The organism is Gilvibacter sp. CC01, from assembly GCF_055755295.1.
The window spans coordinates 1,211,172-1,326,514 of sequence record NZ_CM146909.1; the positions used below are offsets into that span (position 1 = coordinate 1,211,172).

110 protein-coding genes, 2 tRNA genes and 1 pseudogene (2 of these 113 cut by a window edge) are annotated in these 115,343 nt (G+C 42.3%); 42 read left to right on the forward strand and 71 right to left on the reverse strand.

The features are described from left to right. The 7 genes and pseudogenes from AC0J2F_RS05695 to AC0J2F_RS05725 form a co-directional block, all read left to right on the forward strand. Positions 1-412, forward strand: the 3' portion of a protein-coding gene (locus tag AC0J2F_RS05695) for an efflux RND transporter periplasmic adaptor subunit (protein WP_473009213.1). 1,298 nt of this gene lie to the left of the window's left edge; 412 of the gene's 1,710 nt are visible here — the last part of the coding sequence; its start codon lies off the left edge, out of view; it ends in the stop codon at positions 410-412. 44 nt (positions 413-456) lie between these two features. Continuing rightward, positions 457-765, forward strand: coding sequence for a DUF6660 family protein (locus AC0J2F_RS05700; RefSeq protein ID WP_045802071.1), 309 nt, complete (start codon positions 457-459; stop codon positions 763-765). A gap of 145 nt (positions 766-910) precedes the next feature. Then, the gene (locus AC0J2F_RS05705; protein WP_473009214.1) at positions 911-5,251 is read left to right on the forward strand and encodes a CusA/CzcA family heavy metal efflux RND transporter; all 4,341 of its coding nucleotides are present in this window, start codon (positions 911-913) and stop codon (positions 5,249-5,251) included. A 4-nt stretch (positions 5,252-5,255) separates the two neighbouring features. Then, positions 5,256-6,458 carry an efflux RND transporter periplasmic adaptor subunit gene (locus AC0J2F_RS05710; protein ID WP_149304610.1) on the forward strand — a complete coding sequence of 401 codons (1,203 nt, stop codon included), beginning with the start codon at positions 5,256-5,258 and terminating at the stop codon, positions 6,456-6,458. A 16-nt stretch (positions 6,459-6,474) separates the two neighbouring features. Next, on the forward strand, positions 6,475-6,891 hold the full coding sequence (locus AC0J2F_RS05715; protein ID WP_138257807.1) for a Fur family transcriptional regulator: 417 nt from the start codon (positions 6,475-6,477) through the stop codon (positions 6,889-6,891). Between the two features lie 59 nt (positions 6,892-6,950). Beyond that, positions 6,951-7,325 (forward strand): DUF3703 domain-containing protein, encoded by a 375-nt coding sequence (locus tag AC0J2F_RS05720; protein WP_473009215.1) that lies wholly within the window; start codon positions 6,951-6,953, stop codon positions 7,323-7,325. Beyond that, positions 7,322-7,924: pseudogene (locus tag AC0J2F_RS05725) on the forward strand (P-type ATPase actuator domain-containing protein); the annotation flags it as partial. The gene AC0J2F_RS05720 and the pseudogene AC0J2F_RS05725, both read left to right, overlap by 4 nt. Here the strand turns inward: AC0J2F_RS05725 and AC0J2F_RS05730 are convergent. The 3 genes from AC0J2F_RS05730 to AC0J2F_RS05740 all read right to left on the reverse strand — a co-directional run bounded on the left by AC0J2F_RS05730 (position 7,858) and on the right by AC0J2F_RS05740 (position 9,809). Continuing rightward, entirely contained in the window at positions 7,858-8,691 is an 834-nt protein-coding gene (locus AC0J2F_RS05730) for a ParB/RepB/Spo0J family partition protein (RefSeq protein ID WP_473009216.1), read from the reverse strand. The pseudogene AC0J2F_RS05725 and the gene AC0J2F_RS05730 overlap by 67 nt on opposite strands. A 383-nt stretch (positions 8,692-9,074) precedes the next feature. Beyond that, positions 9,075-9,156: transfer RNA gene (locus AC0J2F_RS05735), tRNA-Leu, on the reverse strand. 152 nt (positions 9,157-9,308) lie between these two features. Continuing rightward, positions 9,309-9,809, reverse strand: coding sequence for a hypothetical protein (locus tag AC0J2F_RS05740; RefSeq protein ID WP_473009217.1), 501 nt, complete (start codon positions 9,807-9,809; stop codon positions 9,309-9,311). 70 nt (positions 9,810-9,879) lie between these two features. On the opposite strand from AC0J2F_RS05740, the gene AC0J2F_RS05745 reads away from it, so the two are divergent. The 6 genes from AC0J2F_RS05745 (at position 9,880) to AC0J2F_RS05770 (ending at position 16,308) form a co-directional block, all read left to right on the forward strand. Continuing rightward, the gene (locus AC0J2F_RS05745) at positions 9,880-11,271 is read left to right on the forward strand and encodes a dipeptidase (RefSeq protein WP_473009218.1); all 1,392 of its coding nucleotides are present in this window, start codon (positions 9,880-9,882) and stop codon (positions 11,269-11,271) included. A 19-nt stretch (positions 11,272-11,290) separates the two neighbouring features. Beyond that, on the forward strand, positions 11,291-11,704 hold the full coding sequence (locus tag AC0J2F_RS05750; protein WP_473009219.1) for a hypothetical protein: 414 nt from the start codon (positions 11,291-11,293) through the stop codon (positions 11,702-11,704). Positions 11,705-11,807: 103 nt separating this feature from the next. After that, a complete protein-coding gene (locus AC0J2F_RS05755) occupies positions 11,808-12,965 on the forward strand; it encodes a DoxX family protein (RefSeq protein ID WP_473009220.1) in 1,158 nt (385 codons plus the stop codon). A 100-nt stretch (positions 12,966-13,065) separates the two neighbouring features. Beyond that, positions 13,066-13,431: a BlaI/MecI/CopY family transcriptional regulator gene (locus AC0J2F_RS05760; protein ID WP_473009221.1), complete on the forward strand. Its 366-nt coding sequence runs from the start codon at positions 13,066-13,068 to the stop codon at positions 13,429-13,431. 2 nt (positions 13,432-13,433) lie between these two features. Next, on the forward strand, positions 13,434-15,068 hold the full coding sequence (locus tag AC0J2F_RS05765) for a M56 family metallopeptidase (RefSeq protein WP_473009222.1): 1,635 nt from the start codon (positions 13,434-13,436) through the stop codon (positions 15,066-15,068). Between the two features lie 139 nt (positions 15,069-15,207). Continuing rightward, positions 15,208-16,308: a DUF4407 domain-containing protein gene (locus AC0J2F_RS05770; RefSeq protein ID WP_473009223.1), complete on the forward strand. Its 1,101-nt coding sequence runs from the start codon at positions 15,208-15,210 to the stop codon at positions 16,306-16,308. On the opposite strand, the gene AC0J2F_RS05775 is transcribed toward AC0J2F_RS05770, so the two are convergent. The 8 genes from AC0J2F_RS05775 to AC0J2F_RS05810 all read right to left on the reverse strand — a co-directional run bounded on the left by AC0J2F_RS05775 (position 16,309) and on the right by AC0J2F_RS05810 (position 23,895). Continuing rightward, a complete protein-coding gene (locus tag AC0J2F_RS05775) occupies positions 16,309-16,470 on the reverse strand; it encodes a hypothetical protein (RefSeq protein ID WP_157663465.1) in 162 nt (53 codons plus the stop codon). A gap of 1,441 nt (positions 16,471-17,911) precedes the next feature. Continuing rightward, the gene (locus tag AC0J2F_RS05780; protein WP_473009224.1) at positions 17,912-18,619 is read right to left on the reverse strand and encodes a LytR/AlgR family response regulator transcription factor; all 708 of its coding nucleotides are present in this window, start codon (positions 18,617-18,619) and stop codon (positions 17,912-17,914) included. 6 nt (positions 18,620-18,625) lie between these two features. Further along, a complete protein-coding gene (locus AC0J2F_RS05785; RefSeq protein WP_087524264.1) occupies positions 18,626-18,943 on the reverse strand; it encodes an Hpt domain-containing protein in 318 nt (105 codons plus the stop codon). 14 nt (positions 18,944-18,957) lie between these two features. Continuing rightward, complete coding sequence (locus tag AC0J2F_RS05790; RefSeq protein ID WP_473009225.1) at positions 18,958-20,010, reverse strand: sensor histidine kinase; 1,053 nt, start codon at positions 20,008-20,010, stop codon at positions 18,958-18,960. 98 nt (positions 20,011-20,108) lie between these two features. Then, positions 20,109-21,209 (reverse strand): FIST signal transduction protein, encoded by a 1,101-nt coding sequence (locus AC0J2F_RS05795; protein WP_087524262.1) that lies wholly within the window; start codon positions 21,207-21,209, stop codon positions 20,109-20,111. Then, the gene (locus AC0J2F_RS05800; RefSeq protein WP_374957786.1) at positions 21,206-22,930 is read right to left on the reverse strand and encodes a GAF domain-containing sensor histidine kinase; all 1,725 of its coding nucleotides are present in this window, start codon (positions 22,928-22,930) and stop codon (positions 21,206-21,208) included. Before AC0J2F_RS05800 ends, AC0J2F_RS05795 begins: the two co-directional genes overlap by 4 nt. Continuing rightward, positions 22,923-23,465, reverse strand: coding sequence for a heme NO-binding domain-containing protein (locus tag AC0J2F_RS05805; RefSeq protein ID WP_374957785.1), 543 nt, complete (start codon positions 23,463-23,465; stop codon positions 22,923-22,925). The genes AC0J2F_RS05800 and AC0J2F_RS05805 overlap by 8 nt, the downstream gene beginning before the upstream one ends. Before the next feature lie 10 nt (positions 23,466-23,475). Next, positions 23,476-23,895, reverse strand: coding sequence for a response regulator (locus AC0J2F_RS05810; protein WP_374957784.1), 420 nt, complete (start codon positions 23,893-23,895; stop codon positions 23,476-23,478). Between the two features lie 172 nt (positions 23,896-24,067). On the opposite strand from AC0J2F_RS05810, the gene AC0J2F_RS05815 reads away from it, so the two are divergent. The 3 genes from AC0J2F_RS05815 to AC0J2F_RS05825 are packed head-to-tail and all read left to right on the forward strand — an operon-like array spanning position 24,068 to position 27,971. Beyond that, positions 24,068-27,082 (forward strand): aminotransferase class III-fold pyridoxal phosphate-dependent enzyme, encoded by a 3,015-nt coding sequence (locus tag AC0J2F_RS05815; RefSeq protein WP_473009226.1) that lies wholly within the window; start codon positions 24,068-24,070, stop codon positions 27,080-27,082. Beyond that, the gene (locus AC0J2F_RS05820) at positions 27,072-27,512 is read left to right on the forward strand and encodes a YybH family protein (protein ID WP_473009227.1); all 441 of its coding nucleotides are present in this window, start codon (positions 27,072-27,074) and stop codon (positions 27,510-27,512) included. Before AC0J2F_RS05815 ends, AC0J2F_RS05820 begins: the two co-directional genes overlap by 11 nt. Next, positions 27,513-27,971: a GNAT family N-acetyltransferase gene (locus AC0J2F_RS05825; protein WP_473009228.1), complete on the forward strand. Its 459-nt coding sequence runs from the start codon at positions 27,513-27,515 to the stop codon at positions 27,969-27,971. It abuts the gene before it with no gap. On the opposite strand, the gene AC0J2F_RS05830 is transcribed toward AC0J2F_RS05825, so the two are convergent. Genes AC0J2F_RS05830 through AC0J2F_RS05855 form a run of 6 tightly spaced genes read right to left on the reverse strand, consistent with a single transcriptional unit; the run spans position 27,968 to position 34,690 of the window. Continuing rightward, positions 27,968-29,215 carry an NAD(P)/FAD-dependent oxidoreductase gene (locus tag AC0J2F_RS05830; protein WP_473009229.1) on the reverse strand — a complete coding sequence of 416 codons (1,248 nt, stop codon included), beginning with the start codon at positions 29,213-29,215 and terminating at the stop codon, positions 27,968-27,970. The two genes, AC0J2F_RS05825 and AC0J2F_RS05830, sit on opposite strands and share 4 nt — an antisense overlap. Further along, a complete protein-coding gene (locus AC0J2F_RS05835) occupies positions 29,212-30,234 on the reverse strand; it encodes a 4-hydroxyproline epimerase (protein WP_473009230.1) in 1,023 nt (340 codons plus the stop codon). The genes AC0J2F_RS05830 and AC0J2F_RS05835 overlap by 4 nt, the downstream gene beginning before the upstream one ends. Continuing rightward, complete coding sequence (locus AC0J2F_RS05840) at positions 30,215-31,948, reverse strand: DUF885 domain-containing protein (protein ID WP_473009231.1); 1,734 nt, start codon at positions 31,946-31,948, stop codon at positions 30,215-30,217. Before AC0J2F_RS05840 ends, AC0J2F_RS05835 begins: the two co-directional genes overlap by 20 nt. Then, on the reverse strand, positions 31,935-33,518 hold the full coding sequence (locus tag AC0J2F_RS05845) for an aldehyde dehydrogenase (NADP(+)) (RefSeq protein WP_473009232.1): 1,584 nt from the start codon (positions 33,516-33,518) through the stop codon (positions 31,935-31,937). The genes AC0J2F_RS05840 and AC0J2F_RS05845 overlap by 14 nt, the downstream gene beginning before the upstream one ends. Beyond that, positions 33,515-33,781, reverse strand: coding sequence for a DUF1272 domain-containing protein (locus tag AC0J2F_RS05850; protein WP_473009233.1), 267 nt, complete (start codon positions 33,779-33,781; stop codon positions 33,515-33,517). Before AC0J2F_RS05850 ends, AC0J2F_RS05845 begins: the two co-directional genes overlap by 4 nt. A gap of 3 nt (positions 33,782-33,784) precedes the next feature. Continuing rightward, on the reverse strand, positions 33,785-34,690 hold the full coding sequence (locus AC0J2F_RS05855; RefSeq protein WP_473009234.1) for a dihydrodipicolinate synthase family protein: 906 nt from the start codon (positions 34,688-34,690) through the stop codon (positions 33,785-33,787). Positions 34,691-34,814: 124 nt separating this feature from the next. On the opposite strand from AC0J2F_RS05855, the gene AC0J2F_RS05860 reads away from it, so the two are divergent. Further along, complete coding sequence (locus AC0J2F_RS05860; RefSeq protein ID WP_473009235.1) at positions 34,815-35,696, forward strand: helix-turn-helix domain-containing protein; 882 nt, start codon at positions 34,815-34,817, stop codon at positions 35,694-35,696. Here AC0J2F_RS05860 and AC0J2F_RS05865 read toward each other — a convergent pair. From AC0J2F_RS05865 to ruvC, 5 genes are read right to left on the reverse strand one after another with little or no spacing between them, the layout of a single operon-like run. Further along, positions 35,659-36,018, reverse strand: coding sequence for an MmcQ/YjbR family DNA-binding protein (locus tag AC0J2F_RS05865; protein WP_374959612.1), 360 nt, complete (start codon positions 36,016-36,018; stop codon positions 35,659-35,661). The genes AC0J2F_RS05860 and AC0J2F_RS05865 overlap by 38 nt on opposite strands. Before the next feature lies 1 nt (position 36,019). Further along, positions 36,020-36,967 carry a transglutaminase domain-containing protein gene (locus AC0J2F_RS05870; RefSeq protein WP_473009236.1) on the reverse strand — a complete coding sequence of 316 codons (948 nt, stop codon included), beginning with the start codon at positions 36,965-36,967 and terminating at the stop codon, positions 36,020-36,022. After that, on the reverse strand, positions 36,964-37,713 hold the full coding sequence (locus AC0J2F_RS05875) for a cyclase family protein (RefSeq protein ID WP_473009237.1): 750 nt from the start codon (positions 37,711-37,713) through the stop codon (positions 36,964-36,966). Before AC0J2F_RS05875 ends, AC0J2F_RS05870 begins: the two co-directional genes overlap by 4 nt. A 24-nt stretch (positions 37,714-37,737) precedes the next feature. After that, complete coding sequence (gene hemW, locus AC0J2F_RS05880; protein ID WP_473009239.1) at positions 37,738-38,862, reverse strand: radical SAM family heme chaperone HemW; 1,125 nt, start codon at positions 38,860-38,862, stop codon at positions 37,738-37,740. Positions 38,863-38,895: 33 nt separating this feature from the next. Further along, positions 38,896-39,450 carry a crossover junction endodeoxyribonuclease RuvC gene (ruvC, locus tag AC0J2F_RS05885; protein WP_473009240.1) on the reverse strand — a complete coding sequence of 185 codons (555 nt, stop codon included), beginning with the start codon at positions 39,448-39,450 and terminating at the stop codon, positions 38,896-38,898. A 58-nt stretch (positions 39,451-39,508) separates the two neighbouring features. Between ruvC and AC0J2F_RS05890 the strand changes: the two genes are divergently transcribed. From AC0J2F_RS05890 to AC0J2F_RS05900, 3 genes are read left to right on the forward strand one after another with little or no spacing between them, the layout of a single operon-like run. Continuing rightward, on the forward strand, positions 39,509-40,456 hold the full coding sequence (locus AC0J2F_RS05890; protein WP_473009241.1) for a hypothetical protein: 948 nt from the start codon (positions 39,509-39,511) through the stop codon (positions 40,454-40,456). Continuing rightward, positions 40,453-41,565: a glycosyltransferase gene (locus AC0J2F_RS05895; RefSeq protein WP_473009242.1), complete on the forward strand. Its 1,113-nt coding sequence runs from the start codon at positions 40,453-40,455 to the stop codon at positions 41,563-41,565. The genes AC0J2F_RS05890 and AC0J2F_RS05895 overlap by 4 nt, the downstream gene beginning before the upstream one ends. A gap of 32 nt (positions 41,566-41,597) precedes the next feature. Next, positions 41,598-42,476 carry a hypothetical protein gene (locus AC0J2F_RS05900; protein WP_374959606.1) on the forward strand — a complete coding sequence of 293 codons (879 nt, stop codon included), beginning with the start codon at positions 41,598-41,600 and terminating at the stop codon, positions 42,474-42,476. Here the strand turns inward: AC0J2F_RS05900 and AC0J2F_RS05905 are convergent. The 5 genes from AC0J2F_RS05905 to AC0J2F_RS05925 are packed head-to-tail and all read right to left on the reverse strand — an operon-like array spanning position 42,466 to position 46,451. Next, the gene (locus AC0J2F_RS05905) at positions 42,466-42,939 is read right to left on the reverse strand and encodes a hypothetical protein (protein WP_374957763.1); all 474 of its coding nucleotides are present in this window, start codon (positions 42,937-42,939) and stop codon (positions 42,466-42,468) included. The two genes, AC0J2F_RS05900 and AC0J2F_RS05905, sit on opposite strands and share 11 nt — an antisense overlap. Positions 42,940-42,941: 2 nt before the next feature. Next, positions 42,942-43,463, reverse strand: a complete 522-nt coding sequence (locus AC0J2F_RS05910) for a thioredoxin family protein (RefSeq protein WP_374957762.1) — start codon at positions 43,461-43,463, stop codon at positions 42,942-42,944. Between the two features lie 37 nt (positions 43,464-43,500). Then, positions 43,501-44,607, reverse strand: a complete 1,107-nt coding sequence (locus AC0J2F_RS05915) for a tetratricopeptide repeat protein (RefSeq protein ID WP_473009243.1) — start codon at positions 44,605-44,607, stop codon at positions 43,501-43,503. 25 nt (positions 44,608-44,632) lie between these two features. Next, the gene (locus AC0J2F_RS05920) at positions 44,633-46,090 is read right to left on the reverse strand and encodes a M56 family metallopeptidase (RefSeq protein ID WP_473009244.1); all 1,458 of its coding nucleotides are present in this window, start codon (positions 46,088-46,090) and stop codon (positions 44,633-44,635) included. Position 46,091: 1 nt separating this feature from the next. Continuing rightward, a complete protein-coding gene (locus AC0J2F_RS05925; protein WP_473009245.1) occupies positions 46,092-46,451 on the reverse strand; it encodes a BlaI/MecI/CopY family transcriptional regulator in 360 nt (119 codons plus the stop codon). A 103-nt stretch (positions 46,452-46,554) separates the two neighbouring features. On the opposite strand from AC0J2F_RS05925, the gene AC0J2F_RS05930 reads away from it, so the two are divergent. Next, the gene (locus AC0J2F_RS05930; RefSeq protein ID WP_473009246.1) at positions 46,555-47,058 is read left to right on the forward strand and encodes a DUF456 domain-containing protein; all 504 of its coding nucleotides are present in this window, start codon (positions 46,555-46,557) and stop codon (positions 47,056-47,058) included. Here the strand turns inward: AC0J2F_RS05930 and AC0J2F_RS05935 are convergent. After that, positions 47,055-47,651 carry a nitroreductase family protein gene (locus tag AC0J2F_RS05935; RefSeq protein WP_473009247.1) on the reverse strand — a complete coding sequence of 199 codons (597 nt, stop codon included), beginning with the start codon at positions 47,649-47,651 and terminating at the stop codon, positions 47,055-47,057. The genes AC0J2F_RS05930 and AC0J2F_RS05935 overlap by 4 nt on opposite strands. Before the next feature lie 87 nt (positions 47,652-47,738). Here AC0J2F_RS05935 and AC0J2F_RS05940 point away from each other — a divergent pair, with 87 nt between their 5' ends. From AC0J2F_RS05940 to AC0J2F_RS05955, 4 genes are read left to right on the forward strand one after another with little or no spacing between them, the layout of a single operon-like run. Next, a complete protein-coding gene (locus AC0J2F_RS05940; protein ID WP_087524225.1) occupies positions 47,739-48,419 on the forward strand; it encodes a TetR/AcrR family transcriptional regulator in 681 nt (226 codons plus the stop codon). Further along, positions 48,416-50,080, forward strand: a complete 1,665-nt coding sequence (locus tag AC0J2F_RS05945; RefSeq protein WP_374957757.1) for a peptidase domain-containing ABC transporter — start codon at positions 48,416-48,418, stop codon at positions 50,078-50,080. The genes AC0J2F_RS05940 and AC0J2F_RS05945 overlap by 4 nt, the downstream gene beginning before the upstream one ends. 3 nt (positions 50,081-50,083) lie before the next feature. Next, complete coding sequence (locus AC0J2F_RS05950) at positions 50,084-51,442, forward strand: HlyD family secretion protein (RefSeq protein WP_473009248.1); 1,359 nt, start codon at positions 50,084-50,086, stop codon at positions 51,440-51,442. A gap of 4 nt (positions 51,443-51,446) precedes the next feature. Continuing rightward, positions 51,447-52,853 (forward strand): TolC family protein, encoded by a 1,407-nt coding sequence (locus tag AC0J2F_RS05955; RefSeq protein WP_473009249.1) that lies wholly within the window; start codon positions 51,447-51,449, stop codon positions 52,851-52,853. Between the two features lie 30 nt (positions 52,854-52,883). On the opposite strand, the gene AC0J2F_RS05960 is transcribed toward AC0J2F_RS05955, so the two are convergent. Next, entirely contained in the window at positions 52,884-53,108 is a 225-nt protein-coding gene (locus tag AC0J2F_RS05960; protein WP_087524221.1) for a hypothetical protein, read from the reverse strand. 240 nt (positions 53,109-53,348) lie between these two features. On the opposite strand from AC0J2F_RS05960, the gene AC0J2F_RS05965 reads away from it, so the two are divergent. The 3 genes from AC0J2F_RS05965 to AC0J2F_RS05975 all read left to right on the forward strand — a co-directional run bounded on the left by AC0J2F_RS05965 (position 53,349) and on the right by AC0J2F_RS05975 (position 55,287). Further along, positions 53,349-53,642, forward strand: coding sequence for a hypothetical protein (locus AC0J2F_RS05965; RefSeq protein ID WP_473009250.1), 294 nt, complete (start codon positions 53,349-53,351; stop codon positions 53,640-53,642). 195 nt (positions 53,643-53,837) lie between these two features. Then, positions 53,838-54,053 carry a hypothetical protein gene (locus AC0J2F_RS05970; protein ID WP_473009251.1) on the forward strand — a complete coding sequence of 72 codons (216 nt, stop codon included), beginning with the start codon at positions 53,838-53,840 and terminating at the stop codon, positions 54,051-54,053. A 10-nt stretch (positions 54,054-54,063) separates the two neighbouring features. After that, entirely contained in the window at positions 54,064-55,287 is a 1,224-nt protein-coding gene (locus tag AC0J2F_RS05975; protein ID WP_473009252.1) for a cupin domain-containing protein, read from the forward strand. A gap of 48 nt (positions 55,288-55,335) precedes the next feature. Here the strand turns inward: AC0J2F_RS05975 and AC0J2F_RS05980 are convergent, their stop codons facing one another. Both AC0J2F_RS05980 and AC0J2F_RS05985 read right to left on the reverse strand, forming a co-directional pair. Beyond that, positions 55,336-55,473 (reverse strand): hypothetical protein, encoded by a 138-nt coding sequence (locus AC0J2F_RS05980; protein ID WP_473009253.1) that lies wholly within the window; start codon positions 55,471-55,473, stop codon positions 55,336-55,338. A gap of 77 nt (positions 55,474-55,550) precedes the next feature. After that, entirely contained in the window at positions 55,551-55,742 is a 192-nt protein-coding gene (locus tag AC0J2F_RS05985; RefSeq protein ID WP_374959599.1) for a hypothetical protein, read from the reverse strand. 108 nt (positions 55,743-55,850) lie between these two features. Here AC0J2F_RS05985 and AC0J2F_RS05990 point away from each other — a divergent pair, with 108 nt between their 5' ends. Next, positions 55,851-58,043 (forward strand): amino acid permease, encoded by a 2,193-nt coding sequence (locus tag AC0J2F_RS05990; RefSeq protein WP_473009254.1) that lies wholly within the window; start codon positions 55,851-55,853, stop codon positions 58,041-58,043. Positions 58,044-58,049: 6 nt separating this feature from the next. Here the strand turns inward: AC0J2F_RS05990 and AC0J2F_RS05995 are convergent, their stop codons facing one another. After that, the gene (locus AC0J2F_RS05995; RefSeq protein WP_374958916.1) at positions 58,050-59,234 is read right to left on the reverse strand and encodes a fibronectin type III domain-containing protein; all 1,185 of its coding nucleotides are present in this window, start codon (positions 59,232-59,234) and stop codon (positions 58,050-58,052) included. Positions 59,235-59,444: 210 nt separating this feature from the next. On the opposite strand from AC0J2F_RS05995, the gene AC0J2F_RS06000 reads away from it, so the two are divergent. Continuing rightward, complete coding sequence (locus AC0J2F_RS06000) at positions 59,445-60,788, forward strand: M24 family metallopeptidase (RefSeq protein ID WP_473009255.1); 1,344 nt, start codon at positions 59,445-59,447, stop codon at positions 60,786-60,788. Positions 60,789-60,874: 86 nt separating this feature from the next. Here the strand turns inward: AC0J2F_RS06000 and AC0J2F_RS06005 are convergent, their stop codons facing one another. From AC0J2F_RS06005 to AC0J2F_RS06115, 23 genes are all read right to left on the reverse strand, one after another. Further along, positions 60,875-61,069: a cold-shock protein gene (locus AC0J2F_RS06005; RefSeq protein WP_374958667.1), complete on the reverse strand. Its 195-nt coding sequence runs from the start codon at positions 61,067-61,069 to the stop codon at positions 60,875-60,877. A 363-nt stretch (positions 61,070-61,432) separates the two neighbouring features. After that, positions 61,433-61,978, reverse strand: coding sequence for a hypothetical protein (locus AC0J2F_RS06010; RefSeq protein WP_473009256.1), 546 nt, complete (start codon positions 61,976-61,978; stop codon positions 61,433-61,435). 105 nt (positions 61,979-62,083) lie between these two features. Continuing rightward, positions 62,084-63,217 (reverse strand): helix-turn-helix domain-containing protein, encoded by a 1,134-nt coding sequence (locus AC0J2F_RS06015; RefSeq protein WP_473009257.1) that lies wholly within the window; start codon positions 63,215-63,217, stop codon positions 62,084-62,086. 320 nt (positions 63,218-63,537) lie between these two features. Beyond that, on the reverse strand, positions 63,538-63,969 hold the full coding sequence (locus AC0J2F_RS06020) for a response regulator (protein ID WP_473009258.1): 432 nt from the start codon (positions 63,967-63,969) through the stop codon (positions 63,538-63,540). Beyond that, positions 63,908-65,053: a PAS domain-containing protein gene (locus AC0J2F_RS06025; protein WP_473009259.1), complete on the reverse strand. Its 1,146-nt coding sequence runs from the start codon at positions 65,051-65,053 to the stop codon at positions 63,908-63,910. Before AC0J2F_RS06025 ends, AC0J2F_RS06020 begins: the two co-directional genes overlap by 62 nt. A gap of 38 nt (positions 65,054-65,091) precedes the next feature. After that, positions 65,092-65,502, reverse strand: coding sequence for a hypothetical protein (locus AC0J2F_RS06030; protein ID WP_473009260.1), 411 nt, complete (start codon positions 65,500-65,502; stop codon positions 65,092-65,094). A 191-nt stretch (positions 65,503-65,693) separates the two neighbouring features. Next, positions 65,694-68,795 carry a sigma 54-interacting transcriptional regulator gene (locus tag AC0J2F_RS06035; protein WP_473009261.1) on the reverse strand — a complete coding sequence of 1,034 codons (3,102 nt, stop codon included), beginning with the start codon at positions 68,793-68,795 and terminating at the stop codon, positions 65,694-65,696. A gap of 541 nt (positions 68,796-69,336) precedes the next feature. Further along, a complete protein-coding gene (locus tag AC0J2F_RS06040; RefSeq protein ID WP_473009262.1) occupies positions 69,337-70,689 on the reverse strand; it encodes a TolC family protein in 1,353 nt (450 codons plus the stop codon). After that, positions 70,686-73,694, reverse strand: coding sequence for an efflux RND transporter permease subunit (locus AC0J2F_RS06045; RefSeq protein WP_473009263.1), 3,009 nt, complete (start codon positions 73,692-73,694; stop codon positions 70,686-70,688). Before AC0J2F_RS06045 ends, AC0J2F_RS06040 begins: the two co-directional genes overlap by 4 nt. 8 nt (positions 73,695-73,702) lie before the next feature. Beyond that, a complete protein-coding gene (locus AC0J2F_RS06050) occupies positions 73,703-74,863 on the reverse strand; it encodes a DUF4221 family protein (RefSeq protein ID WP_473009264.1) in 1,161 nt (386 codons plus the stop codon). Positions 74,864-74,890: 27 nt separating this feature from the next. After that, positions 74,891-76,012: an efflux RND transporter periplasmic adaptor subunit gene (locus tag AC0J2F_RS06055; RefSeq protein WP_473009265.1), complete on the reverse strand. Its 1,122-nt coding sequence runs from the start codon at positions 76,010-76,012 to the stop codon at positions 74,891-74,893. Positions 76,013-76,235: 223 nt separating this feature from the next. Then, complete coding sequence (locus tag AC0J2F_RS06060) at positions 76,236-76,721, reverse strand: hypothetical protein (protein WP_473009266.1); 486 nt, start codon at positions 76,719-76,721, stop codon at positions 76,236-76,238. Continuing rightward, a complete protein-coding gene (locus AC0J2F_RS06065) occupies positions 76,696-77,841 on the reverse strand; it encodes a hypothetical protein (protein WP_473009267.1) in 1,146 nt (381 codons plus the stop codon). Before AC0J2F_RS06065 ends, AC0J2F_RS06060 begins: the two co-directional genes overlap by 26 nt. 60 nt (positions 77,842-77,901) lie before the next feature. Next, positions 77,902-78,096 (reverse strand): hypothetical protein, encoded by a 195-nt coding sequence (locus tag AC0J2F_RS06070; RefSeq protein ID WP_157663456.1) that lies wholly within the window; start codon positions 78,094-78,096, stop codon positions 77,902-77,904. 130 nt (positions 78,097-78,226) lie between these two features. After that, on the reverse strand, positions 78,227-79,225 hold the full coding sequence (gene lepB, locus AC0J2F_RS06075; protein WP_473009371.1) for a signal peptidase I: 999 nt from the start codon (positions 79,223-79,225) through the stop codon (positions 78,227-78,229). Between the two features lie 99 nt (positions 79,226-79,324). After that, entirely contained in the window at positions 79,325-79,732 is a 408-nt protein-coding gene (locus AC0J2F_RS06080) for a DUF1573 domain-containing protein (protein ID WP_473009268.1), read from the reverse strand. A gap of 9 nt (positions 79,733-79,741) precedes the next feature. Continuing rightward, a complete protein-coding gene (locus AC0J2F_RS06085; protein WP_157663454.1) occupies positions 79,742-80,914 on the reverse strand; it encodes a 6-bladed beta-propeller in 1,173 nt (390 codons plus the stop codon). Positions 80,915-81,027: 113 nt separating this feature from the next. Further along, entirely contained in the window at positions 81,028-81,252 is a 225-nt protein-coding gene (locus tag AC0J2F_RS06090; RefSeq protein WP_157663453.1) for a hypothetical protein, read from the reverse strand. A 17-nt stretch (positions 81,253-81,269) separates the two neighbouring features. Then, the gene (locus AC0J2F_RS06095) at positions 81,270-81,491 is read right to left on the reverse strand and encodes a hypothetical protein (protein ID WP_087524189.1); all 222 of its coding nucleotides are present in this window, start codon (positions 81,489-81,491) and stop codon (positions 81,270-81,272) included. Between the two features lie 185 nt (positions 81,492-81,676). Beyond that, a complete protein-coding gene (locus tag AC0J2F_RS06100) occupies positions 81,677-82,345 on the reverse strand; it encodes a response regulator (RefSeq protein ID WP_087524188.1) in 669 nt (222 codons plus the stop codon). 121 nt (positions 82,346-82,466) lie between these two features. Continuing rightward, positions 82,467-85,595: an efflux RND transporter permease subunit gene (locus AC0J2F_RS06105; RefSeq protein ID WP_473009269.1), complete on the reverse strand. Its 3,129-nt coding sequence runs from the start codon at positions 85,593-85,595 to the stop codon at positions 82,467-82,469. Between the two features lie 112 nt (positions 85,596-85,707). Then, positions 85,708-86,172 carry a hypothetical protein gene (locus AC0J2F_RS06110; RefSeq protein WP_473009270.1) on the reverse strand — a complete coding sequence of 155 codons (465 nt, stop codon included), beginning with the start codon at positions 86,170-86,172 and terminating at the stop codon, positions 85,708-85,710. After that, complete coding sequence (locus AC0J2F_RS06115) at positions 86,135-87,301, reverse strand: hypothetical protein (protein WP_087524185.1); 1,167 nt, start codon at positions 87,299-87,301, stop codon at positions 86,135-86,137. Before AC0J2F_RS06115 ends, AC0J2F_RS06110 begins: the two co-directional genes overlap by 38 nt. A 506-nt stretch (positions 87,302-87,807) precedes the next feature. Here AC0J2F_RS06115 and AC0J2F_RS06120 point away from each other — a divergent pair. Continuing rightward, complete coding sequence (locus tag AC0J2F_RS06120; protein WP_473009271.1) at positions 87,808-88,974, forward strand: DUF4221 family protein; 1,167 nt, start codon at positions 87,808-87,810, stop codon at positions 88,972-88,974. Between the two features lie 353 nt (positions 88,975-89,327). Here the strand turns inward: AC0J2F_RS06120 and AC0J2F_RS06125 are convergent. The 5 genes from AC0J2F_RS06125 to AC0J2F_RS06145 form a co-directional block, all read right to left on the reverse strand. Then, a tRNA-Asp gene (locus AC0J2F_RS06125) sits at positions 89,328-89,401 on the reverse strand. Between the two features lie 170 nt (positions 89,402-89,571). After that, entirely contained in the window at positions 89,572-90,501 is a 930-nt protein-coding gene (locus AC0J2F_RS06130; RefSeq protein ID WP_473009272.1) for a DUF58 domain-containing protein, read from the reverse strand. Between the two features lie 63 nt (positions 90,502-90,564). Next, positions 90,565-90,885 carry a thioredoxin gene (trxA, locus tag AC0J2F_RS06135; RefSeq protein WP_272831395.1) on the reverse strand — a complete coding sequence of 107 codons (321 nt, stop codon included), beginning with the start codon at positions 90,883-90,885 and terminating at the stop codon, positions 90,565-90,567. Positions 90,886-91,142: 257 nt separating this feature from the next. Beyond that, positions 91,143-95,489: a DNA polymerase III subunit alpha gene (gene dnaE / locus AC0J2F_RS06140; RefSeq protein WP_473009273.1), complete on the reverse strand. Its 4,347-nt coding sequence runs from the start codon at positions 95,487-95,489 to the stop codon at positions 91,143-91,145. Between the two features lie 144 nt (positions 95,490-95,633). Next, the gene (locus AC0J2F_RS06145; RefSeq protein WP_473009274.1) at positions 95,634-96,437 is read right to left on the reverse strand and encodes a DUF6252 domain-containing protein; all 804 of its coding nucleotides are present in this window, start codon (positions 96,435-96,437) and stop codon (positions 95,634-95,636) included. 128 nt (positions 96,438-96,565) lie between these two features. Here AC0J2F_RS06145 and AC0J2F_RS06150 point away from each other — a divergent pair, with 128 nt between their 5' ends. From AC0J2F_RS06150 to AC0J2F_RS06160, 3 genes are read left to right on the forward strand one after another with little or no spacing between them, the layout of a single operon-like run. After that, the gene (locus AC0J2F_RS06150; RefSeq protein ID WP_473009276.1) at positions 96,566-97,078 is read left to right on the forward strand and encodes a 30S ribosomal protein S16; all 513 of its coding nucleotides are present in this window, start codon (positions 96,566-96,568) and stop codon (positions 97,076-97,078) included. Between the two features lie 19 nt (positions 97,079-97,097). Then, positions 97,098-97,628, forward strand: a complete 531-nt coding sequence (gene rimM / locus AC0J2F_RS06155) for a ribosome maturation factor RimM (RefSeq protein ID WP_473009277.1) — start codon at positions 97,098-97,100, stop codon at positions 97,626-97,628. Further along, the gene (locus tag AC0J2F_RS06160; RefSeq protein ID WP_473009278.1) at positions 97,628-98,338 is read left to right on the forward strand and encodes a tRNA1(Val) (adenine(37)-N6)-methyltransferase; all 711 of its coding nucleotides are present in this window, start codon (positions 97,628-97,630) and stop codon (positions 98,336-98,338) included. The genes rimM and AC0J2F_RS06160 overlap by 1 nt, the downstream gene beginning before the upstream one ends. Positions 98,339-98,341: 3 nt before the next feature. On the opposite strand, the gene AC0J2F_RS06165 is transcribed toward AC0J2F_RS06160, so the two are convergent. Then, positions 98,342-99,652, reverse strand: coding sequence for an amino acid permease (locus AC0J2F_RS06165; RefSeq protein ID WP_473009279.1), 1,311 nt, complete (start codon positions 99,650-99,652; stop codon positions 98,342-98,344). A gap of 73 nt (positions 99,653-99,725) precedes the next feature. On the opposite strand from AC0J2F_RS06165, the gene AC0J2F_RS06170 reads away from it, so the two are divergent. The 3 genes from AC0J2F_RS06170 to AC0J2F_RS06180 all read left to right on the forward strand — a co-directional run bounded on the left by AC0J2F_RS06170 (position 99,726) and on the right by AC0J2F_RS06180 (position 103,066). Further along, the gene (locus tag AC0J2F_RS06170) at positions 99,726-100,817 is read left to right on the forward strand and encodes an aromatic ring-hydroxylating oxygenase subunit alpha (RefSeq protein WP_473009280.1); all 1,092 of its coding nucleotides are present in this window, start codon (positions 99,726-99,728) and stop codon (positions 100,815-100,817) included. An 86-nt stretch (positions 100,818-100,903) separates the two neighbouring features. After that, positions 100,904-102,082 (forward strand): acyl-CoA dehydrogenase family protein, encoded by a 1,179-nt coding sequence (locus tag AC0J2F_RS06175; RefSeq protein ID WP_473009281.1) that lies wholly within the window; start codon positions 100,904-100,906, stop codon positions 102,080-102,082. 87 nt (positions 102,083-102,169) lie between these two features. Continuing rightward, the gene (locus AC0J2F_RS06180) at positions 102,170-103,066 is read left to right on the forward strand and encodes a metallophosphoesterase (protein ID WP_374958475.1); all 897 of its coding nucleotides are present in this window, start codon (positions 102,170-102,172) and stop codon (positions 103,064-103,066) included. Here the strand turns inward: AC0J2F_RS06180 and AC0J2F_RS06185 are convergent. The 7 genes from AC0J2F_RS06185 to trmB all read right to left on the reverse strand — a co-directional run bounded on the left by AC0J2F_RS06185 (position 103,063) and on the right by trmB (position 107,695). Further along, entirely contained in the window at positions 103,063-103,395 is a 333-nt protein-coding gene (locus AC0J2F_RS06185) for a ferredoxin (RefSeq protein ID WP_374958474.1), read from the reverse strand. The genes AC0J2F_RS06180 and AC0J2F_RS06185 overlap by 4 nt on opposite strands. A gap of 5 nt (positions 103,396-103,400) precedes the next feature. Further along, positions 103,401-104,459, reverse strand: coding sequence for an NAD(P)/FAD-dependent oxidoreductase (locus tag AC0J2F_RS06190; protein ID WP_473009282.1), 1,059 nt, complete (start codon positions 104,457-104,459; stop codon positions 103,401-103,403). 69 nt (positions 104,460-104,528) lie between these two features. Continuing rightward, positions 104,529-104,765 (reverse strand): NifU family protein, encoded by a 237-nt coding sequence (locus AC0J2F_RS06195; RefSeq protein ID WP_473009283.1) that lies wholly within the window; start codon positions 104,763-104,765, stop codon positions 104,529-104,531. A gap of 2 nt (positions 104,766-104,767) precedes the next feature. After that, positions 104,768-105,907, reverse strand: coding sequence for an Mrp/NBP35 family ATP-binding protein (locus tag AC0J2F_RS06200; protein ID WP_473009284.1), 1,140 nt, complete (start codon positions 105,905-105,907; stop codon positions 104,768-104,770). 115 nt (positions 105,908-106,022) lie between these two features. Next, a complete protein-coding gene (locus tag AC0J2F_RS06205) occupies positions 106,023-106,358 on the reverse strand; it encodes an MGMT family protein (protein ID WP_087524166.1) in 336 nt (111 codons plus the stop codon). Next, positions 106,355-106,987: a LysE family transporter gene (locus AC0J2F_RS06210; protein WP_473009285.1), complete on the reverse strand. Its 633-nt coding sequence runs from the start codon at positions 106,985-106,987 to the stop codon at positions 106,355-106,357. Before AC0J2F_RS06210 ends, AC0J2F_RS06205 begins: the two co-directional genes overlap by 4 nt. A 30-nt stretch (positions 106,988-107,017) precedes the next feature. Continuing rightward, the gene (gene trmB / locus AC0J2F_RS06215) at positions 107,018-107,695 is read right to left on the reverse strand and encodes a tRNA (guanosine(46)-N7)-methyltransferase TrmB (protein ID WP_374959239.1); all 678 of its coding nucleotides are present in this window, start codon (positions 107,693-107,695) and stop codon (positions 107,018-107,020) included. 76 nt (positions 107,696-107,771) lie between these two features. Here trmB and AC0J2F_RS06220 point away from each other — a divergent pair, with 76 nt between their 5' ends. Next, positions 107,772-108,824, forward strand: coding sequence for a glycosyltransferase (locus AC0J2F_RS06220; RefSeq protein ID WP_473009286.1), 1,053 nt, complete (start codon positions 107,772-107,774; stop codon positions 108,822-108,824). Here the strand turns inward: AC0J2F_RS06220 and AC0J2F_RS06225 are convergent. Together AC0J2F_RS06225 and AC0J2F_RS06230 are read right to left on the reverse strand one after the other, a co-directional pair. After that, on the reverse strand, positions 108,807-109,847 hold the full coding sequence (locus tag AC0J2F_RS06225) for a sensor histidine kinase (RefSeq protein ID WP_473009287.1): 1,041 nt from the start codon (positions 109,845-109,847) through the stop codon (positions 108,807-108,809). The genes AC0J2F_RS06220 and AC0J2F_RS06225 overlap by 18 nt on opposite strands. A 16-nt stretch (positions 109,848-109,863) precedes the next feature. Then, positions 109,864-110,547: a response regulator transcription factor gene (locus tag AC0J2F_RS06230; RefSeq protein ID WP_473009288.1), complete on the reverse strand. Its 684-nt coding sequence runs from the start codon at positions 110,545-110,547 to the stop codon at positions 109,864-109,866. Positions 110,548-110,851: 304 nt separating this feature from the next. Here AC0J2F_RS06230 and AC0J2F_RS06235 point away from each other — a divergent pair, with 304 nt between their 5' ends. From AC0J2F_RS06235 to AC0J2F_RS06250, 4 genes are all read left to right on the forward strand, one after another. Beyond that, complete coding sequence (locus AC0J2F_RS06235) at positions 110,852-111,808, forward strand: T9SS type A sorting domain-containing protein (protein WP_473009289.1); 957 nt, start codon at positions 110,852-110,854, stop codon at positions 111,806-111,808. Between the two features lie 85 nt (positions 111,809-111,893). Further along, complete coding sequence (locus AC0J2F_RS06240; RefSeq protein ID WP_473009290.1) at positions 111,894-112,868, forward strand: LuxE/PaaK family acyltransferase; 975 nt, start codon at positions 111,894-111,896, stop codon at positions 112,866-112,868. Next, the gene (locus AC0J2F_RS06245) at positions 112,869-113,912 is read left to right on the forward strand and encodes a hypothetical protein (RefSeq protein ID WP_473009291.1); all 1,044 of its coding nucleotides are present in this window, start codon (positions 112,869-112,871) and stop codon (positions 113,910-113,912) included. It begins immediately after the preceding gene. Positions 113,913-113,918: 6 nt separating this feature from the next. Then, complete coding sequence (locus AC0J2F_RS06250; protein WP_473009292.1) at positions 113,919-114,431, forward strand: DUF350 domain-containing protein; 513 nt, start codon at positions 113,919-113,921, stop codon at positions 114,429-114,431. Positions 114,432-114,596: 165 nt separating this feature from the next. Here the strand turns inward: AC0J2F_RS06250 and tyrS are convergent, their stop codons facing one another. Continuing rightward, on the reverse strand, positions 114,597-115,343 hold the 3' portion of the coding sequence (tyrS, locus tag AC0J2F_RS06255; RefSeq protein ID WP_473009293.1) for a tyrosine--tRNA ligase. It continues 552 nt past the right edge of the window; only the last 747 of its 1,299 coding nucleotides appear in the window; its start codon lies off the right edge, out of view; the stop codon is at positions 114,597-114,599.

Here is a 115,343-nt window from a genome sequence, read left to right on the forward strand (position 1 = left end):
TGTGAAGGCTTTGCCGTCATACCTTGAACTCAAAGATGCTTTGGTAGCGAGTAATGCAGAAAAAGTTTCCGATTTTGCGAAAGTATCTTCCGAAAAAATGAAGGTGATATCACAAAACGATTTGGACAAAATGCTCAAAACCCATCTATCCAAAAGTATTGAAATGCTGGATGCCATTGCAAGTAATTCTAATTTAGAAAACCAACGTAGTCATTTCGTCATTCTCAATGAAAATTTGGTTGCAATAGCAATGAATCTCGAAAGCATTGACAACCCCCTATACGTTCAAAAATGCCCAATGGCAAACAACAATAAAGGTGCGGTTTGGTTGAGCACCGAAGAAGAAATCCGTAATCCTTATTATGGTGATGCAATGTTAACGTGCGGTAGTGTGATTGATTCGTTGAAATAGGACTTTGCAACCCTGTTGCACCGAAATTCTGTTATCTTTGCATCGTGAAAGTTTTGGCAATCATATTATCGATTTACTTCTTGGCGCTCAATGTGGTGCCTTGTAGCGATGTTGGTGATGTCGCCGACGATTCCCAAACCGTTTCAGTAGTTGATTTTGATGGTGACCACGGTGACGATTGCGAACTTTGCTCACCGTTCTGCCAGTGCCACTGCTGTCACGTTCACACGATACACTTTGGTATTGCTAACTTCGAACCGCTTCAAGCGACCATTCCACAGGATAACTTTGCCCACTTCGACAGTATCGGTAAGGATATTACTTTCTCTCTCTTTCAGCCCCCGCAGGTTTAATTCAGTTTTACAGGATTACTATATCCAGTTTTGAAGTTTTCAGCTTTAGGAAACTTCAAATGGTGTATTTGCCTTGCGCGCCTGTCCAAAGCGCAGTCGAAGGGAAAGCACAATTTCATTTTTAACTGAATTAACACCTAAATCTATGATTAACAGAATCATTGATTTTTCAATCAATAACAAATTTATTATCGGTCTGCTTACACTGGCACTCATCGGTGCCGGTATCTACAGTATGACCCAAGTTCCCATAGATGCTGTGCCGGATATAACCAACAACCAGGTACAGGTCATCACGCAATCGCCCAATCTGGGTACAGAGGATATCGAACAGTTCGTAACCTATCCCGTGGAAGTGGCGATGAGCAACCTTCCCGATGTCAAGGAAATCCGTTCGATTTCCCGATTAGGGCTATCGGTGGTAACGGTAGTTTTTGACGATGATATGGGAACCTTTTTGCCACGCCAGCTCGTTTCCGAAAAACTGACTGAGGTACGCGAGCAAATTCCAGAGGAATTGGGCCAGCCATCGATGGGACCTATTACAACTGGTTTGGGCGAAGTGTACCAATACACCTTAAAGGTCAAGCCTGAGTTTCAGGACGAGTATTCCCTTGCCGACTTGCGCACGATGCAGGATTGGATTGTACAACGACAAATGGCGATGGTGCCTGGCGTCGTTGAAATCAATGCGATAGGTGGAAAGATTAAACAATATGAAGTGGCCGTTGACCCCAACGAATTGAAGGCTATCGGGCTTACCATTACCGATGTATTTAAAGCTTTGGAAGCAAACAATAGGAATACGGGTGGTGCCTACATCGAAAAGAACCACCAGGCCAACTTCATTCGGGGTGAAGGTTTGGTACGCAACCTCAATGACATCAAGAAAATCGTTATTAAAAATGAAAATGGTGTGCCCATCACCGTAAACGATGTGGCCGATGTACGCTTCAGTTCCGCCGTTCGCTATGGGGCATTAACGCAGGATGGCGAAGGCGAGGTCGTCGGTGGACTGGTGATGATGCTCAAAGGCGCAAACTCAAACGAGGTCATTGTCCGCGTTAAGGATAGGATGGCGGAAATCCAGAAATCACTTCCCGAAGGCGTGGTCATCGAACCCTTGTTGGATAGAAGTAAACTCATAAGTGAGACAACGGGCACGGTACGCAACAATCTTCTGGAAGGCGCGCTCATCGTGATTTTTGTACTCGTCTTTCTTTTGGGGAACTGGCGTGGCGGACTGATTGTGGCATCGACCATTCCCCTATCCCTATTGTTTGCCTTTATCCTAATGAATGTTTTTGACGTATGGGCGAACCTGATGAGCTTGGGTGCAATCGACTTTGGTATTATCGTAGATGGGGCGGTCATTATCGTGGAAGCGAGTGTATTTCTTATGGCCAGTTATGTGCTTAAAAAGAAATCTTTGGATAAGAAAGACCGTGACGAAATTGCAGCCGATGCATCCAAAAAAATGATGAACGCAGCCTTCTTCGGACAGCTGATAATCCTTATCGTTTTCCTACCCATCTTGGCATTGGAAGGTGTCGAGGGCAAGATGTTCCAGCCTATGGCACTTACGTTCATCTTTGCGATGATTGGTGCAATGGTTTTATGTCTGACCTATGTGCCGATGATGTCCGCATTATTCCTGAAACCGCCAAAAAAGGAAAAGAAATCGTGGGGCGACCGTTTTGTACATTGGGTACAACGCAAGTATGAGCCCCTATTGTTAAATGCCTTGGAAAAAGGAAAATGGGTCGTTAGTATAGCGGTGGCCATCTTTGCCGTGGCTATCTTCACGTTCACTAAAATGGGCGGTGAGTTCATACCGCAATTGGACGAGGGCGATATTGCTTTCCACGCTATTTTGAAACCCGGAAGCTCATTGAGCGAGACCATCGAGACCACCACAAAAATAGAACGCATCGTAAAGGCCGAATTTCCCGAAGTGGAAAAAATAGTTAGCCGTATCGGTGTTGCGGAAGTGCCTACCGACCCAATGCCTATGGACTTTGCCGATGTATTCGTAATCCTGAAACCGCAGGACGAATGGGTTTCTGCCGAATCCAAGGATGAACTTATTGACAAGATGAAGGATGCGGTGAGCATTATCCCTGGTGTCAATTATGAATTTACGCAACCCATCGAAATGCGGTTCAATGAACTATTGGAAGGCATCCGTGAGGATATTGCCATTAAGATATACGGTGAGGATATCGATGTACTTGCGTCCAAAGCGGACGAGATTACCAAAATCATCGCAGGTACTGAAGGTATAGGCGATATGCGGGCAGAAGCCACATCGGGCTTACCGCAGATGACGATAAAGTACAATCGAAACAAACTGGCCCAATACGGCGTAAGCATCGACCAACTCAATATGATGGTGCAATCCGCTTTTGCAGGTGGGTACGCAGGGGTCATTTTTGAAGGTGAAAAGCGTTTTGATTTGGTGGTAAGGCTCGATGAGCAGAACCGAAGCGATATCAACGATATCCGTAATCTCTATATCAATCTACCGAACGGTTCACAAATTCCACTTCACGAACTGGCGGCCATCGAATACACACCGGGACCGATGCAGATAAGCAGGGACAATACCAATCGCAGAACCTATGTAGGCGTTAATGTACGTGGTCGCGATGTGGAATCGCTGGTCAATGAGATAAGGGACAAGCTGGATGCAAACCTCGATTTACCCCCAGGTTATTTTATCCGCTATGGTGGTGCCTTTGAAAATCTGGAAAGGGCCAGCGACCGATTGCAGACCGTGGTTCCTATTGCGCTATTACTCATATTCATCCTGATATATTTTGCATTAAAATCCTTTCCGCAGACGTTGATGATTTATCTGGCCATACCGATGGCGACTATTGGTGGCGTGTTCGCTCTCTGGCTTAGGGATATGCCCTTTAGTATTTCCGCAGGGGTTGGCTTTATCGTGCTTTTTGGGGTTGCCGTACTGAACGGATTGGTAATGATTAGCGGATTCAACGAACTGAAAGAGGAAGGCGTTATAAACCTAAAAGAGCGAATCGTTGAAGGAACAAAAAGAAGGGTACGCCCCATTATGCTCACGGCCTTTACCGATATCCTTGGGTTTCTGCCAATGGCAATTTCCGCATCGGCAGGGGCAGAAGTTCAGCGACCGCTGGCAACGGTCGTTATCGGTGGATTGATTACATCCACCTTGTTGACTCTATTCATTCTTCCCATTTTCTATCAATGGGTAGAAAGACGTTCGGAACGCAAGATAAAGGTCAATCCGAAAATCGTAACCGCTTCTGCGGTGGTCTGTTTCTTTTTTGCTTTCGCGAAAGCGGAAGCGCAACAAGTTCGGCAGAACGATACATTACCTGTTGTTTCATTGGAACAAGCGGTAGAAATATCCAAAGAAAACTATCCGCTATTGAAAACAAAACAACTGGAAATTCAAAAGCAGAACGCCCTAAAAGGTACGGCCTATGATTTAGGGAATACCCAAGTGTTTACCGGTGGTGAGGAAGTTTCTGATGGTCAGGGCATTTATACCCTTGTTGGCGTGGTTCAACAGAATATCAACCTGTTCGGTATCGGTGCGAAGAAGCGGTTGCAAAAACAGCGTATCGCCTTGGCGGAAACCGCACTTGACTTTACCGCATTGCAAGTGGAACAGGAAGTCAAAAAAGCTTGGTCACAGGCCTATCAGCAACGGCAGAAATTTGAACTGTATCGTGAACTGGATTCCATCTACTCGCAATTTGAAAAGGCGATTGAACTGAATTACGAGGTAGAGGCCATTTCACGTTTGGAATATTCATCGGCAACCAATCAGGCATTACAAATCAACAATAAACTTCAACAGGCCGAAAGTGACTATGCCATTGCCCTACAGAAGCTTAATCTTTGGTTGGTTTCCGACACGTTCTATACTGTTCCCGACACCCTTGATGAAAATGAAATGGCAGTACTGGGAATTCCATCAACCATAGAAACCCATCCAGAACTGGAACTTTCGCGAAAGCGGATTGAGGAAGCCGAATCCAGCTACCAAGCTGAACGTTCCGATTTGTTGCCCAATCTCAACCTTCAGGGCGGATTGCAACGGGTGAATGGCAGTAACGGATTCTACACTTATCAGGCAGGAATATCCCTTCCATTGTTTTCTGGTACAGAACGCAGTCAGGCCAAGGCAGCCAAAATCCAAAGTGAAATTGCAAAAGCCAATGCGGACTTTACCAAACGCCAACTGCAATCGGAATATCGACAAGCTGTACAAGCGTATCAAAAATGGGAAGCATCCTGGCGATTCTATAAGGACAAGGCCTTACCGCTTGCCGAGGAACAGCGACAGGGTGCGTTATTAGCCTATAAGGAAGGTGCCGTGGATTATGCCGCATTCACCCAAATTATTAGGGATGCCATACAGACGGAAATGGATGCGCTGGACGCGCTCGACAATTATCTAAAATCAGTTTTTGCACTACAATATTTCAAATAATAAAATGAAGAATCTATCAAAATACACAGCTATTGGTTTGTTGGCGATGCTTTTGGCGTTGACCGCTTGTGGCGATTCCAACAAAGAAACCGCAGGGAATAAAAATGCCAATCTGGAAATGGAAAAAGAACATTCCGAGGGTGAAGCCGAGGAAGTAATGCTCACAGCTAAACAGTTCGATGCACTACAAATGGAAATCGACACCCTGCAAATGCGGAATATGAGCGGTTATGTGCAAGCCAACGGGCAGTTGGAAGTCCCACCTCAGAACGAGGCCACCATCACAACGGTAGTAGGTGCCAACGTGGTATCCATCGAAGTTATCGAGGGTGATAAGGTTAATAAGGGGCAAACGGTCGCCTATCTGTCCCACCCCAATATCATCGAGAAACAAACGGATTACCTCAATGCTTTCAGTAATAGTCAATTTCTTAAAAAGGAATATGAGCGGCAAAAAACCCTGTACGATGCAGGTGTCGGCAGCGGTGCCAATTTTCAAAAGGCAGAAGCCGAATACCAGGCATCCCGAAGTATGGTAAAAGGTCTTGAGGCGCAACTGCAACAGTTGAGTATCAGCGCACCAGGCGTAAGAAACGGTACAATTTATCAGCGTGTATCTCTTAGAAGCCCCATTGAAGGATTCGTCCAAAAAGTAGAAATTAAGACTGGGCAGTACGTAGAACCACAGACCGACCTTATGGAAATTGTGGACACCCATCACGTACACGCAGATTTGATGGTTTTCGAAAAGGATGTCCATAAGGTGAAAGAAGGGCAAAAAGTGGTTTTCAATGTACAGTCCATTCCCGGAAAGGAACTGACTGCCGAAATCTATTCCGTAGGAAAGACCTTTGAACAAAATCCGAAGGCTATTCACGTACACGCTGAAATCGAGAACAAGGAAGGCAACCTGATTCCCGGGATGTACATTCAGGGGCGCATCCAAACGGAAAATACACAAACTAAGGCGATGCCCGAAGCTGCCATAGCAGCCGATGGCGAGAGATTCTTTGTATTCTCGGCAGAAAAGGAAGGTGACGATTGGTCATTCAAACCCATTGAAATCACCAAAGGCACCCACGATGGCGATTGGATTGCCATTGATTTTTTGAGCGAACAAGAACCGAACACACAATACGCCTATAACAACGCCTACTACCTAATGGCGGAACTAAAAAAGGGCGAAGCGGAAGAACACGGACATTAATACAGACAATTATAAAATGAAAAAAATAGAACAAAGACTCACTGAAAATGGCGTTCGCCCGACGGCGATGCGGTTATTGATTTATAAATATTTGGCAGAAAAGGAAGTAGCCATATCATTGACAGATATTGAAGCCGCTTTCGCGAAAGCAGAGCGTACGACTTTATATAGAACGTTGCGCACCTTTGAAGAAAAGAAAATTGTGCACCAAATAGATGATGGTACAGGCATACAAAAATATGCACTTTGTGAGCCTGGTTGCGATTGTAACCTTGAACAAGATTTGCACCTGCATTTCCATTGTAACAATTGCGATGAGACCGTTTGCCTGACCGAACATAAGATTCCACATATCAATCTGCCAGAAGGCTTTGTGGCAGAGGATGCCAATTTGGTACTGAAGGGTATTTGTGACAAATGCAGCGGACAATAATGCACTTCCGTTGCATAGGTCAGATACATACCTTGCACTTTAAAAATGAATAATAAATAATGAAATTTAATACCACCATACCAATAGGCCTTAGAGCATTTTATTTAGATGAACTGAACCTATATCGTTCTTCATTACATAGTGGAAATTCATCCCAAGCTTGGCATCACCTTGAACGTTCCCATATTCTCGGTCAATCCTACCCGTTGGAACATACCTATACCCATTGGTCAATGTTAAAATTCGGGTTACGCCAGCGAAACACAAAAGAAGTTCTGGGTCAGGTAATTCAGCTCTTGGTTGGTGGTTGGAAATCATTTATCGACCACGTACCCATTGGAAATACCGGTGGAAGCGATGTGCCACCATTGAAAAGAATGGAAATGCCCGAAGACATAGCCAAAATTTTAAATAAATACCGAAAAACGCAATGAAAAAGAAAAAAGTAAACTTACGGGATTTAGACCCGAAAGAACATCAAGGTGAGCACAGTCACGATGACGGACATAACCATAGCAGTGCCGCAGAGGTATCCAATTTTAAGACCTACTTGCCCGCCATTTTCAGCTTTTTAATGCTGATTACGGGCATTGCCATAGATTATTTCGATACGTTCCCATTCTTCAGGGGCTGGGTGCGGATTATTTGGTACACTGTAGCTTACATTCCCGTTGGGTTTCCTGTAATTAAAGAAGGCTGGAACAGTATCAGGAACGGTGATTTCTTTACGGAATTTTTCTTGATGTCCATTGCCACCTTGGGGGCATTTGCCATAGGCGAATATCCCGAGGGTGTGGCCGTAATGCTATTTTATGCCGTGGGCGAACTCTTCCAGAACGCTGCGGTAAATAGGGCGAAGGGAAATATAAAGGCACTTTTGGATGCGCGACCCGATGAAGCATTGGTTTATAGAAATGAGGATTTTGTTTCGGTCAATCCCGAAACGGTCGAGATTGGTGAAAGAATTCAGGTTCGCGTAGGCGAAAAAATTCCTTTGGACGGCATTTTACTTTCAGAAAAAGCATCGCTGAACAGATTGCCTTGATTGGCAGCATTGAATGGACATTCTACACAAGAACCCGCTTTAGCGACTAATTCTTTGTCTTCAACATCAAAGGGTGCTTTTTCCAAATCATAGGTTCGGTTGTTTATCATTCGGTTTATCTGATGTGCGTTGAATTCTTCGCCCATCGTTTCCAGCATCATTTGTTGTACCTCGGGTTCAAAAAGTGCTACACCGACACCTAACGATATGGTCATTTCACCGCTGCGCACGAAATGTTTGAAACCGTCAATCAATCCAGCCAATTTCAAACGTTGTCTTATGAAATTGTCCGTTCTTCCCAAGCGCTTTGCGATTTCAGAGGGCGCATACTTGTCGCTCAGATAGGCTATTGCTTCAGCTTCTTCGGTAGGCTCTACGTCCTTCCGTTGTAGGTTTTCGATAATTTGAACTTCCAGCACTTCATCGTTTTCATAGGTTCTTACGATACTGGGAATAGTTTTCTTGTTCGCTATTTTACTTGCGCGAAATCGTCTTTCACCCATAACGATGATAAAGTCCTTTCCAGATTTGCGAACCGTTATTGGTTGCAACACACCAAATTCCTTGATGCTTTCCGAGAGTTGTTGTAGCTGTTTCTCATCAAAGGTCTTTCTCGGTTGATTAGGGTCTGGCTTGATTTTGCCAATGGGAATGTTCTCGATTTGAAGTACCGGAACTTTCTTTCCGTTCACTTCTTTTTTCGCAATAGTCGTTGTACTTCTACGCTTTCTTGTGGTACTCGCTTTTGTTGTCATAATACTCAAATTTTTGATTAAACAATATTTGAGCAGTGAACCAAACGGAAGATAAAATATTCGCTCAAAAGGAAACGGAATAAATGAGGATGGGCAGAAGCGATGGCTTTATGCCGTAGTCTTTTGATGGAAGTATTTTACGAGTTTAACTTTCGGGAATATTGTATGATAATAAACTCATAATCGAAGAACAAGAGTCGAGAAAACCTAAATTCTATGAATTTATATTGATTGACATAGTAGTTAATATCAAATGGAAGTATATGACACTAAATCAAAGTTTATCTTGAAAATAGGTCAAATGTTGTACCTATGTTGTACCCGAGTCTTTTTTCAGTTTGTTTTTGAAATAAAAAAGCCGAAGATTTCTCTTCGGCTTTAAGTGCGGGTGAAGGGACTCGAACCCCCACACCTTGCGGCATCAGATCCTAAGTCTGACGTGTCTACCAATTCCACCACACCCGCATAAAGTGCAAATTAACACTTTTTATTTGGTTAAATCCTAAGTCTAGCATGTCTACCAGTTCCATCACATCCGCATTACCGTGTGATTTGATCACTTAGGGGTGCAAATATAATTATAATTGCTAAATCCAAAAGCACTTATTTAATTTTTTCTAGGGACGCAACCACTGCTTCATTTTAGGGAATTCAGGGCCTTCTTCTGGGAAGTGCGCCATCCCGAAATAACGCAGTAGTGGCAATCCAAAAAAATCGGCGGCAGCATAACGTTCCAAGATCCAATCTGCCTGACCCTTATAGCCCTGCTCATGGAACACCACCTTTGGTGGGATCGCCAAATGCAAGGCCACCGCATAGCTCCATAACATAGCCGTCATCTCTTCTCCCCCTATTTGGGAATTGTCCTCTAAAACCTCTTGTCCTAAAGTCGCTCTTTTATCGGCCTCAGTGACGGCGTAATGTCCCGCTTCGTGCAAAACATCGCCTACGGCTACAAGCGCACTTTGGTCTATCCATAACTGCCCTTTGTGCAAACCCACTCCGGGTAAAAAAGATGTAAAAGCCAAAGGCTCTAAACGGTACGGAATACCTATCTGCTCAAAAAAAGGCAATACACGTTCAAAGAAATTAGAATCGCTAAGAGAAGAATCGTTCATTGTTAAGGGACTACTTAAACACCCAAATTAAGACAATTTTTGATACCTTAGTGAGCCTTAAAAATTTCAAATGAAAAGTACCAAAGACTATATAGAACAACATAAAGACCGATTCTTATCGGAACTTATAGACCTTTTAAAAATACCTTCGATCAGTGCAGACTCTGCCTTTGAAAAAGATGTGATCGCCACTGCGGAGGTGATCAAACAACGTTTGTTAGAGGCCGGCTGTGATAAGGTAGAGATCTGTGAGACTCCCGGTTACCCTATAGTTTACGGCGAAAAGACAATCGATCCGGCCTTACCCACCGTTTTGGTTTACGGACATTACGATGTACAACCACCGGACCCCCTTGATCTTTGGGACAGCCCACCCTTTGAACCCGTAATTAAAAAGACCGAGCTGCATCCGGAAGGAGCCATCTTTGCGCGCGGGGCTTGTGACGACAAAGGCCAAATGTATATGCATGTCAAGGCCCTGGAATATATGACAAAGACCGATCAGTTGCCCTGCAATGTAAAATTCATGATAGAAGGCGAAGAAGAGGTTGGCAGTGAAAGTTTGGGTTGGTTCGTAACGCGGAATCAAGAGAAATTGGCCAACGACGTTATCTTGATCAGCGATACCGGAATGATCGCTAATGATATTCCTTCAATAACAACAGGGCTCAGAGGCCTAAGCTATGTGGAGGTTGAAGTAACAGGCCCCAACCGCGACCTGCACTCCGGACTTTACGGAGGAGCCGTGGCAAATCCGATCAACATCTTAACCAAAATGATAGCTTCTTTGCACGATGAGAACAATCATATCACCATACCGGGCTTTTACGACAAAGTAGAAGAACTCTCCGCAGCCGAGCGAGCAAAAATGGCCGAAGCGCCCTTTGATTTGCAAGCCTATAAAGATGCGCTAGACATAAACGAAGTTTACGGGGAAGCCGGCTATACCACCAACGAACGCAATTCTATTCGCCCAACTTTAGACGTGAACGGAATTTGGGGAGGTTATACCGGAGAAGGTGCAAAAACCGTTATTGCCAGTAAAGCCTTTGCCAAAATATCTATGCGTTTGGTGCCAAATCAAGATTGGAAAGAGATCACGGAGCTATTCAAAAAGCATTTCGAGGCCATTGCCCCAGCTGGAGTTCGGGTAGAAGTTAAACCGCATCACGGGGGGCAAGGTTATGTCACTCCAATTAATTTTCCTGGCTATAAAGCCGCAGAAAAGGCTTATGAATCCACCTTTGGAAAGACCCCTATTCCACAACGATCCGGAGGAAGTATTCCTATTGTTTCCCTATTTGAACAAGAACTTGGAAGCAAAACTTTGCTAATGGGCTTTGGTCTGGACAGCGACGCCATCCACTCGCCCAACGAACATTTTGGGATATGGAACTATCTGAAAGGCATAGAGACCATCCCTATGTTCTATCATTATTACGCTGAAAACAACAACAATTAAACTTCATAAATCGACAATTATGCAATTCAAGAAATCTCATATAGCTACAATCTTACTTTGTTTTTTTACCGCGCTATCTGCTTCTGCACAAATGGGCAATGCTGACCAGAAGAAAACTTTTAACCTTACTATTTCTCAAGAAGGTAAAGAAATAAAAATGGAATGCCGTGTAGGTTGTGCTTGGGAGAGCCTTAGTTTTGAAAGTCCAAGACGCGGGCTGGCAGTTACTGTAGATCAGTTCGGGATGGTTGGCAAAAGACAAACGGCTAGTAATCCGGATGAATTAGCAGAATTCTCCTTTAGCATTGCCAAAGTTCGCGGTGAGTACAAGCTTACCGGACTAGGTGGTACCGCTTGGGAATCGCTCACCTTTACTTTGCCAGAAGACAAGTCTAAGGCCATTCTCAGCGCCGGAGGAGTAAGGGTTAGATAGGTAATTTGTGATTTTTTCGTACCAAGCCCATGAAAACTGGTCGGGGCTCCAAAAGTGGAGCTTCCGCTTTGTAGCGCTCTACTGTTGGGGCTATATCGTTTTAATGTTTGGCGGTAACCGCTTGCTAGAACCCTTATTGGTTTGGGCCGGTCGCGACATTTTAGGTATGGAAGGACGCTTGGAGTTCTTCTCTACCGGAAGCGGTGATACCTCTATGGCCTTCGCAAGTCTATTTGTACTGCTGTGCCTCTCTTTAATTGGTACTGTCATATGGTCTGTTCTAGATAGGAAACGCCCTTCTTACAATGCCGCCTTTTACTGGTTTACGGTAGTGCTGCGGATCTTCTTGGTGTTCTTTATGTTCACCTACGGCTTTGCCAAGATCTACAAGACTCAATTTGCAGGGCCCTCACTTATAAGGCTTTTACAACCCGTGGGCGATATGTCGCCTATGGGTCTGGCTTGGACCTATATGGCCCAAAGCGAAGGCTTCAACCTCTTTACCGGGCTAATGGAAGTATTGGGCGGGCTGCTACTTATTTCAAAAAGAACGCAAGCCTTGGGTGGTTTGGTTGTCTTTGGAGTGATGTTGCAGGTCTTTATGATGAACATGTTTTACGATATTCCTGTAAAATTGTTTTCGGCCCATTTAATGCTCTTTGGCTTGTTTTTGTTTGCTGCGGATTGGAAACGATTCAGTCACATTTTCATTAAGAACAAACCCACCGAAGCCCTTACTTATTTCAAACCCACAAAAGACCCAACCTATCACACGGTAATGATGTGGTTCAAAGTGGCTGGAATACTTGTCTTGTTTGCCATTATGGGCTACCAGGGTTATTCGTCAGAGCGCAGTTATGGAGACAAACGCCCAAAACCGCAATATTATGGCATTTGGGAAGCCGAAGAGTTCATTAAAAACCAAGACACTATTGCACCTCTTGTAACCCGCTCGGACCGTTGGCGCTATTTAGTGATTGACAGAAAGGGATATGCGCTTGTTAAAAAAATGAACGACAGTTTAGAGCGCTTTAGCTTTGTTTTAGATTCTAGCGGAACAAATTTGAGTTTACGCAGCCGCTTGGACACCTTAAGTGATCCCAATTTCGTGATCAAACAAGTGGATTCTTTACAATTGACCCTGCAAGGTGTGCTAGAGCAAGACAGTTTAATGATCCGTTTTCGCGCCCGCGACCTTTCACAGTTCCGCCTTATTAATCGCGGTTTTCACTGGATAAACGAAACTCCATACAATAGGTAGAGACACTGGGAATAGCTTTTTAAATTGTTAAATTTTTCCTTCTACAGTTGTAGAATTAAATTATTATTCTACATTTGTAGAGAAGAAAGAAGTAAAAAGTATGTCCTTATCAAAATCAGAAGAACAACTCATGCAGATCCTTTGGGAGCAGGAAAAAGCCTATATGAACGATCTTATAGCCGCTTATCCGGACCCAAAACCTGCACAAACCACTATAGCTACCCTTTTAAAACGCATGCGCGATAAGGGCTTTGTAGATTATACTCAAATTGGGCGTGCCCGAGAATATTATCCGCTAGTGGCCAAGGAGTCTTATTTCTCTAAACAGATGCGAGGAATGATCCAGAATTTCTTTGACAATTCTGCTGCGCAATTTGCCTCTTTCTTTGCCAAGGAAACTGACCTCAGCAAAGAAGAATTGGAATCATTAAGAAGTCTTATCGATCGCGAGATCAAAAACAAATGATCATGGAACTCTACGTTTTAAAATCGGCGGCCTGCTGGGCCTTGCTTTACGGCTTCTACAAGCTGCTCTTAGAGCGGGAAAGCATGCACCAGCTTAAGCGTTGGTACCTTCTAGGCGGATTGGTCCTTGGGGCCTTGATTCCCTTAGTAACATTTACAACATATATCACTGCGGATGCCGATGCAGCTACTGTAATTATATCGGCTGCAGAAGGTACTTCCACTGCCACAGGATTTTGGTCTACTTTAGATTATGTCTCCCTTATTTGGACTATCTACTGGCTAGGCTTTGCTGTATTCGCAGTGCGTTTTGTGTGGAATCTCGGCAAATTATTGAGACGTATTTGGGCCCATCCGAAGCAATCACAAAGACCTTTGTTCTATGTATTACTCGCAAGGCCAGTACAACCACACACCTTTTTTAAATACATTTTCGTAAACAGCAAACGCTTCGCACAGCGGGCAATTCCCAAGGAAGTATTGCTACACGAACAAGCCCATGCGCAGCAATTGCACAGCGCCGATGTGTTACTGGCAGAAGCGCTACAAGTGGTCTTTTGGTTCAACCCATTGGTCTACCTTTTAAAACACAGCATTTTACTCAATCACGAATTCTTGGCAGATGAGGCTGTTCTAAATACAGGCGTGCCCAAGAGTCAATATCAAAATACTTTACTGGCCTATTTGAACCCGAGGACCTGTCCGGACTTGGCCAGTGCCATTAATTATTCATCTATCAAAAAACGATTCACACTCATGAAGAATTCATCACCCAAGAGGATCCAATGGGCAAAAAGCCTATTACTGCTGCCCTTACTCGCAATTCTACTCTACAGCTTTAGCACCACTAAAGAAATATTGTTGGAGGAAGAAATCCCAATCACGGAAACATCAGGAACCAGTTTAAATTACAACACAACCGAGGTCTTTGACACCAACGAAGAACTGCGTATCAACATACAAGGCAAAACCGTGTATGTAAACGGAACCAAAACGAGCTTGCGCGACTTTAAAAAAGCAGTAAATGCCGCTACTCGCAATTGGAATGAGAACGATTTTGAGAATTCTAGCTTAGACCTGCGTATCAAAAATGCAGACGAAGGTTTTATGAACAAGCTAAACCAAATTTTTAAAGAAACTGACTTTTACAAGGCCAACCCGGAGCGTTATCAATATGGGATCATTCCTCCACCGCCGCCACCACCACCAGCTCCACCAACTCCGGTTGTGGAAGAAGTAGAAATAGAAGTTCGCGATGCACAAAACCTTAAATACAAATTGGTTGAAATAGAAGAGGTGGAAGAAGTTGAAGAAGAGCTTGAAGAAATCATTGAGGTAGAAAATGTGCAAACCAAGGTAAAGCGCAAAGCCAAACTAAACAGCAGCGATCCGGAAGATGAAGTCATTATCATTGAAGTGGTAGAAACTCCAGATACTTCGCTTCCTCCGCCTCCACCACCACCAAAAAAGCCTATAGAGGCCATCAAGGATCTTATAGCTCAAGGCGCCAGTTTCTATCTGGACGGCAATAAGATATCCGCAGAAAAAGCACTCGCTTTGGTAAAGGCCGATAAGATCAACTATATCGATGTGGAAAAGGTAGATAACAATCCGCCTAAAGTGCTGATGAAACAGTAGACCTAATCCACAAATGAATGAAAGCCTCGATTTATCGAGGCTTTTTTAATGCTTTATTATGTAACAAAAGCATACAAATTGCGTTCTAATATTCTCGGATGCAGTCCACTACTGCGGCGAACACTTTAATTCATCAATCATGTTACAATCATTTTTCATTTTCTGCTCCGGAGCAGATACGGACATCTTAGACCAATGTGCTCCCGGGGAGCGCACCAAATATGCAGGAATAGGTGCCACAGTCTTCTTTACCGCAGTTATGGCTGCCATTGCAGCAACCTATGCGCTTTACACCGTATTTGACAATTATGGCATTGCCGTGGCCTTTGGATTGGTTTGGGGCTTGCTCATCTTTAATCTGGATAGATTCATCGTATCGACCATAAAGAAACGTGGAAATTTCTGGGACGAATTGGTTCAGGCCACGCCCAGACTCATTCTGGCTGTGATCATCGCCGTGGTCATTGCAAAACCCTTAGAGCTCAAGATCTTCGAAAAGGAGATAGATCAGGTCTTATTAGAAGAAAAGAATCAAATGACCTTGGACAATCAAGATCAGATCGCTTTGCAATATCAGCCCAAGATAGCCGAACTCAACGGGCAAATTGAGACCCTGAAGCAAGAAGTTGTCAGTAAGGAAACTAGCGTCAATGCGCTTTATGAAACTTATATAGCAGAAGCAGAAGGGCGTGCCGGTACCGAGCTGGTTGGCAAAGGGCCAGTATACAAGGAAAAGCGTGAAAAACACGATGCAGAATTGGCTGCTTTGACCGAGCTGCGAACTACCAATGCCGCTAAAATTGCCGATCTGGAAACACAGATCACTGCCTTAGAAACTCAATACGACAATAAGGTCACTGAGACCCAACCGGTAATTGAGGGCTTTGACGGCCTTATGGCTCGTGTAAATGCTCTAGAGAAGCTTCCGTGGTTGCCATCATTCTTTATATTCTTACTATTCCTTGCGGTAGAAACTTCACCGATCTTCGCAAAATTGCTTTCTCCCAGAGGGCCCTATGATCATAAACTCGAGGAACAAGAAGGCGCTATTGCCTCCTGGGCAGCGCAGCAAAAAGAACAGCGAAAGATACTATTGAGCACAGACCTGGCGCTTAACAATCGTGTCTATGGAGATATAGCCGAAGAGCAAGAAGCCTACGACTACAAAAGAAAAAAGGCCCGCGAACTTATGCAGTTACAGGCCGATGCATTCTTTGAAAAACAAAAACGTCTGTTGTGATTAGGCAGCGATGCTGATCTCGCCCAATCCAAAGGTATTGATAGATTGATCCCACTGCAGCTGAACAGTATTGGATTCTACCAAAGTAAAGTTGTTGTAGGCTAAGTAAATACTTAGTAGTCGGCCTGGAATCTGAAGGCTAGCCTTTAGATCTAGCTCCAAATTTTAGGAAAAGATATTAACCACAGGATCGCCGCTACGCTTAAGAACGTAGAGGGTTTATTTATTTCTGCTTTATGAATTAGAATGCTCTAGATTCTTTAATAGTTTATATACGATACCCCGAACACCTTTTTTGCGAGAACCGTTAAAATCGTAAATATTGTTTACTCTTACCAATTCTGTACTATTAATTATTTCTTTTTCAAGAAAACCAAAATCCATCAACTCGATGCTAAGCTCTGTCTTCAGCAATCCTATATAATCAAATTCATTGTTTTTAAGGACAAATCTCAATCCCAATTGTAAGGCATGATAGTAGCCCAGGCACTTTTTGGAATATAACACCTTTACTTGTTCCTTGTAATGTCTTTCGATGAAAATTCAAATTACAGTTATTGTAGCATCATCACTGCCGTCGTTGACAAAACAAAAACTGTAATTTGAATTTTCATCTAAAAACCTTCCGAATGGAATTTTATCAATCAAGCCTTCTTGATTTCTGCAATAGATTATAATGGTACTGCGCATGAAATAAAATATGTTTTTATTAAGAATACTCTTTTGGAACTTTTAAATCACACTTAAACTGGTACTACAGCTACGAACCTTAAATAGTTAGAAGCTATAAACTTGACTTTTAAATTTTAGAATATCAAAAAAGTCCAAAAGAAATGACATATTATAATTTAGTAAAAACCTTGGGTTGTTATCTAACGCTATTATTGCCCCGCATAGACCTAGGCACACCTTATAGAATCACTAACGCATCTTAATCCATTAACACGAATCAAACAAAAATAAGATGATACCTTTAACCCAAGGTTTGGTTTACTAAATTATCGATACAATGGCTTTATTCTCCAAGCATTGCTCAAATCGCCGTAATGTGCCATTACAATTAAAAAAATTCTTTTCAACTGTTATATTTAAATTTCCAACTACCTCCTGCTTCTTAGTGATGAACTGAATAATTTCATCTATTTGATTTGAAGGTATACTGCTGCCTTTAAGTAGCACATAATTATCTATGCTTTTTAGAACGATTGGCACGTGCACAGAATTTTTGTTAATTGCTCAAAGATAGATTTCAGCAATAATTCAACTCGCGGTATTTCGATTAATAACCAGTCTGCACAGATGAATGGGCATTAAAAGGCAATTAATTGTTTCGAGCTTTGAAGAGAATACCTCACAGGGATTTGTCCTAACGAACTAAAGAGAATTGTTCGCTAAATGAGATGCTCGAATCAATGATAAGTATGCAAATATGATTCTCTTGTGGTTTATTGCTCAGACAATACCTTCAAAGAGATCGTTAGGGACATTTTCATAAAAACATTACTCTGTTTGCAATTTATCAATGATGAGCAACTCTATTAAATAAGTAAACCACAAATTATTTTAATCAATATACACCCTAGAATAGGACAAATTTATGTGACTATAATAAGTTTAATTTTCTCATTAATTCTGGTCTATTTGACCTAGATATAGGAATAACATCGCACTCAATAAGAACACTGTTATCTTCAATATCAGTAATCTTAGAAATATTTATAACATAACCACGATGAACTCTAACAAATTTATTAGTCGGAAGTTTTTCAAGTAATTTCTTGACTGTAACATGCACAGAATAGTTTTTATTCAAAGTTTTTATTAACACATAATCACCGTTGGCCTCTATAAGATAAATCTCATCTATCACAATCTTGACTAATCTTCGGTCAATGTTTATAAATAAAACATCATTATCCTTTTCAATCGCTTCTGTAGAATTTTCCATACTAATCCTACCTAACTTTCGCGATATTTTATCGATAGTCTTGATGAATCGCTGTGAGTTTATTGGCTTTAAAAGATAATCTTCAACACACGCATAATTATATGATTCAAGCGCAAAATGTGGATTGCTTGTAATTAATACAACCTGTGTATCTGTTTTTAAAGAGTCTAAAAAATCAAAACCGGTAAATGAAGGCATTTGAATGTCTAAAAATATTACATCTACCTTGCTTTTATTGGTATACTTCAGGGCCGCTACCGCATTGTCAAATTGTGCTACTACATCAAGACCACCTATCTGCTGACAAAGTTGTTCAATAACGGCTCTAGCGGTAGCCTCATCATCAATAATAATACACTTCATAAGCAATTATTTGTCTTTTAAAAATACTTCTATCTTGTTCAATACGGCAGCAAAAGCTTCACTGTGCTGATAATCACCTCCTTTTAGGGCATCTTCGTGTGTTACCGCTACAGCTCTTCCTTCCTTCAGGCCTAAAATACTAATTTTATGCTTAAGCTTGTGAACCATTGCAGCCGCGTGCTGCCAATCTTTTTCTTTCATTAACTGCTGATACTGCTCGAATTCTCCGGGGAATTCCTCTTTAATGATCCCAACGAACTGGGCGATCACTTCCGGTTGACCGTCTGAGATCTCTTTAAGGTAATCTAGATTAGGCTGCTCCATAGCAATCAAAGGTACTATTTTGGGTGGGTAAAATAAAACGCGGCCCCTTCACCCTCGCGACTCTCTAACCTGATCTGTCCGCCGTGATCTTCTACGATACGACTTACTATAGCCAGACCTATACCACTTTTAGTAGAGTCGGCATCGAGCTTTTGGAATACTTGAAATACTTTTTCCTGATGTGCCTTAGCGATACCCGGACCGTTGTCTTTGACATAGAACTCATAATGAGATCCTAGATCTTTATATCCGACCTCCAGACAATCTCCAGAGCGTTTTAGCGCCGTCAAAGCGTTATCCATCAAATTCTGAAAGACTTGACTCATGCGTAAGCGATCTGCACGTACTTGGGGCATCTCGTGAATGACAATTTGAACACCCAAAGGTACTAGCAGCATGCTTTTTACCTCATCGATGAGTTTGTTGAGATCTGTTTTCACCAAACTCTCCTGTAATTCTCGCAAATTGGAGTATCGCAAAATACCGGAGATCAAACTGTCCATTTTTTCCAAACTTGAGTAAATGTAAGGCATATGGGTAGCCGCTTTTTTGGGCTCATCGCTGTCTAAGTCTTCTTCTATCCACTGCACTAAGCTGTGAATATTACGCAAGGGTGATTTCAGATCATGAGATACAATATGAGCATAATCATTAAGATCGTTATTATTTCGTTCTAATCTTTTTGTTAAGAGTTTTTGTTCTTCGTAATCGGCAGAAGCTTTTAGGGAAACTCCAAATTTACGGATAATAGGATCCAACTGCCTTAACTCTACTGAACTCCAAGGCTCATTTCTGGGGCTATGAACCGATAAAATACTATCATTTGTAATCGGAAACACAATTATAAAGCCCCCAGAAACAGGAACTGGACATATATCTTTAACTCTTTTATTTACCGAAACGCAGACGGGTTTATTCTCGTTTAATAAACCGTGTATAAAATCCATATCAACTTCTTCCTTGGGTCTATAAGGCCCAGGTATAGCATATCGCAATCTTAATCTGTTATTGTGTAGCTGTACTATCCACCCTGCTTTGAGCATCTTGCGGCTTAAAAACACTTTCATAAAATGGTCGCAATTGTCCCGGTAATTCAAAGATTTCCCAATTGCCATAGACAATTCATAAAGACTAAAAATTGTTTGTAGAGTTCCTCCAGACATCGCTATTCAAATAGTCCCACTACAGTGGTCTTATTAAAAAATTCCAAAAAGCCTTCGCCAAATGAAGAAATTTCTCCTAAACTAAGCGCACCACGAATGGTAGGATCAATTTCTTTATTTCTTAAAGCGATAGAAACTGCTTTTGCTTCGCGCTCAAAGTCATCACCCAAAAAAAGTACTCGCGATATACAATCAATTATAATAGCCGCGGTAGGCTTTCCGGCTTGATCTGCAGCTTCTGCTGCGGCTTGTCCAGCTGCTATGATAAGCGGGTCAATCTTTCCCTTTAAAACATTTAAAAAGGTGTTTTCAGCAACTTCACCTACACAAATCAAATGGCCTTGCTCATTTACCGCGATCGGATCGCGAACAATACATTCAGAGCCTTCACGTACCATCCCAAAAGGGTATCCTTTGGCAATATCAAAAAATGCTTGACTGTCAAAACTCGCTCCAGAATCGGCCTCTACAAGCTCCCTGTAAACCTCAAAGGCAGGTTTCCAATTGATCTCTTCGACTATATTGGCATTGGTCTTGGTAGCAATAAAAGGACCCCCCAGCTTTTCCCAACCGTGCTTCACTCCCAAATGCGTGGTCTGGTTCAGCAAACAATAAACAGCGGCATCTTCTAAGAAACCTTCACGACTAAAGATACAGGGCGCTTGTTGTAAACTCAGACTGCCAGCTCCTCCTCCAAAATAGCGGATTTCACTTCCATAGCTGCGATAAAGCTCAGAAAGGAATCCGGAGATACCAGAAGCCAGACCATCTACCAAGGCAAATACACAATAATCACTACCCAAGACTTCAGGATGCTTTTCAAGGGCATAACTTACGTCCGCCAAACCACGGACCGTGTGAATTTTCTGTAGCCCCTTGAGCTGAGTCACTATAACACCTAGATTTAGTAACTTATCGTCAAAGATTAGTTTTGGAAAGATCCCACCAATATACTGACAGGTTGTTTCGTTAAGCGCAGTCATTAACTGAGCAACATCTAAGGGCGTGTTTTCGGCCACCATGACTACAAACAATGTATCTGGAGCTGCATTTTGTTGCATCGCTTGAGCGATCTCGCGGGGATTTGGATTCTCGAATATCATTTTTTCTTGCTTAGGGTAAAGTAAAAAGTCGTGCCTTCGCCTGGGGTACTTTCTAACCAGACTTCTCCATCGTAAAATTCCACTACCTTTTTAACCAAGGCCAGTCCTAATCCGTTGGATTCACCGTCTGGATTTAGGGATTGAAATATCTTAAATATCTTCTCGTGGTATTCCGGAGGAATTCCCTGTCCATTATCGGTCACACTGAATTGGTAAAAGGTTTCTTTATCTTCGGAGCAGATCCTTACAAAACCTTTCTCCTTATCGTTGTATTTAATTGCATTCACCATCAAGTTTTGAAACAGTTGTTGCAACATTACCCGACTGGCCAAAACCACTGGAAGCCGCTTCGGAATTTGAACTTCTATGCGACTCGGAATATATATTGTTTTGACAATATCACAGACTAGTTCTCCTGTGTCCACAACAGAAAAATCTTCGTCGCTTTGATCTATAGCTGCATATTTAAGAACATTAGAAATTAATTTTTCCATTTTATCTATAGTACTTTCTAAAAGATCAAAATGTTCTTTTGACTTAGTGTTCAAAGTATCGAAGTTGTCTTCTCGTATCCAAGCCGTAAGTGCATTTATACTTCGCAATGGAGACTTCAAGTCATGAGATACTACATGAGCATATTCACTGAGTTCGTTGTTAGACCTTTCAAGTTGTCGCAACAATTTTACATTGCGCATTTCACTTTTTTTGCGTGCTTCAAAATCTAAAGCCGAATTCAATTGCAATGCAACCAAATTAGAAACAGTATTTAATGTTCCCAATTGGAATTCGGTAAAATAATTTTTCGACTGATGTTCAGCATCAATAACTCCAACTAATTCACCATTCAATAGTATAGGAACCGTAATTTCAGATAGCCTAATCGCATCATCAACTATATATCTGTTATCTGCGGTGGTATCAGGTATAATTTCCCCGATGCCCGATTTTGCAACCGTTCCAACAATACCCTTACCAAGAGGAATTTCTATTGGATTTACTATAGTTCCATAGTCATTCAATTTTGCGCCAACAGCTGAAATTTGTTGCAAAGCATTCATCTCCGGACGCTTAATGTACACTATACAATCGTTTGTGCCCAAAAAGTCAGCAACCCTTTTTGCGATTGCTGTACCTATTTCAATGAGATTAACTTTTCCTAATATACATTGAGAAACTTCAGAAATAAAAGACAAAGCATTGGTTTCGTTGAGCTGCTCTGTTATGTCTCTTACAATACCTTGAGCAGCTATGGGTCGCTTTTTATTGTCTAGTACTACCGAGGCATTGATCTGTACCCATCGGACACCTTGATGACGGGTTAACACGCGAGCCTGATAATTGGTAAAATATCCTTTCTCTGTTAGCACTTGAAAGGACTCCATAGCGTAGACAAAATCTTCTGGATAGATCAATGAGGTAACATTGACCTTTTCCTGCTCATAATCAAAGCCGAAGAGTTTGGTCGCTGCCTCGTTCATTCGCAAGATGTTCCCACCTAAGTCCATCACCACGTAGGCATCGACTATATTCTCGAAAATTCCTTGGAGCTGGGAATCTCTTTCGCCCAGAAGCACCTCCAGTTTTTCATTGGCCTCGTGCAATTGCTCCGTGCGCTGATAGAGCTCAGCGGCTTTGTCCTCCAGGATCTTTTCTGCCTGTTTCCTGGCAGCTTTCTCCCGTTCGAGTTTTCTTAGAAGGAGTCTATGCTCGTTGTTATCCATTACTGGAAATTACGAATTTAACCTCAGATCCGTCTTCTTTAAGCATGTCCATGGTTATAGTCGCTTCTTGGTTGAAGTGTTTAAAGGTTTGTTCCATCAATCCCAAACCAAAATTATACATCGATCTAGAAGAGCTGTAAACCATTACAAGGTGGTTCGCACTTTGTTCTTGGATGTCAAAAGTAGGGAGCTGAGCGTCCGGGTAGATCTTTCTCACTTCCACGTGAATGTGATTCTCGATAGAAGCAAGCATTTCGATAGGATCCTTGTACAATTCCAAAAAAGAAGGGTATTCTCTTTTAATGACCTGAAAGAAATGCTCTGCAAAAACGCGCTGCAAGGTGCCGACATCTATTCCTGTCTTTGCACTGAGATGCATTAAAAGCTGTAGCATCTCTCCAAAATCGTAAGTTCCAACAGCGGTGTAAACCCCACCTGAAGGTAAATCTGACTGATCGATGATATAGTCTACGGTCTCTAGGCCAAACTTTTCTTCGACCAATTCTATAAGTTCTGTAAATATAATTCCTTTCATGGATGATGTGTTACGTCAAAACAGGTTTTGTGAGTTCGTTATTTTCCCAATAGGCCAAAACAGCGCCCATTCGGTTTACATAGTCTTGGTATTGCAAGGGCTTTAATATGTATCCGGCAACGCCAATCTCATAGCAGGCAAAAAGGTCTTTTTTGTTACTCGAAGTAGTTAGTACAACTGTCGGTAAGAATTTAAGGCGATCGTCTTTCTTTAGGATCGCCAAAAATTCCAGACCATTCAATCGCGGCATATTGAGGTCTAGAAATACGAGATCTGGTAAACGGCGGGCATCTTTTAAATACTCTAAAGCGTCCTCGCCGTTGTTTACGGGGATCACCTTGTGCTGGGTGCTGAGTTTTTTAAAAGCCCTTTCTAGCTTCATGATCTCTATTTGATCATCTTCTAGTAATAGGATTTCTAATGTTTTCATAGGGGTATCATGGATATGCAAAAGTGTTAAATAATACAAATTTTGCCGTTTAAGTTTCGACGAATACGCCGTTTAGTGCCGACAGGTGGTAATTTGGGTACGATTAGTGGAAAAATCGGCCCGTTGAAAAACTACAGTTTACGTAACTTTATTTCGGCTAAAATAAGAAGCTATGACCCAAACTGCAAATGCAGCTATCCTTAAGGAAATAAAGGCCCATTATGGCCTGGATGGAACCTTAGACTTGCTCTACGGAGAATACACTCAGAATTATCATTTTAAAACCAGTAATGCGCAAGACTTTTTAGTTAAGCTCGGACCCGAAAATGCAGCTCAGGATACAGCCAAATTTGAGCAAGAGCTGCTCTTGTATCTCACCCAAAAGCACAGCGGAATAAAAGTTCCGGTTCCAATAGAAACTAAGACAGGCGAATCTCATTGTACCATCGCCCTTAACAGTGGCCAACACTCCTTACGCATTATTAGCTGGATTCCTGGAAAGTTATGGTCTGCCGTAAATCCGCATACAAAACAACTCAGATACGAACTTGGAAAAGCGAGCGGCGGACTTTTAGAGGCGCTACAAAGTTTTAATGCGGATGCTTGCAGTCTGAATCCGAAGTGGGAACTCAATAAGGCTGACTGGTGCCAAGACGAACTCCACAACTTCAATACTGCCGAAAGGCAATTATTGGCATTTTTCTTAGATCGATATAAAGCCGACAAGGCTGCATATCAAAAACTGAGAAAACAATGGATTCACAACGACTTGAACGACAATAACATTCTGGTCGATATCAAAAAAGAACAGATAAACGGACTAATAGATTTTGGCGATGCGAGCTACGGGCAGACCATTAACGAAATTGCTGTTTGTTGCGCGTATCTCATCAGTGGATTCCCTGACCCTTTAGATTCCCTCACCCCTTTTTTAAAAGGAGTGCATGAGGTATTCCCACTGCAAGAAGATGAATTACAGCACCTCTATACTTTGATCGGTATGCGTTTGGTTTTAAGCGCAGTGCATGGAAAAATCAATGCCTTGGCAGAACCCGACAATCAATACCTGCAAATAAGTCAAAAGGCCGTTTGGGAGAATCTAAAAATATGGAGCACCATCCACCCCAGATTTGCCCACTACAGTTTTAGAAAGGCATGCGGGTATGATGCCCACCCACAGACTCAGGCCTTTGAGACCTGGGCGAATCAGCAGCAAAGAAGCTTTATCGACATATTTCCAACAACAAGATTTAAAACAGCACAACATCTGGACCTCAGTGTCTCTAGTTTGTGGATAGGTACTCAGGAAGAATTCAACGACCTGGAATTGTTCGAGTTTAAGATCGAAAGATTACAGGCCAAAAATCCAGACAAAATCATTGCCGGAGGCTATCAAGAACCTCGACCTCTTTATACCGATCCTGCCTACGATACGGTGGGCAACTACGGCGCACAAAGTAGAACCGTACATCTGGGTGTTGATTTTTGGCTGCCCGCTAAAACCCCTGTACACAGTTTACATGCAGGAGAAGTTGTGATTGCTGTCAACGACCAAGGCAACAAAGAATACGGCGGCTTAGTGGTCCTAAAACACAAGGAAGAAGATCTGGAATTTTACACGCTCTACGGACACTTGATTCCAGAGACTGCCTTAGCACATCAAGTGGGGGACACCATAGCCGCAGGTGGTTTAGTGGGTATGCTTGGAGCCGCTCACGAAAATGGCAATTGGTCGCCTCATTTGCATTATCAATTTATGCTCGACCTCTTAGATTATACCGATGATTTTCCGGGGGTCTGTTATGCACATCAGCGGGAAATATGGCGGGACCTTTGTCCAGATCCGAATCTGTTTTTCAAAGATCCCGAACTCAATGGTGATGAAAACAACCAATCCGACGAACTGCTAAAAAAACGGAAAGAGGTCTTGGGCTATAGCATGAGTTTGTCCTATGACAGCCCCTTGCATATAGTTCGCGGACAGGGCGTTTATTTGGTAGATTCCTGGGGACGCAAATACATAGACACCGTAAACAATGTTGCTCATGTTGGGCACGAACATCCGCAGGTAGTGGAGGCTGCTCAAAAACAAATGGCAGCCTTGAATACCAACACCCGCTATTTGCATAAGAATGTGATCAAGTTTGCAGAAGACCTGTTAAAGACCTTTCCTAAGGAGCTTTGTGTAGTGCATTTTGTGAATTCGGGCAGTGAGGCCAATGAGCTTGCTGCTAGAATGACAGAAGCGGTGACAGGGTCTAGACATATGCTGGTATCAGAAAGCGGATACCACGGCAACACCAGAACCTGTGTGGATCTGAGTCACTATAAATTCGCGCGAAAAGGAGGTTATGAGCCTCCGGCTACTACCCACGTTTTTCCAATTCCTGATGCCTTTAGAGGCAATCACCGCGGAGCCGAAGCAGGCTTAGCCTATGCAGAGGATCTGGGGCGAAAAATTGAGGTCATGGAAAGTCAAGGAATAAGACTAGGCGGGCTGCTCTTGGAATCTGTACTTAGTTGTGGCGGGCAAATACCACTACCTCCTGACTTTTTAAAAGCAGCTTACAAAGAAGTAAGAGCTGCCGGTGGCCTCTGCATAGCAGACGAGGTGCAAGTAGGTATGGGTCGCTTGGGAGACAGCTTCTGGGGGTTTCAGCAATACGATGTGGTTCCAGACATAGTGACCATAGGCAAACCATTAGGCAATGGGCATCCAGTAGCGGCAGTAGTTTGTACTGCGGAGGTAGCCGCAGCCTTTAACAACGGCATGGAATATTTCAACACCTTTGGCGGAAACCCGGTGTCTGCCGCCATTGGATCTGCAGTCTTGGCCGTTATTGAGCAAGAAGATCTCATGCAAAACGCCCAAAGTGTTGGCGGTCAACTCCTCAGCGGACTAAGAGCCTTGCAAAAAGAGTATCCTATCATTGCAGATGTTCGGGGCAAAGGCTTCTTTTTAGGCTTTGAACTGTGCGACTCCAACTTAAAACCCCTTACAGCACAGGCCAAATACCTGGCCAACCGCATGAAGTATTACGGTTTTTTAATGTCTGTAGATGGCCCGGACGACAACGTGATCAAAATAAAACCACCCATGGTATTTAGCCCGCACAATGCAGAGCAACTTTTATCTTATCTTTCTAAAGTATTCAGCGAAAACAAAATGCAAGATTATGAAGCTTAGCTATCTAATATTAGGATTGGGGCTGCTGTTCTTTTCCCAAACCGGATTGAGCCAAACTCAAGAAGAAACTGACAAAGCGGCCATTATACAGGTCATGGACGATCAATCTAAGGCTTGGTCTGCCCACGACCTAGAGGGCTTTATGGCGGGATATTGGAAGAGTGATTCCTTGAAATTCTATGGCAGCGGAGGCTTGGTAAAAGGATGGCAAGCCACTTTAGATCGCTATAAAAAGAGCTATCCAACTGCAGACCATTCAGGGACACTTAAATTTACCATAGACGATGTGAGCCCTGCCGGAACTGACTCTTATACCGTTATGGGCCGTTACCATTTAAACCGCAATGTAGGCGATGCCAATGGGGTGTTTTTGGTAGTATTTAGAAAGATCAACGGGCAATGGAAGATCGTTGCAGATATGTCTTGTTAGATGAAACCGCGCATTCGCAAAGCTACTTATGAGGATATGGAAGTCCTGCAAACCTTTAAAATGGGATTGATCGCTGCGGAGTTGCCCATGGACCCTACCATTCATCCAAGCACTACTAGCTATTACGAGTTCAAACCCTTAATTGATGGACCAAACTCAACCCTTTTAGTCGCAGAATTAGATGGCGATATAGTCGCCTCTGGCTACGCCAAGATCTTAGAAGACCGCAAGTATCTAAAACATACCCATTACGGCTATTTGGGTTTTATGTTCGTGCCAGAAAAGCACCGTGGCAACGGTTATAACGGCATGGTCACAGAGGCTTTAATTGCTTGGTGTAAAGCCCGAGACTTAACAGAAATTCGCCTAGATGTCTATTCGGTGAATGCAGCGGCGATAAGGGCTTATGAAAAAGCTGGGTTCAAGCCACACTTGCTCAATATGCGCTACGATCCTTAAAACTTCCTATCAGGATTAAAGGGCGACAGATCCATTGAGGTCTTCTTGTCAGAGATCAGTTCTGAAACTAGTTTCCCTGTTGCAGGCCCCATACTCCAACCCATCATGGCATGACCAGTAGCCAAGACCAAGTTTGAACATTTACCTGAACGGCCTATATATGCCATTCCATCTGGTGAGACAGGGCGCAATCCGCAGGCAGCCTCAGCTTTCTCAGCCTGTGTTAAAGCAACATCAGGATAGTATTTCGTAGCTGCCTTGGCAATAGCCTCCACCCTTTCTGGACGAATCTTGTGATTGATTCCTGCGATCTCCATGGTCCCTGCAAAACGCGTAAAACCATCCATGGGAGTAACGGCTACCTTTGACTCACAGAGTATAGCAGGCATCTTAATTCCTAGGTCTCTGGTCGAATTTATACGATAGCCTTTCCCTGCCTCCAAGAGCATTTTTATACCTAATTGTTTCGCTAGTTTAGCGCTCCAACTTCCGGAAGCCAGGACAACCTCATCTGTTGCATAGGTGTCTTTATTGGTCACAACTTTGACAATTCGATCGCCTTGGGTTTCTAGGCGTTGCACCTCTTCTTGAGTTTGAATTTCAACGCCTAATTGCGGCAATCGATTCTTTAGCTCTGCCATCAACTGGTTGGGTGTGGTGTGTCCGTCACAACCAAAATGTACCCCACCTATGGTATCAATCTTTACATCAGGCTCCATCGCAATGATCTCTTCTCGCGTTACCGGAGCGACCTCCAGGCCTTCTTTTGCAGCTAAGTTGGCTACTTCCAGTTCGGCATCGAGCATCTTTTGCGTCTGACACAGCATGATGAGCCCCTTGCGCTCCAGTTGGAAATTGAAATCTTCTGCGGATTTCAGCTCGGGAAACAACTCCCGACTGAGCAGGTTTATATCGCGAATAGCGCGGACAGATCGGTCAACATTTGCTTGCGAACAAGAGCGGTTGAAAGCCAAGGTCCATTTTATAAAATCGGCTTCCAATCGGGGCTTTATAAAAAGTGGACTTGACGAATTGAACATCCACTTAAGGCCTTTTTTCATCACCCCGGGAGCAGCCAAAGGAATGATATGACTCGGCGTTAAGTAACCCGCATTGACATAAGAGGCCCCTTGATCCATCTTAGACTTATCGATCACACGAACCTGGTGCCCTTCTTGCTTTAAATAGTAGGCACAACACAGCCCTACAATTCCTCCTCCAATAACTAGAACTTCTTTGCTCATATTACTTGAAATCCATAAGCGTAGGGATCATCAGTAGGATCAATACTGATGGTATTCTGTCCGTAGATCTTGGCCCAGCCACGAATCTGCGGAATTATCGCATCATACTGCCCCACTTTGGTGGTTCCTACAATTTTACAATTAAAGGTAGAGCCAATAAAGCTCTCGTGAATAAACTCTTGGTCTTGGGCTAGTATACCCTTAGCATGTAATTGTGCCAAGCGCGCAGATGAGCCCGTACCACAAGGCGAACGATCTATCGCTTTGTCACCGTAGAACACCGCATTTCTGCCATGAGAACTGCTGTAAATTGTCTTGCCTGTCCATTGCATATGGGAGATCCCGTTTATATTGGCATCTTCCGGATGGACAAACCGATCCGGATACTTTTCATTGAGTCTTTTGCGCACCACTTGAGAAAAAGCGATGATCTGCCCGGCAGTAAAATCTTCCAAGCCGATGTAATTCTCTTGCGGATCTACTATGGCATAAAAATTACCTCCGTAGGCAACATCGACCTTAATTTCGCCCAAGTCCGGACAGTCTATTGATAAGCCACTAGCTGCAAGGAAACTCGGTACATTTTGGATTTGCACCCACTCGACTTTACCATAGTGCTCTTTGTACTTCACCTGTACAAGCCCTGCCGGTGTTTCTAAGCGAAGTTCGCCAGGGGTTCTGGGTTTTATCAGTTCCTTTTCTATGGCTATGGTCACCGTACCAATGGTACCGTGACCGCACATGGGTAAGCAGCCTGAGGTTTCTATAAACAGTACTCCGCAGTCATTCTTTGGGTCTGCCGGAGGATATAAAAAACTCCCGCTCATCATATCGTGGCCTCGGGGTTCGAACATCAGGCCCTTACGGATCCAATCGAACTCTTTTAAAAAGTGCAAGCGCTTTTCTGCCATTGTTGCTCCTTGGAGCTCCGGATGCCCTGTAGTGACCACGCGCACCGGGTTGCCACAGGTGTGCCCGTCTATGCACTCAAAAACGTGATTATTTGCTGTTGCGCTCAATGTAGGCGTTGATTCGTTGTTCTAAAATATCCAAGGTTACTGTTCCCTGTCCAAGTATGACCTCGTGAAATTCGCGAATATCAAAATCCGATCCTAGACTTTCTTCTGCTTTTTGTCGCAGTTCTCGGATCTTGAGTTCTCCGATCTTATAAGACAAGGCCTGGCCCGGCCATGAGATGTAACGATCTGTCTCGGTATTGACCTCGTGAATAGATAAGGCGGTATTACTCGCCATAAAATCCACCACTTCATCACGAGTCCAACCCAAGGCGTGAATTCCAGTATCGACCACCAAACGACAGGCGCGCCACATTTCGTAAGTGAGCTGTCCAAATTCTTCATAAGGGGTAGTGTACATGCCCATCTCTGCAGCTAGATATTCTGAATATAATCCCCATCCTTCGCCATAGGCAGACAGATAGAGGTTCTTTCTAAACTGTGGGATACTGTCTCCCAATTCGTTGTTAAGCGCTCCCTGCAAATGATGCCCCGGCACAGCTTCATGCACCGTTAAGGCAGGTAAAGTATACAAGGTTCTGCTAGGCAGATCATAGGTGTTCACCCAATAATATCCAGGGTTGGTGCTGTTCTTTGAAGTACCTACATAACGCCCCCCAGTATACTTGGGTGCAATAGCATCAGGCACAGGGGCAACTCCATATGGCTTTCTAGGTAAGGTTTTAAAAAATCGAGGCAATTGCTCGTCTGCACGTTTGGCCATATCACGAGCTATCATGAGTAACTCTCGTGGGGTCTTGGCATAGAACTGCGGATCTGTTCTTAAGAACTGTAAGAAATCTGCAAAGGAACCTTCGAACTCTAGATTAGCTATGATCTGCTCCATCCGGGCCTTGATTCGAGCCACTTCCTTAAGCCCAATATCGTGTATATCTTGAGCCGTATACTGCTGCGAAGTAGTGTAGAAATTGATCCGATCTTGATAAAATTCTGCGCCACCAGGCAGACTGGAAATCCCGATATCCTCTCGTGCATTAGGGTAATATTCTTCTTCAAAGAATTTTTTAATTCGGATGAATTGGGGAATTACATTCTGTTCCACAGCTAACTCTGCAGCAGTCAAAACCGAATCCCGCTGGGTATCTGTAAGTCCGGCAGGTAAGTTTTCAAATGGGGAAAAAAAGTAACTGTCCTTGTAATCGAGGACTATGTGATCGTCATAAGTAGACTCATAACCTTTAAAGATCACTGCGGCCTGCACTTGTCCTTCTGCTATTCCTTGTCGCAGGTTCGCAAAATGCTGATCGACATAATCGGGAATGGCATTGAGCACGTTCAAATAATCGATCACTTGCGCATAGTTGTTCAACGGACGCACCCGGTAATTCAGATTTAGATGAAAACCAGAATCAGACAACAGAGGATTCAAATAACGCTTATAGGTGTTGAAAGCTACTTTATCTTTAAGCACAAAGGTGAGCAGCTCTTTGGAGATCTTTTCAGAATCACTTAGACCTACAGTATCCAAGGTTTTTAGTTCCACCAACAGAGAGTCTGCAAAGACAGCGTCTTTGGCGTAACGCTCTGGCGTATACAAGCCGAGTTTGTAAACTTTATGATCGTAACTGTCGTAATTCTCATGGGCCGATATTAAGGCAGCCAAACGGTCAGAATTGTTCTGGGATTCTTCGCAACTACTCGTGAAAAAGAGCAGCGTCAAACTCGCAGCGAGCAGGGTAAATCTAAATTGCTTCATGGGTCCATTTATTATTAACTAAACGACGTAAACCGAGTGGATTCTCATTTTGTAAAGCTAGAGGCAGCTGCTCATTCGGCCAATCTTGGAAGCTAAAAGGTCTTACCCAACGCTTTATGGAATGAATCCCTACAGCAGAAAATCTGGAATCTGTCGATGCTGGATAAGGTCCGCCGTGTAACATCGATGGACAAACCTCAACCCCTGTTGGAACCCCGTTAAAGATCAAGCGACCTACGCGGTTTTGAAGAGCTTCTACCACATCTTGCTCGCCAGATAAATCCGCAGGGCTGGCTAATATTGTTCCTGTTAATTGACCTTCTAAATTCTTAATGATGCTTATTAGTTCCTCTTTAGAGCTGCAGCTTACCAGCAGCGAATAAGGACCAAAGACTTCTCGGTGTAACTGGTCGTTTTCTACGAACTCCCCCCCAGACACCTTCAAAACCATTGGGCTTGCATAATTAGCGGCTACAACTGCTGTCTCGTCCACAACGGTCGCTGTCCCAGCTTGTTCTTTTGCGGTGCTTTTACCTTGGTCAAAGGCTTGTTTGATCTTTGGGTGTAACATGCACTGCGGAGCCAATTCTTCAAAGGCCTGTTGTAGGTGATGCTCAAAACTGCGGAAAGCATCCGAATCCAAGCCTAAGATCAACCCAGGATTCGTACAAAACTGACCCGTACCCAAATTGATGGAACCGGCGTATTTCTGCGCCCAACCGGTAGCATCTTCTTCCATGGCAGAAGGCAAAGCCACCACAGGGTTTATGCTTCCCATTTCTGCAAAGACAGGAATGGGTTCTTCTCTACCGGCAGCAAGATCGAACAAAGCACGTCCGCCCTTAATACTACCTGTAAAACCGACTGCTTTTATCCCCGGATGAGAAACCAATTGCGTCCCTACTTCAATACCGCTAGAGTTCAAATTGGAGAAGATCCCCGGATCGAATCCACTTTGGTTGACTGCAGTACTTATGGCCTGAGCAATTAACTCGCCAGTACCAGCATGCATGGGATGTGATTTTACGATCACAGGGCAGCCTGCAGCCAAAGCGGCAGCCGTATCACCGCCCGCAGTGGAATAAGCCAAAGGGAAATTACTAGCGCCAAAGACGGCCACCGGACCTAGGGGAATGTTCATTTTTCTTAGGTCTGGCTTAGGTGCGGGAGTTCTACTCGGGTCACCAGTATCTATATTGGCCTCCACCCAAGAACCTTCGGCCACCAGATCTGCAAAACTCCGCAGTTGAAAAACCGTACGCCCGCGTTCTCCTTGGGCCCTACCAGCAGGCAAACCAGATTCTGCACAGTAGGTTTCAATAAGTTCGTCCCCCAAGTTCATGATCTGATCTGCAATGGCATTGAGCAGCGCGGCTCTATCTTTTCCGCTACTGGAACGAAAAGACTCGAAAGCGCGGGTTGCCGCTTGAACTGCGTCATCGACTTCGGCTTCTGTGGCCTCGGTAAAAGTCCAAGGGTTGTCCGCATTTTTTTGCGGGTCAAAAGTTCTAAAAGTTTTTGTTCCCTTAGCCGAGGGCTGACTGGCTATGTAACTCTTTCCTGTTATCATGAACTGAAGTGTTTTTTATAATGAGCTTCCAGATCAACTGGTTTAAATACTACTTTATCACTTGGCGGATACTTTGCAAGTGTGTTCTTTGGGCGTATAGGTCTTGGAGTAAATCCGCCGCCACAATTGGGACAAACTTTCCGCAAAGGTCCAGAGACACAAGCTTTACAAAAGGTACACTCAAAAGTGCAGATCATGGCCTCGGTAGAATCAACCGCCAGAGGCTTATTGCAATGCTCGCAAGTGGGTCTAATTTCCAACATGGATCAAAAATTTGGCAACTCTGGTCTGTTTGCAAGACCTGTTGCTATAACCTTTAATACGTGATCACGCTCTGCTCCTGCTAGTGGCAAGCGCGGCGCACGTACATATTCAGAGCCCAAATCGGTAGCGACCTCAGCCAACTTAATGTTTTGAACTAATTTAGGGTTAATATCTAACTCAAGCAATGGTAAAAACCAGCGATATATTTCTAAAGCCTCGGCAATTCGACCTTGTTTTTGCAATTCAAAAATAGCTACGGTCTCTCTGGGAAATGCACAGACCAGACCTGCTATCCATCCGTCGGCACCCATAAGCAAACTTTCTAAGGCTAAAGTGTCCACCCCAGTCATGATCTTAAGACGATCGCCAAAGGCATTCTTAATTCTAGTTACGTTAGAAATATCCCGTGTGGACTCTTTAACGGCCTGTATGTTATCGCACTCCAATAAAGATTCAAACATAGGCAAGGTAACTTCTATGGCATAATCCACCGGGTTGTTGTAAACCATAATCGGTAAGTCTGTACTTGTGGCTACCGCTTTAAAGTACTCAACTGTTTCTTTCGGACCGGCTTTATAACGCATAGGTGGTAACATCATTAGGGCGTTAGCACCATCTTCTTGGGCCTGCTGCGCGGCCAGAACAGCTCCTTTAGTGGTTTGCTCGGCAATATTGATAAGCACAGGAACTTTTCCTTTTACCAGCTCAGCAGTATGCCTGGTTAATGTTCTTTTCTCCTCGACAGAGAGTGTACTAGCCTCCCCTAAGGTACCTCCCAGAACTATTCCATGGACACCTGCATCTACTTGAGCCTGAATGTTCTTTGCAAATAACGGCAAATCCAACTCGTCTTGTTGTGTAAACTTTGTGGTCACTGCTGGCATTACGCCTTGCCATGCTACTTTCATATTGAAATGGTTTTTATAGTGTCAAAAATACGACCTAAAGCCTGCATAGCTTTTGAATAAATTTTCCATTATTAATACTATTTTGTCTAGTTTTGATTAACTATGTTAAAAATATAGACAATAAATGATCGGTTCTAAAGTCTTACCTTTTACGATTCCAAAATCTGAAACGGCTTCCATTACGGTACAGCACGATCGTGAATTGCAGTTTTATAAGCATTTACATCAACATCCAGAAACACAATTAAGTCTTATAATTAATGGTAGCGGAACACTTTTCTGTGGAAACACATTAATACCTTTTGCACCCTATAGTCTGATTTGTGTACGCGGAAGACAGCCGCATCTGTTTAGATGCGAACCTATTAAAGGGCAAGTTTTTGAACGCATATCTGTATTCTTTCTGGAAGAATGGCTGGCAAGTATCTGTGAAGTCACTCCAGAGATAAGTAGTTTACAAAATAGCTTTAAGTCTGAAAGTAGTGGTTGGTATTTGAGCGATATTGATCTGGGTATTTTCAACCAATTTGAAGCGCTGTCACAGGCAAAGTCCGCAGCACGCTTTCAGCAATTCATTGCCCTACTTGCTGCTCTTTCCAACCAAAAAATACAAACTATAAGCGAGCTAGGGCAGCCTAAGAATTACCGCGGAGAAGACTCTGACCGGATGAGTAAGATTATTGAGTACACCATGAATCATTATAGAGAACCCGTTTATATTGAGCAGGTAGCAGATAAGATCGCCTTAACCCCATCCTCTTTTTGCAAGTATTTTAAAAAACGAACGGGGAAATCTTATGTGCAGTTCTTAAATGAGATCCGTTGTGAAGCTGCTAGTAACCTCTTGATCCAAGATCTAGAAATGGAAATGCCGGCCATTGCAGAGCGCTGTGGATACAACTCTATAGCCAACTTTAACCGTCAGTTTAAAAAATATCAAGGCAGCTCGCCTAGCACTTACCGAAAACTCAAAGCGATTCCCACGCTAAACGGAGTTTCCTACTAAACTTGGCCACCACTAGGTCATAAGAATGATCTATCAGCTCCGTGATTAAATTGGGAGGCAAACCGGAATCTATTAGTACCGTATTCCAATGCAACTTGCTCATGTGATACCCAGCAAGTATGAGGCCATCATATTGTGAACGGAGCTCCACACTTCTGTCTGGGTCACACTTAAGATTGGCCTGAGCTGGTAAGCGTTCTAATCCAGATAAGGCAAACATCTTACCCATTACTTTAAAGACCAAGGTATGCTCATCAAACGGAAACGATTCGGTCACTCCTTTTTTAGCTAAGCAGTAATTTCTAAAATCTTCTATGTGCATGCTAATCGATCAAATAAACAACACCCGGGCGCTCGTCCAAATGCACAATTAAAAATTTTGCCCCCAACGGAATCTCCATTTCGAAATCTTGGGTAGCAGTTTCTTTGTTCCAAGTGGTCTTTACAGGTTTAGTTCCGCCGCCATCCACACTCAAACTCACAGTGAGACCTTTCGGGACCGGGAGGCTAAAGAACCATCTCCCAGAACTATTGGTGCTTTGTAGTACGGCTTCTTTGGGCGACAGCAAGGCAAAATCTCTAATGGCTTCGTCTACTATGATCGGCATACGCTCAAAAACAGCTCGGTCTAAAGGAAATTCAAGCAATTGATCTTCTTGCAACTGCGGAAAATGGGAATAACTAAAATGCTGCGGATCTGCCCTAAAGAAACGATAGGTAGGATCTTTAATGAACCGGTCCGTATACCGTCCTGCTCCCCAAGTGGGATCAAAAAGATTGGCCTGTCCCGAAATATAAGCTACGTTCCACATATGATTTACATCGAAGGAGCGCGCTATATCATCTAAGGAAGCTTTGGAATCACCACGCACCAAATACGACTGCACTCCGGTCAATTCACACAGCCGTTCGAAGAGGTACGAATACCCTTCGCAGACCGCGACTCGTTTCTCCAAAACGCGAGTTATGAGCTGCTCTCTGAACTTCTCTTGTTTCTTGTTTCGCTCGGCTACGGTGGTGAAGCTGTAATCTAGGGCCTTATACTCTGCTGGGTCGTAGGCAATATTGTTGATGATCCAGCCGTAAATGGCACGGAGTTTATCGGCCTCTGAGGTGAAGTCTCTATTGATGAAAGCTGCGAGTTGTTCTGCGGATTGGGCTTGGGCAGGGTATAACTGAATTACTGCATCAACCCGGGCAAAGTCTTCTTGTGCCTTAAGAGCGGCGTTATGACCAAAAAAAATAAGGCAAAAGAGAATCGCTCGAATCATTCCACACTTATTATCCGGTACAAGACAGGTCTGCTCGGTACGGCATCGCTCACTATATTGGGCAATTGCAACTCCAGCACGTACTGGCCGTCTTGGATCTGATCTTCCACAAAAATAAATTCGGTAATGGTCGCATGTTCTCTAGGCATGCCATCCATATCCCAAAAAGCGCGATGCGCTGCCAACTTACCTTCGTCCTCCTCACGATCTACAGAAGGGGTGTCAATAAGTAAATGCTGTACTCCTTTACGACAGAGCATGGCTGCAGCCTCTCTAGTCAAATAAGGCCAATTGGAGTGCGAATATTGTTTGCTGAGTTTATCCTTATCGTTAGGCAGCGTTCTTATCACTACGGCTTCTACCTCCTTTAAATGATCTTGCAGCTGATGACTACCGATCAAAGCATCACCATTTTTAGATTCGGGATTTACACTAATCACCTGAGCCAAGTAAAAGTAGCGGTGAAAACTCTGGTTCACCGAATGTTGCTCTGCCGTGATATGCCCTAGCGATTCTGTATGAGTTCCGTGGGCATGAGGAATAATATGCATGCTGGTAAAATTTACCGCTGCCCCAGCTCGTACAGCTCCTTCCCAATCGTCCAGCTTTACTGGTTTGAACTCCGGATGGCCTACATACCAAGCATTCGGATTATCGGCTCCGGAGCGCATCGGAATAGAAATATCCAAAGGCTTATCCAGATCAATGGCGAGCTCGCGCTCCCCTATTTGAAGTCTTGCGATCATGATGTCAAGTTAAGCAATCTTAGCTTAAAGGAGTTTAAAAAGTTCCGCAGCAATACCATCAGACAGGAATTTGGCATCCTTGGGCACATGTAAGGTATCGCCATCTAAAAAGATCCATTGCTTGGCTTGTAATTCTGGCAATAAAGATTCCGCATACTCGCGATAGACCGAGCCAAAATCCGCAGCGATCTTGGGTAGAGATACGCCCTTGGCTGTACGTAAACCAGTCATGATATATTCGTTATAACGATCGTTCACACTTAGAGTTTCTGACTGATGCGGCCGCTTGCTATCTTGAAGCGCTTTGATGTAAAGCACATTATTTGAGACATTCCAACTGCGTGTATGAGCTACCAAAGAGTGAGCCCCAGGACCTATCCCCAAATAAGGGACTCCTTCCCAATAAGCCGTGTTGTTCTTAGAGTGAAAACCCGGTTTGCCAAAGTTGCTAAACTCGTAATTCTCATAACCCGCTTGTTGGGTCATACTTAAGAGTAGATCGTAATGCGCCTTGGCCAAAGCCTCGTCTACCGGAGCGACAACTCCTTTTTGAATAAAGCGATCTAGGGCTGTATCTGGCTCTACGGTCAAGGCATAACAAGACAAATGCGGAACCCCGGCTTCAAAGGCCGTCTCAAGGTTTTGCTGCCAACTTTCTAAAGACATTTCGGGCACGCCGTAAATAAGGTCGATGGAATAATTATCGAACTGCTCACTTATCAAATTCAGAGCTTGCCTGGCCTGTTGCTCATTGTGGGCCCGATTCATAAAACGCAGGTCCTTTTCTTTAAAAGATTGGATTCCCAAACTCAAACGGTTCACTCCAATGGCCTTATAAGCTGTAAGAAGGCTTTCTGAAATATCGTCCGGATTAGCCTCTAAGGTAAACTCAAGGTCATTTGTAAGCTTGTATTGTTGGTTTACCGTGTTGAAGATCTGCTGCAATTGTTGCGCACTGAGTAAACTGGGCGTACCTCCTCCGAAGTAGAGCGTAGTGATCTTATCAGCAAGTTCGGCTTTTCGTAAAACGAGTTCTTGGCAAATGGCATCCACCATAGCCTGTTGATGCTTTAAGCTGGTGGAAAAGTGAAAGTCACAGTAATGGCAGGCCTGTTTGCAAAAGGGTATGTGGATATAAATTCCGGCCACGAAAATTACTTTGTTATATTGGTCTGTATGAATTTAGCCTATTCTATCCTGATTGTCTTTAATAAAAGCGCCCCAACCAGAGTAAGATTTACCCGTTGCTATCTTTCCGTCATTATAGAAATGGCAAACGGCAGCAGCCAAGCCATCTGTACTGTCTAAGTTCTTTGGCAGTTCTTTAATGCTTAAGATGCTTTGCAGCATTTTAGCCACTTGTTCTTTACTGGCATTTCCGTTACCGGTTATGGCCATTTTGATCTTTTTAGGCGAGTACTCCGTAATAGGCACTTGTCTGGAAAGTCCTGCCGCCATGGCAACTCCCTGGGCTCTGCCCAACTTAAGCATAGATTGCACATTCTTTCCAAAGAATGGTGCCTCAATTGCGATCTCGTCTGGGTGATAGGTTTCTATGAGCTGTACAGTTCGCTCAAAAATATGCTTGAGCTTTACATAGTGATCCGCATATTTGTGCAGTTGTAGTTCATGCAATTGCATGAATTCCATCTTCTTACCAACTACGCGAATGAGCCCAAATCCCATAATGGCGGTTCCGGGGTCTATCCCTAATATGATGCGTTCTGTTTTACTCATCGCTTATTTTGACACGAATGCTAACCTACTGCCTGCGGATTGTTTAAATTAGCAAGCCATGGTCTTCTCAGACAAAGCTAATCAATATCTATTAGTCGCCCTAAAATTGATCATTTTGGTGGCGATGGCCTTTTTTCTTTACAACAAACTCTTTGTAGACCACCAAGGGCAATTGCGCGCCTTGTGGAAGCAGATCACCGAGAACATGGCAGTTTGGACTTTGATTTGTTGGATAGCATTGAGTTTTCTCAATTGGGCCTTAGAAGCTAGAAAATGGCAACTACTCACCGCAACTACGCAGCCCTTAAGCTATACTCTCGCTTGGAAACAGACCTATGCTTCCTTGGCAGCTTCTCTGCTTACCCCGCAGCGAGTAGGTGAATACGGAGCCAAGGCCTTGTTCTTTGAATCGGCAAAGCGCAAGCGTATCCTTTGGCTCAACTTTTTGGGCAATATGCAACAAATGACATTCACTTTGATTTTGGGAACTCCCGCCCTTATTTGGGTGAGCACCAAATTCGACCTCCCGATCTCCAGACTCAACTTCCTCTTATTAGGATTTGTTTTTGTGTTGCTGCTGTTCTTTGGCTGGCTGATCCGCAAAAGACAGTTATTGTTCCAAGGCTTGTCCTTAGAAGCCCTTTGGAACAAGACCAGAGCCTTACCCAATAGCATTTTAATTTGGACTACCGTGCACAGCCTGCTCCGCTATGCGGTATTTTGCAGTTTATTACTTTGGATGCTGTTTGGTTTTGGAGCTCCTTTTGACTATTGGACCTTATTACCATTTGCTCTTGCCTATTATCTTCTGAGCAGTATTACGCCCATGCTTTTTATTTTGGATGTGGTAGTTAAAAGTGGGATAGCCGTTATGATATTTGGCCTGATTGGCGTGGATCAAGTTCCCGTGGTTTTTGCTGTATTGCTAGGCTGGATATTGAACTTCGGTCTGCCTGCCGTAATAGGTAGCTGGATCATTACAACTTATAAAAAGGCTGCAAAATGATAACGCTTACGAGCATAGTACTTCTACTTTATGCGGAGCTGATCATTTGGGCCTACCGAGGGATAAGCAGATTGAAGTCTTTGGATTTTGCTTCGGATGCGAACCAGCTTAATGCCACTATTATCATTCCTTTTAGAAATGAGGCCCAGCGCATAGGTTCACTTCTAGAAAGCATTAAAAAGCTTCCCGCAACAGGAACTATCGAACTACTTTTTATGGACGACAGTAGCGAAGACGAGTCCGTTGATTTGATACATGCTGCTTTAAATGGTTCAAAGGCGGACTACCGTGTTTTAAAGGTGATCCAAAAATCTGTTGCTACTAAGAAAGATGCCATCACCCAAGGGGTTAATACTGCCAAACATCCTTGGATAATAACACTGGATGCAGACGTTTCAGTTCCAGATTTCTGGTGGAATTTGATGCAAGCAGGACTTGCACAAAATCCTGACTTAATGCTAGGCCCAATTGCTTTGGCTTCAGAAAACAACCTACTTAATTGGCTACAGCAAATAGAAACTTCAGGGATCACGCAGCTCGGACGCGGCGCGGCAGGTTTTGATAGACCTATGGTAGCAAATGGCGCACATTTGGCCTATAACAAAGCTTGGTTCACTGCTGTGGGTGGCTTTAATGGAAACCTAGATATTGCAAGTGGCGACGACATGTTCTTGCTTAAAAAAGCCGTCAATAGCAAAGCTAAGATCCTTTATCTGAACAGTAAAGAAGCGACCTTAACAGTAGCCGGAGCTAGCTCTTGGTCCGAGTATTTTTGGCAGCGCATTCGCTGGATAAAAAAATCCCAAGCCGTAGGCTTGCAAAACTCAAACAGCATGGGGTTGGTAGTTACTTTGGGTAACCTATGGATAATTGTTTTGTTGGCAAGCACTTTCTATGACTCAAAATTTTGGTGGATCTTAGGTGGTTATTTTGGGATAAAAGTATGCTGCGATATATGGCTACTGGCTTATCAAAAATTAGATAGCACCCAAAACTTACTGCTCAAGACAATCGTCGCGAATTTAATATACCCCTGGACTTTGATTATCATTTTACTTAGAGCCAGCAGCGGTTCCTACCGCTGGAAAGGTCGGGAGTATAAAAAATAATATGTACTTTTAGTTCACCTAAATCGCTGAGCATGCAACGTTTAAAATCCCTTATCTTTCTTGTAGCCTTTAGTATTTCTACATACTCATTTGCCCAACAGAGCTACACCATCAACGGAGAATCTTTAGCTCTAAAAACAGAAGTGAGCGGCACTATTGATCTGCTCTGGAACACCTTTGACAAACAATACAGATACTTTGTTAAGAAAGACGGACAGTATTACGAATTGGTCAATACGCGGGTAGACGGCAAATATCAAGAGGAGTATAAAAGTACCTTGAACGAGCTCACAACAGGGAGCGGACTGTCTACAGACCGTCTGCGAATGACCTTAGCCGGCTTGCGCAGCTTTATCAATGATTACAACGCAAGTGTGGACCCGAATTACACTTCCAATTCAGAGACAGTTGCCTTAGAGACCCGTTTGGGCATATTTGGTGGAGTGACCAATAACCGATACACTTCCAACCCTCAAAACGCTATAGCACCTTTGGTTGGTGTAGAATTCGAAATTCTAGACAGCAAACTGCTTGCGCGACACGCCATAGTTTTTCAGTTCCGACAAACCTTTGCCGTTGAGGATTTTGACTACACGGCTTCTCAACTGTCTTTGAATTATCGCTTCAAATTTGTAAAATCTGCTACAGTTGATGTATTTGCCAATGCACGTCTGGCTACCTATACCTATTCCAAAACAGTGATCACCTCAACTGATCCGGCAGAGAATTCTGTAGACATGGAAGTTTCAGGAGGCAATTTGCAAGCTCCTATACTTCTGGGCTTAGGTGCCGATATTAAGCTTGGGAACGGATACTTGACTTTGGCCTATAACGACTTAGTTGGGCTAACTATAGACGATAATGGTGAATTTCCGGTAGACTTCAGTTTGGGATATAAATTCAATTTGTAGCCAGCACCAGCGGAAGGGTATACTCCGTGGCAACCGGCACCCCTTTTTTTGTGGCTGGTGAGACAGGCTGCATATTGACCAGGGCCGATTTGAGCCAAGATTCCAAACGGGGCAGTTGTACCCGAATAATGGAATCCATTTTTACATTTTTGATACTAAATACACCGCTGGTATCAATACGCATGTCCATCCAAACGGTATCACGCAATGACTGGACCATTCCTGGAACACTATCAAGTAAAACCTGACTTATGGAGCCGCTCAGCTCCCGATGGAAACAACGCAGTTGTGTGGCCTTATCTTGAGTCTCATCGCAATTGGGGAATAAGGGATATTGGTCCACTTCATCCCAATTGATGGTCGCCATTTCTTGCTTGAACAAGGTATCGGCATCTACTTTCTCTGTTTCAAAATACTGGCAAGAAACCATCAGCAGCAATAAAAAGTAGCAAGCTTTTTTCATAATTATTGATCTTTTGCTTGCCATTTAGCCATAAAGTCTTCCCATTTAGTGTTCTTGTACAGACCTTCTCCCAAAAAGGTGACTATGGGTAAAAATTCCTCCGCAGTCCTATACCCCTTAAAAGCCTGCAAAGGAGTAAGTATGTCATTGAGAATTATATAGGTAGGATAGCTTAGCTTACGTTGCATAAAAGCAGCCGGGAGCTCGTGATAACCGCGTCTGCCCCGCGCAACATATTTAAAGGTGTATCCGCGATAGGTAATAGAATCGCGTTCTTCTCCGTTGAGCTTTACTGCGTAGTAGTTCTCGTTGATGTATTTTACAAAAGCAGGATCTTGAAACGTGCTTTTATCCATGCGTTTGCACCAGCCACACCAATTGGTGTAAATGTCGATAAAGACGGGTTTAGGTGTTTTGGTAACCGCGGCCTCTGCCTCAGTGATGCTGATCCAATTGATCGAATCTTGAGCCTGCAAAGACACGCTCAAAAACAATAATAAAACACTGAGAAATAACCCTTTCATCGGGCTAAAAATAGCAAAACGGCTCCGAATAAAAAACTCAATCCTTATCCATAAATAACTGCTCTTTTATATCTGAGATCCGATAAAGTACCGTATCGATAAAGCGGCCTTTGGGAAATTGTTTCGAATAAGCCTCATAATAAGGTAAAACCAGTGCCTTATCGGCATAGCGGTTGTCTGCTGCAACGGCCAATTGATACTTGGCCAGTTGATTCTGCGGATTCTCTGCTAGCGCCTCTTGCAAGGCCTTCATAACTTCGGGGTAATTCCCTTCGCGGTTATAGGTAATGGCTAAGGCCAGAAAATGACTGTCTAAGGGAACGTCTAAAAGTCCAATGGCAATGTTTATATGCCTGCGTGCTTTCTCTGGCTCGTTGAGACCGAGATAGGCTGTGCTTAAAGAGAAATGCCAATTGGCGTTGCGATCGTCGTACTGATTAATAAGTACTTTATACTGCTCTAAGGCCTGCTCGTATTGGTAGGTTTGGGCATAGGATTTCGCCAAATGCTCTCTAATGGATTCGTTGTCCTTTCCCAACTCCAAAAGCTGCTCAAAGCGCTTGATGGCATCGTGATATGACTTATTGACAAAATAACTCAAGCCATCTAAAAGTAAGAATCTTGTACTGTTAGGATTTGCCTTTAAACCGAGGTCTATATATTCCTTGGCACTGACAAATGATCTTTTCTCTAGTAAGAGTTTGGCAATGCGATACAAGGCATTTTGTTGGTTGTTGTCTGCACGGTAAGCTTTGAGATAATCTATAATCGCCGTACTGTCCTTGAGTTGTTCACGGGCGTAGCCTCGTTGATATAAAACAGAGGCGTTGGTAGGCTGTTTTAAATGTAGGCCGCTGAACAAACTGTCTGCTTTTTTGTAATAGTTGCTCTTAGATAAGAGGATTCCGTAGCGGTATCCAAGCCGAAAATCATGGGCATTCAACTCCAAAGCAGAACGGTACGCAGCTAAGGCTTCGGCATTTCGGCCCAAGGCCTCGTTGGCAGTAGCGATCCGCTCATAAACCTGAGGCGATACTGGGAGTTGGTTGTACACCTCAATGGCTGCGGAGTAGGCCCCGGTCTGGACCAAACTGTCTCCAACGGCCAAAGCCGAAGTCTGAGCTCCGGCTTTAACGCAAATCACTAAAACTATTATGTAAGGAAGATATTTATTCACTCACCTCAAAAATAATGGGCACCGAGTAAAGCACAGCAACTGGGGTGCCATCATTTTCTCCCGGACTCATCTGTGGAACCAGTTCTATCACGCGTTTTGCCTCCAACTCCAACTCCGGATGCGGCGCTCTGGCTCTTACGTCTACTACGTTTCCATCGGTGTCTATCTTAAACATTACTGCAATACGCAATTTTCCCGACAACCCTAAACTGCTTGCCTTTTTTGTATCAAAAGCGTCAACGATGAATTGGGTCAATTTTTGGCTCATACACTTTTTGAGTTCTTCATTGTTTCCACTGCACCCTGGGTAAATTGGCACTCTATCTACAGCGGCAAAGGGTACAGGCATATCCTCTAAATTCTGATATTGAACCACCCTTTCGCCATTGACAATTACTCCATCGGTATCTCTGAGATAGTCTTCTACAGACTCGTAGATCTTATCGCCTTCTTTGGCAGGTGTGGCTAGGAACTCCAGCGCACGACGCTCGTCTTCGGTCAGGTTTCCTTTAGCCATGATAGCCTCTGAAAGCTCCTCTATTTTGGTCATCACATCGCTGTTCTGGCCAGACTTTGCCGGCAGATCTGTAGAGGCGGTCTCCTCTGAGCAAGAAGTGTAAACAACCATTGCCATAAGCAAAGGTAACACCAGAGCAAACTTGAGCAATTTTGCACTGCTCGATCTTGATTTTTGTAACATACTGATTCGTTTTTTGATTAATGAATGATTAAAAAAGGTATTGATGAATGAAACATGTTCTGTTTCGAATACTTGCGATAATAGCTCTTGATAGTAAGCGCTTTTGCCTTTACTGGCGGCAACCTCAGCATCTGCAATATATTCTTGCAATGAGGTCATGCGAAGCTGATACAGATACACCAGTGGATTGAACCAGAATACTATCCGCAGCAACTCAAAAAAGAGCTGATCGAAAGTATGACACTGCTTTACGTGCACTTGTTCGTGCTGCAAAATGATCTCTCTTTGCTTAGGTGCCAGATCCGCACCTAAAAAAACGGTTCGCCAAAAAGTGAAGGCCGTTTTGGTGTTAGGTAAGATTACCAATATAAAATCTTGGAGTCTTGTGCGCTGCCCGCTGCGACTGAGGCGGAAGATCTTAAAGAGTTTGCTGGCAAACCAAAGTCCAGCCAAAACTACTCCTATTTGCCAAAGTACCATCCACGGAAAAACAAACTCTTCTGGGTTGGGAACAGTAGGTACAAATCCCTCGCCTCCAATAAACACAGTTGGCAATTGTACCCGCAGCTCCGGACTTATCTGTCTGCCTATGGCTGAGATCTGTATAAAAGGCAATACAAGACTTAGTGCTGCAGTACCTAAAAGATACCAGCGGTTCCAAGTAAAAAAGGTCTCCTTTTTTAGGAATAGATCGTAGACTCCCAAAAAGAGTAGCTGAAATACCAAGGTTTGGATTAAGTAATGTGCCATTTTATTGCTCTTTTTGAATTTCATTCATCACAGACTCGAGTTCGTCCAAGGTCATGTCATTGTTCTTCATAAAGAAAGAAACCATACTTTTAAAAGAACCTTGGAAATAGCCATCGCGCAACTTCTTAAGACTGTGTTTACTGTAAGCCTCTTTGCTCACCTTTGGAAAATAAACGTGGCCACGTCCTTCTTTTCTATAGTCCACAAAACCTTTGTTCTCCAAGATTCGAACTATGGTAGAAACTGTATTATAGGCCGGTTTAGGTTCTGGAAGTTCTTCTAAAAGCGAAGCCACATTGGCTTCTTTTAGCTCCCAGAGGAGTTGCATGATATCTTCTTCTGCTTTGGTGAGTTGTTTCATCAGTTGTCTTTTCTGAAATCAAATATAACTAAATATTTAGTTTAAACTAATTTTTTAGTTAAAAAAGATTGTAACAAGTCAGACCGACCAACGTCCAATGGGTATGCTAGATATCTTTTTATTGATCCTTGGGCTGCTTTTATGCTTCGGAGGAATTATAGGTAGTGTACTTCCGGTTTTGCCAGGACCTCCTATATCTTGGTTGGGACTTTTAGTGTTGTTCTTAAGTTCGGCAGTACCGGTTAACTACTGGTTTTTAGGCATAACTTTATTTATAGCCATAGTAATTGTTATACTGGATTATGTGATTCCAGCTGTGGGAACCAAACGCTTCGGAGGTAGTCACGCCGGTGCCATAGGCACGACCATTGGTCTAATAGTTGGATTGATCGCACCAATTCCATTTGGTGTCTTGATAGGGCCTTTTGTAGGCGCGCTTATTGGCGAGATAGCCTTTAATCAGACCGAGTCTAACCAGGCCTTCAAGGCGGCATTCGGGTCCTTTTTAGGTTTTTTAGCCTCTACTTTTATGAAATTGGTAGTTTGTTTTATCTACCTCGGTTTTTACATTTATTACGCAGCCAAGTATTTCGACGGCTTCTTTTAAAACCAGCTCACGTGAGCTGTCAAGGGCTTTCTTTGCCAAGGATCGGGCAGCTGGTCTTTTAAATGCCCGAGGTAGAAGAATCCTATGCAGCGTTCTCCGTTTTCCATGGAGACGAATTCTTCCAGGTATTGCATAAGTGCCGGAGATGACCAATAACATCCTAGACTTAGCTCAGTACATAGCAACCACATATTCTGTACAGCCATGGCGGTAGCCGCCAATTCTTCCCAATAAGGCACCCGCTTTTCTGGATCTTCTTGCACGCAGATGGCGATCACACAAGCCGCTTGCGTAGGTTTGTTTCTGATTTTAGCCTCCTTGAATTCCGAGTAATTCCCTATGGTGTCTCTGTACTTCTTCCCCAAAAAATCACCGAGGGCTGCTCGTTGCTGCTCTGAATGAAAAACCTTGAATCGCCAAGGTTGGGTTTTGCGGTGTGTAGGGGCCTGATGTGCCGCCAATAGCAATTCCTCTATAGTTTCTTTAGCAATTGGCGCATCGCTGTACATAGCGGGATACACGGATCTTCTCTTATGGATTATGTCTTTGATCATCACTTTGATTTGTGCTTCAAAACTAAAGAATTCTGCCATTCTTAATAGTTTCTATTTCTTAATTAAAAGTTAAACTATTGATTAATGATAGTATTACTATTATTTTTGCGACGAATTATTGCAGATATGGAGAGACTATTTTCAAACCTGACCATTACCGTGCATCCTAAGATCTATCTGAAAGACCCAGAGTCATCAGATTTAGGCCTTAGGATCATTGAGCACAGTATCCTTCTCATTGACGAGATCGGATTTGAAGCCCTGACCTTTAAAAAGCTAGGGCAACGCATCGGATCAAATGAAAGTTCCATTTACCGCTACTTTGAGAACAAGCACAAACTCCTGCTCTATCTGACCAATTGGTATTGGGGATGGCTGGAGTACAAATTGGTTATGGAAACTTACAGCATGACCGATCCGCAAGAAAAACTGAAACAAGCCCTAGAGGTTATTACTCGCCCTGTTCAGATCGATGCAAGCTTTTCCCATATCGACGAGGTTAAACTCGGACAGATCGTGGTCAATGAGTTCAGTAAAAGTTATCTCACCAAAGAAGTGGACGACGAGAACAAAGAAGGCTACTTCGCCATATACAAGCGCCTGATCCATCGGGTTCGAGATATGATACTCGAGGCTTGCCCGGAGTACCAGCACCCGGCCAGTTTGGCCAGTACGGTAGTTGATGGAGCCTTGCATCAGCATTTTTTAATGGATCACTTCACCTCCATTACCGATTGTAAAAAAAGCAGCCCGCCCTCGGTCTTCTTTAAACAATTGGTCTTATCAACCTTAAAAATAGACGCATGAGTCAGAAAATAATATACACCCCCTGGAAAAGGCTAACCGAAATGCTAGAGCTGGATCGCAAGGACGTGATCCAGGTATTTTACTATGCGATCTTTGCGGGAGCCGTTAGTTTGTCATTACCTCTGGGAATTCAGGCGATCATTAACCTCATCCAAGGAGCACAGATCAGTTCTTCCTGGATCGTTTTGGTGATCTTGGTAACCCTAGGAACCGCTTTTGTTGGAGCTTTACAGCTGATGCAGTTCCGCATCATTGAGAACATTCAGCAGAAGATATTTACTCGAGCTTCTTTTGAGTTCGCCTATCGATTTCCTAAGATCCAACTCAGTGAACTCCGCAATTACTATCCGCCAGAGTTGGCCAACCGCTTCTTTGATACGCTCACAGTACAAAAAGGCTTATCTAAGATCTTGGTAGATTTCCCGGCAGCCTTACTGCAGATCATTTTTGGTCTGTTGCTGCTATCGCTTTACCACCCTTTCTTTATCGCCTACGGCATACTCTTGCTACTATTCTTGTACTTATTGTTCAGTTTTACCGCTAAGCGCGGGATGAGCAGCAGTCTGGAAGAGTCTAAGAACAAGTATAAGGTGGCCCACTGGATACAAGAGGTGGCGCGTACAGTTGTGAGCTTTAAACTCTCTGGAAAGACCAGTTTGGCACTGAGAAAGAACGACAACTTAGTGGTCGGATATTTAGGAGCAAGAGAGAAACACTTTAAAGTATTGGTGATCCAATTCATACAGCTCATTGGATTTAAAGTCTTGGTAACGGCAGGACTACTGCTTATCGGAGGAATCTTGGTACTGAATCAGGAAATGAACATTGGGCAGTTTGTCGCTGCGGAGATCATCATCATTATCGTGATCAATTCCGTAGAAAAACTCATTACGGGACTAGAAACCATCTACGATGTGCTAACCTCTTTGGAAAAGATAGGTCAGGTAGTAGATAAAGAGCTGGAGCCACAAGAAGGAGACACCTCTTTCTTAAACTCAGACACTTTAGCTATTGAACTCAAAGAGATCGGTCTTGAGGTACCTGGTAAAAAGCTTCCGATTCTAAAGGATATCAACCTTGATCTAAAACCGGGATCCCGCATTTGGATCACCGGCGAGAACGGTAGTGGAAAGACTACCCTTCTCCGCGTCATATCAGGGATCGTGCCTCCAACAAGCGGACAAATGTTTGTCAACTCTGTAGCCCGCTCTGCCATTCATTTGAGCAAATTCAGAGCCTTGGTGGGCCAAACACTATCAGAAGAATCTCCTTTCGAGGGAACCTTGCTAGAGAACATCACCTTTGGCGATCCGGACATAACTCGAGAGCGCGTGAACTGGGCCATAGAAAATGCAGGACTTATGGAATTTGTAAAGTCTTTGGACGACGGCATAGATACCGTACTCTATCCTGAAGGCCGCCAGATTCCCTTTACCATAGGAAAAAAGATCTTACTGGCCAGAGCCATAGTACACGCACCAAAGCTGTTGTTGCTCAAGGACCCATTAGATCATTTCAAAGCGGAAGAGGCTCGCAGATTGCGTGCATTCTTAACTGACAAATCCCATCCGTGGACCTTGGTGGTAGTAAGCCAAGACGAGGAATGGGGAGAATTTTGTGACACAACACTCACCATGGAAAAAGGTGCATTTAAAAAGTAAATTATGTTAAACATCTCTCAAGAAAAACTCAACCAGAAAGTTTCTCTGGAAAAGTACAAGGCAGCAGGGCTGGTTTTTCATAAACGGCACTTTAAATATTTCAATCGATTCTTAAAGATCTTTGCAGTCATCTTTTTGGTGGTCATGTTTTTGCCCTGGACCCAAAATGTATCGGGTAATGGCTATTTGACCACATTGGCTCCAGATGTTCGTCCGCAGACCATACAATCACCTATCCCCGGAACGGTGGCCAAATGGTATGTGCAAGAAGGTGACTTTGTAAAAAAGGGTGATACAATTTTGCATATCACTGAGATCAAAGACGAGTACTTTGACCCGGAGTACTTAGCGCGTACTGGGCGTCAGATAGACGCTAAAGCCCTTTCTTCTGAAAGTTATGAAGGCAAGGTCAAAGCGCTGGAGAATCAGATCTCGGCACTCAATCAAGAATTGAGATTAAAAACAGAACAAGCCAAGATCAAGATCAAGCAATCTCAGTTCAAGGTAACCAGTGATAGCGTGGACCTTATCGCTGCCCGTATCAACGACAGCATTGCGGTAGCCCAATTCAAGCGTACGGAAAGCCTGCTCAATGACGGTTTAAAGTCTCGTACCGAATTAGAAGATAAACGGCTAAAAGCTCAAGAGACGGCGGCCAAATTAGTTGCCCAACAAAATAAACTCTTGGCTTCGCGTAACGAACTTATCAACGCTCGTATAGAGCTCAACCGAGTTCAAGCCGAGTATGCCGACAAACTCTCTAAGGCAGAGAGCGAGAAGTTCACGGCAGCCTCCAGCAAATTCAGCACCGATGCAGAAGTAGCTAAACTGCAAAGTCAATATGCGAGTTTTGAGGTGCGCTCCGGACTATATTATATCAAAGCTCCTCAGGACGGCTATATCAACCGCGCTATAGTGGGCGGTGTAGGCGAGACCATCAAAGAAGGCGATCCTATCATTCGGATCATGCCCTCAGGCTTTAGTATGGCGGTGGAGACTTATGTGAGTCCTATCGATATTCCACTGATCCACGTTGGAGAGCAAGTGCGTGTTCAATTCGACGGATGGCCAGCCATAGTATTTAGCGGATGGCCTAATGTATCCTACGGAACTTACGGCGGAGTTGTAGTTGCCATAGACACCTACATCAGTGAAAATGGAAAATACCGGGTGCTGATAGCACAAGATCCGAACGACCACGAATGGCCCAAGGAGCTAAGGGTAGGATCTGGAGCCTTTACCCTGGCCTTACTGAACGATGTGCCGATTTGGTTCGAACTCTGGCGACAGCTCAACGGGTTCCCACCAGATTACTATCAGCCGCAGGCAGAAGACAAAACCAAAGCGACCAAAAAGAAATAATACGATGAAGTACAAACTGCATCTGTTTTACATACTGCTTTTTTGCTCAGTGGGTTTATTTGCCCAATCGGACACGCTTTTGCTCAGCTACAGAGAATATCTGGGCTATGTCAAGGAGTACCATCCGGTGGCCAAACAAGCTGAACTTGTTTTGAGCAATGCCGAGGCAGAGCTGCTCAAAGCTCGTGGGGGCTTTGACCCGAAGATCGAAGTTGATTACGATCAGAAGCAATTCAAAGGCAGCGAGTATTACGATCTGCTCAATGCTACCTTTAAGATCCCGACCTGGTACGGAATTGAACTTAAAGCAGGTTTTGAAGAGAACGAAGGCGTTTTTCTGAATCCAGAGCGAACTGTACCCGAGAATGGACTCTACAACGCCGGACTGTCGGTTTCTGTAGCTCAGGGCCTTCTTATCGATGAGCGTCGTGCCATGCTGCGACAGGCCAAGTTCTTTGTAGAACAGTCTAAGCAAGAGCAGACCCTTTTGGTGAACGAACTCTTGTACAAGGCAAGTGAAGCCTATTTCGATTGGTTACAAGCCTACAAGAAGCTGCTACTGCAAAGGGAATTCTTGGGCAATGCCGAGCAACGCTTTCGAGGGGTAAGAGCGAGCGCGTTGTTGGGTGATAAGGCGATTATTGACACTGTGGAGGCCAATATTCCCGTTCAGAACCGTTCCTTGTTGTTAGAACAGGCGCGAATTGAGCTGAACAACAAACGCTTGACACTGTCGAATTATTTGTGGATAGCCAATAACGTGCCTATGGAGATTCGCCCGGATGTGATCCCGGAGATAGATCTGGAAATGACCTTGGCGCAGACCTTGGGAGTTTCTCCTATGAATGTGGAAGCCTTTGACCTGAGTAATCATCCGAAGCTATTATCATTACAATACAAAGGCGAGGCTTTAGAGGTAGATCGACAATTCAAGGCCAACAATTTGTTGCCCCGAATAGATCTGGAATTCAACGCCCTTAGCACCACTCCAGACAGAACAGAGACCTTTAACAGCAACGATTACAAATTTGGGGTCAATGCAAGTTTTCCTCTTTTTCTGCGTAAAGAGCGCGGTGCACTGCGGATGGCTAAATTCAAAATCCAAGACAACGCCTTTGAGCAAGAATTAGCCCAAGTGAGTATTGCCAACAAGGTCAATGCCTTACAGCAAGAGCTGTCCTCACTGCGTACACAGATCAACATAAACGACAATATGGTTGATTCCTACACCCAAATGCTCGCTGCAGAGATCCGTAAGTTCGAGCTGGGCGAAAGTTCGGTCTTCTTGGTAAACAGCCGTGAACAAAAATTGGTGGAAGCGCGTGTTAAGCAAATCAAACTTGAACAGAAATACTACAGCGGGTTCGCTAAGTTATTCCAAGCTTTGGGAATCACAGAAATTGATCTATAAAAAAATCCGCTCGTTAAAGCGGATTTTTTGTTAGGCTACTAGAGGTTTCCCTTTTAACCTTTTCTCTATTTTCTGTTTGATCACGGTGAGCCTTTTCATGAGTTCCATGAGCTTGGCATCGCGATTTTGTTTATAGACTTCATTCACTCCCAAGATCAGCTCCTTAACTTCTCGTGCAGCGAGAATACGGTCCGATGTAGTCTTAAAAGAGTGCTTTCTTTGCTCGAATTCGAGCGCTTTCTCAACTATATCCATTCGCAAAAATTGTGTGCTTTTTAGACAGTTTAAATATGGGACAAAATACTTAAACAAAGCCTATTGAAACACAATTACTTATTAACATAATTTATGGTACAATCGCCTTGGACAATCACAAATTGAACAATTGTATCTGCTTTCATAAGTCTAATAAATACTGCTGAGCTTACACTATTACCGGGGTTTTAACAAAGCTTAACATCTGATTTTTTGACTTTTGTCTAATATTTTAGTAATATGTTTAAACAAAACAGTCCAAGTTTTTCTTATGCCGATGGATGGCAGATCGGATTCTTGAGCGGTTCTGTAGCTACTCTCATTTTTACCGCCTTTATGGGCTTTTATATGTTAGAGATCAATACCGATTTTGCCAATGCGGTCTTATCCAACTGGGGACTTACTTACACTAACGGTGTTGTCGTTATACTCCTGTCCACCGTACTTATGGGAATGTCTACCGCAGTTGTGCTCTCCCTTACATTTATGCAACTCCTAAAAAACACTTTGAACCCAAAAAGATTAAACGCATAATTTAGGAATTAGGAATTAGTTTAGTCTATCGCCCCTGCCCGGCAGGGGTTTTTTTATGCCGCATCTGAGTAATCATACACCAAAGTCAGCTCATAAAAAGGCTTGAAAAGGTCCAAATTTCCAATATCCCCATTACCGGGTATGTTTTGCCGCAGGCCATCAGAATAGATTTGAGAAATCTTTAAAATGAATGATATGGAAAACAAACTGACATTTTCAACAGATCAGGCCGCGGTTAAAAGAGGGCTTCCTAAGTCCTTGAAGTACGCGCTGGTCAGTGCAATTGCAATTAGCTCTTTGACAGTTAGTTGTCGAGAGTCCGACGATTGCACCACGACCACTACGGACACCGGTAGTGTAGCCGATTTGGGCGCACAGCAAGATCCGAACACATTCTGTGATATTGATTAATGATTGTTCTATGAAGAATTCATTAGATTTTCTAATCTCTCCCTACACCAGGGAGAGGTTTTTTCAAGACTATTTTGAGCAAAGGCACTTACACATTAAGGCCGACGACCCAGAGCGATTCAATCACATTCTAAGTGCGGCAACCTTGGAGCATATAGTGTCGAGCCAAAAACTCACCCTGCCCAATACGCGAATGGCCCACAAAGATTCTGATCTGGACGCCAACCAATTAACCCTAGAAGGGACAAATATTATTGACCTTAATCGGGTAATTGAGAAATACTCAGAAGGCGCAACCTTGATCCTCTCCCAATTACAGGATCGCGTGGAGACCTTAAAATCCTTGTGTAATACCCTTACTGCGGATTTTGGCCAGCGCTTTCAGACCAATATTTATTGCACCCCAGGAAATTCCAGTCAGGGGTTTACCATTCATCACGACACTTATGATGTATTCATTTTACAGATAGAAGGTTCTAAAGATTGGAAGATCTACGAATCCCCTATTGAATTAGCCATCAAGGACCAAGGATTCAAACAGGAATTGCACCAACCCGGAGCCGTTATTGACGAGTTTACCATGAACCCAGGTGACCTGCTCTATATCCCGAGAGGCTTGATGCATGCGGCTAAGACGTCCAACAAACGGTCTATCCATATCACCACAGGGTTTATGGGCTTCACTTGGCAAGATTTCATGATCGATAAGATCAATAAGCTCAGCCAAGAACACCTGGACCTACGCCGCGGATTCCAACCCGACTTTTGGAACAATCCGCAGCAATATGAAGCCGTTTACAAGCGGATATTGGGTATACTTGGGCAACCTCAGGAACTACAATCAGGACTGAACCATTTATATCAGCATTCGCTGAATAGGTTCCGAGTGAGCACACTGAACCCTATAGCGCAAGCAGAAGCCATTCATCATTTGAACTTGGATACACAATTGGTGGTAGAGGAGAACAGCATGTCTTTTGTAGAACAGATAAGTGATACAGAACTGTCCATAACGCTCTACAATAAAGAAGTAACGCTTCCTGCGGCGCTGATGCCTGTAATAGAATTCATTACCGAGACCAAGAGTTTTCAACTTAAAGATCTACCGCTTTTAGACGACGCGGGTAAGATCAATTTAGCGCAGACCTTGCTCAAAGCAGGAATGCTCAGGTCTAAAACCTTAGGGCAAGAGCGAGCTACCGAAGTCTTAAACGGATTTGCCACCAGTCTTTAGTCCTTAACCTTTTTGCAATTAGCTAAGTCCGGCCATAGGTCGGGCTTTCTATTTGGTTTTCTGTGACTTGGCTTTTAGCTTACTTTGGACGTGCTTAGCTGCGCGCTTTTTTAGCTGTTCGTTAAAGCGAACTCCATCGCCGTGCATATCGGCTAGGGGTCTATCTATTATATAAGGTTTTTTCATGGCTATTGTTTTTACCTTAAGATAATGATAGCTAGCAAATTAAGAGGTTAAGCTTGCGTTAAAATCCGCAGTAATCACTAGGCACTAAGCACACAGTCTGCGCATGCTTTGACCTCACCGTAATAAGTCTCACGGTATTTGTAAAGGGTTTTGATAGGCACTCCTAAAACACACTTCTTAATATAGATCACTCGGGTTCGGAGCCTTCCCATATTGGGGTGGAATCTGTTTTCGTATTTACTGTTTCGCTGTACACTTATCATTTTCATTAATCGTAAATTTTACCTTAACCTAAAAGAATAGCAGCCAATCGCAAGTTTGAGTTGTTAGAATTTTGTTAAGTCTCGTTTGACTAATTCTGCTATCTTGTGTTGTCTATGCAAGAAGCCAACAACGCACATAAAAAATTTGGCACCTTTGGAGGTGTATTTACCCCTACGCTCTTGACCATTTTAGGGGTTATTATGTATCTGCGGATGGGTTGGGTCGTTGGAAACGCTGGGCTTCTAGGAGCTTGGTTGGTCATTATTATTTCTTTTCTGATCACTCTCTGCACAGCCCTTTCTATGTCTGCCATTACAACCAATATTAGGATAGGCGCCGGCGGGGCTTACGCAATAATCTCACAGTCTTTGGGCCTCGAAGTTGGCGGCAGTTTAGGTATACCGCGCTATATCTCACAGGGCTTGGCAGTTACTATGTATATCTTCGGATTTAGGGAGGGTTGGCTTGGTATATTCCCGGAGCATAATGCCTTTCTGGTGGATGTCTGCGTCTTTGCAGGCCTAATAACCATTGCCTATATAAGTGCCAATCTGGCCATTAAGATCCAGTACATCATTATGGTGATCATTATTGCTTCTTTAGTATCGGTAGTATTGGCTGCTTATGACGGTTCTATGCAGATCCCCACAAGTGAAGCTTTGAGCTGGGGAAGCTTTAAAGGATCGCCCGAAAACGGATTCAAGGGCAGTAATTTCTGGTTGGTCTTTGCGGTTTTCTTCCCTGCAGCAACAGGCATAATGGCTGGCGCAAATATGTCAGGAGAACTAAAAGATCCGCGCTCAAGCATACCAAAAGGAACCCTTTGGGCTATAGCGGTGAGTTTTGTGATCTATATGTTATTGGCTTTTTGGTTGGCGAGATCCGCATCAGAAACAGAACTCATTAGCAACTACAACATCATTATTGAAAAGGCATATGTTGGCCCCTTGATCATAGCCGGAATATTAGGCGCAACCTTCTCTTCGGCCTTGGCCTCTTTGGTTGGCTCCTCTAGAATACTATTCGCTATGGGAGAGCATCAAGTACTACCCAAATCAAAGTTCTTAGCAGGAACAAGCGCTAATGGGCAACCCAGAAATGCAATGATAGTAACCGGCATCTTGATCTTTGCAACTATGCTGCTGCGCAATCTAAATGCGGTGGCTCCCTTGGTTACTCTTTTCTTTTTAGTGACCTATGCCATGATTAATATAGTGGTGATCATTGAGCAAAATTTAGGCCTTATCAGTTACAGACCCTTATTCAAAGTACGGCGATGGATCCCTTGGCTGGGGCTAATCTCCTCGGTATTGGCCATGTTTATCATCAACCCAACGATAAGCTTAGTGACCATAGGGATCGTTTTGGCGGTCTATTGGTATTTGTCGCGTCAGAATTTAGAAACACCTTTTGAAGATGTGCGCTCCGGCCTCTTTGTATCTTTTGCGGAATGGGCAGCAAAGCACACTTGGGGCATGAAAAAAATGCAGCAACGCGCTTGGAAACCCAATCTTATGGTTCCCGTACGCGACTTGACTGGAGCACGAGGTAATTTTGACTTTCTGCGCAACATCGCTCATCCTAAAGGCTCTATAAAACTCTTAGGAATAGAACCTAGCTCCGAAGGCAGCACTATGGGGGAACAACTCGAAAGTCTGGCTCAATCCTTTAGAGACAAAGACGTATTCTCTAGTTGGACTATCATTAACACTACAGAATTTGCCAAAGGGGTCAATTACGGCAACCAAGCCTTGTTGGGAGCTTTCTTTAGGCCTAACATAGTGTTCTTAAACCTTCAAGCGCATGACGATTATGAGACAGAGCTCCGGCCTGTGATAAAAGAGTGCATTCGCTTGGAGATAGGATGTGTGGTGTATCAGCAGCATCCAACGGCTCTCTTAGGGCAGCGAGACACTATAAATGTTTGGCTCAGCAGCAGAAAAGACAACTGGAATCTGGGATGGGATATTGGGAACTTAGACCTTTCCACTTTGATTGCCTACAAACTGATGAAGAACTGGCAAGCCAAGATCAGATTAGTAATGGTAATAGCCGATGAATCCGAGCGCGAGAATGCCGAAAATTTCATGCAACAACTCATAAGCCTGGCCCGTTTACCCGAGACTTTGACCGAGATCTTTGTGGGTAATTTCAGAGCTATCTTGCCCGATGCCCCAAGAGCAGATCTGAATATCTTTGGCATGGATGCCGATCTGCGTTTTGAATTTGTAGAAGAAATGACACAAGCCACTAACTCTTCCTGTCTGTTTGTAAAAGACAGTGGTCATGAGAGTATTTTGGCTTAGGGCCTATTAGTCTAAATTGACGTATTCAATGCGGTGTTCGCGCTTGGTGCTGTTATTTGTTTGCGGTAGAATTTTCGATGGAAATCCAAGTTCATCGTACTCGTAAGCAATTTCATTGACCACCACACCTCCTACTGTTTTGGCAATTAAATTATTTTGATTGTTAAAAAACATTAACTGCGGAATATATATCAATTGATTGCTTAAAAATGCAGATAGATCATAAGTATCCAAACGAAATTGACTCGGGAAACCGGGAAAGTCTTTAAAGTAATTTGGGTTTGAATCGTATTTAAAAATCAAGGCTTCGCTTTCATTTCCGTTTATGACCATTTTGGATAGGTTATCACCTTCGTATTCAAATTCAACGACTGTTGATGGAGTACCATCGCTTGGCGTAAATTTATAGTAAACAACCCGATCATCACTATCAAGGCTAAGGTTTATTGAATGTGTAACCTCTGAAAGCACTTCTTCTGTCTCCCAATCCAATTCTCTGACTGTGGCAGTATAACTTTCAGGATCAACTATGTCTACAAAAGTTGTTTTAATCGTAAATAAGAAATCATCTGTTTCTCGTAAGAGCACTGAACGCAGTGAATCTCCTTCATACATCATACTTATAGATTGACCGGTAAAGTCTAACCCAAAATTAACATCGGTCAATTTTGCGGCGCTATCATAATTAAAAGAATAAACCCCTCCCGTTGAACTGTTCACAGAATTAATCAAACTGTAATCGTCATTATAATTAAAGTTTCTAACATCGAATTGTGTTCCAAAATCAAAGGACCTTATCTTACTTGTTTTGGCTGGAAAATCTGCCAAATCCAGGGTAAAAAAGGCAATAGAAGCAGTGCTTTCTCCAAAAGTGTTTCTGGCGATCACATCTACACTGTATGACGTATTCATCTGCAGACCATCTATAAAATAACTTTCGTCAGCAGGAGAAATTCCAGAAACAAGTATTTCACCATTGAAACGTAAGTCGTAAGTAAGATCTGGCGTTACTTGAGAACTTGGAAGATCCCACGTTATGGTGGCATTATAAAAAGAAGCTTTTACACTTACCGCTAAATCGATTGTAGCAGTAACGGTATCATCTGTGGCAATTATTTCATTGTCGTTCGAATTGCAGCTGGCCAAAATAAATATTAGCGCCACTAGCAGAATAGATATTTGCTTAAGCATAACACTTTAAAAATGAAAAAGTAACTATTAAACAGCACAAATCCAAGTACCGCATTTCAGTGTGGAATCATATAATTTAATATCTAGGTCTATGCATTAATCCGCTAGAGCAAAATATTCTAATTCTGATTACACACAGAATCCAGATTTGCATTAGGTCTTTGCTGTTTTCTGTAGTATTTTTAGGCTTCTTAGAAAAACCGATCGGCCATGCGAAACAAATTAGCACTTACCATCCTTTCTATTTTCTTGCTTTTGAGTTGCAAAGAACAAGTTCAACCAGAAGCCACAGCTACTGCATTTGATCCTGTAGTCTATTGGGGAGAGAATCCCTGGCCAGAAATTCGCAAGGAGCGTATCAATACACTATTACCTCAGGCCATGCAGGCCGCTGGAGTGGACTGTTGGATAGTAGTCTGTAGAGAAAATAACAACGACCCTATAGCCGATCATATTGGTGGTGAGAATGCTGGTGGAACAGCTGCTTTCTTGTTCTATTTGGATGCAGATGGTTTCCATTCTAAAGTCTATTCACCTTCTGGCGAATCGACCGCTTTGGCAGATCTAAAGATCCACAAAGAAGTTGTACCGGTGGCCAGGGGAAACTCCGCCTTAAAGGAGGCTGCGGAGTTTATAAAAGGCAAAAACTTTAAGACCATAGCGGTAAACTCCTCAGCAACCAATTCTACTGCGGATGGCTTGTCTTACACCCAACGCATGGAACTGGAAGAACTCCTAGGACAAACGAGCGACAAGCTCGTTTCTTCCACGGAACTCGTATACCAATGGCTCAGTATTAAATTACCAGAAGAAGTAGCCATAATGCGCAAGGCGGCTCAGCTTACTGCCGATTGGCAAATCGAGGCTTACAAACAAGTAGTGCCGGGCGTTTCTACAGATGCGGACATTGCTGCCTTTTTAAAATCGAAAATGGCCGAGTACGGAGTAAAAGACGGTTGGGCGCCCGACCAAAACCCAAATGTGAATTCGGGACCAGACCGCGGACATTCACATGCCACGGACAAAGTGATCATGCCAGGTGATGTAATACAGATCGATTTTGGCATCAAAGTATACGACCGTTGGGTAAGCGATATTCAACGCTTTGCTTATGTGCTGAAACCAGGGGAGACAGAACTGCCAGAGCGGATAAAACACTATTGGGAAAGTGCCAAGGCGGGGAATAGAGCAGCCTTGAGCGCTATGGCTCCTGGCGTAAAAGGCATTGAGGTAGACCGTGCTCAACGCGTTCTAATGGAAAAGGCTGGTTCCGAGTATGTGATGTGGAGCACAGGCCATCCGGTAGGATATGTGGCGCATGATGTTGGTCCGAATCTAGGAGGCTCTCAGGCCCCTTCGGTTAGACCGGCAGCTCAAAAAGAACTCCAAGCAGGAATGACATTTGCATTTGACGGATTTCACGCCTGGAAATTGGACGAAGAAAACATTAAGACCATCTCTGTAGAAGAGATGGCCATAGTTACGGAAGAGGGAGCAGAATACCTCATCGCTCCGCAGGAAGAGATGATTTTGATACCTTCTGGTAAAAATTAGGTGTACTGATCGGCAATAAAAAAAGCTCACCTTTTTAGGGTGAGCTTCATATCGTTTTATGGGATTTTTTAAGACCCTAAAAGAACTTAGTCTACCAATTCTACATTGATAGCATTCATGCCTTGGCGGCCTTGAGCCACCTCAAATTGAACTTTATCATTTTCTCTGATATTGTCAATAAGTCCGCTCATGTGAACAAATAGATCTTCGTTGTTGTCTTCTGGTGAGATAAATCCGAATCCTTTAGTTTCATTAAAAAACTTTACAGTTCCTTTTTTCATTGTGTTTGATGTTGTGGTAAAAAATACCTGTTTAATAAATTGAATCAATTTCATACTGATTGCGTTTAATTGATTATCGGCAACGTCTAAATCCGAAGGAATTAGAAAGTAAACCATACGAGTAGTGATAAATGATAAAGGAAGAAAGAAAGGATACTAAATACTAGTGGAAGAAAACTTGCTGCTAGAAGAAATACTGCTTGTCAAAAAATCCTTGGGAACATTAAATACTTGTCCTCAATACGTTGCGATGCATAACTGCACATCGCCAATAATGGGCGCAAGGTACGCTTAATAAAATTATAAACAACGATTATTAAGCACTTATTTGAAAATAAATAATTCCAATAGCGAAAGAGCCCTCTAATTTTTATCAAGCATATTGTCGCCCGTCTGATCGTGAAAGAGGTCGTATTGTTGTAACTCCGGGTAATACTTTCGAAATTCGTCTATAAATCCATAGATATGAAAATGCTTCCTGTTGGTTCCAATAATTGCCCCGATTACGGTTCCACATAACCCAAAGAAGGTGCCTAAAACTACTGCCTTTTCTTCTTTGGTGAAACTAATAAACCCACTGTTATCATCGCCATCTATGTATCCTGCAATTGCACCCAAAGCTCCTCCGGCGGCAAGCCCTCTTAGGGCTCCACGGGTAACAGCCCCTTTTCTACTGAGCTTTATCTTGGCTATATCCGCAGCTGCAATAACAACCAAGCCGTCTTCTTCAAAACGTTTACTTACGTCTACCGTAACTCCATCATCGTCTACCTTTACAAGATAACCACGAACTCGAGTTCCGTCCATTTTTTTGATCATCACTTTATAGGTCTTTAACTTATTTTGTTCTTGTCCGTACGTAAAGCTTATGCTGAACATTAAGATCAGCAGTAAAAAAAACTTTTTCATTACACCTTGTTTTTGTTAGTGGATCTAAAGTAAGACCCCCTATAGAGATCGAATTCTCAAAAAATGGCTACAAGATAAAATAGGACGTCCAGCGATAATTTCGGACTAGCTTGCACACACCTTTTTCAGGTATTCTGTAGGGGTAGTCGCTGTAAATTTCTTGAATGCGGCATAAAAGGTTGAGCGGGAATTAAAACCGCACTCCAGGCCAATGGCTACCATGGTATAGTTGTTAAAATTTTGATCTGCAAGGAGCTTTTTAGCCTGTTCTACGCGTAGGGAATTGATATAGTCTGAAAAGCTAAAGCCGCTGTGATTATTTACCAGTTTAGAAAGATGGCTTGCGCTTATAGAAAGCGTTTCTGCCAATGAACTCATACTGAGTTCCGGCTCCAAATACTTTTTTTCTGACACCACGAAGTCGTGGACTTTTTTAAATTCCTCCCGATGCTTATCATCTACATTGGAGGTGGCTATAGCTCCTATACCAATAAACTTATTACTGGTGGCAATGCGTTTGCGAAGCTGAATTCTGTCTTGTACAATATTGTAACGATACAGGCCTTGATAACCAATCCAATAGAGTAATACGGAGGTCCCTAAGCGCAATACACTATACCCCCATTTGATGCCGAACATAAAATCTGCCATCTTGGCGAAAACCCAAAAGACCATCACCAATCCTCCCACCTTAAAGAAGAGTTTTAACCACTTGAGGTCGTCATAACTCAGCATGGACTGATAGACATTCTCCCGTTTGAAAACCAACTCAATGGCCTTGTAAAAAATAGCGATACTCAAGGCCAGATTAAAAATATCCTCTATCATCGTGTATTGGCTAATCAGAGCAATGTCTTGACCAGGCACATTGTAATACACGTGATAGATCACCGCCGACCTGAGCAAGATCTCCGCAACAAACACCACTATGGCAAACTTCACAAAACCGATAATGGTCTTATCTACTTCTAAGAAGTGAATAATAAAGGCATAAAACATGGGCAGGATAAAGAAATACCATGGTACAAGCATATTCTTGATATAGAAGAGGTCCGAAGAATATCCAACCTCAATAAGCCACGCCTGTAGGTTATTCAATGAAATAAAGAGCACCACAAGATTGAGGTATAAAACCACAATGCTAAAGCGCTTTCTAAACAACAAGGTCACCAGGTTGAAGATAAAACCCTGTATCACTCCTGCTATCAGCAAAAAATTGACAATGGCATTAATGTCCATTTGTAGTTAGTTGGTGATAAACTAAAAGTAGTAAAATTATACGGCAAGATAATTTGGCATTAGTGCAATGACCCTATAAAAGTTGTCCTATATAATCGTTGGACAGCTGATAATGCAATGATTACTTCGTCTGAATGCCTTATGCTCAAACAAATAAGCCCATCCTTTGCGATGGGCTTGTTTCAGCGTATTGGTCTTCTTTGTTCACTAATCTTAAAAACGTTTCCAAAAACGACCTGCTGGGCTGCGGGAATATGTGTATGAGGTTTAGTGAATTCAACTTTGCAAAACCCCACTTTAGCAAGTACAATAAAGTCTGTTTAACCAGCTATAAAACCATTACGTAATATGGTTATGGCGTTGGAGAGTTTTTCTAATGTCAAGGGTTTAACTATATAACCTTTACAAAACGGATTCACATCACTACGCTTAATATCTTCGTCATAATCTGAATTGGACAGAATGATCACATCAATGCTTTGCATATGAAACAAGCGCAGGCGCTCAAATTCTTCCAACACTTCCCAACCATTCATATCTGGCATACTCAAATCTAGGATGACCAAATTTGGAATGGAGCGAAATTGGGGATTACTGTATTCGCTTAAACTGTTAAAGTAAGCTAAAGCACTACCACCATTAGAGAAACAAGTGGTTTTTATATTCGGATCAAAACACTTGATCAGATGCTCACTTATATAATGAGTTGTTCTGTTGTCGTCTATCAATACGATATGTTCTATGCTCTTCATAAGGTTTGTCTGGTTTTGGATTAGGGATACTAATTTGAATTTCAGAGCAATTAGTTTCTGTTGCTGTTATAGTTATTGAACCGTTAAAAAGCTCAAGAATTGAATTCATCAAATAATAACTCATATTGACCTGAGAGACATCTTCGCCTTGGTTCGGCCTAAAGACCTCTCCGTGTTCTTTCAATGCCAGGTCATGAATTAGATGATTAAAGGTCATGGCGATAATTGCGCCTTGTGGAGTTGTTTGAACTCCTATTTTCAGGTGTCGCTTATCGCGGATATCTTCTCCATAGGTATATCGATTAACAAAGCGCACGGCAGCATTCAAAAGGCGTTCGATTAAGATCTTATTGGATCTAAATGGATACTCGGTATCGTAATCGAATTCCAACTTTAAATCTTTGAAAACGGGACAAGCCCCACAACCAATAGATAACTCCTCAAACATTTGGTCAAAATCTACGGTTTCGTCCAACTGATAGGTCTCCGTTAATATGGAGATCGTGGTTAGGTCTTCTAACAATTGTTTTCCGCCATTTAGGCTAGATTCCAACATGCCGATCAACTTGGAGGCTTCATGTCCTAAGGGTTCTTTTTTAATGAGCTTGATTAGTCCTTGCGCGAAAAAATAAGGCGCTTTTAAATTGTATTTGCACTGGTATAAGAGCAGGTCCAGGGAAGTGGATTTTTTATGTAAATCAACTTCCAAGGCCCGTCTACGTGAAATATCTACCATCACAACGGTGTAAACGGGCCCGGAGATAGTATGCTGCGCGCGAAGTTCGAGTTCTAATGGGAACCGCGACCCATTTTTTTTCAATCCTGTGAACTCTTTAATCTCGCTATGGTCTACCCCCATAGACATTTGCAGCATTTGCACTAACTCCTTCTCAGAAGTTGAATTCTTTTTCGTTTCTAAAAAATTGGCAAGTGGCTTTCCTATCGCTTCGGACCTAGTGTGTCCAAATTTGCGCGTTGCGCAGTCGTTCCATCTTGTAATCCTTCCATGTTCGTCCAAAGACACCAGAACTACCACATTGCCAACTTCTAACAGACTTCTGTCACTGTAATCTTCTTGTCTCATAATCCATACCTCTTAAACATCGCAACAAAAAGTCTTGTTTAATAATTCGCCACATACTGATCGCAGAACTTTCTCGCTTCGAAGTACGAACTACATATCTTATATGGTATGAGTGGATCGTAAATGCGCTTAAATGAACGCAAGGTTAATATTGATCCTAACTCTTTAGCAACAAATACGTCTACCAAGCGCAATTTATTCAGTCTAGAACACCTTGAAAAATACTTGGCAATAGCTATTGGAGCATTTCCTTTGGCGCGGGTCATATCAATCAAAAACGGGGTGTATTTATTATCGCACAAAAACTCAATAGCTCTAACATATTGTTCTAGTTCATCGGGCGCAACATGATCAGAAATTTGACGCTCGGTAAAGGTGATCATCATGATTCCCTGTTCATGATTGAACTCGACTTGTTCGAAACTTATATGTTGTTTTAACGCACTCATATTGCTGTTACTCCTTATGCCATAGCTGTGCCAAACTGTATCAGCAAAGAAGCAAAAAAATTATATATTACTGATTTTCAAGTTTTTAAAAAATGAAAAAGAGGAAAACTCTGTGTCTTTAATAATTGACAAGTGACGGTATTCCGTCAGGAAAAATGTACAAGAAAGGTAAATAACGGTATTCCGTTACTTTATGCCGGGCGTTGTATATCGAGTTTTTTCATGCGATCCCGTAGGGTACTCGGTTTTAATTGGAGTAATTTGGCGGCGCCTTGCTCCCCGTTGATCTTCCATTGGCACTTTTCTAGCGCTTTAAGAATATGCGCCCGCTGCGCCTCATCTAGGGAAATACCTCCATTGAATTGTGTAAGACTACGCGTTTTGTCCAAATTTTCCTCAGGAGTCTCAAATTCTGGTATTCTTAGGGTCTCTGAATTTGATAAGATCACAGCCCGTTCCATAAGATTCTCTAACTCTCTAACATTACCTGGCCAAGCGTAAGCCATGAGTTTACGCATAACTGTATCTGAAATGAATTGAATCTGTTTGTGGTATTTGACACTAAACCTATCTACAAAGTGCTGTATAAGCACGGGAATATCATCGACGCGTTCTCTTAAGGGTGGCACTTGTATTGGGAATACATTAAGCCTAAAGAACAGATCTTCCCTAAAGCGTTTCTTTTCTACTTCTTCCTTGAGATCTCTGTTGGTGGCGGCTATGACTCGAACATCTACCTTTTTGGTCTTAGGGTCTCCTATCATTTCGAGTTCTCCTTCTTGCAGGAATCGCAAGAGCTTGGGTTGCATGTCGAGTGGCAGCTCTCCTATCTCGTCTAAGAATAACGTTCCGCTGTCTGCAAGTTGAACCTTACCAAGTTTATCGGCTATTGCGCCAGTAAATGACCCTTTCTTGTGTCCGAATAGCTCACTTTCAATAAGCTCTCTCGGAATAGCTCCGCAGTTTACCTTTATAAAAGGTTGCTCTCGCCTATTACTCAAATTGTGCACCGCGCGGGCCAATAATTCTTTCCCTGTACCACTCTCACCCAATAAAAGCACTGAGGCGGTTGTAGGCGCCACCTGCTCCAAGTTGGTAAGCACATCGCTAAAACTGGCACTGGCATAGACCATTTCTTCGAAATTAAAGGTCATGTCTAACTCCTTACGTAAATAGACGTTTTGATCTTCAAGTTGCGTTTTGAGGGTATTGAGTTCATCAACTGTTTGAGATAACTTATTGTTGAGCTCTATAAGTTTCTTTTCGGCTTTCATACGTTGTTCACTCTGAATGATCAAAGAGACCAAACTGGCTACCGAAGTCGCAAAGTGCTCTTCTTCACTACCCCAAATGCGCATGGGCCCAACGTGTTCAAAAACTATGATGCCATTATCTTCGTCATGGCCTTGAATAAACACATCCATCCAAGAAGTAATCCCATTAGGCTCGAGATACACCTTATTGAAACTCTTGGTAAACTTATGCACTCTGGCGTTAGTTACCGCTATGGTCTTATGGTGATTTAAAGACTCAAAATATTCCGGATGATCCTTTGCAAGGAATACCGTTGCGTTTGTGTGTTTTCCGGTTCGCTTATCGTAAAGGTCTTTGCATTTCATGCTAGACCAATCTTTATTGAGCACCCAATAACTTACCCGTTCTACTCCAAGTACTTCTGCAGTCAGAGAAGTAATGCGTTTTAAAGCATTCTCGTAGTTGCTACCAACAAGTCCAGCTAATTCCAAAATTGCCTCTTTTTTTCTGATGGAATTCTCTGTGAGTTTGCGTTGACTCTCAATAAGCCTCACCTGATCTGAAATATCTTGAATAGTACAGAAATGAGCAATTACCAATCCTTCTTTATCGCGAATGATCTGATTGTGAACAGAGACAGGGAATGTACTGCCATCCTTTCTTTTAAACTCAGACTCAAAACCAGAAAACCCCCTACCTTGTAAAACATTTGCTGCACAAGATTTGAATTCCTTAGCCGCTTGCGGCGTTAAAAACCCAAAAGGCAGCACAGCTCCTGCCAACTCATCGGCATCATAGCCAACCATTCTGCAGAAGGCTGGATTCACATCGATAATAACTGACTCCATGTCCATGACCAATAGTCCTTCGTGCAGCGAGTTGATCAATGATTCCGAAAATTCATTGGCCAATTTGAGCTTGTTCTCGAACTCAAAACTATCTGTGATATCAGAAATGGATCCCACATGAGCAGTAATTTCACCGCTCTCGTTTCGCAAATGAGTAACAGACACCAAGGCTGGGAAACGTTCCCCGTTCTTACGCATAAAGGTAAAACGCGCAGCCTTGTTGGATTTGTCCATGATATTAGTAAAGGAAGTGATGATCTCGTCCATATGCTCAGGTGGCCAATAGGGATATGGTGGGCTGATCCCTATTATTTCTTCTCTCTCAAAGCCGATTATTTTTAAAAATGCCGGGTTAGCATCTAAAAACTTACCGAGCGGGTCAATAACAATAAGTCCTTCTTGAAGACCATTGATAACCCGAGCACTGAATTCTCTTTCGCTTTCGAGTTGTTTCTGAGATTTAGAAAGAGCATATCTGTCACGCACTACAGTAACCACAGAAGTTACCTCGCCTTCATCATCCTTTATTGTGGAGATAGATATAGACACAGGAAATGGCGTTCCATTCTTGTGAAAAAAGGTAGCTTCAAAAGAAGGTCTATCTACTTGATAATTAGTAGTTCTGACGTCAACCAATTCTTCAAAGAACTCTGGTGACCAGTGGTAGGGTGGGATGGTTCCTAGTATTTCATCGCGTTCTATCCCTGTCATTTTGAGATAAGCGTCATTAACGTCCACTACCTTGGTCTCTTTATCGGTAATCACTACACCATCTTTTAGGCCGTGAATGAATTGCTGATAAAAGCGATGCTCTTTTCCAAATAAGTCAATGATATCTTGACGTGATAGATCACGACCCACTTTAACAAGTACATATTCAGGATTCTTAACTGGAAGAATCTCCAATCGCACAAACTCTTGCGATCCATTCTTATAAGTGAGCGATAAGAGCTTATTTAAATAACTGGCTATATTGGAAATAGCATTAGAAAATTGCACCTGCTGACACTCGTTGAGTGCTTCCAATAAGGACCATTGCCCCTTTAGAAGTTCCTCTTCCGAATAGCCGGTTAAATTTTCAAAACATGAATTTACGGCCAGAATCTCTGCCGAATTTTTAGAGAGGACCAACTTTGGGCCTTCTTTGCTATAGAATTGATCTCTTTGAGCCTTATTTATAAAATAGGGCATAGTGCTTATTGTTTGGTTATTCTGACCGAAGTCAATTCATCTCCCTTCAAAGGGGGTAACCATAGTGTTATTCTGCCGAAACCGTAGCCTCAAAAGTAGAATAACATTTAATCAAGCAAAGATCAAATGGCTTGTAGGGGATGAATATGTATTTTAAAATTAAGGTTTTCTTAGTAAATGAAAGGTGCAAACCGATAGACACTCACTATCAGATAGATAACTTTAACATTTTCATAACAGTTTGAAGAGTCTTCTGTTTTAGCGATTGACCCAAATCAGAACATATTAGAAAAACGAGATTACAAAGGGCTAATACCAAGCAAAGAATGGAGCGCCCGACTATTGACAATCCACTTCAAACAAAAAAAGCCCATCCAAAAGGATAAGCTCTTCATCGGTCTAATTTGACCACTTCGACCGTTTTACCGGTCTTACACAACGCGGCAAATATACGGACCTTGAAGGGATCTAGCAAACTAATATTTCGTTTTGTTTTTAACCGATTTGATAGGCAAACTCGAAATCACCTTATTCGGACGTATTAATCGAAAGCTAATGGAAGACCTATTAAAAACTCCAAATACTTCTTCTTTATGACCAGTTCGTACTTTGCTCGTATTTCCTCGCTCTGAGCGCGGGCCAATTTGGATTTACTTTCTAAAAAGTCATGACTGGTAAAATTACCCCTTTCATAATTGCGAGTAATTATACGAAAGGCCTCCAACTGTGCCTCAAGACCTCTGGCAGTAGCTTCTTTCCCCGCAATTGCCGCCTCAATATCATTTAATGCAATAGAGATCCGGTTCTTTAGCTCCTTCTTTTGGTTCTCATAAACTTTCTGATTGATGTCAAAATCGATCATTGCCTTTTTTACGGCCGACCTGCCTCTTAAGCGATCGAAAATTGGAACCGAAGCCGTAAATCCTATAAAATTGATCTTGTTATTGTCGAGTTGTGTCCAAAAATCGTTGTTGATAAAGGTTCCCGTATCTGGATTAAAGATAACATCGTCTTGCCCTAAAATCCCAAAGTAAAAAGTACTAAAGTTATAGTTAAAGCTGAGCTGAGGGTAAAAAGAAGAACGCTCTATACGCACCTGTTTCTCGCTTATTTGAGTTTGCAGCTCTGACGATCGCAAAATTGGATTGTTCCGCACTGCCTGGTCAAAGAGTTGATCAGGAGTATCAGACAATAACGTACCATCCTCAACCTGATCAAGCGGTGAGATGTCAAAATCTACTATATCCTCAATATCGAGAAGCTCTTTTAGACGTATTAAACTATTGTCTACATTGGTCTGCGCAAGAATAGCTTCCTTGTAGTCTAACGAATTTGTCGATTGAAACTCCAATAGTTCACTTTTTGAGACCAAACCCTTATCAAACAGTGCTTGTAATCTAATTATTTGCTTATCGCTAATTTCTTGCTGTTCTTTGGCTACTTCTAATATTTCCTTATTCAACAATACCTCCAAATAAAGATCTGTTATTTGCAAAACCGTCTCATAGATTATTCTTTCCGACTCCGCAAGGCCCTTTTGTTGAATTAGCTCGGCCTGCTGAATACTGACATTTTTTCTAAAGCCGTTAAATAAGACCAATGTAGAGTTAAGGCTAAAGTTAGAGGAGCGACTTTCTTGTTGCCCGATTCCTGTTGAAACATCGAAAGAACTGCCCAATCTATAGCTTTGAGAAGCATTAAAGTTCAAATCTGGAAAACGATCGAGCTTTGCTGCAGTAAGGTCTTGTTCATTCTTTAGATTCTCCAACTTTTGGGCAACTACATCAATATTGTTCTCCCGGGCATGCGCAATACAGCGTTCCAGAGACCATAATTGCTGGCCATAGCTTAATCCAAAAGCCATACAAGACACGATAAGTACCAGGTTTTTCATCTCTTAAGTTTTGCAAACTGCATATATAGCAGTGGTATTAAGTACAAGCTAATGAAGGTTCCGATTAACATTCCTCCTATCACTGTCAAAGCAAGAGGACGCTGTAAAAGACTTCCCAATCCATCGATAAACAGAAATGGTACTAAAGCCAAAATTGTGGTAAGTGAAGTCATGACTATGGGTTTCAAACGTAGCTTACTACCTTCTTTCACTGCCTCCTCTAGTGGTTTACCTTCTTTTCGCAAAAGGTTAATGGTGTGGATTTTTAATATACTATCGTTAATAATTATGCCGCTCATAACCACAATCCCTATCATGGACATTAAATTTATAGTTCCCCCAAAAAGCCATAATAATAATAGGGCTCCACCAATATCGATTGGAACCTCTAGGATAATGATCAGGGGTTGCCAAAAGGATTCGAACTGAGCAGCCATTATCAAGTATAAAAGCAGCAATGAGACCGTTATAACAACGGCCAATTCCCCGGCTAATTCTTGTTTATAGAACCAATTACCATCAAACTTTATATCATAGGGACTAGGCTTAAACCGCTCACGAATTAAATCCATCTGCCTCTCGACATCATTAGGTGAGTTCATCTCAAACTCTAAATATTCTCCAATTCTAGAACCGATTATAGACCTGTATTGATTGTCGTTTCTAACCTCGATAAGGTTGCTTACCGCAATCTGTTTCCCTTCTTCATTCATAACAAAAAGATCGCTAAAAATGGATTCAAAATTGTCAGCTTGGTATACTAGATTGATAGGAATGAAGGACTCAGCCGTCTTGAGATCGTCTATAAAGTTCTCTCCCAAGGTGGTTTTTAGCTCGGAAAGCAGATCGGCATAATCAACCTTATATAAGAGCAGATTTTCGTGCAGTATTTCTATAGCCACAGTTACTTTAGTAGGTATTTCAGAGCTAGTAGTATTACCGAAGAGAACAGCAATATCAGGCAACTCCTTTACTTGAGGCACTTCTAGGGATGATTTAGGGTACACCTTGGCTATTAGCTCTCTATTATCAGAACCAAAAATATACTCAAATGCTGTCTTTGGTTTACTAAAGCCAAAATTAGCCTTGGGATATTGTTGACTCAGTTTCTCTGCAAGTTGTCGTTGACTCCGTTTTATATTTGCATTGGTACCTGCATTTAAATAAATCCTGGCCTCTGATGGACTTTTAACCAGCTCTGACTGCAACAAATATTGGGTTTCGCCGATTTCCGCAAATTGGGTCTGAATATCATCAACTCCGGAGATCAGGCTTGCAATACGAACCTGACTCTCCTGTAAATTTACGGGCTCATTCCAGTCAATAGTCAATTGAGCTTCACCTTGTTCCAAATCTGGCAGCTGCTCGTAACTAATAAGTTGAAAGAACAGCAGTGCGCACACGATACCCACCAAAGAAACCAAGTATACAACCCAAGGTGATTTTGAGAAGTACGCATATCCCTTTACATACATATTCTCCAATCCATTATTCTGCAAGCGACCCTTTAACCAACGATCGAATCCAAACTCCCTATGGTAAAGTTGCTTGCACAAAACTGGTATAATAAGAATTGAAACCACAAGGGAACTCCCTAGACCGAGTGAAACAGCAATAGCCTGATCATAGAACAAAGCTCCGGTTATCCCGCTTAAAAAGATAAGAGGCAAAAACACGGAACAAGTTGTAAGAACAGAGCTTATTAAAGGAGAAATGATCTCATTGGTACCTTTAACACACGCCTCTGATATCGAGTGATCATTTTCTAGTTTTTGAGCGATATTATCTGCAACAATAATGGCATTATCTATCATCATTCCAATGCCGAGAATTAGACCCGACAACGATATAATGTTTACCGAAAGCCCCAAAACATACATTAACAATAAGCTCAAAACTAGGGACAAGGGTATTGCAATGGCAATGATTAATGGAGATTTTAAGTCCTTTAAAAAGAAGAACAGGATCAAAATTGCGAATAAACCTCCCAGTAGCAGACTGGATTTTAGGTTATCGATTGAAAGTTTTAACAATCTGGATTGATCTTGATTAGTTTTAAACTGCAACTCAGGATAATCTGCTCTTAACGTCTGCAAAAGCAAATCCAGCTCTTCTTGCACCTTGTAAACCTGGGTTTCGGCTTGTTTGATGATCGCGAAATTTATACTACGCTGCCCGTCTACGAATACATTGCCCTTCTCGCGCTGAATCCCCATCTCTATGTCCGCCAATTCCTGCATCTGAAACAATTTGCCCTCTAAATTCAAGTAGAGTGATCTTATATCATCAACATCTCGAAGTGGATTGGTAAAGCTAAAATTGTATTGATAAATTCCATTCTGGATCACCAAATTCCCCTGGTCAAAATTGTTCTGCTTTATCGCCTCTATTAAAGTATTATTGGTAATACCCAGAGACCTAAGTTTGTCAAGCTTCGGACGTATACGCACCTCATTCTTTACTTGACCATTAATATCTGCAAAAGCAATATCCGGAAGTTGTTCCAAGCGCTTCTTAAGTACCGTTTCTGCAAACAAACTCAGTTCTAAAAAGTCTAGTTTCGTAAAACCATCTTTCAAACTCACTGATAGATTTACAATAGGAACATCTGTCAGTGAAGCTTTGACAACCCTGGGACGGTCAAGGTCCCGAGGTAAGACATTAAGTGAAGCATCTACTTTTTCATTAGCCTCAACAAAGGCATAATCGGTATTCGTGCCATAGTCGAACTGTAATTTTAAAGTCGCAAATCCATCCCTGGTCTCACTTCGGATATCCTTTAAATTGCTCAGCTGCAATAAGCTGTTACGCAAAGGCCTGACTACGTTGGTCTCTAATTCTCTGGCGGTACTGTTAGGATATGCAAGTTGAACGCTAATCTCTGGTACTGCGATATCTGGCATTAATGATGTAGGTATCTGAATGGCCGAAACGACTCCTAAGACAATAAATGCCATAGAAATCATCAGCACTGCAACCGGTCGATCTATTAGGAACTTGACCATAGCAAATATTATAGGAGTTTAAATACCATATATCGTTTTTCATCTTCCTCTTCTTGTTCCAGTACGGGAAAATGCAGGCCTTCCTCTGTGACAAAAAAATTGTCCCAGATCTGTATTTGTTCATGAGGGAGTTTATAAGAGAATACGGCTTCTGTTTCCAAATCTAGAACAACTAAAGACAAGCCTATCAGCTCAGCAGTTTCTTTCTCTGTTTCTGCATCAATTATCCTTCGAGATCCATGTTTAAAAAGCCGATAAATGTATCTTCCATTTGGATCTATGGCCATTGTCAAATAGGTAGGTGATTGATCTGGATTAGGCCCAATACTTATCCCCCCTTCAAAAGTTTTAACAAGAGTATTGTCAAAATACTGCTGGATAGTGGATACTTCTAGATCAGAATAGCCCGCATAATAGCTGGCAATCTTCTCATCTTTTCTAAAATGATAAATGCTGTCTCCTATCTCATAGCTGGTGTATAAGAGGTCACCATCTCTAACAATATAAAAACCCATGTTTCTAATTCCACCGTTTTCGGCAGTAACCGTATTGCGAGCTAATATCTCGTCATAACCAGATACTAACTCGCGTTCATCCATATACACCTTTACCACCTCTTTAGATTTTATATCGTATACAACTCGCTTGAAATTGGGCTTTTGTTGATCTGGCAATACTTGACTGAATCCACAATCCAATTGATCACCCCTTAGTTGAGTAGCTTGGTCAAGATGAAAGGTTTTTCTTTTAAAGAACCCAGATTGTGATGTTAATTCTGTTTTGTCTTTAACCACCCCAAACTTGTCAATTATAAAGTAGGCATCCAGATTCGTGGCAAAAATGCTGTCCCAATTTTGCACAAAATAACTCAGGTGACCATACCTTAGTGGCAATTGATTAGGACCCTCTTGGTCAAGTACTATCTTATGCACTAGCACTCCTGAATCATAATGATAGGCATAGATGCTGTGATTTTTGCGGTTGAAGAAAGTAAAATAAAGACTGTCATTCAGCTCAGTCAGGTTTGGCTGTAAGTACTCGAACGAGGTTTCATTGTCAAGCGCAAATATCTTATCTGTTTGCCGAGTTAATTGTGGCTTTATTGGCACTTCTCTCTGGAAATTATCCGGACCACAAGCTAAGTATAGCAAGAAACAGCTAATGCCCATAAATTTTAATTTGAAGCTCAAAGTCAATTAGTTTGAATTAAATACACCCTCGACTCTAGCATCATGGGCCAAATTTAAATTGCCAGATACAATTATAGAATCCCCTACTTTTAAACTCCCTGGTTTAAGCGCATAGTGAGAATTATTCTCAGCTATCACATCTACATAATTCCATTTTGCCGATCCGTTCTCATAGACAAACACCACCTCACGGTTAGAACGCAGCACCAAAGCTTCTTTAGGAACCACAAAAACATTATCTAGAGGTTGGTTTATAAACACTTTGGCATTCATCCCGTCGTAAAGCCTGTTTCCAGCGTCTTCTATAGCTGCGCGGATAGTGATAAGACCGTTCCCGTCTACTAAGGGGTTGACAGAAGTGATTAAACCAGTGTATGTAGCTTGGTCATCAGAAAACGGAACAACATTTATCGTCTGCCCGATCGAAACAAAGTTAAATTCAGCTTCAAGCACAGCGAAAACAACATCCAGATTTTGCGGTTCGACCAAGGTACAAAACGCATCTGCTGAGGTTATATAATCACCTGCTCGGGTTTCAAGGTTGGCCACAAGGCCTGAAAAAGGAGCGCGGACATAGGTCTGTCCTAATTGTAATTTTGCCTCGTTTAAAGCATTGGCGGCCTCTTGCATTCCAGATCTTAGTTTTAAATTCTTTAAAACCTCATCAGGAATATTGTCTAGTCCGTTCATAGAAGCCCCGTAATTGATCTTATCTTCTTCAAATTGGGCTTTGGCCTTATCGAGCTGAATTTGAGCCTTATCTACTGCATTGATCTGTATGGCATTGTCTAATTGGGCCAATAGCTGGCCCTTGATCACTCTTTGGCCGTTACGCACATTGATTGTAGCGATCTGCCCATTGATCTCGAACCTAAGCTCACTTTTCTGTCTTGATTCAATTTTACCATTCGATATCAACTGTTTATCAAAAACTTGCTGTTCTAACGCTACAATTTGTACTTGCGGAGCACTTTTGTCGAAGTTAGAAAGCTGTTCTTCCTGGATTCCAGCATTGGGGTCATTCTTACAACTACTGACCAAAAGTAAACCTGCAATATAGCATGTACTTATTGTGATACGATATGGAATCAAAGATCCATAAAAATTGAACATGGGGCTGATCTTCATTTTAGGCAACTTAAGAAGAGTAATAATTACACTTGGTAATTCGCCCATTAACAACTTGACAGGGGAGGAGAATAAAGGTTAACAGACAAAGTACCAAGATAAGAAGTTTCATGTTATCACTCAAAAGTTAATTGATTTCCTCTCAGCTTAAAGCTAATAACAAAACGTCCGTTCGGATATTAGAAAGTATAAATTTAAAACTAGACCTTATTCCGGGCTCAGCTTATCTACCTCCTAGTTGTTGAGCAAATCTATCAAAGTTCTCCGCTAGGTTAAAGTAAAAAAACTGACTCAACCTGCCCTCTTCATACTTAAAGAAATAAACCATGGAATTTTTGTAAAAACTAGTATTCACCACTTCAAATCTCTTGTCATAGATGATATTATATTTGCCCCTTAAAGCATCGTTTAAGAAGAAATTAGCTTCTTTTTTGGTTTTGGAACTCATTACCAAATAGACAGAAGGATCCCCTCTAAAAGTCTGTGCTTCCAGTAATCCTTTTATTTTCTCTAGACAGCTTGGACAAATATCCATTGGCAATACCAAATAAATTTCGTTTTGACCACTAATTTCCTGCCCCGATATATGGTTCAAATAACTCTCGAAATCGGCAGCTATATCGGAATATGCACCAGTCTGCTTACAGGCTAAAAAGAACAGAAGAACAAGACCCCAAAAAGCCTTAGTCAGATATTTTCGCGTATTCATAGACCTCGTATTGGAAGGCGTCCTCATCAAAATTATCATTGTTGGGATTGTTTAATGATAGATAAAGAGCATCGTTGCTAATAAATGAACAACCCAAATTGTATGTGCTGGCCTCGAAACGGTGCTCAGAAATTTTGTCAAGACTCTCATCAAGGACTAATATCACGAAAGGCTTGGAATGCATATCGTTCAGGTTACCAGAATCTGGATCAACCAAAGGAACTCCTAATGAAATAAACATGAAATAACGCTTCTGCTTTGGGTTGTATAGCAATTTCTTATTCTGAAAAGCCTCTATATGAAAATTCATAATTCTTTCATAGTCGTTCATATGTATATACTTTTCAAAATAATCGCTCTTAAACTCTTTCGATTCCAATTTCCCATTCTTATACCAGTAAACTTTGTCACTAGTCGGAAAAGTAAACACAATACCTTTTTCTGCAGATGAAGTAACAATAGGAGTTAAATGTCCAGGATAACGAACAGGTTGCACATAATCCAGTTCATATTTCAGCGGAAGTGCTGACAACTTGCGGGAAGCGATATTAATCCGACCAAAAAGGGGGTCATTTACTGCCATTTTCATATTCCTAGAATTCAAATTTCTCGGAAACACCACGAAGGTTAATTCCTTGTTATCGAATATTCCTGAATTAGTACCCATTAATAAATGGACTTGGCCCAGCTCGAGATCCGGATTGGCATCTCGAAATTTGATTTGATCGTAGATTTCTCCGCTTTCTGTGGTAAAATATAGTGTTTGATTGTAAGGCCCCAGAAAGAAGATTGTGTCCTTGTTATGATAATAGAAATGTCCATTACCCAAAGTATTATCTCCTCCTTCGACCTTAGTGTTAGCAAGGCGTCTTAATTTCTGACTAACCAGATCTAATTCTATTAATGACTTGTCGTTCTTGTTCGTATTTGAAATAATTAATTTTTCTTCTTCCGGCAGGTATTGATGCCTGAGATAATAGGGAGAAGTCTGCGAATCGATACTATAACGAACCGTCGTTTTTAAATTTAAAGTGTAATTGCCCTTTGATGATTGCTCAATACTCTCTGATTTACAACCGCACAAAAAGACAAGAACAAAAAGTAATAGTTGAAATTTCATAGCAAAAAAAAACGCATATGTAATACTATGCGCTTATTTTCTTAATTTAATAAGGCCTTATCAATTCGTTTCGATAATAACTGGGTCTAAGCCAATGCAATTTACCCAAAAGTCGATGCAAAAATCATGTCCAGCCATTAGAAACATGTCAAAAACAGGTTCATCTTGGGCAATGGCTTTCTCAGGGCTAGTAAAAATGGCTACACTTGCAAGTAATCCCATTCCAACAGCTAAGTTTCTCATTTTTCTTTTCATAAGTTTGTATTTAAACCCTACCTACTCTCTTTTGGCTTTTCGGTATCCGCCTATAATATCATAAGATAGATGGAAGTTAAGAATAAGTACCTTATAAAAGTTGCGCTAAAAGTGCAATTGACAATTCATATCAGCGGATAATTTTAACTACTTTTCCTTGAAGAAAATTAAACGGTACTACTCCAAAATTACGAGAATCAATTGAGCCATCTCGGTTGTCGCCTAAGACGAAAACATAGTCCTGCTTAAATGTATGCAAATTAGTTTCATTGCCAGAAGGAACAGGAGTTTGCCAATCCTCAAAATTCTCTAGGATATACTTGTAGAGTGGATAATTCTCCTTATTGATTAGCACAGTCAGACCTTCCCCAGGAACTATAAGAGGTCCATAATTATTCGCATCCCAATTTGGGTGTTGACTCCCTCCCAGCAGGCGGGAACCTTTTGTAATTGTGTCCGGACCAATGCTTAGGTTCTTATTTGCCTCCTCGTTCACAAATACCCGATATTCTGAATTTGATAAATTTCTTATTGACCTCTTTCCCAGAGTGTTGGTGACAAGATAGTTTTTGCAGTATTGCTCTTTATCGGGAAGTAGGCTGCCATTTATTGAAACTTGCCCATTTGCTATTAGAAGGGTGTCTGTGGGTAAACCAACGATTCTTTTTACATAATACTTATCGATTTGGTCAATAGCCTTAAAAACGACAATATCCTCTCTTTGATAATCTTTAAAGGGATTCAATGAAGTAAAGGGTTGGAAGTTTATCGTGTCTACATGAGATTTAAATAAATTACCAAAAACAGGGATCTCTTTCCAACTTCTGGGTATACGAGAACCGTAGGCTACCTTGTTGGTAAGAACATATTCTCCTTTAGAAATAGTTCTTTCCATGGAGGCTGTCGGCACGTAGTAGTAGTCAAAAAATAAAGTACGTATTAACACAGCAAATAGTACGGGTGTCGCAATGTAAAACAGAAGCGATATTAATTTTAAAACAATGGATGGAAGCCGAGGTCTTAGAATAGAATACAGATAGCCCGTAGTAACAAAATCGAATACAATCAACAAAAAGATAAACACCAATACGAGCCGCGACCAGACTAAAAATACAAGGCTAACTACCACGAGCAAAACGAAAATGATCTTTCTGCCTGGGTTTATATTTGATGCTTCTGGCAAGCTGAAAAATATTATTTATTAAATGAACTTATACCTTTTTTTGGCTCAACAGATCGTACCTCTCATAATTAACAAAAGGACCACCTTTGACTTTTCAAAATAGACATTGGCTTTTTGCTCAAAAAAGCCAGTGATTTCATTATTGTACTGTAAGGTAATGAAAGTTCTCTGCCCCGGTTTGATCGGGCTAGAATCCCAGTCGATAACTGTACAATCACAGTCAGCATCAATAGATTCTATTCGAATTGGATTAGTTCCATCGTTTGTGATCTCGAAGGTAGCTTTAGATTCACCGCTCTGAGCAACTCTACCAATATCAATTATATTTTCCTTCAAGGTTGCCTTTACTTCAACAGGTGCATCTTCCTTTTTTAACCATATATTATATGCCTTAATACCCGAAAGGGACAAAAGAATTACAAGCGCTACCGTCCATATAATCTTTTCTTTCATTGGGTTGGATCAATTGAAGTTATAAAAAAACAGTAGGTCGCTGTTCTCGTAATTCAAAGAGTCTAAGGCTGGTAACAAGTCGGGGTTTATATTCTGCAATACACCAGTAAATTCATCACTGAGTTCTTTGTAGATTTCAAAGCGCTCAAATTGTAAACCGCTGATGTATTCGCTGGTACTACTTTTACCCACAGGTATTTCCAAAAATCGCAGTGTGAGGTCGTCGGCCTTATTTTGAGGAATATAGGTTTTATCGGCATCCTTGAAATAATAAGCCAGATTATACATACTCTCGTTTATAAAAGAGAATGCTATCATATTCGAATCCACATAGTACTTATTGGTTAAATATGCCACATCTCTGGCATTGGTTTTTGCGTCAAAACCAGGAAGATCGAACTTTTGTTCTTCTGGCCATGTTTTTGGACCAAAATTAAAGCGGTATACGGGTGTGAAATTGAGTTCATTATCCAGAGAAAGAATAACTGAAGAAGACTTGTAAGTGAAATACACCTTATCTGCCGATTTATTCATGCCTCCAGACAATCCAAAACTTTTGTAATCATCATAGTCATCAGGATATTTCCCGAAATAGCCAGTAGGAGTTCCAGTTTTTGTGTCTACTATTTTTATAGCGTATTGACCAGGTTCTATATAGCCGATGGAACAGGCCAGTACGTTGGGCGCTAAAACCGAGAGTGATTCTGGGTAGAATCCTTTAAAATCAACCTTTCGCACAAAATCGTTTTTTGAATTGTAAATCGTCAAACGAATTTGTGCATCTAGAATGATGATCTCATCATTCTTCTTATCAATATCGAAATCAAAGATAGATTCATATTCCTTTGGGCCACCACCTCGGATGCCTACTTTATTTAGAAACTTACCACTCTGGTCAAATACGAGGATATTCGATTTTTTCTTATCAAGAACAAAAAATTTATTCTTGTGTTCAATTACTTTGTCTATGCTCGCCAAGGCATCTATTTCCGCTATTTCCATTAATGGAATGAATCTACTCTCACCAAATAGCGAAGCTAGGCGTACTTCTAAGTTCTTTTCGGCCTGGGTAATGTCAATTAATGAGGCTTGTTGATAATCTATGTGATCCTCTTTTTCAACACAACTTACCGAGAACAATAGCATAAAACAAATAAGAATTTGAGGCAGCATTCTTTTCATAACCATTTACGAATTCCGTGAAACATTAAATGTAATGAGATTAAATACAATAAATAAAGTAGCGCAGTCCATAAAGGGCCGACACTACTTAGCTATTCAGGTTTTAGTTTTTACTACTGATTCGTTCCATCAGGGCAAGGGTTTGGAGCACAATTACCTCCGCCTTGTACACATAGAGTTCCGATAGATGCATAGAAACCTTCGTTATTGAAACAAGGAATTTCCATAATCTTCTTCACAGGTCCTATTACACTAGCATCCGATTGAAAATAGCCGTAAAAACTCAACGAAAATGCCGACACCGCTGCTACGACAGTTAATAATTTTAGTTTTTTCATGAATATTAGTTTTAGGATTAATTATTGTTTTCGTCGCCGCATGGATTTGGAACACAATAACCTTCGCCTTGGATACATTCGGCTCCTGATCCAGTTAATCTTCCAGCTGCATCTCTGCAGTCAATTTGATTAATTTTTTTTGCCTCTGTAAACGATGCTTCTGCCGAGGTGGTATTAACCAGACTCAAACATGTAAAGGCCACTCCTGCAGCTAGGGTGAATAATTTTAGTTTTCTCATGATCTCGTGATTACGGAATTAATCTTTTTGTTTTTCAAGAATATTGAAAGAAACGCGATAAATTTTGCGCATATAGTGCAAATATGTTTTTTGGAACGAAATTTCTCGGCTGATATCTTTTGATCGGAATTTTAAAAAGAACAACTGTTCTGTGTGAGAATACCTCAACGGAAATTTTAGAGCAACTAAATAATACCCATAGATTTAGCCTTTAAGATAAGGGCTCGGTTGCTTTGATCTAAAACCCCAAGCTTTTCTTTAAGCCGCTTTTTACGATACTCTATAGCTCGTTTAGATAGCAGCAAAGACGCTCTCATTTCTTTATTCGTTGAGCCTTGGTTTAACTCGTTGAGCATTTTTAGGTCGGTTTTATCCATACCTAGTTCCTTTAAGGGATTTTTATTGAGATAGGCTGTTGTACTTTGGCAATAATAATTGCCGCCAGTAACCACGGCCGCTATAGCACGATCTATCTCCCATGCTTTGATACTGCTCTTTACTAAGCAACCCTTGGGATTGAGCTCTGCAAAAATACGGTGCAGGTGCCACCAGGAATAATTTGCTGTAGCCACAATAAGCGGCGTTTCACTGTATTGCTTAAGTAGCAGGTTTCCCACATCGATACCGTTGAATAAATTGTATTGTGAACTGGCGGGAATTCGAAGATCCAAAATTACCAGATCAAATGGGGTTACGCTTTTGGATATATAGAAATAAGCTTTCTCACAATTATTGGCTTCATAAACACTAAGAACCTTTTGAGCTTGCTGGACGTAACTCTCTAGTTTAGATACGTAAACATTACGCACAAGAGGTTCGTCCTCTACCAATAGTACTCTGAAAGGCTTGTACATAGACAATTTGCATTTAGAACAATGCTGTTCCTAAACAACTAGTTGTGCAATCAGTTATTTACAACTGACCTCAATTATATAAATCGGGGAGAATCACGAAGTTATCAGAATTTCTGCAAACTCAAAATGCATCATCAAATTTTCTAGCTCTTCTTAAGCTAAATAGGGGCAGATAAATTAGTATTCCTACAAAAGAAAAAAGCAGACCGCCTATAGTCCCCGCTCCTAGGGCAAACCAAAAAACTTCATTCTGCCCGTCAGCCACAAAGGGTATAAAACCGAGAATGGTAGAGATAATGGTAAGTGAAATTGGGAATATCTTCTGCCTGAAGGCTTTTATATAAGCTGAGAGTCCATCCATACCGGTCTTTCGCAAAAAGTTGAAATCATTTATAATAAATATAGATGCATTGACAGTGAGTCCACTAAGCAAAACAAAACTGGCCAAACCGCCTTGATCAAAATTATAATCAAACCAGTAAAAGGTCAAAAACACCCCAATAAAAGAAATGGGAATCACGCTTAAAATTATAAATGGCTGCGTAAAGCTTTCGAAAAGTGTTGAGCAAAGCAGATATATTATGGCAATAACCAAAAGAAGTAGCCAAGTATATTGCGAGGTTTCCTCTGTTTTGAAAAAACTTAGACTCCTCTGGCTACGCTCAAAGGTAAAACCAATGGGTAATGTAGGATTAATACTGTCTAGGGTCTTGCTCAAAAATCGGCTTCCGAATTTTGCAGCACCAGTATATTGAAATTTTATTTTTCTCAGATATTCCTGATTCTCTTTATCGATATTCTCTTGCTCTTTTACCTTTACCACCGTTCCTACATTGGCGAAGCGTTTTGGGAAATCAAGACTGTCCATTGGGTTGTTCTTAATATTCCAAAGGTCAAAGTCATAAGCCCTTGTAGATTCAAAACGCAAGGGATAGTTTTGCCCTGCCAATGTTAAATTAAGATCTGTGTTCTTTTGCAAGCTAACATCTTGTAGTTGCCGCATAAAACGCTGTGGCGAACTGCCTTGCAATGCCAGGGCCTGTTTGTCTAAGCTAAACTGATATTCATAACCGGACTTTCTTGAAAAGTCACTATTGTCAGTGATTTGGGCTTCCTGTATACGGGGATGTGCCTCTAGTGCTTCCTTTAATTGCAGAGCTAATTCACTTAATTTTTCATAATTGTAGCCTCTAGCCTGTACCGAATAATTATTGATAGCCCCAACAGCATTACCGTTGTTAAAGCCTTGTCCAACACCGTAAATACTCCATTCTAGGCCGCCAAAATCTAAGGCTTTTCTAATTAATCTGGCCTTTAGTTGATTAGGAAATGCTGTGTTTACAAAATCCTCTTGAAAGGTTATTTCCATACGGGCGTAATCTCCACTATATACATTGGTCACATACCTATCCACTTCGACCATTGGACTCAAATAATTCTCCAAACCTAGAAAAACCTCATTCATTTGATGCACTGTGGCTCCTTTCTCCATGCTGCCTATTACATAAAGTTTTGTCTCTTCGTTACGGCCGTAAAAGGCATTCTCATAAACGAAGTACGAAAAGAGTCTGAAACTACCCCCTAGATATTTGTCAACAGATGGCCGTATATGCTCTAAATACCACTCATTACCCAGTGTATTGTTATACGCTTTTTGGTACCAGGTTTGATTGCTCTCTAATTGTTTTGGAAGCATAAAGAAAGGCACACCAAAGATCAGGATGAGCAAGATGATAGCCCCTTTCTTATACCCGAGTAAGAACCGTAGTAACTTTGCATATTTTGGATAGAACCAGATCGAGAATCTCTCAATCGCTACATTTTTTTGCTTTGTCTTGTATGCGATCCGCTTTAGAATCGCGGGCACCATATAAAATGCAATTACCAAGGAGACGCCAAGGTTTATACTTATAACTTTAGCAAAGTCTATCAAATTTAGTTTGTACTCATCATCCAGAAAGTTGATTACGCTCAAAGCACCCATTGTAGTTAAGGTTGAGGCCAATATGGGAATAATGATTTTTTTGTTTCCCTGCATTCTGAGGTGATCTGTCATTACGATAATATTGTCAATGATAATGCCTAAAGAAATTGTTATTCCCGCCAGAGAATACAACTGAATCTCCACCCTGAATAAATAATAGAAGACAAAAGCAATACAAATATTTGCGACCAGGCAGATAACCACCGTAAAGAGATATCGCAAAGACAAGCTCACCAAACCTATGAACAATAGTAGGATTATGAGGGTGTAAATACTGCGCTTATAGATCTTACTTAGTTCTTCCTGTAGGTATGTGGTACTGTCGTAATCTTTTACGATTGTATAGTCTGATGGCAGTGTTTTCTGAATCTCATCCAACAGTAGGACAACCTCTTTTGCAAGGGCGATAGTGTTTGCGTCTTTGGTCGCGTTCAAACCAATAGTGATGGCATTTTTACCATTGACACGGTAATAGCTTCTGGCTTCTTGTTCCTGCTTGCGTATCTGAGATATCTCATCGAGGTAAACTATCTTTCCTCCAACCTCAGTTAAGGGAATATGCCATTGTAATTGCTGCGGCCCAGGTTTAACCACCACGTTGAATTCCAGCATGCTTTGATGCACCTTTCCTATCGAAACTCGTTCGAACAGGCGGTCTACTGCAAAGACAAGCTGCTGCTTCCCTATATTTAAGGCCCTTAATTTATCATTGTCAAAACTAATAAGGAACTCTAAAGGATTGGCACCATTAACGTTCACTTGATCAATGCCACTCAAAGAACCGATCTGGGGAACAATACGCGCACTTACTGTCTCTTGTATCTCCAAACGAGAACGCGGGGCATTAACACTATAAGATAAAAAAACACCTTGTTGATCATCATCCGGGCGGTTAACACTGATCACAGGATAACTACAATTAACCGGAAAGCTTTTATACAATTGCCGTATCACAGTGGCTACTTCGAAACGAGCTATGTCTATATCGGCATATTTATCAAAACTGATCTGTACATATCCTATAGATTTCGAAGACCTTGAACTTATCTTTTCTATATTCCGAAGGGTACTAAAACCACCTTCCAAGGTAGCTGTGATCTGCTGTTCGACAGATTTAGAAGATGCCCCCGGCCAACTGTAATCAACACGTATAGAAGGAGGTGTTTTACTTGGGTTTAAGCGCAATGACAAACGCGAAGCCAAACCGAGACCTATTATGGTCAAGACCATAATAACAACTAATATTTTAAAGGAAGAAAACTTCAAGTTGGTTAAGAATTACCATTGTAGGGAGAGGCTTAAATTAAACAAAATGGTGGTTATTTGCCTTAACAACTACGAAATATAAAGAATATCAATTAAGCAGGATGTTCTAAAATTATAGTGCTCGTTTGTCTAAATACATTTTTGCTTCTTCAATTTTAAAGTCGCTTATGTTCAGATGATAAATACATTTACCATCTTTCATATCAACAATCATTGGTTTGGAAAAACCTGTTTCATATTGTGATATCACAAACTTATCATCAACTAAAATGTTATCATACAAATCATACAAATTTTGAATTTGTAATACCCTTTCCGTATCAAAAGTTTCACCAACTAAGATCAGCTGTACATTGTATTTTGTACTACTTAACAAACCTATATTTAACTTTATGCAGTTATCACAGCCGTTGATTGGAAGCAAAAAATAAATATTCTCTCCCTCTAAATTGTCAACTTGAAGTTCTTGTGTTAAGTAAGCAGTAAAATCTTCACAGTAAGCATAAGCACTTTCATTTTTACAAGAAACCAATATCTGGTTAAAAATTAATATGAGTAAAAATGTTCTCGCTCTCATCTTCGATATTTTTAGAGTTTATCAATATACCAGAAGGCGTTGGTGTTACGGCAAAAAAGGTAAATGCTGATCCATCGAAAGCCATTTCGCCAATTTTAATCATGTTCTCATCAAAAGCGATAATTGAGAAACTCCTGTTAAAAGTTGGGTTATTTAATCTATTGGTTAACGGATTCTTTAAGGGTTGTTCATGTACAACCACTCTGTAAAATCTATTCGATTCCTCCTCGTACATAAGCCGATTATACGACCCATTGGTTGTTATAAAGCTGATATACTTTTGGGCATCTCGCTTTCTTGGTAATTTTTCAAAAGTGTTTAAAAAATTACTCTTGCCGTCAAAAACCCCTACTAAACTGTCATTATTTGCCTGATACTTATAAATGTTGTGATCGTATTTCATAGACAAAAAATAGATCCCTTTATCAAAAAAGGGAATGTAGCTTAAATTGTAATTATTGGGTCTTAAAAAATCTTGATTCGCGTATTGGTCTGGCCATTCCCCGAATGATTCTAAAAAATTCTCGCTCTCCAGATTAAATTTTCTTGCAAAAGCCTTTTTGTAAAATTCCTTATCAGAATCAAAATTGTAAGGTGGAAATGTTCTAAAATGAATATTCTTGTTTGTAAGATCGAAATGAAATGAATATGAATCAACAGTTGTAATTTCGAAAAAGTCATCAGTTTGTCCACTTTCATATACATCATTGATATTCCATATCTTCTTAATAACTCCCTTGCTATTTATTAAGCAGAGTTTGGCATTTTTATTCGAGAAAAGGAAAATAGAATCCAGATTCACAGCTAAAAAATCACCAAATTCCAATTTGCGCTTTAGGAATTGGTCCGTATTGTAAAAATCTAGAATGGTGTCAATTTTCTTTGCTGTGAGATTGACAAGTTCCAACTTCTGTTGCGAGGTATTAAGCGTAATAAAATACAGGGAGTCCTTTTGACGCAGCACCTTCTTAGATTTCCCCGTGCCTAAATAATTCCAATCTTTTATTGAAAAGGTATCTGTACTTAATTTTTCAAGCTTTTGATTCTCCTTATAATCTATTCCAACTTCTTTAGAGTTTCGGGAACAAGAAAAAAGGATAATTACCAGTGAAATAAACCAAATCTTCATATAGTAAATTAAAAAAGGAAGAATACTCTTCCTTTTACTTGTAATTAAATTCTTTTAGTCAATGCATTAAAGAATGTTATTGGTTTGTACGAAACTGATAACATATCCAAGTAGTGATATCACAAAGATCACCCACACCTCCACACATATATCTATACCCCGAAAAGCACTCTTCAGTTTCTTGAATAACTTCAGTATTACCTCTCAAACTACGCGAAGAAGTATCTTTTGCGTTGATACTATCCAGATTTAGTATTGACGGTGCAAACAAAAAGGCGAATACGATTGCGAATAATACATTTTTTTTCATAATTATGATTTAAGCACCTACTCTATCCAAGGCTTTTCGGTTTACGCCTACAATTAAACCTTGAATGTAAGTATGGTTGAATAATTAATATTGCACTTTTAGTGCAATTTTAATATGCAAGTGAGTTGTACCTTTAACATATAAAATTGGTTACTGAGATGTTCAACCCACTTTTCGTTTTTTTTATCTACTTCATATGCAAACGAAAATTCTAATTATTCTGGGGGTATTTCTCATTGCCTTATTCGGTTGTAATAGTAAATCTGAGTCTACTAAAAAACCCATTGATGGGGAGCCAATAGCCAACATTTCATCTGTAGTTCGGGATACCTTAAGCATAAAACTAAAGCCTGAACTCAGTCAATATTATAACACCACGGCATTTGACAGTAAATCAAGTTTGTATTACGGCTATAACGAGGTCAAACACGCTATAGATATCTTCAATTTCGAGAGTGAAGCCTATGTAAGAAGCATACAATTAGAAATAGAAGGGCCAAATTCAGTGCAACCCTTTAACGAAATCACAGTCGTAAATGACACTATTTTTCTAATTGGATATTTTTACTTTACCGTAATGGATACTGATGGCAATATAAAGAGGAAAATTCCAATAAACAGTAATTCAGATAAACCTTATTATTTGAACCATTTCCTATATCCTGATAAAGATAATGGATTGATCTACCAAAGGGAAACGGGTAAATTTTTCATCAAAAATGCCAATATGCAGGTATCCAAACAAAAGGACGTTAAAGGTTTTTTTAGATCCTTCAAAGTTTTAGGGGAATACGACCTAAAAAACGATGAGGCAAAAATTTTGGATATTGGTTTTCCTGAGGCATACTTAGAAAAGGATTTTGGTTTTAATGAGATCGTCTTTGCAGATAGCGATAACAAGAATATTTATCTAGTCTATTCTGGACTACCAGAGCTACAGGTTTACAACATAGCCTCTGGTGAAACGACAAACTATGAACTATCTACAGAAGGATTGGAAGATGTCAATATGAACTACAAAAAAATCAGTGATGCAGGGGCAGATATGACCGATATTAGCAATCTACTCAACGCATACATATTTAACTCTAATTACGGGCCTATCTTTGTTAACAACACAATAATTGCACGTGTATATCAAGGAGCAGTGCCAGAAAGTGTTCCGGTTTACGAAGCAAATAAGCATCCCAAAAAATCTGCAGTTCAGTTATTTGATAAAGGGAGCTTGCAGCTATTAAAAAACATTGATCTAGGATTTACAATCACGTTTTCGGGCATTTATTTGCAGGGTAACACCATGTATTTTCAAACACTATCAGAAAACGAAGACGAGCTTCAATTTATTCGTCTGACCTGGGACTAAACAAATCTCTAAAAACTCCACAATTCAATTAGGATGGGATTCTTATAACGAATTAATTTTATGGCCTTCGGCCAATTGCGTTTTTTTGTTTTTCCACCTTAAAAGCAAGCTTTTTCGTTCAAAACAAAAAAAGCATTTCACTTTCGCGAAAAAATTGACTCGATACGACAAGGACGGGATTCATTTTTGCTTCGCAAAAATGGTCCGCAGGGGTGGTCCAGCAATAAAGTGAACCCTTACCTCCTGCTTGCAGCAGGAGAAGTCTTTTTTTGTTTCCTACGCCTCAAAAGCAAGCTTTTGGGCTTGGAAACAAAAAAACCCTTCACTTAATCGTGAAGGGTTCTACTTTGTTGCGGTCTGGACGGGACTCGAACCCGCGACCCCCTGCGTGACAGGCAGGTATTCTAACCAACTGAACTACCAGACCAATTTTTATCATCCTCCGAAGCTTCGGCGAAGGAGGACATCAACAACAGTTGATTTTAGATAAAATTGTTACCATACTTTTTGGAGGTTTAACGCCCCAGGCTGTAATAGCGACTGCAAATATACAGTTCAATTTGAATGTGGCAAATATAAATTTAAGAAATTTTAACCCTAGGCGAACTTTTGTCGCTCCACCAAATAAGTGGTCAAAATAGTATCAAATGCCTTGCGAACATCGGCTTCAACATATTTGATTCTATACTGGCCGCATTGCAATCGGATCTCCTCAAAATAATTGGAGATTGCCGTCTGATAATCATCGCGTACCGAATCTGCATAAAGATTTATATGTTCACCTGTCTCCACATCTACAAAGCGCTTAGGACGGTTATTGAAATCGAAATTCCACTCCAACTCCTTATCAAAAACGTGAAAGAGCACCACCTCGTGCTTGTTATACTTTAAATGTTGTAATGCTTCGAACAGAGCCTCTCGAGATGCTTCGGTCTGAAACATATCGGTAAAGAGAAACACCAAGGAACGGCGCTTCATTTTTTCTGCTATCTGATGTAAAAAGGTATAGGTCTGGGTCTGCTTGGATCGGCCGGGTTTAATTATTGCCGCATTGAGTTGATGCAACAACTGCTGATGGTGCCTTTCGCTCCCCTTTTCGTTAGCGTAATACTCATAAGTATCGGAATAGATACTCATCCCAACGGCATCGCGCTGACGTTTGAGCAAGTTCATTATTGCCGCCGCAGCCAAAGCAGAGAACGAGATCTTGTTGAGCGAGTCTATCGAATATTCTTTAAGCTCCGGATAATGCATGGAGCTCGAATTATCGATGATCAAATGGCATCGCAAGTTCGTTTCCTCCTCATAGCGCTTGGTGTAGAGCTTATCGGTTTTTGCGTAGAGCTTCCAATCGATGTGTTTTGTGGACTCTCCAGGGTTGTAGATCTTGTGCTCGGCAAACTCCGCAGAGAAACCGTGAAATGGACTTTTATGCAATCCGGAGATAAAGCCCTCTACCACCTGAGCAGCCAAAAGCTCTAAATTCTTAAAGCCCGATATCTCGTTGATCTCCTTTTGAATGTCCATGTATGGCTAAACTAAAAAAGGTTGACCATAAGGCCAACCTTTTCAAGTTAATAGTTCTATAAATTAGTTTAACAAAGACTCGATTGCCTCAGCATAAACATTCTTAGGAGCTACACCAACTTGGCGTCCTACTACTTCTCCGTTTTGGAAAACCAAAACAGTTGGAATATTACGCACTCCGTACTTTGCAGCAAACTCTTGGTGAGCATCTACGTCTACTTTTCCAACTACGGCCTTTCCTTCGAATTCCGTACTCAGTTCATCAATGATAGGACCTACCATACGACAAGGTCCGCACCAAGCAGCCCAAAAGTCAACCATTACTGGTTTGTCACTCTTAAGAACGGTTTCTTCAAAAGTTGCATCTGTTATTTCTAAAGCCATGGTATTTTAAATTTTATGTTACACAAAAGTAGTCTTTTTTTATCCCGAACCTTACAGAGCATATATTAGAAAACCCTATTCGCGTATTGAGTTAACTTATAAATACTTAAGGCACTAAGGATCTAGGTCTTGCACAAAGAAGATCGCGTTGTTATTTAGATCATAAAAGACAAATTCATTTGTGCCCCACGTGGTATTGAGACGCAGCGCAGATTGCTTTACAGTTACGGTATATTTGTGTGGGATTCTTTCGGGCATCAGTTGAGCTTGTAATAGACTGAAGCCTCATCTAAAGCTTCTAAAAGTTCGTTGGAGATCTTTACCTTTTGCTTGCGCGAAGGCATTTGTAGCTTGAGTTTCTCTTCCATCTCATAAACTATAAAATGTAATTGCTGATCCCCTTTGTGAGAGGTCATCAGCTCCTTCAAAACTCGGATCCGCTCTTCTTGTAACTCGTCTATCTTGAGCTGAATGGTCAACTTTTTGGCGTACTGATCCATGACATCATGCAGCATTTGGATCTGATTGAATTGCATTCGCGGATCGCCTTTTTTACCTGTATCCCTATTCACCCAACCTTCTTTGACAAAGATCCGAGCATAGATGAAACTATTGGGGACCAAAAAATGGCGGTACTTCAGATACTCTTCTCCAAAGATTCTAAACTCAAAGGCATCGTCATAATCTTCCACCGTAAACAAGGCCCAGCCTTTTCCGTTCTTTGAGACTCGGTGCTGAACATCACTCACCACACCACCAAAGGTCAATTCTTTATTGACATAACTTTCCAGGTCACTGAAATTTCTTGTAGTGCTATTGCAAAAGGTTTTGAGCTCAGTTTTAAAATCGTCTAAAGGATGCCCAGAAATGTAAATTCCAACCACCTCTTTTTCTTGCTTGAGTTTTTTCATGGTTCCCCATTCCTCACAAGGAGGTACGGTAGGTTCAGGAATTTGAACCTCCGAAGAATCTCCAAAAAGACTCACTTGTGCAGAATTTTCGTTCTCTTGAAACTTCTGGGCGTATTTGATCACCTTTTCTAAAAAGGTCACCCCATCGCCTTCGTCGTGGAAATATTGTGCTCTGTGGGTGTCAAATCCATCGAAACCTCCAGCTAAAGCTAGGTTCTCAAAGGCCTTTTTATTGGCAGCTCTAAGGTCGATCCGCTTGGCCAGATCGAACACAGATTTGTACTTGCCATCTTTTCTGTGCTCCACTATGGTCTTTACCGCATTTCCGCCAACACCTTTAATGGCTCCCATTCCAAATCGTATGGCTCCTTCGTCATTAACCGTGAATTTATAGAAGGATTCATTCACATCAGGACCCAAAACAGGCAAGCCCATACGACGACACTCTTCCATAAAGAAAGTCACCTGCTTGATGTCGTTCATGTTGTTAGAAAGCACTGCAGCCATATATTCTGCCGGATAATGTGCTTTTAAGTATGCTGTCTGATAGGCAATCCAAGCATAGCAAGTAGAATGCGACTTGTTAAAGGCATAACTCGCAAAGGCTTCCCAATCTTTCCAAACCTTCTCCAACATTTCCTTGTCATGACCGTTGGATGCTGCTTGCTCCAAAAACTTGGGCTTCATCTTATCCAGTACGGCCTTTTGCTTTTTCCCCATCGCCTTACGGAGTACGTCGGCCTCACCTTTGGTAAAGTTGGCCAACTTTTGAGACAGTAGCATCACCTGCTCTTGGTAAACCGTGATTCCGTAAGTTTCCTTAAGATACTCTTCCATATCAGGAAGATCATAAGTGATCTCCTCTTGCCCGTGTTTTCTGCGGATGAAACTCGGGATGTATTCCATAGGCCCAGGTCTGTACAGAGCGTTCATGGCAATCAAATCATCAAAGACCGTGGGTTTGAGGTCTTTCATGTGTTTTTGCATCCCTACGGATTCGTACTGGAAGATCCCTACCGTTTCTCCACGTTGGAAAAGTTCATAGGTCTTCTCATCATCTAGCGGGAAGCTATCCGGATCAAGATCTACATTGTGTTTTATCTTAACCAGCTTTACGGTGTCTTTAATAAGAGTAAGCGTCTTTAAGCCCAAGAAATCCATCTTGAGCAGACCGGCACTTTCTACAACCGCGTTGTCGAACTGGGTTACATAGAGTTCTGAATCCTTGGCAGTCGCTACAGGCACAAAATTGGTAATGTCATCTGGAGTAATGATCACCCCACAGGCGTGAATTCCCGTATTTCTTAGCGATCCTTCTAACATACGTGCCTGATTGATCGTTTGAGCTTCCAGATCTTCACCTTCCGAGAGGTTTAAAAGCTCATTGACCTTTTGTAGTTCGTCTGCCCTAAAACTCTGTTTGAGTTTGGAGGCCTCCATATTGAATATCTTGCCCAGTTTCCCCATAGTAGGGATCAGCTTGGCAATTCTATCGGCATCGCCCAGAGGTAAGTCCAAAACACGTGCAGTATCTCGAATAGAAGATTTCGCAGCCATGGTTCCGTAGGTAATGATCTGCGCCACCTGATTGGCCCCGTATTTCTGGATCACATAATCCATTACGCGCCCGCGGCCTTCATCGTCAAAGTCGATATCGATATCGGGCATGCTCACACGATCCGGATTCAAGAAGCGCTCAAAAAGCAGGTCGTACTTAATAGGGTCTATATTGGTTATCCCTAAACAGTAAGCCACCGCAGAACCTGCCGCAGAACCACGACCCGGCCCAACGGAAACATTCATGTTCCGAGCCTCGGCAATAAAATCTTGAACGATCAAAAAGTAACCCGGATATCCTGTATTGGCAATAACGTCCAGTTCAAAATCCAAACGCTCTTCGATCTCTGGGGTGATCTCTTGATATCGTTTCTTTGCACCTTCGTAGGTAAGATGTCTTAGGTATTTATTTTCTCCGCGTTTACCGCCATCTGTCTCGTCTTCTGCAACTTGAAATTGTTCCGGAATATCGAACTTCGGAAGCAGTACCTCACGAGCAAGCGTATAAGGTTCTATTTGATCTACTATTCTGGCTACATTCTCAATGGCCTCAGGCAAATCCGCGAAGAGCTTCTTCATAGCATCAGCCCCTTTGAAATAGTATTCTTGATTCGGCAATCCGTAGCGATAACCCCTACCGCGACCAATAGGTGTAGCCTGCTTTTCTCCGTCTTTTACACAAAGAAGAATGTCGTGAGCGTTGGCGTCTTCTTTATCGATATAGTAGGTGTCATTACAAGCAACCAAAGGTAAATCGTGTTTGCGAGCCAATGCAATAAGCGATGGATTCACCCGATCCTCGTCTTCTTGTCCGTGGCGGACAATCTCCACGTATAAATCATTAGGGAACTCTTGTTTCCACCAGAGCAAGGCCTCTTCCGCTTGGTTCTCTCCAACATTTAAGAGTTTGTTTGGTACTTCTCCGTAGAGATTACCCGTTAGAACTATCAGATCATCCTTATACCTGGAGACCACCTCTTTATCTATTCGAGGCACATAGTAGAATCCTTCCGTATAAGCAATACTGGCCATTTTAGCCAAATTGTGATAACCAGCCTTATTCTTAGCCAGAAACACGACCTGGTAGCCGTTGTCTTTTTGCGATTTGTTCAAACGGTCTTCACATACAAAGAACTCACAGCCAATAATGGGTTTGATCTTTTTATGCTGCTGATCGTCCTCTAAACCATTATTGAATTTTTCTACCGCACTCACAAAATGAAAGGCTCCCATCATGTTCCCGCGGTCTGTCAGGGCAACAGCATTCATCTCGTGCTTGGCCGCTGCATTGACCAAATCTTCAATAGAGGCTGTAGCTTGTAGTACAGAAAACTGACTGTGGTTGTGTAAATGCGCAAAGGGCACTTCAGCCAAAGCCGAGATATTCTCACTTTGCTCTGCCGTACTTATCGTTTCCGCTTGCTTTTGTTGCTTAGCTCTTAGTTTTGCAGATGCTTCTTTAAGATTGATGTGTTGCAGCCCAATCACATCTACAGGGCGTGGGTTGGCTTTTTGGAAAGCTTCCAGATAATCTGGTTGTGCTTTGAGTTCGGCAGTAGTGTAAACACCTTTTCTTATGAGCTCCAAGAAACAGCGTGTTGTTGCCTCAACATCGGCCGTAGCATTGTGAGCCTCGGCAAAACCATCTCCAAAAAGATGCTCGTGTAATTCTGTCAACGTAGGCAATTTGAATTTGCCGCCTCGACCTCCAGGAATCTGACACAATTCCGCAGTTGTCTCTGTACAAGTATCCAATACCGGCAAAGAGAGCAAGGAAGTATCTACTGCTTCACGGTAGAACTCTGCTCCCATTATGTTAAGGTCAAAACCTACATTCTGCCCAACAACAAATTGAGATCGTGTCAAAACGTCATTGAACTCTTCTAGCACTTGCTCTAAGGACACACCATCTGCAGCTGCCAATTCCGTGGAGATTCCGTGTATGGATTCTGCTTCGAAAGGAATATTAAAGCCATCTGGTTTTATCAAATAGTCTTTCTGTTCCAGAAGATTCCCCATGCTGTCGTGCAACTGCCAAGCGATCTGAATGGCCCTTGGCCAGTTGTCAGTATCACTAACAGGCGCATCCCAACGCTTGGGAAGCCCCGTGGTTTCCGTGTCAAATATTAAATACATAAGTTGCTTGAGCGCTCCAAAAAGTGAACTTTAAAAGTAAGTAAAATCAACCTAAAATTGCGCTGAACTTATCAACATGAATCGCAAAATTGTGCATAAAAAAAGACCCGCAAAAAGCGGGTCTTGAATATCTTGTTCGCTGTTTTAGTAGATCACTGCAAAGGCGCCGTCTGTGATCTCAAAACCGTCTCCGGCAATAGAGAAAGTTCCTTGAATTTCTCCTGTTCCAACATTGTTAGAAATAATGGTCAAAGTTCCAGAAGTCGCCGAACTAGCAACCCCGTCCAAACCATAGGTCGCTTCGAACTCTCCTAACGCGAGATCGTAATCTCCCGGAGCTATAGTGTTATTAAATCTCAGATTGATGGATTGTGTTCCTTCTATACCGTTAATAACTATGAATCCTGTGATATTTTGTCCATCTAAAGTCACCGCCTCAAAAGCCGCACCGTTTATGGTAGCCGAAATTCCTTGAGAAAAACCAGGATCGTCGGCCAATCCGGTTCCACCGATAACAGGTACCTTAAAGAATACCCCTCGAGAGAAATTTAGTGTGTCTTGCAAGGCGAAAGTGTGCGCATTGAATGTAAATGTTCCCGAAATTGTATTGTCTGTAGAATTGCTTTCGGAGATTATAGCCTCTCCGTTTCCTAAGGCAGTTGCCGTAGAAAACGATTCTCCACTAGCATCTGTGAAAACTGCACCATTTGGGCTACCTAGTCCAAAAGTATATGATCCAATGGCTGCAGAGGTAAGTGTAATATTAAGCTCTTCACTATCTGTAGATCCAGCAATAACAACGGTTCCGTCGTCAAAACGAGTCGCAACCGCACCTCCTTTTAAGAAGACATCGTCTGCATTTCCTTGAATGATAGCATTGTTGTCCTGAATATCCTCACACGAAAAAAGTGTAAAAACAACAAGGGCGAATAGGGCAATCCTTTGCATAGTAGGCGTTTTTAGCATTTGCACAAATGTAAAAGAAAAAATATAATCTCTTGAGTTTCAACTAAAATTTATCCTATCTTTGCGCCCTTAATTATAACCGAGGTCGTGCACCTCAAAAATTAATTTTTATGCCTGTTAAAATCAGATTACAGAGACACGGTAAGAAAGGAAAGCCTTTTTACTGGATCGTAGCCGCGGATTCTCGCGCAAAAAGAGACGGACGTTTTTTGGAGAAGTTGGGAACTTACAACCCTAATGTAAACCCTGCAGAGATCAACCTTAATGTTGATGGTGCTGTACAGTGGTTGCAGAATGGTGCTCAACCAACCGACACGGCTCGTGCTATTCTTTCTTACAAAGGCGCCTTGCTAAAGAATCACCTAATGGGTGGTGTAGCTAAAGGAGCTTTGACTGAGGAGCAAGCAGAAGCTAAATTCAACGCTTGGGTGGAAGAAAAGGCCAAAGCGGTAAGCCAAAAAGAAGCAAGTATTGCAGATGCTAAGGCCAAGGCCAAAGCAGAAGCTCTTGCTGCTGAAAAGGCTGTGAACGAAGCTCGTATTGCTGCATCTACAGAAGCAGAAGGTGAAGAAGTTGCCGAAGAGGCTGCTGCAGAAGCCGACGCTGCTAAAGAAGAAGAATAAACCTTCTTAAGTTTACGAGATGCGCAAGGAAGACTGTTTCTTTCTCGGTAAAATCGTAAAAAAATACAGTTTTAAGGGCGAGCTCTTAGTCATTTTAGACACAGACGAACCCGAAATGTATACAGAAATGGAATCAGTATTTGTGGAATTGCACCACAATCTGGTTCCATTTTTTATTGAGTCTATCAGTTTGCATAAATCGCGCATGCTGCGTATTCAATTTGAGGATGTCTATAGCGAAGATGACGCCGATGCCCTACTGGGCAGTGATCTTTATTTACCTTTAGACCTATTGCCTCCATTAGAAGGCAACAAATTCTACTTTCACGAGATCATTGGATTTACAATAAGAGATCTCAAGCATGGAGATGTCGGTACGCTTACTGCGGTCAATGACCAAACTGCGCAAGACTTGTTTATCATCGACGCCAACGGAACCGAAGTATTAATCCCCATTAACGATGCCTTTATAAAGGAAGTGAATAGAGCTCAGAAATTTATTTTGCTCGACACTCCAGAAGGCCTTATTGACCTTTATTTAGAAGGCTGATGCAACCCTTCAAATTCAAACAATTTACTGTTGCCCAAGACCGTGCCGCCATGAAAATCGGTACCGATGGTGTACTGCTGGGAGCTTGGACACAGATTGATCCAGAAGCAGATTCTATACTGGACATTGGAGCCGGCACTGGAATCATTGCCTTACAAATGGCCCAGCGAAGTGCTGCGATGACTATAGATGCTATAGAGATCGATGACGCCGCTTATGAACAATGTACCGAAAACTTTGAAGCTGCCCCTTGGGCAGATCGCTTGTTCTGTTACCATGCCGGCCTTTTGGAATTTGCCCAAGAGATAGATGATCAATACGACCTATTAGTGAGTAACCCGCCATTTTTTACGGCCGACTATAAATCTGGCAACGAGCAACGCGACCAAGCGCGCTTTGCAGATGCTCTACCTTTTGATCATTTGGTGGTTTGTGCCGCTAAACTTTTGGCAGATCAGGGCAGTCTTGCGGTTGTGATACCTTTTGATGCTGCGGATGAATTTATCGCTCTTGCTGCACAGGTCGGATTGAACCTCTACCGTCGCTGCGACGTGAAAGGACGGCCTGAAGCTTCAGCAAAACGAAGTTTGTTGCAATTCACTAAGCTGCAAAAGAATCTTGAACATACAACAATGATCATAGAGACTGAGCGTCACCAGTACACGGAGCAGTATATCGATCTGGTAAAGGACTTTTACCTAAAAATGTAGGCCTTATGCGCTTTTGCCTTGTTTGTACTTCATCCAACCGAAAACAGGTAAACCCGCAATAAGTAAAAAGGTCCCGTAGAAGACTGTTTGTACTCCGGAGCCATAAATAGCCCAGATAGAATAGATCACACCAATTGTAGCGAGTGTTCCTATTTGGATTTTCCTTTCGGCAAATAAACCCTTTCTTATAGTAATAAGTACATAGGCCGCTGCCACAAAGAGATATGGTACCAGACAACACAGGGTGGTTAACAGGGCAATGAACTCAAATTGATCTACCAAGGACTCACTGAAATTCATAAGCATAATTGCAGAGCTAAGCACTCCTCCTAAGATCAAGCCAAGATAGGGAGCATCTTTGCTGTTCTTCTTTACAAAGGCCTTGGGAAACATATTGTCCCGGGCCATGGCCATAGGTAATTGACCTACTACTAAGGTCCAACCGTTCAAAGCTCCAATAGCAGCTATCGCTGCTCCGCCGGCAATAAAATAAGCTCCAACCTCACCAGCTATTACCGCTCCAGCCTCCGCAAAGGGAGCAGGTGAATCTGCCAGTTGACCGGCAGGTAATAATCCGAAGAGAACCACAGTGCCCAAAACATAAACTAAGGCAGCTATGACTGTACCCAAGAGCGTGGCTTTAGCAATGGTCTTCTCTGGATCTTTAATGTTCTCCGCGGGAATAGTTGCAGTTTCTATACCCAAAAACGCAAACAAGGTCAAGGTGGAAACTGCCGAGAAGGCGTCAAAATCTGTAGCTTCAGAATTGTTGAAAGCAGGAAAGTTGTCAAGATCAAAATAGAAGGCTCCCACCACAATGATCAAGACTAAGGGCAATAATTTAAAAGCAGTAGTGACCACGGCAAACTTACCGGAGAGTTTTACGCCTCGAATGTTGATCCAAGTGAAGAACCAGATAAAGGCAAGGCCTATTAAGACCGACAGCAGGGCGTTCTCTTCTAAATTCGGAAAGAAGACCGAAAGTGCGCCAATAATTGCAACGGCTATCCCAGCATTGACTACCCAAACAGAGATCCAATAACCCCAGGCCACCAAAAAGCCAATAAAGTCCCCAAAGCCTGCTCGAGCGAAAACATAAGGCCCACCGCTTTGATTACTTACAAGCTTACTCAGATTGGCAAAAATTTTGGCCAATACTATGGCTCCTGCTGCTGTAAAGACCCAACCTAAGAGGCTTATACTACCGTATTTTGCCAAGGTGGCCGGCAGCACGAATATGCCAGAACCGATCATGTTTCCGACCACAAAAGCAGTAGTTGTGAGAAGGCCTATTTTCTGAGTAGCTGTTGCCATGAAAGCTCCGCGAACTGCGGAATTGTATTTTAAATCATTACATTAGGGCGTACAATGGTCAAGATACGTAATTGTGGCATTTAATTTTCACATCGATCCAGATATCCGTAAAGCAGAAACTCTGCCCGCATCCTTTTACAAGGACCCTGCGGTTTTTGAAGCTTTAAAAGAGCAAGTCTTTTACAAAGGTTGGCAGTGGTTAGGTGATACCTCACTGGTTGCTTTGCCACAGTCGGTTTATCCCTTTGTTTTGCTCGATGGCTTTTTGACCGAGCCCATGGTACTCACCAAAGACAGCCAAGAAGATCTTCATCTGTTGAGCAATGTGTGTACACATCGTGGGAATTTGGTAGCCTTACACCCCGGGAAAGCTAAGAAACTGAGCTGTTTTTACCACGGACGTAGGTTTGACCTTGCTGGTACTTTTGAGCATATGCCGGAATTCGATCAGACCGAAGATTTTCCAAGACCTTGCGATAATCTGCATCGGTTTCCACTAAAACAGTATGGACCTTTCCTTTTCGGCGGATTAGAACCGAGCTTTGACCTGCAAGAGGTGTTCGACCGTATGAACGAGCGAATTGGCTTCTTACCCCTGAATGATTTTAAATTTGACCCAACCCTTAGCAAAGACTTTTTAGTACACGCTCACTGGGCCTTATACTGTGATAATTATTTAGAAGGTTTTCACATTCCCTTTGTTCACCAACGATTGAACGAGGTTCTAGACTACGGCAGTTACGAAACCATCTGTTACGAGCACTGTAATTTACAGATAGGATACACGGATGAGGCTACCGAAGTATTTGAGCTACCAGAAGGACACATCGACTACGGCAAAAAAGTGGCCGCCTATTACTATTGGGTATTCCCCAACATCATGCTGAATTTCTACCCTTGGGGCTGTTCTGTTAATGTGGTCAAACCCATAAGTGCGGAGCGCACCAAAGTCTCTTTTCTAAGCTATGTCTGGGATCCATCAAAACTGAATAAAGGGGCAGGAGCCCAATTGGAAAAGGTGGAACGAGAAGACGAATTCGTGGTAGAGAATGTGCACAACGGCCTTAGGTCTAAATTCTACAAAGCCGGAAGATTCTCGCCAACACGAGAACTAGGCGTGCATCATTTTCACCGTTTGTTGGCCGATTTTCTAAGTCGCGGCTAAGTTTGGCCTATTGCTTTAATTTTTAACGAAATCCTTTTCGCTTCTGCGGGGCAATATTTACCTTTGGCACAACCAAATACAAAGCAATGAAGCCCGATCTTTTTGAAGCTCCGGATTATTACCAAGTAGACGATTTATTAACCGAAGAACACAAGCTTGTGCGTGATGCTGCCCGCGAATGGGTAAAGCGAGATGTTTCTCCAATTATTGAGGATTACGCACAACGCGCCGAATTCCCAAACCAGATCATTGGTGGTTTGGCCGAGATTGGTGCCTTTGGGCCTTATATCCCTGAAGAGTACGGCGGAGCCGGACTGGATCAGATCTCTTACGGACTGATCATGCAAGAGATAGAGCGAGGAGACAGTGGTGTACGTTCTACTGCTTCTGTACAATCTTCTTTGGTGATGTATCCGATCTATAAATACGGAACCGAAGAACAACGTAAAAAATACTTGCCAAAACTGGCCTCTGGAGAATTTATGGGTTGTTTTGGACTTACCGAGCCAGATCACGGTTCAAACCCAGGTGGTATGACCACCAATTTCAAGGATATGGGAGACCACTACCTGCTCAACGGAGCCAAGATGTGGATCTCTAACGCACCTTTTGCAGATGTTGCTGTAGTTTGGGCTAAGAACGAAGAAGGCCGAATTCACGGACTTATCGTGGAGCGAGGCATGGAAGGTTTCAGCACCCCGGAAACCCACAACAAATGGTCGCTAAGAGCCAGTGCAACTGGAGAATTGATCTTTGACAATGTAAAGGTTCCTAAAGAGAACTTGCTACCTAATAAATCAGGGCTTGGAGCTCCGCTTGGATGTTTGGACTCTGCCCGTTACGGAATCGCCTGGGGTGCCATCGGTGCCGCTATGGATTGTTACGATACTGCGCTTAGATATTCTAAAGAACGCATTCAATTTGGCAAGCCAATTGCGGCCTTCCAATTGCAACAAAAGAAATTAGCCGAGATGATCACCGAGATCACCAAAGCTCAGCTCTTAACGTGGCGTTTGGGTGTTTTGAGAAATGAAGGTAGAGCAAGCTCTGCTCAGATCTCTATGGCCAAAAGAAACAATGTGGATATGGCTATAAACATAGCTCGCGAAGCACGACAAATGTTAGGCGGAATGGGTATTACTGGAGAGTACAGCATTATGCGTCACTCGATGAACCTTGAAAGTGTGATCACTTATGAAGGAACCCACGATATTCACCTGCTGATTACGGGATTGGACATTACCGGAGAGAACGCTTTCAAATAAAAAACAAGCACGATTTAAATATCAGGACCGAGGAGTTTTTAATTCCTCGGTTTTTTTGTGGATATTTATTCGAGAGAAAGCACATCTATGTCTACCAAAACCCGTTTTGACCGCGCCTACAAGAATGCCTTAGTGCTTCCGTTCAACGACAGTTCTAAATTTATCCTCTTTAGTGATTGCCACAGAGGCGACAACAGTTTTGCAGACGACTTTGCCCGCAACAGGCATATGTACTTTCACGCCATGAAACACTATTATAAGAGTGGATTCTCCTACATTGAACTAGGAGATGGTGATGAACTTTGGGAAAACCGTCAGTTCGAAGATATCTATCCGGCACATACCAATGTCTATAAGTTGCTCAAAGAAATGCACAAGGAATGCAGGTTCCATCCTATTTACGGGAACCACGACATGGTATACAAGAACAAGAGCTATGTAGAAAAGCATTTGTCACATTATTTCGATCCGAAGACCGGAGAAGAGGTGCCTTTGTTTCCAGGGATCACCTATAACGAAGCCATTATTTTAAAACACGAGACTAGCGGGCAAGAGATCTTTATGGCGCATGGGCACCAAGCAGATTGGTGGAACTATTTGTTTTGGAAATGGGGTCGCTTTTTGGTTCGGGTACTTTGGAAGCCATTGCAAGTGGTGGGTATTTACGACCCAACTAGTCCTGCAAAGAATTATAAGGAACTCATTAAAGTGGAGAAGCGCACCAAGAAATGGATCCGCGATCGTGACCACTTAATGACCATCTGCGGACATACCCACAGACCCAGATTTCCAGAACCTGGAGAAACGCCATATTTTAATGATGGCAGTTGCGTACATCCAAGAAGTATAACCGGCATCGAGATAGAAAATGGTAGCATCTCACTGATCAAATGGCAATTGGCCACCGATGAAACTGGCGTCTTAAAAATTGAAAGGGTACTGTTAGAAGGGCCGCAGCTCTTGTCTGACTATATGAAGGCCTAAGGTTCTTCTGGAGCCAGGGTAACCACCAAGCCATCCATATCTGGCGTGATGTGCAGCTGACATCCTAATCGGCTGTTGTCTTGAACAAAGTAAGCTTGCCCAAGCATGGCGTCCTCGTCATCTCCCATTTCTGGCAAGTCATGATCGCTCTCCACATAACACTGACAGGAGGCGCACATGGCCATTCCTCCGCAAATACCTATAGTCCCTTCTGGAGCGAGCTCATAGGAGCGCACTACTTCCATCAGGTTCATATTCATGTCTGTAGGTGCCTGAACTTTGTGAGCAGTTCCCTCGCGATCTGTAATGTGGATGGTGATATCGCTCATTAGACTTACTCTATCGCTTTTACAACCGCTTTGGGCGCTTCTTTCTTACTACCGTCAAAACCTTCTACGCCACCAACGGTGGTGTATTTCATCACATAACGTTTGTCTGGAAAGATTCGTTTATAAGCACTTTGACACATCAAAGTAGCCTCGTGAAATCCGCAGAGAATAAGCTTCAATTTGCCCGGATAGGTATTTACATCGCCTATAGCATAGACTCCAGGAATGTTGGTCTGATAGTCTAAAGTATTGTCTACCTTAATGGCGTTCTTTTCTATTTCGAGCCCCCAATCGGCAATCGGGCCTAATTTTGGAGAAAGCCCAAACAAGGGGATGAAATTGTCTATCTCTATTTTGGATTCTTCTTTGGTATTGGAATTAGTTACCGTTACTGCAGTTAATTGGTTTTCACCATGAAGAGCAGTTACCTCTGCCGGAGTTATTAGTTTTATGCGACCTTGATTCTTGAGCTCTTGTACTTTTTCTACGGAGTCCAACGCACCGCGGAACTCATTGCGTCGGTGCACCAAGGTAACCTCCGCAGCAACATCCGCTAAGAAAATACTCCAATCTAAGGCCGAATCGCCTCCTCCAGCAATCAGGACTTTCTTATCGCGATAAACTTCCGGATCGCGTATGATATAGGCAATACCATTGTCTTCGAACTTTTCAAGCCCGTCTAAGAGTGGCTTACGAGGTTCAAAACTTCCCAAGCCACCTGCAATGGCAACAACAGGAGCTTGATGTTTCGTGCCCTTATTAGTAGTTACGATAAAGGTACCATCCTCTTGTTTTTCTATGGTATCTGCACGTTCACCCAAGGTAAAGCCTGGCTGAAACGGGGCTATCTGTTTCATTAGATTGTCTACCAGATCTCCGGCCAAGATCTCTGGAAAGGCCGGAATGTCGTAGATCGGTTTTTTAGGGTAGATCTCTGCACACTGTCCGCCAGGTTGCGGCAGGGCGTCTATCAAGTGACACTTTAACTTGAGCAAGCCAGCCTCAAAAACTGCGAACAATCCGGTTGGTCCGGCTCCTATGATGAGTATATCGGTTTTGATCATAAAGTGTATGCGGTACTATTTCTGGCAAATATATTTTGGGCCTCTTGACACAGCAATGACCCTTATCATTTAATCGACATTAACCACTTTCTGAATTTGCGGCACGTATTTCTTAATGGTCATTTCCACGCCGCTCTTCAAGGTCATTTGGTTAACGCTACAGGCAACACAATTGCCGTGTAGTTTTACGGTGACGATATCGTTTGCGATCTCGATCAGAGAGATATCTCCTCCATCGCTAACTAAAAAAGGACGGATCTCATCCAAGGCCTTTTCTACATTCTGTTTTACCTCTGCTTGTGTCATCTTTACTTTTTTACAGCCGAACAACCAGCCATAGTCGTGATCTTTATTGCCTCTGTAGGCGGTAAATTTTCGTTTCGTTTTACAGTCTGCTCTACCACATTTCTGGTAAGCGACTCAAAGGCCTCTTCTGTGGCTGTTTCGGTTTGCAAAGCCGCTGGTCGCCCAACGTCTCCTGCTTCTCGAATGCCTTGCACCAATGGGATCTCTCCCAATAGCGGAACCTGAAGGTCTTCTGCCAAATGTTTGGCTCCGGAGTCTCCAAAGATATAGTACTTATTCTGAGGCAATTCCGCAGGAGTAAAGTACGCCATATTCTCTACGATACCTAAAACAGGAACATCTATGTTCTCTTGCTGGAACATGGCCACTCCTTTACGGGCATCTGCTAATGCTACATTCTGCGGAGTGCTCACTACCACAGCTCCGGTAATAGGTAGACTTTGCATTATGCTTAAGTGAATGTCTCCCGTTCCTGGAGGAAGGTCGATCAGCATAAAGTCCAATTCACCCCAAGCGGCATCAAATATCAGCTGATTCAAGGCCTTGGCTGCCATTGGCCCACGCCAAATAACGGCTTGATTCGGCTGGGTAAAGAAACCTATGGAGAGGATCTTCACACCATAGCTCTCTACCGGACGCATTTTGCTCTTTCCATCTACATTGACAGAAAGCGGGCGCTCGTCGGCTACGTCGAACATGATCGGAATAGATGGTCCGTAGATATCTGCATCTAAAACCCCGACCTTAAAGCCCATTTTCTGTAGACTCACGGCAATATTCGCGGTAACTGTAGATTTCCCTACTCCACCCTTACCAGAAGCTACGGCTATGATATTTTGAATACCTGGAATTGGCTTTCCTTTGATCATATTGGGCTTCTGTGGTTGAGCTGGGGCCTCCACCTTTATGTTTACTTGCACCTTAGCCTCCGGACTGATCTTTTCTTGTATGGTCTTGATCACATCGGCTTCTGCGCGCTTCTTTATATGCATGGCAGGAGTGGTCAGTAGCAGATCTACTACAACCTCATCGGCAAATACGATCACATTCTTGACCGCGCCGCTCTCTACCATATTTTGTCCGGCTCCCGCAACAGAAATTGTCGCTAAGGCATCCAGTACTTCTTGTTTCTTTATCTTCATGAAAAACTTTCGTATTTAGAAAGATTCTAAAGTACAAAGATACCACTTAAGCCCCACAAAATAAAAGCCGAGCATCAAAATGATTGATGCCAAAATCAGGGTTGAATATAGTGATTTAAAAGGGTGGAGGTAGTTCCTGCTGCGGATCCCAAAAGTGCTTGTCTAATTCTTGGATCTGGTTGTCAATAATAACGACTCCTTCGTTTTCTAAGAGTTGCTGCATTAGGTTGGTGCCTTGAAAATGATGTTTGCCTGTGAGGAGTCCCTTGCGATTCACCACCCGATGGGCTGGAACATCTTTCCCGTGAGAGGCATTCATAGCCCAGCCGACCATCCGCGCGCTTTTAGGAGCAGCCAAATATTTGGCAATGGCGCCGTAGCTGGTTACTCGACCTTCTGGAATCTGCCTTACTACCTCGTAAACTCGGTCAAAAAAAGATACTTCTGTCATTCCAGATTGCTAATTATCTTAATGAGTGTGAGTATGGAAACAATTCCTGTGATGGCCCCTATGACATAATTCATATTGACCTTGGCGGTATGTTGTTTTTTCTTGAGGTGTTTAAAGAACTGTATATAGATCCCCAACATGGCCAAGGTGCCTAGAACAGATCCGAGTACGCACAGTAAAATCGCATTTGGCGTGAATTCAAACCATCCGAAGGCATTGAAAGTAATACTGATATACACCCAATACGGCAGCGGCAGCAGGTTTAATGCAGCCAACAGCATCCCTAGAAAGAAACGGTTTTTACCGGTTTTAGTTACCTCGTCGGCAGGTTTGCGTCTGGAGTCCTTAGCGATGAAAAAGAAATATACCGTAAGGCAAAGAAAGATCCCCAAACCTATCTGGCGCAAGAGCTGAATGATCTCTGGATGCATTTCCAAATAGCGCGCAAACAAGAGTGCGATATAGGTCTGAACCAGAACAGTAACCCCCACACCCACAGCAAAGGTTGCGGCGCTTTTACGCCCTTCGTGCATGCTGATCTTAGCAGCAGAAATGTTTAATAAACCAGGTGGAATCACCCCAATAAAGGCTGCGACAAAACCGAAGATCAAATGTGGAAATAGCCCCATAGAGGTACTTTACAAGGGTAAGATAAAAAATTATTTCCCCAAATGGCATTTGAGGTAAGTTATCTTTTTGCCTTGCTCCAAATACTGCTTTTCGTAGTAGGTTTGGATACTGGTCACTTCTTTTGGAGAATAGTCATTGCCATAAACATCGTGGTGTGCATAGAGGATCTCGGCCCCAATTCCTTGTAGCAATCCTAAAGTGTAGCCGTGCATGAACTCGCTGTCGGTCTTTAGGTGTAGCAAACCCGGATCACCCAAAATTTTTCGGTATTTGGCTAAGAAAACGGGATTGGTCATGCGGTGCTTGGTACGTTTGTATTTGATCTGCGGATCTGGGAAAGTGATCCAGATCTCCGAAACCTCATCAGTGTCAAAAAGAAAGTCGACCAGTTCGATCTGGGTGCGCAGAAATCGTACATTGGGAAGTTGTTCTTCTAGAGCTGTTTTAGCACCACGCCAAAATCGAGCTCCTTTGATATCAATCCCAATAAAATTCTTATCTGGATTCGCCTGTGCAAGACCAACGCTGTATTCTCCCTTTCCACAACCGAGTTCTAAAACTAAGGGATTGTCATTTTTAAAGACCTCACGATTCCAATTGCCTTTTAGCTTTAAAGCATTGGTAACAACCTCTTCTCTGGTTGGTTGGATGACATTGTCGAAGGTCTCGTTCTCCCGGAATCTTTTCAGTTTGTTCTTGCTGCCCACCGAATTTTAAATTTTGGTAAAATTAAGGAAATAAAATCCCCCACCATATTGCTATTTTTGCAATTGAACACCCCAAATGAAACCGAACAAAACAATATTAGTTGCTCCCTTGAACTGGGGACTTGGACACGCCACCCGCTGTATCCCAATAATCCGTGCCTTATTGGCGCAGCATTTCAAGGTGCTCCTTGCCAGTGACGGTGTTGCCCTGGCCTTACTGCGTGAAGAGTTTCCGCAGTTGCCCTATAAAGAACTTCCGGGTTATAACATCAGTTACTCCAAGAAAAAACACTTGTTTAAAGCCCAAATGCTGTTGCAGAGCCCAAGAATGCTCAAAGCTGCAAAAGAAGAGCGCAAATTGGTAAAACAATGGGTAGCAGATGGTCTTGTGGATGGTATAATCTCTGACAATCGTTTAGGGGTAAGAAGCAGCGAGGTTTACTCAGTTTTTATTACGCATCAGTTAGAGGTGCTCAGTGGATCTACAACGGGCATTAGTTCTAAACTACACAAGCAGATCATCAAGAAATTTGACGCTTGTTGGGTGCCCGATCACAAGGCAAAACCAAACTTGTCCGGGCGTTTGGGACATCCGGCGAAGCCTCCTAAGAACACCAATTATATAGGTGCACTGAGTCGGTTTACAAAAAGAGACCTCCCTATAAAAAACGATTATTTGTTACTGCTCTCCGGCCCAGAGCCACAGCGCAGCCTCTTAGAAGATATCCTTCTTGAAGCTTTTAAAGACACTGACAAGCGTGTACTTTGTGTTTCAGGCAAGCCAGATGGTTCGCAAGAGCGATATGCTCACGGGGCAGTAAAAGTAGTTTCTTATATGACTTCTGAGGAACTCGAAACTGCCATTAACGCGAGTGAAGTGATCATTTCCAGATCAGGCTACACCACTATTATGGACCTGGCCGCATTAGAAAAGAAAGCTTTGTTTATTCCCACACCTGGGCAATACGAGCAAGAATATTTGGCAAAAAAGTTATCGGCCCAAGGCCTTGTTCCCTATGTTACTCAAGATCGATTTACTTTGGATGCCCTTGGCAAAGTACCATTATACTCTGGCTTGCGTATGGGTCATGATCAAATTAAGCTCTCGGACCTATTTGCTCATTTCTAGGGTAAAAGAGAATTCAGAACCCACACCGAGTTCACTCTCTACATAGATCTTCTCGCCATGTGCCTCTAGAATATGCTTTACGATAGCAAGGCCTAATCCGGAGCCACCTTCTTTGCGGGAACCACTTTTATCTACCCTAAAGAAACGTTCGAACAATCGCGTGAGATTCTCCTTTTCAATACCTTCTCCATTGTCGGTAACTCGAATGATCACCTTATTTTGGATCAGATCTTCTACGCTTACCTCTGTGGTTCCGTCCTGTTTTCCGTATTTGATCGAGTTTACGATAAGATTGGTTATTACCTGTTGGATACGCTCTCGATCTGCATAAACCATGATCGGTTTTGCGTATTGGGTATCAAAAGTCAAGGTGATTCCTTTCTTCTGAGCTCGCATTTCGAATAGGTCGAAGACGTTTTGCAAAAGTTCTATGATGTCAAAGCGTTCTTTGTTCAAGTTCAGATCTCCCACCTCTAATTTAGAGATCATGTCCAGGTCTTGAACAATTACGATAAGTCGCTCTACTCCTTTACTAGCTCGTTCTAGATATTTACGACGAACTGCCTTGTCTTTCAAGGCCCCATCTAATAAAGTGAGTATATAGCTCTGCACGGTAAACAATGGTGTTTTGAGTTCGTGGGAGACATTACCCATAAACTCTTTCCGATAGTTCTCACGGATCTGCATAGCCTCGATCTCCATGCGTTTCTCTCTGGTGAATCGCTCTACAGATTTAGAAAAAGACGCCAGATCGGTGGTGACACTATCGTTCTCCAAAGTGGTTTCTTCTAAGGAACTAACCTCGTCGTAAATACTCTTGATCTGCCTCAGAATAAATCTGCGCGTGCGTAATTCTACAACGAGTATTCCCAGTATCCAAATGGAAAGAAAGGCACCGACCACATACCAAAGGTTTAATTGATCGGTAAATCTTAAAAATAAGAAGAACACGAAGCTTATTACAATCGCAAGATAAAGCGATGTCACCACCGCAAAAGAATATTTTGAATCAGATTTAGACACTAATTAGCTAAAGGAATTAGACAATAAATTTATAGCCTACACCCTTAACCGTTTTAAAACTTTTATCTCCGATCTTTTCGCGCAGTTTTCTGATGTGAACATCGATAGTTCTACCTCCAACGATAACCTCGTTACCCCAAACTTTTTCTAAGATCTCTTCTCGTTTAAAGACCTTCCCGGGTTTAGAAGCCAATAAAGCGAGTAGTTCGAACTCCTTACGAGGCAAGAACAACTCCTTCCCTTTTTTGATGATCTTATACTCTTCTCTGTTGATCACCAGATCTCCCAAACTTACTGCACTACTTGATTCCTCAGCATCTTTGAAGCGTCTTAAGAGCGCTTTTACCTTACTGACCAAAACTTTAGGTTTGATGGGTTTGGTGATGTAATCATCAGCTCCAGCTTCGAAACCAGCGACCTGAGAGTAATCTTCTCCTCTGGCTGTTAAAAAGGCAATGATGGTCTCTGAGAGCGCTGGGATAGCACGCAATTTTTCGCAGGCTTCCATGCCGTCCATCTCTGGCATCATCACGTCGAGAATAATGAGATGTGGGTTGATCTTTTTAGCGACTTCGATAGCTTCCAATCCGTTTTCTGCTGTCGCGATCTGATAACCCTCGTTAGAGAGGTTGTACCCAACGATTTCTAAGATATCTGGCTCGTCGTCAACCAGGAGAATCTTCATATCCTTTTTCTTCATCGATTTCAATTTTGACAGGCGGCAAACTCAATTTCACCAGCGGTTTACATCATATCCAAGCGGATTTGAATGACTCAAAGATAATGTTATTTGAAGGCGGGTGCCTATTACCTCTACAAGATATAAACTTTATGTAAAGCAATCAAAACATTCGGTTAACATAGTCTGCTGCAGCTAAAGGACGCTACAATAAGTGGTAAGACCCGTGTTATTATAAAGTTAAGAGGCTTTTTTTAGAAATAATTTAAGAGGCTGCTAGAGGTATTATTGTATCTTTGTATCATCAATTTTAACTAAAGTAATAATGAAGAAAATTACACTCATTGCAACCCTTATGCTAGCAGGACTCGTGCAGGCGCAGACGGTAGTAATTTCAAGTACAAGTTTTGAAGAGGAAGTTATTGAAGCCGGAGTAAACGACGGACAATACACAGACACAGGTGATGCAGCTGTTGCGCATGATCTTATCAACAACGCGGGTGAAACTCCTGTGGATCAGTTTGGAGGAACAGAAATGGAAGTGAACGCGCGTTATACGCCTTATGACGAGCCAGGTACTGGTCTAACTGACGGAGATTTCGTAGGGGTTACTAACTTTACTGGAACAGTTGGTGCCTTCACTGACGGGGTTCAGGGTTACCAATTTCAGGATTCTGACGGTAATATGATCGTTGAATTCGAAGAATTGGATCTTACAGGATTTCAAAACGTAAGCGTTAGTATAGACTACTTTATCCAGGCAACTGGCTACGAATACGCAGACGGAGCTAACAGCAGTGCGAACGATGTGATCCGCATTTTTGTGAGAGACATTACTGGATCTACAGAGATCGACATCTTGAACACTTTTGGTTCTGACATCAACGATCTTGGTATCGAAGGAGCTTGGTTGAACGGATCTGTAAATGTTCCAGACGAGGCTACTATCCAATTGGTTATCGAATTCCGTTCTAACTCTGGATCTGAAGCTATGTTCATTGACAACATAGTAGTACAAGGAGAAGAGGTTCTAGGTGTAGACACTCAGAACAACAACGGATTCACCATGTATCCTAACCCAGCAACTAGTGACGTGCTTAACATCGTATCTGCTACAAACCAAACAAAAAACGTAGTGGTCTATGACGTTCTAGGGCAAAAAGTTTTACAATCTCAGGTGACTAATTCTCGCTTGAACATTGGAGCTTTGTCTTCTGGAATCTACTTGGTTCAGGTTACTGAGAACGGTGCTACTTCTACAAAGAAATTAGTGGTTCGTTAATTCGAACGTTAGATTATACTTAAGGCGCTTCCTGGATTGGGAAGCGCTTTTTTTTTAATTATTTTTAGTCCGCAATTCAGCGCGAATGGATCCCAAACAACTGCTAAGAGATACTACGGCCGAAAACTTTTTAGAGTCGGCCCTAAAAGTCTTTGAGTATCAGTACGCACATTGCAGTCCTTACAGACAATTTTGCGACTATTTGGGGCGCGATCCTGAACGGGTGACACAACTAGAGGACCTTCCATTTATGCCTGTGGAACTATTTAAGGAGCATCGTCTTATTTCCGATCAAAAATCCGAAGCAATAACTTTTAGAAGTAGTGGGACAACTGGCAGTGTTCCCAGTGAACATTTTGTAGCAGACCCTTCCCTTTATGAGCTGAGTTTCACCCTCGGATTTGAAAAGTACTACGGTTCATTAAATGACTATGTGATCTTAGGATTACTCCCGAGTTATCTTGAGCGCAACGACGCCTCTTTGGTCTATATGGTAGATCAGTGGATCAAAACGAGCGGAGATACAAGAAGTGGCTTTTATTTGGATGACTTGGCCGGCTTACGCCAAATGGTGATTCAATTAGAAGAAGAGAACCAGCCATATTTGCTGATCGGAGTATCTTTTGCACTTCTGGACTTGGCCGAATTAGGTCCCCTACCTGTAAAAAAGGGTATAATTATGGAAACCGGAGGTATGAAAGGCCGTCGGAAAGAAATGATAAGAACGGAGCTTCACGCCGAGCTTCAAAAAGCCTTTGGGCCAATAGCGATACATTCTGAATACGGCATGACAGAGCTCTTGTCTCAAGCTTACTCCAAAGGAGCTGGCATTTTCACAGGCCCTCCGTGGATGAAAATTCTAACCCGCCAACCCAACGACCCCTTGCACTACCTCTCTGGTGGTACGGGCGGCGTCTCTGTGATAGACCTAGCCAACTACTATTCCTGCAGTTTTATCGCTACCCAAGACCTGGGTAGGGTTTATCCTGATGGCAGTTTCGAAATTTTAGGTAGATTTGATCAAAGCGATCTACGCGGATGCAATCTTATGGTTCTTTAAATGAGTAAATCGGCTAGCAATCTGGCAAGAGGCTGTTTGTGGCTGGTTTTATTATTGCTGATCACCCTTGCGGTCTTTGGGGCACTCTATGCCTTTGGCATAAAATCCGGGCTGATCTATTTTATAGCGGTGGTGGCAGCCAGCTGGTTGGTAAAACAAATTTTAAGACCCAAAGCAGAGACCGATGTCATTTCTAGAATGCGTTTCCGCATCATTTTTATATTGGTGCTGATGATCTGTTTCGCAGTTTTCTTGCATAAAGTGGGAGAACACACCGCGACCTATAGCTACGACTATTCCGAAGAAAACACCGTGAGGGCAGACACCCTTCTTGTGAATGAGCAAGCCATTCCTATCTGGAGTTCATATCGCAATTGGAAAGACAATAACGGCAAATCCTACCAAGGACCACTTAGAGTAACTCAAGAAGACTATCTAGCGCTTCAAGACATAGCTGCGACTTACCAACCTGCAGGGAATCCGAGGTATTTCTGGGGAGATCTATACGCCTTTTTAGATAATAGAAGCCAAGAGAGTCTGGCCTTGCTCTACGAAACTTTCGCCCTAATAGGAGAACAACAGCAGCTTAATCAAATGGAGTTTGCCCAAATGGTGACCAGTTGCATCCAAGACATACCCTATGCCTTGGTGTTTCAGGGAGTTTGCCAAAACGCAGATCAGTACGAAGACGATAATATTAGAACCATATTGCAAAATTGCCCAGACTGCTGTATAGGCAACAAGGTATTTGGCATACAAGCGCCTGCGGAATTCATCGCCACACTAAAAGGAGACTGTGATACACGTACTGTGTTGCTGTACAGTGTGCTCAAGCACTTTGATTATGATGTAGCTATCCTGAACAGCAGTTACTACAGGCATTCTATTTTAGGCTTGAATATTCCCGCCAGTGGCCTTTACAAGGTGTGGCGCGGTAAACGCTATTATGTGTGGGAGACCACCTCAAAATATTTCAGAATCGGTCAACTCAGCGCCAATATGGACGACCTGACGCATTGGGAGATCGTTTTAAACAGTAAATAATTGGTTATGGACAATTTGTTTTATTTATCGCTACTGGAGTTAGTCATTGGATTGATCCTCTCCGTTGGTATTTTCTTTATGAGTTTTAAACTCCTTAGATACTTTTTCTTTAGGCAAGAACGCCTTGAGGCTTCTAATCAGGCTTTTGCCATTTTCTGCGGAGGGATATTTATCTCGATCGGCTTGATTCTAAGCGAGCTTGTTCCCTCGATAACCAATGTGGTCCGAGCTGCCGTTGTTCAAGATCCAGGCTTAAGTACAGGGCAGGTTCTGACTTATGCTGGCCTAAGTTTAACTGTAGGCTTCATTGTAGCTGTGCTTATAAACGCAGCAGTATTCCTCTTGTTCTCGGCCTTGACCAAACGCATCAATGAGTTCGAAGCCATTAAGGATAACAATGCAGCCGTAGCGACCATGGTCTCCAGTTTGCTAATTGCCATTACCTTGATTGTCAAAGACTCCATAGCTGTTTTGATTAGCACGATGGTTCCCTTTCCAGAGGTTTCAAACTTTTTGTAAGCTTTAGAAAATATTACGACTGATTACCCAAGAATGAGAAAGTAACTTTTTAAACGCGATGCTAAGACGCGTTTTCTATGAAAGAGAAAAAAGTTAATCTTCATAATTTGGTTAGTTAATTAGTTGGTTAGAAAAAAACCCGCTTCCAAGGAAGCGGGTTTTTACTTAGTCTACAATCTGATAGACCAGATAATTCTTCTTTCCACGTTGCAGTAGGATAAACTTATCGTTAATAAGGTCTGATGCGTCTAAGGTCTTGTCTTCAGATACCTTCTCCTTATTTACCGAGATAGAATTCTCTTTAAGCGCACGGCGCGCTTCTCCATTTGACTTTAAAAAGCCCGAATGTTCTACAAGAGCGGCAATCATATCTATTCCTTGATCCAAGGTTGCTCTAGCTAGTTCCGCCTGAGGCACTCCGGAGAAAACATCTAAAAAAGTCTGTTCGTCTAATGCGCGTAAACCATCCGCAGTGGCTTTACCAAATAAAATATTAGACGCAGCTACGGCTTGCTCCAAGGCCTCTTGTCCATGAACCGTTGTGGTCACTTCCTCTGCCAAACGCTTTTGTAATAAACGCATATGTGGTTGCTCTTTGTGCTCGGCAATAAGCTGCTCAATGGTATTTTGATCTAAGAAAGTAAAGATCTTTATGTAATTCTCTGCGTCTTCATCGGCAGCGTTAATCCAGTACTGGTAAAATTTGTAAGGAGAAGTGCGTTTTGGATCCAACCATACATTGCCTCCTTCGCTTTTCCCAAATTTACTGCCATCGCTCTTGGTGATCAGGGGGCAAGTCAATGCGTAGCCTTTTCCTCCGCCAATACGACGAATAAGCTCGGTACCTGTTGTAATATTACCCCATTGATCGCTTCCTCCCATCTGTAGGGTACAGTTTTCATGCTGATACAA

Excerpts from the sequence above, each read along its gene's own strand:
- AC0J2F_RS05705 (WP_473009214.1), top strand. The coding sequence starts at position 911 with ATGATTAACAGAATCATTGATTTTTCAATCAATAACAAATTTATTATC.
- AC0J2F_RS05710 (WP_149304610.1), top strand. The coding sequence starts at position 5,256 with ATGAAGAATCTATCAAAATACACAGCTATTGGTTTGTTGGCGATGCTT.
- AC0J2F_RS05715 (WP_138257807.1), top strand. The coding sequence starts at position 6,475 with ATGAAAAAAATAGAACAAAGACTCACTGAAAATGGCGTTCGCCCGACG.
- AC0J2F_RS05720 (WP_473009215.1), top strand. The coding sequence starts at position 6,951 with ATGAAATTTAATACCACCATACCAATAGGCCTTAGAGCATTTTATTTA.
- AC0J2F_RS05730 (WP_473009216.1), bottom strand. The coding sequence starts at position 8,691 with ATGACAACAAAAGCGAGTACCACAAGAAAGCGTAGAAGTACAACGACT.
- AC0J2F_RS05740 (WP_473009217.1), bottom strand. The coding sequence starts at position 9,809 with ATGAACGATTCTTCTCTTAGCGATTCTAATTTCTTTGAACGTGTATTG.
- AC0J2F_RS05745 (WP_473009218.1), top strand. The coding sequence starts at position 9,880 with ATGAAAAGTACCAAAGACTATATAGAACAACATAAAGACCGATTCTTA.
- AC0J2F_RS05750 (WP_473009219.1), top strand. The coding sequence starts at position 11,291 with ATGCAATTCAAGAAATCTCATATAGCTACAATCTTACTTTGTTTTTTT.
- AC0J2F_RS05755 (WP_473009220.1), top strand. The coding sequence starts at position 11,808 with ATGTTTGGCGGTAACCGCTTGCTAGAACCCTTATTGGTTTGGGCCGGT.
- AC0J2F_RS05760 (WP_473009221.1), top strand. The coding sequence starts at position 13,066 with ATGTCCTTATCAAAATCAGAAGAACAACTCATGCAGATCCTTTGGGAG.
- AC0J2F_RS05765 (WP_473009222.1), top strand. The coding sequence starts at position 13,434 with ATGGAACTCTACGTTTTAAAATCGGCGGCCTGCTGGGCCTTGCTTTAC.
- AC0J2F_RS05770 (WP_473009223.1), top strand. The coding sequence starts at position 15,208 with ATGTTACAATCATTTTTCATTTTCTGCTCCGGAGCAGATACGGACATC.
- AC0J2F_RS05780 (WP_473009224.1), bottom strand. The coding sequence starts at position 18,619 with ATGAAGTGTATTATTATTGATGATGAGGCTACCGCTAGAGCCGTTATT.
- AC0J2F_RS05785 (WP_087524264.1), bottom strand. The coding sequence starts at position 18,943 with ATGGAGCAGCCTAATCTAGATTACCTTAAAGAGATCTCAGACGGTCAA.
- AC0J2F_RS05790 (WP_473009225.1), bottom strand. The coding sequence starts at position 20,010 with ATGAAAGTGTTTTTAAGCCGCAAGATGCTCAAAGCAGGGTGGATAGTA.
- AC0J2F_RS05795 (WP_087524262.1), bottom strand. The coding sequence starts at position 21,209 with ATGATATTCGAGAATCCAAATCCCCGCGAGATCGCTCAAGCGATGCAA.
- AC0J2F_RS05800 (WP_374957786.1), bottom strand. The coding sequence starts at position 22,930 with ATGGATAACAACGAGCATAGACTCCTTCTAAGAAAACTCGAACGGGAG.
- AC0J2F_RS05805 (WP_374957785.1), bottom strand. The coding sequence starts at position 23,465 with ATGAAAGGAATTATATTTACAGAACTTATAGAATTGGTCGAAGAAAAG.
- AC0J2F_RS05810 (WP_374957784.1), bottom strand. The coding sequence starts at position 23,895 with ATGAAAACATTAGAAATCCTATTACTAGAAGATGATCAAATAGAGATC.
- AC0J2F_RS05815 (WP_473009226.1), top strand. The coding sequence starts at position 24,068 with ATGACCCAAACTGCAAATGCAGCTATCCTTAAGGAAATAAAGGCCCAT.
- AC0J2F_RS05820 (WP_473009227.1), top strand. The coding sequence starts at position 27,072 with ATGAAGCTTAGCTATCTAATATTAGGATTGGGGCTGCTGTTCTTTTCC.
- AC0J2F_RS05825 (WP_473009228.1), top strand. The coding sequence starts at position 27,513 with ATGAAACCGCGCATTCGCAAAGCTACTTATGAGGATATGGAAGTCCTG.
- AC0J2F_RS05830 (WP_473009229.1), bottom strand. The coding sequence starts at position 29,215 with ATGAGCAAAGAAGTTCTAGTTATTGGAGGAGGAATTGTAGGGCTGTGT.
- AC0J2F_RS05840 (WP_473009231.1), bottom strand. The coding sequence starts at position 31,948 with ATGAAGCAATTTAGATTTACCCTGCTCGCTGCGAGTTTGACGCTGCTC.
- AC0J2F_RS05845 (WP_473009232.1), bottom strand. The coding sequence starts at position 33,518 with ATGATAACAGGAAAGAGTTACATAGCCAGTCAGCCCTCGGCTAAGGGA.
- AC0J2F_RS05850 (WP_473009233.1), bottom strand. The coding sequence starts at position 33,781 with ATGTTGGAAATTAGACCCACTTGCGAGCATTGCAATAAGCCTCTGGCG.
- AC0J2F_RS05855 (WP_473009234.1), bottom strand. The coding sequence starts at position 34,690 with ATGAAAGTAGCATGGCAAGGCGTAATGCCAGCAGTGACCACAAAGTTT.
- AC0J2F_RS05860 (WP_473009235.1), top strand. The coding sequence starts at position 34,815 with ATGATCGGTTCTAAAGTCTTACCTTTTACGATTCCAAAATCTGAAACG.
- AC0J2F_RS05865 (WP_374959612.1), bottom strand. The coding sequence starts at position 36,018 with ATGCACATAGAAGATTTTAGAAATTACTGCTTAGCTAAAAAAGGAGTG.
- AC0J2F_RS05870 (WP_473009236.1), bottom strand. The coding sequence starts at position 36,967 with ATGATTCGAGCGATTCTCTTTTGCCTTATTTTTTTTGGTCATAACGCC.
- AC0J2F_RS05875 (WP_473009237.1), bottom strand. The coding sequence starts at position 37,713 with ATGATCGCAAGACTTCAAATAGGGGAGCGCGAGCTCGCCATTGATCTG.
- ruvC (WP_473009240.1), bottom strand. The coding sequence starts at position 39,450 with ATGAGTAAAACAGAACGCATCATATTAGGGATAGACCCCGGAACCGCC.
- AC0J2F_RS05890 (WP_473009241.1), top strand. The coding sequence starts at position 39,509 with ATGGTCTTCTCAGACAAAGCTAATCAATATCTATTAGTCGCCCTAAAA.
- AC0J2F_RS05895 (WP_473009242.1), top strand. The coding sequence starts at position 40,453 with ATGATAACGCTTACGAGCATAGTACTTCTACTTTATGCGGAGCTGATC.
- AC0J2F_RS05900 (WP_374959606.1), top strand. The coding sequence starts at position 41,598 with ATGCAACGTTTAAAATCCCTTATCTTTCTTGTAGCCTTTAGTATTTCT.
- AC0J2F_RS05905 (WP_374957763.1), bottom strand. The coding sequence starts at position 42,939 with ATGAAAAAAGCTTGCTACTTTTTATTGCTGCTGATGGTTTCTTGCCAG.
- AC0J2F_RS05910 (WP_374957762.1), bottom strand. The coding sequence starts at position 43,463 with ATGAAAGGGTTATTTCTCAGTGTTTTATTATTGTTTTTGAGCGTGTCT.
- AC0J2F_RS05920 (WP_473009244.1), bottom strand. The coding sequence starts at position 46,090 with ATGGCACATTACTTAATCCAAACCTTGGTATTTCAGCTACTCTTTTTG.
- AC0J2F_RS05925 (WP_473009245.1), bottom strand. The coding sequence starts at position 46,451 with ATGAAACAACTCACCAAAGCAGAAGAAGATATCATGCAACTCCTCTGG.
- AC0J2F_RS05930 (WP_473009246.1), top strand. The coding sequence starts at position 46,555 with ATGCTAGATATCTTTTTATTGATCCTTGGGCTGCTTTTATGCTTCGGA.
- AC0J2F_RS05935 (WP_473009247.1), bottom strand. The coding sequence starts at position 47,651 with ATGGCAGAATTCTTTAGTTTTGAAGCACAAATCAAAGTGATGATCAAA.
- AC0J2F_RS05940 (WP_087524225.1), top strand. The coding sequence starts at position 47,739 with ATGGAGAGACTATTTTCAAACCTGACCATTACCGTGCATCCTAAGATC.
- AC0J2F_RS05945 (WP_374957757.1), top strand. The coding sequence starts at position 48,416 with ATGAGTCAGAAAATAATATACACCCCCTGGAAAAGGCTAACCGAAATG.
- AC0J2F_RS05950 (WP_473009248.1), top strand. The coding sequence starts at position 50,084 with ATGTTAAACATCTCTCAAGAAAAACTCAACCAGAAAGTTTCTCTGGAA.
- AC0J2F_RS05955 (WP_473009249.1), top strand. The coding sequence starts at position 51,447 with ATGAAGTACAAACTGCATCTGTTTTACATACTGCTTTTTTGCTCAGTG.
- AC0J2F_RS05960 (WP_087524221.1), bottom strand. The coding sequence starts at position 53,108 with ATGGATATAGTTGAGAAAGCGCTCGAATTCGAGCAAAGAAAGCACTCT.
- AC0J2F_RS05965 (WP_473009250.1), top strand. The coding sequence starts at position 53,349 with ATGTTTAAACAAAACAGTCCAAGTTTTTCTTATGCCGATGGATGGCAG.
- AC0J2F_RS05970 (WP_473009251.1), top strand. The coding sequence starts at position 53,838 with ATGGAAAACAAACTGACATTTTCAACAGATCAGGCCGCGGTTAAAAGA.
- AC0J2F_RS05975 (WP_473009252.1), top strand. The coding sequence starts at position 54,064 with ATGAAGAATTCATTAGATTTTCTAATCTCTCCCTACACCAGGGAGAGG.
- AC0J2F_RS05980 (WP_473009253.1), bottom strand. The coding sequence starts at position 55,473 with ATGAAAAAACCTTATATAATAGATAGACCCCTAGCCGATATGCACGGC.
- AC0J2F_RS05985 (WP_374959599.1), bottom strand. The coding sequence starts at position 55,742 with ATGAAAATGATAAGTGTACAGCGAAACAGTAAATACGAAAACAGATTC.
- AC0J2F_RS05990 (WP_473009254.1), top strand. The coding sequence starts at position 55,851 with ATGCAAGAAGCCAACAACGCACATAAAAAATTTGGCACCTTTGGAGGT.
- AC0J2F_RS05995 (WP_374958916.1), bottom strand. The coding sequence starts at position 59,234 with ATGCTTAAGCAAATATCTATTCTGCTAGTGGCGCTAATATTTATTTTG.
- AC0J2F_RS06000 (WP_473009255.1), top strand. The coding sequence starts at position 59,445 with ATGCGAAACAAATTAGCACTTACCATCCTTTCTATTTTCTTGCTTTTG.
- AC0J2F_RS06005 (WP_374958667.1), bottom strand. The coding sequence starts at position 61,069 with ATGAAAAAAGGAACTGTAAAGTTTTTTAATGAAACTAAAGGATTCGGA.
- AC0J2F_RS06010 (WP_473009256.1), bottom strand. The coding sequence starts at position 61,978 with ATGAAAAAGTTTTTTTTACTGCTGATCTTAATGTTCAGCATAAGCTTT.
- AC0J2F_RS06015 (WP_473009257.1), bottom strand. The coding sequence starts at position 63,217 with ATGGACATTAATGCCATTGTCAATTTTTTGCTGATAGCAGGAGTGATA.
- AC0J2F_RS06020 (WP_473009258.1), bottom strand. The coding sequence starts at position 63,969 with ATGAAGAGCATAGAACATATCGTATTGATAGACGACAACAGAACAACT.
- AC0J2F_RS06025 (WP_473009259.1), bottom strand. The coding sequence starts at position 65,053 with ATGAGACAAGAAGATTACAGTGACAGAAGTCTGTTAGAAGTTGGCAAT.
- AC0J2F_RS06030 (WP_473009260.1), bottom strand. The coding sequence starts at position 65,502 with ATGAGTGCGTTAAAACAACATATAAGTTTCGAACAAGTCGAGTTCAAT.
- AC0J2F_RS06035 (WP_473009261.1), bottom strand. The coding sequence starts at position 68,795 with ATGCCCTATTTTATAAATAAGGCTCAAAGAGATCAATTCTATAGCAAA.
- AC0J2F_RS06040 (WP_473009262.1), bottom strand. The coding sequence starts at position 70,689 with ATGAAAAACCTGGTACTTATCGTGTCTTGTATGGCTTTTGGATTAAGC.
- AC0J2F_RS06045 (WP_473009263.1), bottom strand. The coding sequence starts at position 73,694 with ATGGTCAAGTTCCTAATAGATCGACCGGTTGCAGTGCTGATGATTTCT.
- AC0J2F_RS06050 (WP_473009264.1), bottom strand. The coding sequence starts at position 74,863 with ATGGGCATTAGCTGTTTCTTGCTATACTTAGCTTGTGGTCCGGATAAT.
- AC0J2F_RS06055 (WP_473009265.1), bottom strand. The coding sequence starts at position 76,012 with ATGAAGATCAGCCCCATGTTCAATTTTTATGGATCTTTGATTCCATAT.
- AC0J2F_RS06060 (WP_473009266.1), bottom strand. The coding sequence starts at position 76,721 with ATGAATACGCGAAAATATCTGACTAAGGCTTTTTGGGGTCTTGTTCTT.
- AC0J2F_RS06065 (WP_473009267.1), bottom strand. The coding sequence starts at position 77,841 with ATGAAATTTCAACTATTACTTTTTGTTCTTGTCTTTTTGTGCGGTTGT.
- AC0J2F_RS06070 (WP_157663456.1), bottom strand. The coding sequence starts at position 78,096 with ATGAAAAGAAAAATGAGAAACTTAGCTGTTGGAATGGGATTACTTGCA.
- AC0J2F_RS06080 (WP_473009268.1), bottom strand. The coding sequence starts at position 79,732 with ATGAAAGAAAAGATTATATGGACGGTAGCGCTTGTAATTCTTTTGTCC.
- AC0J2F_RS06085 (WP_157663454.1), bottom strand. The coding sequence starts at position 80,914 with ATGAAAAGAATGCTGCCTCAAATTCTTATTTGTTTTATGCTATTGTTC.
- AC0J2F_RS06090 (WP_157663453.1), bottom strand. The coding sequence starts at position 81,252 with ATGAAAAAACTAAAATTATTAACTGTCGTAGCAGCGGTGTCGGCATTT.
- AC0J2F_RS06095 (WP_087524189.1), bottom strand. The coding sequence starts at position 81,491 with ATGAGAAAACTAAAATTATTCACCCTAGCTGCAGGAGTGGCCTTTACA.
- AC0J2F_RS06100 (WP_087524188.1), bottom strand. The coding sequence starts at position 82,345 with ATGTACAAGCCTTTCAGAGTACTATTGGTAGAGGACGAACCTCTTGTG.
- AC0J2F_RS06110 (WP_473009270.1), bottom strand. The coding sequence starts at position 86,172 with ATGAGAGCGAGAACATTTTTACTCATATTAATTTTTAACCAGATATTG.
- AC0J2F_RS06115 (WP_087524185.1), bottom strand. The coding sequence starts at position 87,301 with ATGAAGATTTGGTTTATTTCACTGGTAATTATCCTTTTTTCTTGTTCC.
- AC0J2F_RS06120 (WP_473009271.1), top strand. The coding sequence starts at position 87,808 with ATGCAAACGAAAATTCTAATTATTCTGGGGGTATTTCTCATTGCCTTA.
- AC0J2F_RS06130 (WP_473009272.1), bottom strand. The coding sequence starts at position 90,501 with ATGGACATTCAAAAGGAGATCAACGAGATATCGGGCTTTAAGAATTTA.
- trxA (WP_272831395.1), bottom strand. The coding sequence starts at position 90,885 with ATGGCTTTAGAAATAACAGATGCAACTTTTGAAGAAACCGTTCTTAAG.
- dnaE (WP_473009273.1), bottom strand. The coding sequence starts at position 95,489 with ATGTATTTAATATTTGACACGGAAACCACGGGGCTTCCCAAGCGTTGG.
- AC0J2F_RS06145 (WP_473009274.1), bottom strand. The coding sequence starts at position 96,437 with ATGCAAAGGATTGCCCTATTCGCCCTTGTTGTTTTTACACTTTTTTCG.
- AC0J2F_RS06150 (WP_473009276.1), top strand. The coding sequence starts at position 96,566 with ATGCCTGTTAAAATCAGATTACAGAGACACGGTAAGAAAGGAAAGCCT.
- rimM (WP_473009277.1), top strand. The coding sequence starts at position 97,098 with ATGCGCAAGGAAGACTGTTTCTTTCTCGGTAAAATCGTAAAAAAATAC.
- AC0J2F_RS06160 (WP_473009278.1), top strand. The coding sequence starts at position 97,628 with ATGCAACCCTTCAAATTCAAACAATTTACTGTTGCCCAAGACCGTGCC.
- AC0J2F_RS06165 (WP_473009279.1), bottom strand. The coding sequence starts at position 99,652 with ATGGCAACAGCTACTCAGAAAATAGGCCTTCTCACAACTACTGCTTTT.
- AC0J2F_RS06175 (WP_473009281.1), top strand. The coding sequence starts at position 100,904 with ATGAAGCCCGATCTTTTTGAAGCTCCGGATTATTACCAAGTAGACGAT.
- AC0J2F_RS06180 (WP_374958475.1), top strand. The coding sequence starts at position 102,170 with ATGTCTACCAAAACCCGTTTTGACCGCGCCTACAAGAATGCCTTAGTG.
- AC0J2F_RS06185 (WP_374958474.1), bottom strand. The coding sequence starts at position 103,395 with ATGAGCGATATCACCATCCACATTACAGATCGCGAGGGAACTGCTCAC.
- AC0J2F_RS06190 (WP_473009282.1), bottom strand. The coding sequence starts at position 104,459 with ATGATCAAAACCGATATACTCATCATAGGAGCCGGACCAACCGGATTG.
- AC0J2F_RS06195 (WP_473009283.1), bottom strand. The coding sequence starts at position 104,765 with ATGACACAAGCAGAGGTAAAACAGAATGTAGAAAAGGCCTTGGATGAG.
- AC0J2F_RS06200 (WP_473009284.1), bottom strand. The coding sequence starts at position 105,907 with ATGAAGATAAAGAAACAAGAAGTACTGGATGCCTTAGCGACAATTTCT.
- AC0J2F_RS06205 (WP_087524166.1), bottom strand. The coding sequence starts at position 106,358 with ATGACAGAAGTATCTTTTTTTGACCGAGTTTACGAGGTAGTAAGGCAG.
- AC0J2F_RS06210 (WP_473009285.1), bottom strand. The coding sequence starts at position 106,987 with ATGGGGCTATTTCCACATTTGATCTTCGGTTTTGTCGCAGCCTTTATT.
- AC0J2F_RS06220 (WP_473009286.1), top strand. The coding sequence starts at position 107,772 with ATGAAACCGAACAAAACAATATTAGTTGCTCCCTTGAACTGGGGACTT.
- AC0J2F_RS06230 (WP_473009288.1), bottom strand. The coding sequence starts at position 110,547 with ATGAAGAAAAAGGATATGAAGATTCTCCTGGTTGACGACGAGCCAGAT.
- AC0J2F_RS06235 (WP_473009289.1), top strand. The coding sequence starts at position 110,852 with ATGAAGAAAATTACACTCATTGCAACCCTTATGCTAGCAGGACTCGTG.
- AC0J2F_RS06240 (WP_473009290.1), top strand. The coding sequence starts at position 111,894 with ATGGATCCCAAACAACTGCTAAGAGATACTACGGCCGAAAACTTTTTA.
- AC0J2F_RS06245 (WP_473009291.1), top strand. The coding sequence starts at position 112,869 with ATGAGTAAATCGGCTAGCAATCTGGCAAGAGGCTGTTTGTGGCTGGTT.
- AC0J2F_RS06250 (WP_473009292.1), top strand. The coding sequence starts at position 113,919 with ATGGACAATTTGTTTTATTTATCGCTACTGGAGTTAGTCATTGGATTG.